Source organism: Desulfothermus okinawensis JCM 13304 (assembly GCF_054654515.1).
Map to the genome: position 1 here is coordinate 1 of NZ_BAAIEW010000012.1, position 82,844 is coordinate 82,844.

Sequence of the window (82,844 nt, forward strand, 5' to 3'; positions counted from 1 at the left end):
CATAGAACTCAACTCTCTGAAAAAAGAACTGATCTTGCTGATGATAGAACAAAATTGGCAAACAAAAGAACTGATCTTGCAAATAAAAGAACTAGTCTGGCTGAGCATAGAACTCAACTCTCTGAAAAAAGAACTGATCTTGCAAATAAAAGAACTGATTGGGCGCAGATGCGCACCCAGCTATCTGAAATCAGGACTAGACTGGCAGGAGGACGTACAGAATTAGCACGAAATAGGACGAACTTTGCCCAGTACAGAACAATTATGGCAAGGATCAGAACAGAGCTTTCTTACCTTAGAACCGGTGTTGGGTTTATTGCATTGGGATGTGGTTTTATGCGATACTTTGGATGGGGGTGGTGGACAATACTAGATTTTGCCATAATATTGATGGGTGCTTGTGTAATAGGGATTGCGGCATTTATGTTCAAAGACACCCTTTTCCATGAAAGAAAGGTAATGAAACAGTTAGAGGCAGAATTAACTTATAAGGCCCTCAAAAAAAGGGAAGAAGAGATAAAAAGACTCCTTAGATTTGGATCATTTGTACCAGACAGAGAATTTAGTGATGAAGAATAGATTTTATCGTTACATAAAAGACCTAAATAATAAGTTATCTATAAGGCAAAAAATAAACTTTGCTATTTTTATTGAAGCCACCATTATTGCTTCTATATCCATATTTATTTTTTTGACAGTTCACACTCTCCTCTCAAAGGTTAAGTTTGTTGAATTATTCGATAATATAAACATCTCATTTTTAGAAATGAGGAAGTCTGAGAAAAATTATTTTCTGTATCACGACATAAGTAGCTTAATAGAAGCCTATAAGAAAGGAAAATTTGTTGCCAGTGAATTGGAAAAAAACAAAAATGTCCTTAGCCATATATTGACTAAAGATATTTACAATACCCTAAACCAAACCTTAAACAATTATTTGAAAACCATCCAAAAAATCAAAGAGTCTTCTCATAATCAAGAATATGGGAATGAGCTGAGGGAGTTTGGACATAAATTAACAAGTCTTTCTATCCATCTAATAAAACGAGAAAGGAAAAAGATAAACAAAATAATTCATCATGTGACCCTTGTAATACTCTTTTCTCTATTTGGTATATTTTTAGCCCATATGGTGACTTGGAGATACTTTTCATCTGTACTCACAAAAAAGCTAATAAAAATGAAGCAAATGACCAATGAAGTAGCTCAAGGTCGTTTCCATGATGTGTCATTAGTGTATTCAAAAATCCAACCAAATGTACAAGATGAGGTAGGATTAGTTATAGAGGCCATTTCTCGGATGGCAAAGGAACTGGAAAAGAGAGAAGAACAGCTTCTACAGGCAAAAAAATTGGCCTCTTTGGGTGTCCTTATTTCTGGTGTTGCCCATGAGCTAGGGAATCCACTAAATAACATATCCATGCTTTCAGAGGGATTTTTAACTTATTATGATTCATTAGATGATGATGAAAAGAAAAAATTTATGCAGGACATACAGGTACAAGCAGAAAGGATAAAAAAAATAGTCCGAAACCTACTGGATTTTTCAAGACAGAAAAAACCAGAACTTAAGGTATGTAATTTAAAGGATGTTATAGAAAAAAGTCTATCTCTGGTGGAGAATCAATTACGGATATCAAATATTAACGTTCACAAAAAGATTTCCAAGAATTTACCTTATGTTGAGATAGATGAAGATCAAATACAGCAAGTACTTGTAAATCTGTATACAAATGCCATGCAGGCAATGTCCAAGGGAGGAGAACTGTTTATCGATGCTTTTCCTTCTCCAGACCAGGACAAAATTATAATAAAGGTACGTGATACTGGGATGGGTATAAATCCTGAGACCCTACCGCATATATTTGACCCCTTTTTTACCACAAAAGGAACAAAAGGAACTGGACTGGGCCTCTCTGTTAGTTATGGGATAATAAAACAACATAGCGGTAAAATTTCAGTAGAATCTGAACCACAAAAAGGAACCACCTTTACCATAGAATTACCAGCTTATACAAAAAACAAGGAGGAATAGGATGGCAAAAAGCATTATAGTTATAGATGATGAAGAAATAGTATGTAAAATGGCTGAAATGACTCTTACAAAGGAAGGCTACGAAGTAGAGACCTTTGTAGATAGCAAAAAGGCATTGGAAAGGATAAAAGAAAAAAAATTTGACCTAGTGATTACTGATCTAAAAATGGAAGGGGTAGACGGCATGCAGATCTTACAAACAGTAAATAAGCTCTATCCCGATACAAAAGTGATTATGATAACTGCTTATGCTACTTTGGATATAGCCATAGAGGCACTCAGAAAACGAGTATTTGATTTTTTCCCAAAACCTATAAAAATCAAAGAGCTAAAAAAAAGAGTGAAAGAAGCAATTGGTGAATAATCTTTACCTTTATTCTTTTAGCAGTTACTAATATTCAAAATCCTTACATCCAAAGAGAACCAAAAGTGGGTTAGCCGTGGTAGAGAGAGGAGTACAATAATATTTTATGGTTTTCAACTAGATCTTATTGGCTGTTAACTACATGAATTCATAAGTATAACTAATTAATTGAACAAATCAGGATTATTGGATATTCTCTTTACAAGCTGTCTGTAATCCTGGGCCCCTTTGCTCCCTGGGGCATATTCAAATATTGTCTTTCCATACATTGGTGCCTGGGAGAGCATATTGTTATACCTAATGGGATCGCATACTTTATCTTTATAAAGAGATTTTAATTTTTCCAACATTGCCATGGTCCTCTTCTTTACCCTCATATCAAAAAATGTGGGCACTATATATTTTATCTCAAATTCAGGCCTATATTTTTGAATCCCGGCAATGGTCTTTAAAAACTGGGCCAGGGCCTGAATTGTCATAATCTCCAAGGATACTGGTATTAATGCCTCATTAACATAAAACATAACATTGACAGATAGCGAATCCCAACCAGGGGATGTGTCCACAATCACATAGTCAAAATCACCATGAATCTTTGAAATGGCCTCTGATAAGGTCCTCTCCCCACCAAAATACTCCCTATCTATCAAACGCTTGACCCCAGCAAGCCCTCTACCCCCTGCAAGGAGATAGAGGTTTTCTCTTGCCCTATAGAGACATTTTTCAAGGGGCAATTCCTCCAAGACAAATTCTGTTAAGCCTGCTGGTGGCTTAACTCCAAGTAAAAAGCTGCATTGTCCTTGTGTATCTGTATCCACTAAAAGCACCCTGTAGCCTCCAAGGGCAAGACCAGCTGCTATATTTACAGAAGTGGTGGTTTTCCCAACCCCACCTTTGCTTATACACACACCAATCTTTCTAACAGATGAATCTCTTTGTTTAAAATTTACTGAAAACCTATGGCCACAAATCTTACACCTAGCTACCTTTGGGGTGGTTGGCAACTTTTCCTTTGGAATCTTATGCTTATGTTTGCATTTTGGGCACTCAATAATTATCATCAATCTTTCTCCAGAATTTTGACAAAAAGCCTTTTAAATAAAAAACTGTCTTCCCCTTTTTCTGCAAAATCGTTTAGCAACAACTCAAGGGCCAAATTAACGATCTTTGATTTTGTCACCCTTTTTTGGGAAATAAATCTTTTAGAATGTTTTATTTCCTTTAGTTTATTCTCTGCTTCACTTAAAAGAGTTATAAGCTCTTTCCTCAAATAATAAGTCCTTTTAATGACTTTCTTTTTTGTTGTTTTTTTTGTTCCACATACCGACTTCTCATGGGTATGGCCTGCATCTAGCATGTCTGAAGCCAAATTTTCAATAAAATCCAAAAGGTCATTTGCCTCTTTTGAATCCCCATTGGATGAAGTCAAAATTTCCTCTAAGAGACTTTCTTTGTTATTAGGCATCTGTTTTCTCATCTAACACTTTATTCCGTATCTTTTCTACATACCTTACGTATTTTTGCTTCTGCTCTTTATCTAAAAAAGATTCTATTTTTATTCCAGCAGCAAATAGGTCTAGATCTATTTTTTCAATATACTTCACTAAACATACACCATTTATTTCATCATTGTCAAAGAATAATTTAAAATCCAATTTGGTATCACTATTTATATCATCTATATCTTTTAATAGTATTTGAAATCCCGCTGTAGATAAATTGGACACTTTATATAATTTACCTTTAAAGCTAACATCAATATTACCTTCTGTTTGTATTCTATATTCTTTTCTAAAGCTAGACTTATTATCAAATACTCTGTCCAAAGGAGAGGTATTTGAATCTATTTGTTCAAATTCAAGATATTCTTCCATATTAATCGTCCTATTTAATTTATATTATTTCCATGTCTATAGATGCTGTCCTAACAGCACCCACTGGACACACTAATTCACACTGTCCACACGCAACACAATGTTCTGCAGAGAACATAATCTTAGCACTTGCCTTGTCATAATATATTGCATCAGACCTACAAACAGCAAGACATGCACCACAGTGCACACAAACATTTTCATCCTTTTTAATCTTTTCTGCAAGGACCTCTACTTTAACACCCTCATCAATAAGATAACTAACCCCTTCATTAATTTGCTCTTCAGTTCCAATTAATTGCAATATAAGCCTTCCTTCTTGACGGGGAAAGATCTTTGCCTCTAAGACATTAAATATTATCCTAAAGTCTGCTGCCAATTTGTAAATTACAGGATTATACATAACATCTTTACTAAAAATTAACAGCACATTTTTTTTTATATTTTTTTCACCCATAATTTAACTCTCTCTTATTTTTTATATTTCACAGAATTCAATTATACCCTTCGCCCCTATTACATCTTTGTATATTGCAAGCACGCCTAAAACTCCATCAATTGACATGCCATATTCAATAGCTTTTTCTATATCATTTTTGGATTTTATCCTATTTGCCCCTCCTGTGGCTACTGCATCAGCTAGGGCAGTATCCTTTGATATTACAGTAAATCCATCAGCCCTACCGAAACTCATGGAATGGCCAACAGATCCAGAGGAAGTGCATACCCCAACAGGAGACATATCAGGAGAAATTTTTAGACCAATCTTTCCTGAAAATGGAGAATCTCCTGCAAAAACAGTCATCTTCACCTCTTTTTTTACATTAATAAAAATATCACCTCCATTTTCAACAATTACTTCTTCACTCTTTTTTGACAACTCTTCCCCTATAATATGTGCAATAGCGCCAGCCACTGATGCCATTGGACCAACACCAGCCTTCTCAGATGCCCTGTACATAATCTTTACTACCTCTGGAATATTGTGGAATTTTGGCAAAATAGGCTCAAATGAAGTCAAAAACGCAGGGCATCTCCTTATCTCTGCCTCAATATCCTTTCTAAGTTTAATGAGCTTCTTTTTCACAAATGAAGAGTATTCATCCTTTGTCCTTATGTAGAGGTCCGATGATTCCACTTTTACCCTATAGGTAGCCCACCTCTTAGTGGAGGTAAAATCCCTGTAGAATCTATCTATCACCAGCATCAATGGACCCTTTAAAATCTATTGTTGGAAGAGGAAGTTGGACTTCACCTAAGGTAAATTTATCTTTAATTATCCAATCTTTCAGCTTTAAGGCTATTTCCCGTGCCATAAAATAACTGGACAAAGGAGCAGTTGGAATCTCCTTACCCATTACATTTATCTTTCCTGAGCGAAGTTCCATATAACTCACCTCTCCCAGGGATCTATCTATTGCATTTGGATAATCAATACCATAGTCCACCACCTGGCAATAGATGTCTGCATCTGACTGACCTGTGAAATAGGCCATTTCCTCATTTATAATGGGAATTGGCACTCCAATACCAACCATAAGCGAACACCCATAACCTAGAATTGAGGCGCCTCTAATATATCTAGGAGACATCTGTTTCATATCACCTGTAACAGCTAAGGTCCCAGCACCCTCTTTTACAATTCCGTTTTCCCCTCTCATTGCATTTGGGTTATGTTGTGTCCCCCTCCACGAGACCACACCAACTGCCCCTCCAAGGAAAATCTTTGTACCTACACCAATTGTCCAATAAAAAGGATCATTTAAAAGGGGACTTAGTTGCCCTGAAGTGGAATACGTAGCATTCCCAAGGTTTGGTCTCAGGACCCCCATATAAGTGTATATTGTCCTCTTTGAGAGGTTCACTGCACAATTATAATTTTGATATGCATTCCTTGGATTGTATAAAAAGGCATCTCTCAAATCATTTATAGTAACAACTGCCTCATATTCCTTTAAAGGGTAACAGTCTGTACCATATGCCTTTGCCTTTAGTTTAACCTGCCTTCCAGCTATCAAGTCTTCAATTACATGTCCACCACCATATCTAAACCGGCCAGGATGAACTTTATTTAAAGGATCATCTTCCTGGACCTGGGTGGCCCCTATAAAGCAATCAACTGCTGCTATACCAGCGTAGGCTTCTACATCATTTAACCATACCTTAGATGCCTTTATTTTGGGCTTGGTGTGACCAAAATTTATAAACGCTCCAGAAGAACACATTACACCGAATGTACCAGTTGTGACAACATCTACCCTTTTGAAGGCGTTTTTTACCCCTTCAGTTTTTACAATATCCACCATCTCTTCAGCAGTAACCACCACTGCCTTTCCCTCTTTGATCTTTTTATTTATCTCATGAATACTCTTCTTCACCTCAAAATTTCCCATAATTTCAACTCCTGTATAGATAATTAGTTATACAATGGAAAAATAGTAAGAAAAACTAAGACAGAAAACAATAAAAATCTATTAGTTGTTTTTTTAAACCATTTCAAGTTGTTAATAACACATGTACATTAAATCAATGGTCAACTTTAATATTCCTTGACAGGAAACTCAATATTAACTTACAAGACTAAAAAAAACATAAAAAGGTTAGGGAAAAAATATGGCAAACAAAAGGTATACAAGAAGAGATTGTCTAAAAATCCTAGGCCTTTTAACTGCGGCAAGTACATTTTCCATTGTTTCAGTAGAACCTGTATTTAGCAGAGAATTTGATAAACTAAAGAAGGTCTCCCGTACCCTACCCCTTATGAGTACTTATGTGACCATAACTATTTATGACCAGTCAAAGGAAAGAGCGGTTAAAGCACAGGAAATGGCCTTTTCAAAAATGAAAAAGCTAATAGATATATTTGATAGATTTAATCCAAATAGTCATATATCTTACTTAAACGAAAACAAAACCTTAAATGATGTTCCACCTGAGTTTTCTGACTTACTTAAAAAATCCCAGTCAATTGCCAAGCTCTGTTCAGAAAAATTTGACATCACTATTTTGCCTCTATTGGAAACAATTGAAGAAGAACTCAGGGTTCACGGAAAATTCCCGCAACTTGAGGAGATTAGAGAGATCTTACCCTATGTTGGATGGGAAAATATACACATCTCACCCAAAAAAATTACCCTGTCCAAAGAGACAAAGATTACCTTGGACGGCATTGCAAAAGGATATATCGTGGATCAAGCAGCAGAAGTCATTTCAAAATATGGAATAAAGCATGCCCTTATAGATGCTGGAGGAGATATTCGCCTAATAGGAGATAAAGATGGTAAACAGAAGTGGACAATAGGTATAGAAGATCCCCATATGGAAAAGAAATATATACAAACAGTAAAATTATCCCACCTTGCCATTGCCACCTCTGGTAATTACAGAAATTACTTTGACCATTCCAAGAAAATATTTCATATAATTGATAAAGATCTAGATCTATCTCCACAAAGAACCATCAGTTGTACTGTTATGTCCAAGACTGCCTGTCTTGCTGATGGATTGGCTACTGGTTTTTTTGCCCTTAGCCCAGAAAAGGCAGTGAAAGTTGCAAATGAGCTAAACCTTCCAATATTAATGGTCACCCATGGGGAAAGGTGTCTTTCATCTAATACCTGGGAAAAATTTAAGACTTAAAATAAAGACAAAAAATTGATGGGAATGTTTTGGGGCTATCTAGCCCCTTTCTTTTGACAAAATATAAATGGGGAGCAATGGATCTCTATGGAAAAGACAGATAATATAGATGAACTAAGGCTAAGACCCCAGTTAAACACCCAATTGGTATCTTTACTTTTCAAGCATTCGCCCATAGGAATATATATTATTACAAAAAGGCAATTTAGTTATGTAAATCCCCAATTTGAAAAGATAACTGGATATTCATTTAGTGAACTGAAGAGTATCTCCCCAATTGAATTAATAGCCTTGGAAAACAGGGATGAAGTGAGACAGTATGCCATAGCCATGTTAAAAGGGGATAGGGACAAACCATTTTTAAACAAAATCAAAGACAAAAATGGAGAAACAAAATATATTTTAGAAAGTGTATGTTCTATTCTGTATAACGGTAAAGAATCTATTCTTGGATTTTTCTTAGATAACACTGAGGAACAACTGGCCAAAGAACAACTAAAAAAATCAGAAGAAAAATTTGAAAAGGCATTTAAACTGTCACCTGACTGGATCGTCATAAGTACCGTGGACGAAGGTATCTACTTGGAAGTAAACGAAGCATTTTTGGACACAACTGGATACAATAAGAAAGAGGTCATAGGAAAAAGTTCAATGGATCTTGGGATATGGGCAGACCCTAAACAACGAGATGAACTTCATAACCTTTTGAAAAAATACGGAAAGATCTGTAATGCAGAGGTGCAATTTAAGAAAAAAGATGGCTCAATAATAGACGTTTTATGGTCTGCACACAAGATACAGTATGATAATAGGGACTGTTTAATTGCAGTGGCTAGAGATGTCACTGACTTAAAGAGAGCAGCTCAGGAAAAACTCATGAGGGAAAAACTACAAGGGGTATTGGAAATGGCTGGAGCCACTTGTCATGAAATGAATCAACCCCTTCAGAATATGATGTTTATAGTTGGAGAAATATTAGATGAGTATCCCAATGATGAAAACTGTATTGAGCTCAAAAGACAACTGGAAAGGGTTAAAGAAATAACCTATAAATTAGAAAATATAACCCATTACTCTACTAAGGAATATGTAAAAGGTGTTAAAATTATAGATATTGATAAATCATCTTCATATTGTAAGATTGATACTGACTCCATATCATAATGCATTAAAAAAATATTTGTACAACATTTTCTTGACATAATCCAAAATCAACAATATGAACAAGCGCTTATAAATCTTCCAACTAAATAGGAGGAACTCATGAAAAAAAGGCTAGTTTATATTCTGTTATTACTACTATTTTCTTCTTCCCTGGCCCTGGCCAGCCATGGAAACGTTACCCCACCCAAAAGACCACACAAAGATGCAATCTACGTTAACCTCGCTGGTATTATAAAAAATACCCACGGCGAACCAGTTGGCGAGGCAGAGGTAAAGGTATTTTTTGGGGAAAAACAAGTGGATGAGCTTGAAACAGCTGAAAATGGAAAATTCTTATCAAGATTTTTCATCTCAAAAGAGGAACTAAAGTCTCTTCATATAAAACTAGAGATATTTAAGGCAAGTTACAAAACTGAAGTATTAAAATTAGACCCTAAGACCCTGGCAATGAAGGATAAGAATATATATTTCAGTGGAGATATTATCTTAAAAAGGGTATTGGGTCCAGCCTTCTGGGTTTCAACTGGTGTATTTTTTCTGGTATATGTAATCATTGGTTTTGAACTTCTCCACAGGACCATTGCTGCTATGTTAGGTGCAGCTACCATGCTCATTTTATCTTATACAATAGGGACTTTTAATCCACAGTACCACATCTTGAGCTATGAGGCAGCTATTGCATCAATTGACATGAATGTTATTTTCCTCCTTATGGGAATGATGATAATAATTGGAGTACTGAAAAACACCGGTATTTTCCAGTGGTGTGCGTATAAATCTTATAGTCTTGCAAAGGGAAATTTCTTTTTGTTGTCAATAATCCTTATGTTCTTTACAGCGTTTACTTCTGCTTTTTTAGACAATGTAACAACAATGCTACTTCTAACTGGTGTGGCTGTTGAAATATGTGTGGCCCTAAATATTAATCCCCTTCACCTTTTAATTCCTTTGGTTATGGCATCCAACATAGGTGGTACTGCAACGCTAATTGGTGACCCACCCAACATATTGATTGGATCCTATGCAGGCTTAAGCTTTGTAAAATTTGTAGAGGCCCTGGCCCCAATATGTCTGGTGTGTATGATCATACTTGTGGTCTACACTAAACTTATATGGGGCAAGGAATTTGCCAAGGCAAAGGTAGAAAATGTAGATGATTATATTTTGGAATTAAAGGAAAAATACAAAATAACTGACTCTAAGTTACTTGCATATGGGGGAGGCGTACTTGCATTTGTAATCTTCCTATTTTTGACTGAATCTATTTGGCACATGGAAGTTTCAATTGCTGCCCTATTTGGTGCAGCTGTTCTGGTCACAATAGCTGTACTCATGGACAAAATTGACCTAATGGAACTTATTGAAAAGGATATTGAATGGCCAACACTTATGTTCTTTATTTTTCTCTTTATGTTAGTTTCCGCTGTTGAATCAACGGGACTTTTGGACCTTGTTGCTGATTGGATCTTAAAACTCTCAAAGGGTAACTTTGTGGCAGCATGCACCTTTATCCTATGGGTAGCAGCTATAATGTCTGCCTTTATAGACAACATACCTTTTACAGCCACCATGTTACCAATTGTAGGTTATCTCTCCCATGTTATTCCAGAGGCTCATAATACCCTTTGGTGGGCACTTGCCCTGGGTGCATGTTTCGGAGGAAATGGCACTATAATAGGTGCATCTGCAAATGTTGTTACAATTGGTATTGCTGAATCAAAGGGATATAGGACCACTTTTATGGAATTTATGAAAGTAGCTTTTCCCTACATGATCATGACTATTGCTGTATCAGAAGCATGGCTACTTATTGTACGTCCAGGATAATTATGTTTGTGAAATTTATGATACAATTTTAAGGGAGGATTTTTCCTCCCTTTTTTATTTTACATATAGTCCTACCCTTCTTAAGTCTTCACAGGATATTTCTCCATGTCTTAATATTTCCACTATATTCTTTTCAACAAACTTTACTATTGTAGAAGGATTGACCCCTGAAGGTCTTGGCCCTAAATTAAGGGCCATATCAACCATACCTAATACATCTGCATCAATTTCCTCAAATGACTTTGGACTTGGCATGCCAGATCTATTTGCACTGGTTGCAAATAAAGGAAAACCAGATTTTACACACAATTTCCTTGCAATGGGATGGGAGGTTAGGCGGACGCACACATATCCTTTTCCACTTAAAATACCTTTTGGGAGATCTTTTTTTCCAGGGAAAAGAATTGATAGGGGCCCTGGCCAAAAATGGTCTAAGATTAAATCCATTGGAACATACTCAAATGATTCAACCAGGAAGTCTATTTGTGAAATATTGCCTATAATTACAGGGAGGACCTTACTTAAGGGTCTTTTTTTTATCTCAAATATCTTTTTAACTGCTCTTTTATCCAGAGAATTTCCTCCAATGCCATATAGGGTCTCAGTTGGAAAAATAATTACCCCACCTTTTTTTATGAGATCAACTGCATGGTCTATTTTTACCAATTTATCGCCTCCTAGTGTTTTTTACTCTCTCCCCAAATTTGTCAAAACTTGGGTTAACTAAATTTATGGCAAAGTTCTTGCTTTTTAAAATCAAATAAATAAGATAGGGAAAGGATTTCCCTGTTAATAATAACTATTTTCCTTTGCAAAAGGAGATGAGATGGTAAAGATCAAGATAGGTGACATAGAAAAAAATTTACTGCAAGCACCAGACAAGACAAGGAAAAAATCCCCAAATGAATTTGATGAATTCTTAAAAAAAGAAATAAGCCAAGATCAAGAAAAAATCCCCACTACCCCTATCTCAACTGAAAAAATCCAATTCCAGGAATTAGAGGCTGCCCTGAGACTCAAACAAAATCAAGGCTTAAGTATAGTTATGGATAAAATTGAATCTAGCTTGGATAAGTGGGAAAAATATTCCCAGGATCTTTCTGCTGGCAATTTAAGGGATTCAGAAAATACCCTGAACTCAATTCTAGACCAGTTATCACATATAGAAAATAAATTAAATGAGGGTGAAATTGATCCCAAGGAAGAAGTCACAGATATTGTCAATGAACTTAAGATAATGGCCTTATCTGAGAAGGCAAGGCTAAGCCGCGGAGATTATGTGTAGATTTTGACTATTTCAAGTAAAATTCCTTTAATGGTGTATAAATTGGACCAGTTGGTTTAAGTGTACTTTTCCACAAAATAAACCTATCAATTTTCGTCTCTGGCCAGCTAAGGTCGTTTAAATATTTTATTAGCTCCACCCAATTGTCTCTGGAGTGTGCGTATTTTATCCTCCCAAGGGTGAGGTGTGGTCTAAATGGTTTACTATCTCCTACAATTCCCACTGAAGATAAACAAGTAGAGATATCTTGGAAGAGTTCTACCAACTTCCTACCCCCTTTTTCACATCCAGCCCATATGACTCTGGGTCTTTTTATATTAGGGAAATATCCTCCACCACCTGCTTTGAAAACAAATGGAGACAAATTAGTTTTTATTATATCTTTTATTTCTTCCACCTTTATGTCCTGGACTTCACCAATAAAAAATAAGGTTAAGTGAAAATTTTTCTCTTGTGTCCATTTAATTTTTGAATACAGCGAATCTGACCACTTATTTTTTATTTGTGTTAAAATTTTCTTGTATTCATTGGGAAGAGGGATTCCCAAAAAAATTCTCATGGGTATTCTCTCCTACAAGATTAAAAATAAAATAGATTCAACAACCTCACACATGCCACCTAAGGTGTCCCCAGTAATACAACCCAAGGTCTTTTTGTAAAAACAAATCAACAAAAAGGTAACAATAAAAAATAGACTGTTTAATAAGATAAAACCCTTGCCCAAATAAATGGATGCCAACATTATAGGAATAAAAGGAACAAATTCTGTTGGTTTTACTGGAGATTCAAAGAACCCCTTTGCTGTTCCCATCTCCCTACAGTAACCTAAAAACCTCATTGCAATTAACATAGAAACCCGTGAATAGGCTGGGATCAAACATATCTTTAAGAACCTGCTACTTCCAATATCCCTAATACCAAAATATTTAATTCCAAGAAAAATAATTATGGCCAATACCCCCATTGCTCCTATCCTTGAATCCTTCATTATTTTTAACTTTTCCCCAAGGGGTCTATGGCTAAATATTCCATCTGCAGTATCTGCAAGACCATCTAGATGGAGGCCACCAGTTAAAACAATTAACAATGTCACATCTAACCAAGACACAGTACTAATTGGAAAAATTTTTTGCATGAAAAAATCAAATAGGCCCACTAAAATACCAATAAATAGACCCACCATTGGGAAATATGGCCTTATCTTCTCTGGGGAAAACTCTAATTTTAAGTATTTGGGTATAGGGATGGTGGTTAAAAACACAAGACATCCAAGAAAATTCTTTAGCATATTTCTATCCTTTTATGAGATTTGGAATACCGCAGGTCACAAAATATACCTTATCTGCTATTTGAGCTACTTTTTGGTGAAGTATCCCCACAATATCTCTATACTTACGAGAAACTCCATCTGCCGGCACGATTCCCATCCCAACTTCATTTGACACAAAGATGAAAATGCCCTCATTCTCCCTTATAACCTTTATAAGCTCCTCAATATCTCTTTCTATCTCCTCTTTTTCCTCTCCCCTGTATAGGAGATTGTTTATCCACATTGTTAGGCAATCTACAAGCACAACTGATTTTTTATCCTGAATTGACTTTAAACCCCTGGGAAGGTCGTATGGGCATTCTAATGTCTCCCATCCATGCCCCCTTTCCTTTTTGTGCTTTTCAACCCTATCTTTCATTTCATCATCCATTACCACAGAGGTGGCCACGTAGATCTTTCTTACTTTTCGATATTCTTCAGCTAATTTTAAAGCAAAACTACTTTTTCCACTCTTACACCCACCAATTATAAATATAGTTTCCATGCTCATATTTTCTCCACCTTTAAATCTCAACACAATATTTTAACAGGTCAAATGAAATCCCGCTCCAATTTTTATACCGTTATCATATAGCCTATTAAACTCAAAAATGGCTTCTTTTGTTGGTTTTTCTATAAGTTTAATTTTATGTTTTTTCAAATAATTTTTAAGGGATGTATCTACCCTCATCATACCAGGATCTCCCTGTCCAATAATAATAACTTCAACACCCTCTTTTATCAAATCCTCTACATCCCCTTTAAAAACCCTGTGTCCCTGCTTCCTCCACCAATTGGATATGACCTTATCCCCAATTATTTTCAAATCTGTTGTATAACCCTTACCTGAAATTTTCATATATCCAAATCTATATTCCTGGATAATCATCATATATCCCTCCCATAAAACAAAAAAAGGCTGGTCTTAAAAGACCAGCCTTTTTAACTCCTCTAAAATCCATATCTATTAGTACATGCCGCCCATTCCCCCTGGAGCTGGTGGCATATTTTTATCTTTTTCTTCTGGTTTTTCACAGATTGCAGCCTCAGTGGTCAATAGTAGAGATGCAATAGAAGATGCATTCTGGATTGCAATTCTTGTAACCTTCTTTGGATCAATTACACCAGCCTTTAAGAGGTCTTCATACTCTCCAGTAGCTGCATTAAATCCAAAGGAGTCCTTTTCAGATTTTACCTTCTCAACTACTAAAGAACCCTCATAACCTGCATTTGCACAGATCTGACGAAGAGGCTCAGTCAAAGCAGCCTTGATAATCTCAATGCCAGCCTTTTCATCTTCATCAGCTGCCTTTACAGCCTCAACAGCCTCAAGACACCTTATCAAGGCAACACCACCGCCAGGAACAATACCTTCTTCAACAGCAGCCCTGGTTGCATTTAGTGCATCTTCCACCCTGGCCTTCTTTTCCTTCATCTCTGTCTCAGTTGCAGCACCAACATTGATTACTGCAACACCACCAACCAATTTGGCGAGACGTTCCTGTAATTTTTCTCTATCATAATCAGATGTGGTCTCATCAATTTCAGCCCTTATCTGGTTTACCCTGGCCTTGATATCTTCAGGTTTACCAGCACCATCAATTATTGTAGTATTCTCTTTGTCAATAACTACCTTCTTGGCCTCACCAAGGTCATTTAAAGTAGCATTTTCAAGTTTGATACCTAAATCCTCGGAAATTACCTGACCACCTGTCAAGATAGCAATATCCTGCAACATTGCCTTTCTTCTCTCGCCAAAACCAGGGGCCTTTACAGCACATACCTGCAATGTTCCCCTTAGCTTGTTCACAACCAGTGTAGCAAGGGCTTCACCTTCCACATCTTCAGCAATGATTAAAAGAGGTTTGCCCTGTTTTGCAACTTGTTCAAGCACAGGCAAAAGATCCTTCATTGCAGAGATCTTCTTCTCATGGATCAAGATGTATGCATTTTCCAACTCACAGGTCATCTTGTCAGGATTGGTTACAAAGTATGGGGAGAGATAACCCCTATCAAACTGCATACCTTCTACAAAGTCCAAGGTGTTTTCAAGGCCCTTGGCCTCTTCTACTGTTATTACACCCTCTTTACCTACCTTACTCATTGCGTCGGCAATTAAATTTCCAATTGTTGGGTCATTGTTAGCAGAAATTGTTCCTACCTGTGCAATGTCCTTTTCATCTCTGGTTGGAACAGCTATTTCTTCTAATTTTTTCACCACTGCATCAACTGCCTTGTCAATTCCCCTTTTGATGATCATTGGGTTTCTGCCAGCTGCAACCAGCTTGATACCTTCATTGAATATCTTTTGGGCAAGGATGGTTGCTGTTGTGGTACCATCACCAGCAATGTCAGAGGTCTTACTGGCAACTTCTTTTACCATCTGAGCGCCCATGTTTTCAAATTTATCTTCCAATTCAACCTCTTTTGCCACAGTAACACCGTCTTTGGTAATTACTGGAGAACCAAAAGACTTCTCAATAACAACATTTCTTCCCTTTGGCCCCAAAGTTACCTTTACAGCATTTGCAAGCTTATCAACACCAGCCTTTAATTTTGCTCTAGCAGTCTCACTATATAGTATTTCCTTTGCAGGCATACTCAGCACCTCCTTTTAAAAATTAATTTTCAATAATGGCAACAATATCGTCTTCTCTCATAATGAGATATTCTTCACCTTCAATCTTTACCTCTGTCCCTGCATATTTGCTGAACATTACCTTGTCCCCAACCTTTACAGACATCTCAATCCTCTTCCCGTCATCAGTAAGCCTTCCAGGACCAACAGCAATGATCTCACCCTTTATTGGTTTTTCCTTTGCAGTGTCAGGAATGATGATTCCACCCTTGGTCTTTTCCTCTTCTTCTAAACGCTTTACCAAAACACGATCATGCAATGGTTTTAACTTCATAGCCTCCACCTCCGTTTTATTTTGTTGTTTCTAACTATCCCAATTAATTGTTAGCACTCATCTTTTATGAGTGCTAACAAATTGACACATAAACCTGTTACACAAAGTTCGCCTCTATATATAAAGCCGATTTTTTAGTTGTAAAGAGCAGAAAGCAAAATTTTTTATTTTTTTATCTAATACATTGAAATAACTTATAATTTTTTATCAGATTCCTCCACAAAACGAGCCATCTCTTCTCTTATTTCCTTTAATCTTTTTTCCAATTGAAAATCAGATACTGCAAGTATCTGGGCTGCTAAGTAGGCAGCGTTTTGTGCCCCAACCCTATCAAGGGCAACAGTGGCAACGGGATATCCAGGGGGCATTTGTACAGTGGAAAGTAGCGCATCTATTCCACCTAAAGAAGACGCATTTATAGGCACTCCAATAACAGGCCTTGTGGTCCTTGCGGCAACTGCCCCAGCAAGATGGGCCGCCAGTCCAGCAGCACAAATAAATACCTTACACCCCTTTTCTTCTAAGTCCTTGATTAAATTTTCTGTCCTATTGGGGGTCCTGTGGGCAGATGTTATGTGGAATTTATAGCTAATCCCCAATTTTTCCAAAACCTCTATACAGGGAAACATCTTCTCCTTATCTGATATACTCCCAATAAAAATTGCTACATCTACCATAAAACTCCTCCTGGATTCTTGCGAAAAACTAACAGATATCTTTTATTTTAGCAAAACAATGGGCTGGATTAACTGGAAGGGATCTTACGGAGAGGGAGGGATTCGAACCCCCGGAGGGCTGTAAACCCTCAGTAGTTTTCAAGACTACCGCCTTCGACCGCTCGGCCACCTCTCCGTGGAAAAAATTTATATAATAATATAGCGTAAAAATTTCAAGTCTTTTTTATTGGATTTCAAGAATTATCCTTTGTACCATTATATACAAAATTTTTTCCTATCATTTTATAAAACGTACCTTTATCAATACCAATTGGAGTCTTACACCTTGGACAAAAGATCTTACCATGGGATTCTTCCCATCCAAAGGACTTGGTTATTCTGTCCTTATGACACCTAAGCACCTCCCCTTTTCCTATTTTTTTATATTTCCATAATTTTTTCTTGCACTTTGCACATCTAATTGTAAGCATAGATAAACCCTAGACTACCACCATCTTTTTTCTATTATCTATTTTTGCTTTACCCTGAGGATTAAAGCAAGGGGAACCAAAAACATAGTTATTGTTCCAAGAAAAATAAAGCTGTCATTAAACGCCAACATCCCTGTCTGTCTCCTTACCTCCATATAAATTAAAGCAAGGGGTTTTGAATCAGGGATTGGAAACAACACAGGATAGTGCAAAAAACCAACTACCTTATTCCACATGGACAAAAACTCTTGTCTATATGGAACAACATTTTTTACAAGCATTGTTTGATTAAACTGTTCACTTCTGGCAAGGTATGTAGTGGCAATGGCTGTTCCAAAACTTCCTCCTAAGTTTCTCAAAAGATTAAAGATACTGGAGGCATTTCCAATCTTTTCTTTAGGGATATTTACATATGTTGCAGCAGTAAGGGGCACAAAAAACAGACCCATTCCACATGCCTGGATGACCCTGGGCCAACAAAGCTGCCAAAATCCAGCGTTTAAAGTAAATCTTCCCATCATGATCACTGAAAAGGCGATTAGGGAAAGGCCCAGCATAAGTAAAATATATGCAGGGACCCCTCTATTTAATAAACGACCCACAATAAACATAACAATCATTGTTGCAATTCCACTGGGTCCCAGGACCAAACCAGCCCACATTGCTGTGTAATTCATTAAATTTTGCAAAAATAATGGGAGCAACACTATACTTCCAAAAAAACCCATAAATCCTGTAAACAATATAAAATTTCCAGCAACAAACACCTTGTCCTTAAACACAGAGATATCTAAAATGGGATCATTAGCATATATCTCTCGAACAATATATATGAGAAAGCAAATTACAGAAATTATACTGAGGGTAATAATAAAATTGGAGTGAAACCAATCCTCCCTCTGACCTTTATCCAGGACTACTTGGAGACAACCAACCCATAGGAATAGAAGCATTAAAGAAAAATAGTTAACTCTACCATTTTTCCTCTGTTTTATATAGGGTGGATCAAAGATAAACAGAATCGTCATAAATACAGACAGGATACCTATTGGAAGATTGATATAAAAAACCCACCTCCAAGAAAGATTGTCTGTTATCCATCCGCCAACTACAGGCCCTATTGTAGGGGCTAACACCACCCCCATTCCAAATATTGCCATTGCCATCCCGTGTTCTTTCTTTGGGAAAGACTCTAGCAAGATTGCCTGGGAGATGGGTTGAAGGGCTCCTCCGCCAATCCCCTGAAGTATCCGTGCAAGCACCAGAACCTCCAATGTGGGTGCACTTCCGCAAAGTATTGAAGCAAAGGTAAAAAGTATTATGGAACCAATTAAATATCGTTTTCGGCCAAATAAATTGGACAAAAAACCAGTAATGGGAATTATTACTGCATTGGATACTAGATATGAAGTGAGCACCCATGTGGATTCGTCTAAACCGGCATTTAACCCCCCCTGTATGTGTGGAAGGGACACGTTTACAACACTTGTGTCCATTATCTCTATAAAAGTAGGCAGGATTACAGTTAGTGCGATAATCCACTTGTTCACATTTGGAGTGATGTGTTCTTGTACTTTTTCCACAACAACACCTCTTTTATTTAAGGGTCTTTCCAGACTTATCTCTAATATCCACCTTTACCACCAGTGAGGAACCCAGTCTTAAGGGCATTTTTTTATAGTCATAGTCATCTAATTCAATTTTTACTGGAATCCTTTGGACCACTTTAATCCAGTTTCCAGACGCATTTTCCGGTGGAAGGAGGGAAAACACCTGGCCTGTTCCTGCCCGAATTCCCACAACATGACCACGAAAAACTACATCTGGATACATATCAGCTTCAATCTCTGCCCTTTGACCAATACGTACGTTTGCAAGTTGTGTCTCCTTGAAATTCGCCTCAACATATACCTTATCTAAGGGTACAATCACCATGAGTACCTGACCTGGCAACACCCTATTTCCTCTCTGCAGTTTTGAACCAGCCACATAACCAGATATTGGAGCTTTAATTTTACAATAGCTAAGTTGTAATCTGGCTTCATTTAAAGCTGCCCTTAAATAATCCCTCTCTTTTTTAAGGGAATTTAAAGATTCTATGGCCGACAAAATCTTTGATTCATTCTTTTTGGCAATAGATATTCCTATATGGGCATTCTTTATCTTTTCATCAAGTTCCTTATATATTGCCTGTAAAGAATTTATCTTATGAGTTATAGACTTAATTTGATAAATCAGTTTATTGTACATGGTCTCAACTTGATCGAACTTTTCCTTGGATATAGTATGATTTTTATATAAATTTTTATATCTCTTATATTGCAGTTCTGATAGATGTAAATCCTGTTTTAAGCTGTTTTTCTGTGCGATAAGAGATTTTATCTCTGAATTTACCCTGCTTTTTTCATCAAGTGCCAGATTTAAATCATTTTGGGATTTGTTTATATTTTTTTTAAGGTTGTGTCTTAATATATCCACATCGATCTCTGTACTTTTTATTTTAAAGTTAATGGATTCTAGTTTATTTTTTAGCTGCTCAACCTTTAATTTGTATATTGATGAATCAAGTAGAACCAGTAAATCCCCTTGTTTTACATAATCGTCATTTTTTACATATACCTTCTCTATTGTACCTGGTATTCTACTGCTTACATAACTGCTATCTGCATATACATAAGCATCATCTGTACTCACAAAATTCTTTAGATAAAAAAACCAATAGAAAAAAAATATAATACCAAAAACAATCACAAACAGGATAATAATCTTTGTTCCCTTTTTTGCCCTATCATTGTTTCTATTCTCCATAAAAGAAGTCCTCCATTATCTTAGCAAGTAACTATTTCATGAAAAACCATGTAAAATACTAGTACTCCCCAACAGCCCTTTTTAATGCTGCAAGTGCTATATGATACCCATAAAGTGCCCCGTAGTAATTCATCTCTGATTGGGTAAGATAAGTTCTGGCATCTAATACATCCGTAGAAGTGTTTACCTGGACCTTGTATCCTTCAGTTGTGACCCTGAAATTCTCCTTTGCCTGTACAAGAGATTTCTTTGCAGTTTCCACGTTTACCTTTGCCACCATGAGGTCCTCATACGCCTTTTTTACCTGAACAGCTATCTGGTCTTCTAATCCCTTCTTTCTTTGTTCTAAAGATTTTAGTCTGAATTTTGCACGTCTGACATCAAAAATCTTTTTTCCAGATTCAAAAAATTCCCATTTTGCATTCACCCCAAGGACTAAATTTTTCTCGTTTGTAAATTTATTTTCTGTTGCAGCTAAATCTTCACCCTGCCTCTGATACTCTCCAAAAAGGGAAATGGTTGGGAAAAATCTGCTCCTGGCAAGTTTAATCCCCCATTTAGCCTGTTTAATTGCCCTGTCCATAACACTTATCTCTGGTCTGTTTTTTATGGCATTCTTTATTAGTTCATCTATCCTTGTACAAAAAAATGGCACTCTCTCTACGTCCTCAATTTCATATGATAAATCCAGTATATTTTTATTTAAAATTCTATTTAAATTTGACCTGGCAACTGAATAGTCACTCTTAGCTCTAACAAGTTTTTGTTTTGCCAAAGAATATGCCACTTCAGATTTCAGCAGATCATTTTTGGGAATTATCCCTTGAGAATAGAAATTTCTGGCATCATGTAAATGGCTCTTTAATTGTTTTACTTCCTCTTCCATCACCTCTACTTGTCTTTTTGCCAAGAGCACATTGAAGTAGGCTTGTTTTACCTCAAAAGCTACATTCAATTTTGCAAGTTCAAGAGATAATTTTTCCCTATCAAGACCCAAAGAAGATATTTCATATTTTGACAAGAGTGCAAATCCAGTAAATAGTGGTTGAATCACCCTTACATTCCATGAATATGTGTTTGTATACCCTGTAATAAATTTCTGCTCTATTGGCCCTAGTTTAAAATATACAAAGGGATCATCTCTTAAATGAACGTAATTGTATTCTGCTGAAAGTTTAGGCAACATATCTGAAAATGCACTTTTCTTTTCTTCAACTGCAGCTCTTTCATTAAATAATGACTCTTTTATTTGTGGATTATTTTTTATTGCTAATTGAACAGCCTTATCCAGTGTAAGGATTTCAGAAGACTTGGCTGGTAAAACCAGGCAAAAAAAAGAACTTACAGATACGAACATAAAAAAAATTATTCTTCTCATAGGATCCTCCTTTTATCTCAACACTATTTTAAAATTCCATGAAAAAATAAATCAAAAATTACGTCACAATATTTTCTTTCCAAATCCTTTTCCTCCATAAAAATACCGTGTTTCAAAATAGTCCAGATCAAGCTTAAAAAAAGTACAGCTGTTTTTTCTGGATCAATTTCTCTAAAAATAGACCTCTCTATACCTCTTGCTACTACTCCAGAAACCAGGTTTTGAATAGATAGAATACTATTTTTAAATTCCTGATTAATTCCTTCTATCTTGTTTAGACCTTCCATAACCAAAATTGCAATAACGTCTTTGGACCTTCTGTATTCCTCAAAATGTAATTTCCCAATTCGCCTTAATATCTCTGCTTCATTTTCATACCCAGATATTATTTTTTTTATATTTGTCTCAAAATCCATCATCTTTTGCTGGATTATGGAACCAAAAAGATCTTCTTTACTTGGGAAATATCTATAAATCGTCCCTTTGCCTACCCCTGCCCTCTTTGCAATATCAGAGACCAAAGTGGTGTGGAAGCCATTTTTGGCAAATTCAAGCCTTGCAGCTTTCAATATCTTTGTCCTTGTATCCATACCCATAACCTAATAACCGGACTGACTGGTCAGTTCTATATTCAAGAAATATTAAAGAGATAGAACTTTTTGTCAAGGGGAAAAGCAAAACTATAGGTCAGAAATATTGCCCAATATATTGAGATGGTAACAGAAAAAAATTTAAGACATTAATTTTACTCCACCATAATAAAATCATCCATTCATTTACTTGACTAAATTTTCTCTAAATTGTAAGAGCATATATTCAATCTTACGCAATGAATTGAGGAGGTTTTTATATCAATGGCAAAAAAAAGAGTGAACTACTTGCAAGGTGCGCAAAAAACAGAACAAGGATTAAAATTTAAAGGCGTTATTTTAGAGCCAATTGTTGAAAACTGTGAGGGATGTGAAAGGGTTGTTGAGTTTGAGGGGGAAAAATATTGTGCAAGTTATCCTAGACCCCAGGCAAAGTGGAGAAACGGTGCGTGCAACTTTGCAACCCATGTAAAGGCGGAAATCGATAAGGCTGGTAAGGTAAAATTAAACCCCTTAAAGGCTTCCAAACGCGCGGCAAGGGGAAGGTAAACACAAGATAAGGTCCCAAATTTTGGGGCCTTTTTTATTTTATTGAAAAAAAGGAAGATATGGATAATATTTTAAGCTACTTGGACAATCAAAAACAAAAGGTAGTTGAATTACAAAAAAATCTGGTGTCATTGCCAGCACTGGGACCAGAAAATGGTGGCCTGGGGGAGATAGAAAAGGCCAAATATTTGATTTCTTATTTAAAAAAATATCCCTCTCTTATCATAAAGGAATTTCCAGCTGAAGATACAAGGGTACCATCTAAAATACGGCCAAATATTGCTGCGATTCTTCCTGGTAAAAATAGCCATCAGACACTATGGATAGCCTCTCACTTAGACGTTGTCCCTCCAGGGGATCTATCATTGTGGGAAAGTGACCCATATACATTGCGTCAAGAAGATGACATTATCTATGGCAGAGGGGTGGAAGACAATCACCAGGGAATAGTATCGTCAATTTTAGCCCTTGAGGCGTTCATTAACACGTCCACCAGACCAAATATAAATCTGGGACTGCTATTTGTAGCTGATGAAGAAACTGGGAACAAATATGGTCTGGAATTTTTATTTAAACACCACAGAGAGTTATTTAATCAGAAAGACTGTTTTTTAATACCAGACTTTGGATCTCAAGATTCAGATCTAATAGAGATAGCTGAAAAGGGAATTTTGTGGCTCAAGGTAGAGATTATAGGGAAACAGTGTCACGGGTCCACCCCAAATGAAGGAATAAACACCCTTGTTGCAACAGCCGATCTAATTATTAGATTGAGGAAACTTTATGAAATATTTAATAGGGAAGATCCCCTGTTTTCACCTCCCATATCGACCTTTGAACCAACAAAAAAAGAAACCAATGTTCCCAATATAAATACTATACCAGGAAAAGATGTCTTCTATTTAGACTGTAGAGTCCTTCCATGCTACGACCTCGATGAAGTTATGGATGCCATAAAAAAAATTGGTACTGAAACAGAGAGAAAATATGGAGTTAAAATAAATTTTGAAATCATCCATGGATTGAGTTCCCCAGCCACTGATAAAGACAATGAATTTGTAAAAAAATTAGCCCAGGCAGTCTTTGATGAATATGGCAAAAAACCAACATTCATGGGTGTAGGTGGCGGTACTGTGGCTGTTTATCCAAGGAAAAACAACATACCTGCAGCAGTTTGGGCTACCATCTTCGGTACTGCACACCAACCTAATGAACGATCATCTCTAAAAAATACCCTAAAAGATGCCAAGGTTATGGCAAGGCTTTTGCTATAGTGTTTAAAAAAGGCTATAATTTCCATGATATTAAGTATCCTTGCCAAAAGTTATTTAGCCAGGGTAAGTGAAAGTTTTATCAATAAAAAATGGGAGATATCTGATACAACTGTCCTTATTCTGGAATCCATTCTATTAATTATTTTATTGTGCATTTTATTCTATTTACTACAAAAGAGATATCAGAAAAAAAAAGAAGAGGAGCGAAAAAATCCATTTACAATTAAAAAACCATCTGAAATTAAGAAGATATTAGAACAGGCCTTAAACGAACGATCTAAATTTGAAGTTAGTTTTTCAAAGAAACATAAATTTTCCTCAAACTGTAGCCTGGTGGAATTAAAAGGAAAATCTATTGTTCTAGAACTTCCATCAAACATTGTCCCAACAGATCAATGGAACAAAAGGCCAGTTTATGTTTACTTTAGTCTATCAGGTGACAAACCAGGGATTAGGGTTTATTATTATTTTGAGTCTGTGGTGGAATATTTTTTTTCAAAGAAGACTTTTCACTTTATTGTTATCAAAATTCCAGGGATATTAGAACTAAAACAAAAAAGAAAACATTTTAGGATTGATGCCCAAAACAAAGATTTTGAAAAGATAGTAATTTATTTTTTGTACCATTCCAATCCAATTGACAATATATATGAGTTGCCAGACCCTGTTTTTGAATTTAAAAAATCAAGTGAAAAGGAACCAGAAGGCCCATATCCAATTTCAGTTGTGAACATCTCAGCTGGAGGGATTAGGCTCAAGCTTAAACGCAAATTCAAAAAGGAAGTTGGTTTTGATATTGATAACCCTCCCATGATTTTAATTTTTTTATCTCTTTTCCTTGAAAAGAAACAAAAAGATATATTACTTTTATGTCAGGTGAGAAATTATAACGAAGATTACATTACTAAAGACCTTGAAATAGGTCTACAATTTATAAAGCAGGGTTTTATTGACCCTGAAAACAACAACACAATTAAATGGAAAGAAGTCAAAGAAGATGAGGGTCAAGAGATTATAGCCAGATGGGTATTTTTAAAAAATTTAGCATTAATTAGAAAGGGAATAAAATAACAGGAGGGAAATATCTGTGGACGAGGGATCTGAAGGGAAATTTTGGAATGCAATAAAGAGTATATTCACCGGAAATAGAGAAGTACAATCCATAGAAGAATTGCTCCAAGAGGCCCAAAAGAACAATGTGGTTCCCAAGGATATTGCCTACATGCTAAAAAGCCTTTTAAAACTTGGTGAAAAAAAGGTGTATGAATTAATGATCCCAAGGACAGACATTGATTGTGCAGAAGAAAATTCAAGCATAACAGAAGTTGCAGAAATAATAATTTCCAGTGGTCATTCTAGAATACCAATATATAGAGACAATAAAGACCAGATAATAGGAATAATACATGCCAAAGACCTACTCCCCATATTGATTAACAAAAAAAACGCTTCATTAAATCAGATATTAAGACCTCCATTTTTTGTGCCAGAGACCAAAAATGTTAAAGACATGCTGCTTGAATTTCAGTCCAAAAAGCAGCACCTGGCCATAGCCATTGATGAATATGGAGGGACTTCAGGTTTAATCACATTGGAAGATATATTGGAAGAAATCGTCGGAGAAATAGAAGATGAATACGACAGTCCCAAGGAGGAAGAAATTCAAATTTTAGAAAATTCCTCTTGTCTGGTTTCAGGAAGGACTTCCCTAGAAGACCTAAAGGAACAACTTGGGATCTATTTAGAGTCTGAATTTGTTGAAACCATTGGTGGATATTTGACTGAAATGATGGGACGGATACCCAAGGAAGGCGAAACAATAAAGGTTAAGGGGTACAATTTCCAGATAAAAGAGGCGGACGAAAAGCACATAGGCTCAATTTTAATTTACCCAATAGATAAAGGAGAAAACCTTTCTCAAAATACAGAGCAAGAACAAGACAATAGCTAAACTCAAAATCCCATGTTTTACCTACTATGCATAATATTTACCTATCTGGCATTTGCAAATCCCTTTTTGCAACTGGGTTTCTTAATAATTTTCTACCCATTAATCTTTATCCATATAAGCGAAGTACATGGCAATTTAAAAGACATTATAAAAATTTCTTGGATAACTGGGTCCATAATCTATTCTTCATGTCTTTATTGGATAGCATATCCAGTGGCTAATTACACCAATGTACCCTTAATAGTAGCAATTGCATGTCCCATTTTACTTGGAATTTATCTGGGAATTTATCCTAGTATATTTACCTCTATTTTGTTTTACAATAGAAATATTCATTGGACAGTAAAGGGATTGATTGCTGGTCTTAGTTGGTCGTCACTTGAATATATAAGGACATATTTTTTAACTGGATTTCCATGGTTAAATATAACCCAGGCACTTTCATCCTATATAAAATTTGTACAACCTGTCAAAATTATAGGTGAAACTCTATTTTCTGGAATAATTGTTATTATAGCTGTATGGATATATGAAGGTAAGAAAAGGAGAATCATTCCTATAATGTTTACTATTTTACTTATTTTACTCGTTTATATATCAGGTACTTATTTGTATAATGCAAAAATAAATTCTGTAAAAAATATAAGAGCAGTAATAGTTCAGGGAAATATAGACCAATATGTTAAATGGGATAAAAAATACCAGGAAGATACCTTAAAGAAATATATGATATTAACCAATAAGGCTTTGGATAAATATAGTGGAGAAAATACCTTAGTAGTATGGCCAGAGACGGCGATGCCATTTTATATTCAAGAAAGAAATATTCTCACTTATAGTTTACTAAATTATACTAGACGCAAAAAAATTATATTAATAACTGGCGCACCTGGTTATAAAATAAAAAAAGAAAAGGTAAACTGGTATAACAGAGCATATTTAATATACAAAGGGAAGATAATAGATTATTATGATAAGGTTCACCTAGTCCCATTTGGTGAATATATACCTTTTGGAAGTATTCTGTCATTCATTAGTAAAATTGTGGAAGGCCCTGGTAATTTTAGTAGGGGAAAGAGCCTAACTCCCCTTAAAATTGGAGATCTTGCAATTGGAACCCTAATCTGCTATGAAATGATCTTTCCCGACCTTGTGGCCCAGCTCGTAAGAAACAATGCGAAACTTATTGTAAATATAAGCAATGACGCCTGGTTTGGAAATTCATCTGGGCCTTATCAACATCTGAATCAGGCAATTGTAAAGGCCATTGAAACCAATAGATTTATATTAAGGGCAACCAACACTGGTATTTCAGCAATAATAACGCCCAAGGGTAAGGTTGTAAAAAAACTTCCCTTAAACAAAAAGGGTTTTTTAACAGCCAATGTAGCTTTAATTAAGGACAACACATTTTATGTAAAACATCACAATGTTATTAAACTGGTAACCTTTTTTTTGTGTATCTTCATACTAATCATAAAACATTATAGGTCAAAATATGGTGGAAAAGATAATACAACTACCTGAGCTAAAGAGGCAAAAGGATTTAGTGCTCGAAAAATATTCCCAATTAAGGGGGCGTCTTTGACATAGGACCTATAAAATTAGAATTAGAAGAAATAGACAAAAAATTATCAAAACCAGAATTTTGGTCTAATCCAGAGGAAGCTAAGCCTCTTATGCAAAAAAAATCCCAACTGGAAAACGAACTAAGTGGTATAGAAGAACTGGAAGATGCGAAATCTAATATGGAAGAGTGGTTGGAGCTAGCAGAAGAAGATCAAAGTAGCGAAATCTTACAGGTAGCAGAGGAACAAATAAGACACTTTAAGAAGGTATTAGACAGCTTTGAATTAAAGACGCTTCTTTCATCTGAACACGACAAAAACAACGCCATCTTAGAGATACACCCAGGTGCAGGTGGCACTGAAGCACAGGACTGGGCAGAGATGTTACTCAGGATGTACAAAAGGTGGGCTGAAGATAAGGGTTATAAAGTTAAAGAGTTGGATATACTTCCTGGAGATGAAGCAGGTATAAAGAGCGTAACCATATCCATTGAAGGGCCCTATGCATACGGTCTGTTAAAAGGAGAAAAGGGAATACATAGGTTGATTAGGATATCTCCCTTTGATGCATCTGGGAGGAGACATACTTCATTTGCATCTGTGGATGTCTATCCTGAAGCAGATAAGGAAATAAAGATAGACATAAATGAAGAGGACTTGAGGATAGATGTATTTAGGGCTGGAGGTCCTGGGGGTCAATCGGTTAATAAGACCAGTTCAGCCGTAAGAATTACCCACATACCCACTGGAATTGTTGTTCAGTGCCAGAACGAAAAATCCCAATTCAGGAATAAGGAAATAGCCCTCAAGATATTACAAGCAAGGTTATATGAAAGGGAACTAAAAAAAATTGAAGAAGAAAGGCAAAAACAGTATTCACAAAAAAGTGCCATTGCCTGGGGATCCCAAATAAGAACATACACCCTACAGCCCTATAGACTAGTTAAAGATCATCGAACCAATGTGGAAGATGGAAATGTGGACAGGGTCTTGGATGGAGATCTGGACAAATTTATAAGGAGTTATTTACTTCATATCCATGGACAAAAAAGACAATAATTTAAAAAAAATAGAAAATGAAATACGCATCATCCAGAGAGAGTTGGATGGAATTGTAAAAAAGTGTAATACCGACGCCAAAGAAGGAGTTTTAGTATTTCGCCCCACCTGTGGTACATCAAGAGAAGAAATAAAACGACTACTTCAAAAGACCATGCTATACGATTGGAATATATTAACAATAAATGGGGACACCACTCCAACCATAATTACCTTATTTGAAAACCTTGAAAAGTTAAAAGACCTTGCAAATAAAGACCCTTTAACAGGGTTACTTAATAGAAAACAATTAAATAACATTATAATGGTGGAAACAGAAAGGTGTTACAGGACCAGACAGCCTTTATGTATACTTTTCATAGACTTAGACGATTTCAAAAAAATAAACGATACAATGGGACATGATGTTGGTGACAGGGTTTTAATTGAAGTGGCAAACAAATTAAAAGAGCAATGTCGAAAAACAGACCATATTGGAAGATATGGAGGGGAAGAATTTGTCATTGTCCTACCCTCTACCTCTTTAGTACAAGGGGAGATAACTGCTGAGAGAATTAGAAGTTCAATTAGAAACATTAGATTTGAAGAACAAAAAAATGGGAGTTTTAGGGTAACTTGTTCCATTGGACTTTGTTGTTATAAAGGTAGAAAAAAGATTAATCCAGAGTTTATTTTAAAACAAGCTGATAATGCCTTGTATGAGGCCAAAAATAGAGGAAAAGATAGGATAGTATCTGCTGGTATTGTGGATATTGACGCTGAGTCCATACAAGAGATGGTTAAGGTAAATCCAGAAGAAAAAAACTTCTTATTTGGAAAAACTAAATAAAATGAGTGAAAAAGACATGGAAAATTCAAATAAAAGCCTCAGCATATCAATATTAAGCGGAAAAGGTGGGGTTGGTAAGACTAATATTGCATTAAACCTTGCATATGCATTATGCAGCCTGAAGTCGCCCACACTTCTTATTGACTGTGACCTTGGACTTGCCAACTTAGATATCCTCCTTGGCATAACCCCTGAGAAAAACCTGGAATACCTATTGAGCCCTAATACAAATGTGGATGATGTATTAATCACACTGGAGGATGGGCTTCAGTTTCTACCAGCAGCATCTGGAGTACCTGAACTAGTAGAATGGGATAATGACCTTCAGACAATCATCTTTAAAAAATTAAACAGTTCTTTGAGCAAATATCACTTTCTTATCCTGGATCTTGGAGCTGGGATAAACTCCACAGTTATAAACCTTGCGGCTATTAGTAGATTTAAAATCATTATAATAACTCCTGAGCCCACGTCACTTACAGATGGATATGCCCTAATCAAGGTCTTAAAAACAAAGCACAATATAAAAGACTTCTTTATAATTGTTAATATGGCCAAAGATAAAAAACAAGGCACAGCCACCTTTCAAAGGCTAAAAATTGCATGTGAAAATTTTTTGGGCATCAAGATAAACCTTCTTGGTATAATTAATGAGGACTCCACTATCCCCATGGCAGTGGTGAATCAAGTGCCTTTATTCAAATTTAAAAGAGATTCAGTGGCATGTAAAAATATAGAAGAAATTGCCATAAAGGTAAAAAAATATCGGGAATTGCTGGTTCCAGAACTAACCCTCCCATTTAAACTAGACATCCTGCTAAAAAAATAGCTTACTTAATAAATAATACTTGACCAAATAAACATAATTTTGCATAAAATGTATTAACATGTTGATTTCATAGTTAAAAACCAAAAAAGGGGGAGGAAATGAATAAGAGTGAACTAATAAAGGCCTTTGCCAAGAAAGAAGACTTATCAATTGAAGACGCAACCCTAATTGTAAACATTTTTTTTGACTCAATAAAAGAAGCCTTAAAAGAGGGTCGAAGGGTTGAAATTAGAGGTTTTGGCAGTTTTAAAATAAAAGAATATGATGGTTATATAGGGAGAAATCCCAGCACAGGGCAGCAGGTTGAGGTGAAACCCAAAAGGCTACCTTTTTTTAGGGTTGGAAAGGAACTTAAGGAGTTCTTAAATTCATGAAAAAACTTGGTTTAATTTCTACAGTATTCTTTTTAATCTTTTTTGTCCCTCTAGATCTTTTTGCAACGGGCAAAATCACAATTGTATACACAGCTAACACCTTTGGTACCATTGACCCCTGTCCAGTTTGAGGGGGAAAATTGTTGGGAGGTCTCGCCCGACGAAAAACTGCCTTTGCAAAAATAAAAAGACAGTTCCCAGATGGATTATTTATTGGGGGATACTTTGAAGTAACAAATATAAATGGGCAGATAAACCCCTACCAGATAAAAAAATTAGTTAAGGCTTTTGATAAACTGGGATATGACATAAAGGTAATAAATGGATCTGCCTTAAAAAATCACCCTGAGTTAAAACAAAATGGATGGATTAGTTCTAAGAAACAGCTTATAATCAAATATATAAAAAGGGATAAAAACCTTATTGGTGTTGTTATTTTTCCAGAAAAATTGAGATCTGTGGAAAATATTGATATTGAAAAAATAAAATTGGCCAGAAGAAAATCCCATATATTAATAGGTATAAGTCCGTATGGATACGAATTGGAGAAAAGACTATTAATAAACAGTAAACTATGTGGTATTCTTGACTTACTCCTTGGAAGTGGACGAGGACCATCCTTTACCAACAGATCCATAAAAAATACCATATGGGTGAGGCCCATATCTAAAGGTAAGGCAATATATTTGATATCTTTTGAAAATATTTCCAAAGGCAAATCCCTTGTTTTAGGAAAAAATGTTACTGTAAGTAAGAAATACCTCAGTGATAATCTTTTAGAAAACAAAGAGATAAAACAGATTCTGATGGAATAAGTCAAATACAAAAGGAGATTATATGGAGTTTGACGGGGAAATAATCTTTTATAAGATGCATGGAAGTGGCAATGATTTTGTCTTAATAAACTTAGATGACGAACTAAAATTAACTGGCACTGAGATGGAAAATTGGGCAAAGAAACTGTGTAGAAGAAAATTTGGTATAGGTGGTGATGGACTAATTTTTTTAACAACAAAGGGTATAGATGATACAAAGGCAACATATAAATGGCATTTTTACAATTCAGATGGATCTAGGGCAGAGATGTGTGGAAATGGGTCTAGATGTGCTGCTAGACTAGCATTTAAGCTCAAAATCGCCCCCAAAAAACACCTATTTGAGACAGATGCGGGGTTAATAGAAGCTGAGGTATTTGAAAAGGAGAAAATGGTCAAAGTTCAATTAACAAAACCAAAAGACTTTAAACAAGACATTGAAATTGAAATACAGGGGGAAACCCATAGAGTACAATATGTAAATACTGGAGTGCCACATGCCATTTTGTTTCTTGAAGATGTGAAAAATCTAGATGTCCAAAATATAGGAGCAAAAGTAAGGTTCCATGAAAAATTTAAGCCAAGTGGGACCAACGTAAACTTTGTATCAATTTCTCGAGATGGCAAACTACATTTAAGGACATATGAGAGAGGAGTTGAGGCAGAGACCTACGCCTGTGGAACAGGAGCAGCTGCTTCTGCCTATGTAGCACACAAATTGGGATATACAAATAAAAACGAAGTTCCAGTAATCACATCTGGTGGAGAGAAATTAACCATAACCATTGGGGAGAAAGATACCCTCTATTTAACGGGAGGAGCCACCCTGGTATATGAGGGTAAATTAAACCCACATGAAATAGGACTATAAATTTAAAGCCAGGCCCAGTTAATCACCAGGCCTGGCTTTAGCAAAAGGAGGAAGGTATTTATTTTTCTTAATGCAATTTAAATACCAAATCCTAGCCCAAGTTTATCCTTTTGATAAACTTGGGCTAAATGATTTTAACTTGGGATTTTGGTATAGTAAGTAGTTAAAATTTTTAAACTGTAAATTTTCCTCCCAAACATGTACTTTCACTGTATTTATCAAAAATTAAAAGAGTTTTTTGTACAAGAAAAAAGTTTTTATCTGAAATTGAAAAGTTCAAAATTTTGAACCCATCACCTTCCAGTATGTCCAAATCCCCCCTTTCCCCTTTTTGTATGGGAAAGAGAGGAAGATTCAATTAGTTTTGCCTGGTATGCTGGCATAAATATCAGCTGGGCAATCCTATCTCCAGGGAAAATTTTTTTCACAGACATAGAGATATTTAGAAGTGATACCTTTATCTCCCCCCTATAGTCTGGATCAATCACTCCAACCCCTTGGGTCACCACAAGTCCTTCTTTTATACCTAGACCACTTCTAGAAAATACAAATCCAGCAATATCTTTGGATAATATTTCAATGGCGATACCTGTTCCAATTAGGACTCTTTCCCCAGGCTCAATCAATATTTCACAATGTATAGCGGCAAAAAGGTCCAATCCTACGGACATATCTGTTGCGTATTTTAGTTTTTCTTTAAATCTTTTATCTAGAAATTTCACTTTAACACAAAGAGGGCCCATATCCTCATACTCCTTAAAAACTTTTTTGTGGAAAAACATTTGAAGAACTAAGCTTAATAAAACTGACGCCATAGTTTTTTCTTTTTTTGAAGATCTGTCAAACTATAAAATCCAACTTTACTAAATAAAAATTTGTTGTTATAGGAAACTGCCCATGGAGAAAGATCAAAAAAAGGCCTACTTGTATGGTATTCTTTCTGTTGCAATATGGTCAACAGTGGCAACTGCCTTTAAACTCTCTTTAAGATATACATCTGTAATTAATTTACTCTTTATCTCTACAATCGTATCAACTCTAGTATTATTTTTCACCTTACTTATTGAAAAAAAAATAAATCAGCTAAAGGCCTTGGATTCAAAAGATATTTTATATTCGTGTATTCTGGGCATACTTAATCCATTTTTATACTATATAATATTGTTCTCTGCGTATGATCTTTTAAGGGCACAAGAGGCCCAGGCCATAAACTACACTTGGGCTATCACCTTATCTATTCTTGCATTCTTTTTTCTTGGTCAAAAACTCACCATAGGAGATATAGTGGGACTAATCTTGAGCTATTTTGGAGTTTATTTAATTGCAACAAAGGGAGAAATATCTAACTTTAATTTCCAAGCCAATCCAAAAGGGATATTTCTTGCACTTCTCAGCACTATTATATGGGCCCTTTACTGGGTCCTAAACACAAAGGACACATTGGACCCCACAATTAGATTATTTTTAAATTTCTTCTTTGGAACCATAGCAATAACCCTCCTATTTTTCATAAAATCATCCCCTTCCTCCCTTTCGTTTTATGGATCTTTGGGGTCCATATATATTGGATTTTTTGAAATGGGCATAACCTTTTTGCTCTGGTCAAGGGCCCTAAAATTTGCTGAATCAACAGCTAAAATTAGTATTTTGATATACCTCTCACCCTTTCTTTCCCTCATCTTTATCCACTTTTTTGTAGGAGAAAAAATCTATATTTCCACAATCTTGGCGTTAATTTTGATAATAAGTGGAATAGGCATTCAAAAAATCTGGAAAACAGCATAAAAACATCCATTCCCTCTTTACTAAACACCTACCTTTTGATATAAAACCCGTAAATTATAACCGAACGGAAGGTATAGAACTAAACCCCATTTATCATTGCTAGTAAAAATTTCCTCAAAGGATTAATTTATGCATATTTTAATAGCATTTATTATTGGAGCTTGTTTACTAGCTGGTTTTCATCCAATGGAATCCCATCCAAAGGGACAATTGTATCTGGTCTTAAACACGGGAGAAAAGGTTGTCATAAGGCCCACAGTAAAGCCTTTTACTGAGGAATTTCAGAAAAAACACATAGTAAAACAGCATTATGACTATAGTTGTGGTTCTGCTGCCCTTGCAACCCTTTTAGACTTTTATTTAGGGGAAAACTTTACTGAGGATCAGGTAATAATGGGTCTTATGCAATATGGGGACATAGAAAAGATTAAAAAAAGAAGGGCCTTTTCCCTTCTTGACATGAAGAGGTTTGTAAATGTCCTAGGGTACAAGGGAACAGGGTACATGGCCACCTTAGACGATCTTAAGACTTTAAAAGTCCCTGGCATTATTCCAATAAAAATCTTTAACTACCGACACTTTGTTGTATTTAGAGGTATATATGATAACAGGGTATTTGTTGCTGATCCATGGCGGGGAAATAGCAGTTACCCTATCTCTAAATTTAAAGAAATGTGGTATAAAAATGTAATTTTTATTGTGGAACCAAATGGGAGAGGATCTTTAAACCTACTTAAACTTTCAGACGAAGATTTGAGGTATATTGATGAAGATATGGCCAGAAGGACGTTGTTTGACTCATCAGTTGATATGTCCCTTCCCGCCAAGAGAAGATTAGATGGAATGCCTACACCTTACGATTATTATAAAAGCAAGTAAATGGAGTAGTTAGATGAAAAGGACAATCTTTCTCGTATTTTTTATCTTTTTGTTTTTCAATCCAAATCTATTTGGACAGAATAGTACAAAATCATCTAACAACAAGTTCAAATTTTCTGTAAAACTAATTCCATTTCCGGGAAAACAAAAGGCAAATGCAACAATTGAAGATTTAAAAAAACAGGGATACTCCCCATATTTGGAAAAAAAGAAATTGGATGAGGATACACCTGTATTTATTGTAACAATAAAGGACTTCTCTAACTTACAAGAAGCTGAAAAATTTTTAGACGATTTTACCAATCACACAGGAGAATTTGCTTACATAACAAAATATAATACCTTAAAAATAGTCAAGGTAGGAAAAGTTCCCTCAGGAATAAAGACAAATGGGCCACATCTAAAGGTCACAAAATCAGAATCCGGTGAGCATGAAACTTCACAACCATCTATTCCCTCCTCTATTGGTACAGCGCCCCTTTCTGGGAGTATAGACCAAAAAATAGCGCAGCTTGAAGAAAGATTAAACAAATTACAAAAGGAAGCCGAAGCTAGAAAGAAACTGGAAATTACAGAGGAAGAAAAGAAGAAAAAGGAAGAAAAAATTTTAGAAGCAGCAGGTAGAGAATATCTACTACTCCCCAAGGGGCGCCTTAGCTTGGAATATTCCCTGGGATATTCATACTATTCATATGACACCCTGGAATCTATTTACTCAGTTGAACACCATGCAAACCATAATTTAAGAAACACTATTTCCACTGAATATGCAGTTCTAAACAACTTGACTTTAACCATGAATGTACCCTTTGTGTATAAATACGACAAAATTGGCACAGACCAGTCAAAAGAGGTAACAGATATTGGAGATATCAGTTTTGGTGTAAAATTTCAGCCCTTTAAAAACACAGGAAAATGGCCAGCACCAATAATAAGCTCATCACTTATCCTACCAACTGGACGGGGCGTCTATGACATTGACATTGACAATGAACTAAGTACTGGAGGAAGTCTATTGGGCCTATCCACTTCAGTATCAGTATCTAAACCCATTGACCCAGTGAATGCCTTTGCCAGCCTTGGATATACCTATTATTTTGAAAAGGATGGAATCGACCAGGTTAGAGGTGGAGACGTACTTGTAAAGGTAAAACCCAGGGGGAGTATTAGTGGAAGTCTAGGGCTTGGCTATGCCCTATCATATAACGTCTCCCTGTCGTTGAGTTATTCATACTCATATGGATTGGGATCAAAGTATTATTTCAAGAGCGGAAGGGTAAGTCAGAGTGGGACATCTGTATCATCCTCTCTGGGTATTAGTACAGGGTGGTATATTACCCCAAAACGCTCAGTAATTGTGGGTGCAGGTATAGGTTTGACAAACAATGACCCTGACTTCTCATTTTCTTTGAGAATCCCCTTTGACTATGACCTAGTTAAGTAAAATGTTTAATAATGCCAAATTAGTTGCAGCTGATATAGCAATTATAATAATATTTTTTTTGCTATCTAGCACTGGATATTGTGCATTTAATGAGCAACTTGCAATCACCACAAAGGCAATTTCCTTAGCCAATGCCGTAACTGCAAATCCCCCTGGGATAATGTCCATCCACTATAACCCTGCGGGCCTTTCCCTGCTTGGATCCGGAAAATGGTTCTACCAGGGATTGACCGTACCTTACATAAAAAAGACCTCTAAATTTGACAGAAACCCCAACTGGCCAGGAATCTTCGGTGGATTTAAGGACGACCCCATTTTAGATAAAAATGGACATGCAGAGGGGACCAACACCAGTGGAAAGATGTTTATCCCAATAATTAACCAGCCAATCAACTTCTTGATTTCCCCCACCATGGGTATTGCATACAGAAGACCTGGCTCAAAATGGACCTTTGCATTTGGAAACTATGCCCCATTTGCTGTTGGATTGATACACAACCACAGAAATGATCCAGCCAGATGGGGGGGATGGGAAGTCTACCAGCAACACTTAATATATGCAGCACCTTCTGTTAGTTATCAAATAAAAGATAATCTCTCCATAGGACTTACAGTTGGAATTGGTCAAACTGCCATGGGTGCTAGAGTGGATATGAGAAATCCAAATGAACTTGTATCGTTAACCAGAATACTGGGAAATGCTACTAAGGACCTTGAAATACCTGTTATATCAGAGTTAACCCTACCACCTCCATGGTTTGGGGGAGGAATAGGACCATACGACAAAATTGCATCCTTAAAAGTACGACTAAGGGATGATTTTAGTCCCAATTATAATGTAGGAGTGCTGTGGTCTCCATTTAAATGGCTCAGCCTTGGGGTATGTTACCAAAGCCCTATAAAAGTACAGCTTCGAGGGAAATATATCATTGAATATTCAGAGCAATGGCAGAAGATGATGAACTGGCTAGGGAGCTCACCACTTTTACTACAAACCTCTGGCATGTTGGATTTGCCAACCCAAGGGATACCCAATCAAAGGGGTAGGTTAACCACTGAAATAGAATTTCCACAAAGGGTGCAGGCAGGGATAAAACTAACATTACTCAATAAAATAAATCTCATGTTTGATGTGAAATGGGCAAATTGGTCAGTCATTCAACAAGACAATTTTAGATTTGATCAACCCATACAACTACTTCGAGTTGCCAAGATGTCTGGATATACAGGGGGTAATTACAACCTAAAGCTCAACAGAAACTTTAAAGATACTCTAGATTGGGCAGTGGGAATAGAATATATGCTAAATGACAAAATAACCTTAAGGGCAGGGTATGAGTGGAGGGATAGCCCTGTTAGAGACAATTTATTCGACCTATTATATGCACTACCTGACCTACATTTCTTTGGAGTAGGAGTCTCTATTAAATTGCCTAAAAAAATAACCCTGGATGTTGGAGCTGCTTATCTGTTTAATAAAGGTTATAAAGTACCGGATAATTCCAGTAAAAACTTAAACTCCAATGTATTTACAGATGTTGTATATAACCCTTATGCTGGTCTCAATTACAAACAGGACACAGAGACATATATGTTGTCTGTTTCAGCCACTATGCCATTTGAAACAATGAAGGATCTTATGCATCATCAAACTGAAATGTTAAAAAAGGCAGCTTCCATATTAATGTTTTTTAAACACAAGAAAAAAGGAGAAAAAGAGGCCTATATTGAAAAGGTAAAAAACATTTCAAGTTCTAATAAATTAAATATAAATAAAACAAATATAAATAAAACGAAAAATAAAGATTTATTAGTAAAAATACCAGAACCCATATTAAGTCCAAAAGAACAAATAAAAAATTTAGTTTACGCATTTATTAAATACTGGGAAAATGCAGAAATAGATAAATTTATTTCCTTTTATACTCCATACAGTATAAAAGGAAATCTAATAGGGAAAAAAGCTATCTATAAGTCATATAAAGATTTGTGGTCAAAAAATAGGCCAAAAAGAATATCAATTAAGGATATGCATATATGGAAAAGCAAGAAGGGCTATTGGGTGAGATTTGTTCAAGGATATGAAGCAGAAAATGGATATAAGGATAGAGGTATAACAACATTATATCTGGAAAAAGTAAATGGTTTTTATAAAATACTAAATCATCAATGGAAAAGACTAAATCAAAATAAACCAAAGCCTAAAAAAATAAAAATGGTGCACGAAAAAATACAAAAGAAGGATATAATAGACTTAATTTATAAATGGAAAAAATCTTGGAAGTCTCATAATATTAATAATTTCATTAAATTTTATTCACCATATAGTATTAAAGGGAAATTAATCGGAAAATCTTCGATAATGGACTACTACAAAAAATTGTGGTCTAAAGATTTACCTAAAGATATATATATTGCAAATATTCGTATTAGTAGGTCTAAGAGAGGATACGTGGCTGAGTTTATCCAAGAATATATATCCCAAAAGGGATACAGGGACATTGGAATAGTTAGTTTAATAGTTGAAAATACAGATAATGGACTAAAAATCATAAACCAACAATGGCGTCCAATCAAGGATCTAGAAATAAAAGGTTTATTTGAAAGCCTTATCAAGTGGATAGACACAGAAAAAACGTCTGATATAAAAGACCAGGCCAAATTTTATGCACCATATGTTATAAAAGACAAAAAAATTGGACTGAGGGAAGTTTTAGTTACAAGTACACATAAAAAGGCTACTAGACATATTACCCCAATGGACATTAGAGAAATAAAAATACAAAAGCTAAAAAGAGGTTTTAACACCTGTGTAAAAATGGTCTACAAAGACCATGATAAAAAAACAGTAAAAGATGTCCAATTACTCTGGGAAAGGATAGACAATTTATGGAAAGTAATTGCTGAGGTAAGACAGTGACCCTCCTGTTTTCAATTTTCAAGGGCGCGTGTCCCAAAAATTTGGATTTGGTGATTTTTAATGTGCCCATACCATAATATTCCCTGTAACTTCTGTATGCATATGCCTGATTCCAAAAGAACCAAAGCTTTTGCCTTCACCTATTGCTGATCCCACCCTTATGGCACCTATGCTGAAGTTGTTGATATCCATGGTTAGATCACTTATCTGCATCATAACCGCTTCAATTTTTTGACCTGAATTAAATGGATCATCCACTATTCCAAGATCAATTTTAATTGGGCTTGATGCATGGATCCTGGCATCCATATTCACGTCACAAAGACTTAAATATGCAGGACCACTTCCATTTATACCATCATCATCGCCATAATAGATGGTTTCAGCATTCATTTTAATACCAGCTTCGTTGAATGCGATCTGGATTCCAGCCTGACCGCTAATTGAATCCATATCCTCTTCGCTAATAGCAACCAATTTTGCCAGAGCAAAAGAGGGCACCAATAAAGCAATAATTAAGGTAAAAATTATATACTTAAATATATTTTTTCTCATAATCCACCTCCTGTCTACAGCGCAAACCTACAGGCAACCCGGCCACCCAGTACTTAAATTAATAAATACTGGGCCCGTTGGCTTTCCGTCCCAGGGTTACCCCTGGTTTGGCAAGCTCCTAATAGGAGGCAACCCGGCTATCCTGCTTACACAGGACCCGTGGCTTTCCGTCCCATGGTTGCCCATGGTTTGGCTGAAGTTTTTAGTTAAGGTCTGTAGGTTCGCTGTAGGCAACCCGGCCACCCAGTACTTAAATTAATAAATACTGGGCCCGTTGGCTTTCCGTCCCAGGGTTACCCCTGGTTTGGCCTACAGGAAGTGGGCAACCCGGCTACCCAACACTTTTAAACTAAGTGCTGGGCCCGTGGCTTTCCGTCCCTGGGTTACCCCAGGTTTGGCTTTATAAATCCCAAAACCCCAAAGGACACGGCCCTTGAAAATTGTCAAAGAACTTTTTATTTATTATGTATACAAAAATATCTTAAGTCAATATGTATTTAAATTGTTAATCCTTGTGGAGCAAGGATTTTTCAATAAATCCAAGACAAATAAAAACTGCCCTATTTAACTCAATTTCATCATTTTCCAACACAAACTCACAACTTTTGTCCTCTTCAAATGGCACATCAACCCCAATCACTTCTCCAAGTCCTGGGTATTGCATACCTGTTTTTTTTCTATCCAGGGCCTTTTCATACAACTGTGCCATAACATATCCATTTTCCCTTACAGATTCCCTTTTTATTGCTGTCTCCAACTTACACTTAATATACATCTCAAAAAATCTATCACCCATTTTCTGCCTTGCAAGACGCCTCATCTCAACCTTGTAAGCTGTGCCGTCCATAATAACCACTCTGCCCTGCGAAAATTCCCTGTATGCGTCTTCTACAAACAGCTCATAGGCCTTTTCCCTCTCTTGAGCGGTGTATTCGGGGCTTGGAAAATATTTTTTCCTAAGTTTATCCATTTCCAGATATACCACATCTATACCTTTATCCAAAAGACTTTCATACACCCTTTTACTAATTGAAGACTTTCCACATCCAGGTAGCCCAACAAACCAAAAACAGTATCCTCTACTTCCCATTTACTACCCCTGCATATATTTGTTTACATTGGCATAATCAAATTTGTCCTCTTTTAAAATATTCTCCATAAACCTAAAAAGTCCATCTCTCACTTGTTTGGGATGACCTGGATACCATTTTGGTGAAGCTATAACCAGGGCCCTGAAAACAAAGAATGGGCCAATCACCTCCAACATCTCTGTATCATTAGTGAGAGATAAATATTCTTCAAAAAATGTCATGTACATCTTCTCAAAAGGACCTGTTAATTCTGGTTTATCATAGAGACCATATAAAAGATAATTACATGCCATTGTGGAGACATCATCCGCTGCATCACCATATTCTCCTCTGCTCCTGTCCAGTACCCAAAAATCGCCACTGTCTGTCACAAGGACATTCCATGGATGGAAATCTCCGTGTACTACACATAAGCGATTACAATACTTTTTTAATTTCCACCTCCACTGAATAAGTTCTTTTTCAAGTGCAATGAACTTTTCTTCTGGATAATCATCATATGGATAGGGATAACCATCAATTATCCCAAAAATACACTCACAATCTCCTATTAAATTTCTTACCCTCCTGATATATAAATCGTCTTGCTCAAATTTTTGAGAATGTATTTTGGCTAGATACCTTGAAAGCTTTTTTACAAATTCCAGATCTTCATGCCTGAAGTCTCCCTTCTTTATCCTGTCCAAACTGAGATAATAATCCTCTCCATTCACTTTTTCACTCACAATGAAAAATTCTTTGACGTCCTTAACAGCAGTAAGCCCATGCCCAGACATATATCCTAATGCAACTGGAGGTACATGTTTATCTAATTTCCCACCAGTTTCATACTGGAACATAAGTATTCTGGCCCTATCCCAGTAATATTGGTGACCATACTCATCTCCTCTCATAGTGGAAATAACCACATCTTTTTCCTCTCCATCTTTAAACTCTATCTTCACAATAATGGGCTTTCCATAACCAAAATCCTTTAACACCTCGCCTTTTTGCTTACCAAACTCATCTAAGGAAATGGACTTTACCCTCCCTTTATAGATGTCATTAAAAAATTTATATAACTCGTTTGCACTGTACATATCTACCCCACTATATTGTTTAATTTTTTTCACCCTGTCTGTAAGTTCTATGAGTTTGTCCTTGGGTTTGTGGCCTAAAGGTCTGATCGCCTTTTCTCCTAACAGTCGTTCAAACAGCTTAACAAGGGAAGGGGAATCTCCCCAGCAGACCAGAAGTCGATCACAAGGAAGATTTCCCTTCTCCCTTAAACAGTATTTTATACTTAGCTCATGTCCCAATCTGGGACATCTTTTAACTATTTTATCTAAAATCCCTTCCATAAAAAAACCTAAGGTTTTGGCAGTTGTCTAAGCTCTTCCAGGGCCTTTTCAATATCGTCATCTGAAAGAGAATAATTTGAAAGTCGACCTGACAAATACGCTTCATAGGCTGCCATATCAACTAGACCATGTCCACTGTATGTAAACACAATTGTCTTTTCCTTGCCCTCATCTTTGGCCTTTTTGGCCTCTTCAATTACATAACAAATTGCATGGGTGGTCTCTGGTGCTGGGATAAATCCTTCACACCTTGCCCAGGTAATACCTGCCTTAAATGTATCCAATTGTGCCACAGACACAGGGGAAACCAAATTCTCTTTCACTAATTTGCTGACAATTGGTGCCATGCCATGATACCTAAGTCCACCTGCATGCACTGGAGGAGGCATAAAGGAGTGTCCAAGTGTGTGCATTGGAAGAAGTGGTGTGCTCTTTGCCACATCACCAAAGTCATACATATACCTGCCCCTGGTCATTGTTGGACAAGAGGCTGGCTCAACTGCATATATTTCTATCTTATCCCCGTTTATTTTATCCCTTGCAAATGGAAGTGCAAGGCCTGCAAAATTACTTCCTCCACCAGCGCAACCAATAATTACATCTGGCTTCTCTCCAATTAAATCCAATTGCTTCTTGGCTTCAAGTCCAATTACAGTCTGATGGAGCAAGACATGATTGAGTACACTTCCAAGGGCATACTTGGTTAATTTGTCTCCAACTGCCCTCTCAATGGCCTCACTAATAGCAATACCTAAACTGCCAGGAGAATCTGGGTCCTTTTCCAGGATTTCCCTGCCTACCTTTGTAAGATCGCTTGGACTGGGAATACAAGTAGCACCCCAGGTCTGCATCATTATTTTCCTATAGGGCTTTTGATCATAACTCACCCTTACCATAAAGACCTCACACTCAATCCCAAATTGAGCACATGCAAAGGAAAGGGCACTTCCCCATTGCCCTGCTCCAGTTTCAGTACATATCTTTTTGGTGTTTTCCAGTTTATTGTAATAAGCTTGAGGGATTGCGGTGTTTGGTTTATGACTCCCTGGAGGAGAGACTGACTCATCTTTAAAATAAATCTTTGCAGGGGTATCTAAAAATTTTTCAAGGTTTCTCGCCCTACGAAGGGGAGTTGGTCTCCATATAATGTATCGTTCTAAAACCTCTTGTGGAATCTTGATCTCCCGCTTATCACTTACCTCCTGCAAAATAAGGCCCATGGGAAATATTTCCTTTAAATCATCTGGTGAAACAGGAGATTTAGTCCCTGGATGAAGGGGAGGAGACATAGGTGTTGGGAGGTCAGGCAAAATATTATACCAATTAGTTGGCATATCTTGAGCGTTTAAGATTACCTTTACATCATTCATTTCAAACTCCAAAAAATTTTTTGCTCAGTTTATCATTTCCAATTGATACCTAAATCCAAAATTATATATGGCCAAACTGTACACGTAAAAATATAATATATAACTTAGATCAATTTAAACTTCAAAGAAAATCCACGCACAATTAACCCCTATTTAATTAAATAAACTGCGTTCCTTTTATTTTTCTTCCTCCCCAATAATCCCGTACAAAAAATAATCAACAATATATTCAATTATCTCTTTAATACTCAAGGACCCATCCTTTTTATACCAGAAATAAAGCCACTGGACTGTGGCAAAAAAGCAGAAGGTGAGAACTGTTATATTTGTCTTTTTTATCTTGCCCTGATCCATTATCCTCCTCAAGTAATTTTTAAACTGGGCCACATTGGACCTTTCATAATTTACTATTATTTCCCTTTTCTCTGGAGGAAGAGATTCAATTTCAAAAAACAAAACCTTGTTAAAATTTTTGTGTCTTAAATATCCAGTGGTATAGTCGTATAAAATATTTATAAGCTGGTCCCTAACATTGGCATACTGAGTTTCACTTCTAAAAATAGCCTGTCTCATGTCTTCATTTATTATCTCGCCTGCCTTTACACAAAGGGTAAATAAAATCTCTTCCTTGTTTTTAAAATGGTGGTATAGGGCTGCTTTGCTTATTCCCACCCTCTCAGCTATCTCTCTCATTGAAGAGCGTTCATAACCCTTTTCCACAAAGAGATCGTGGGCCTTTTCCAAAATTATCTGTGCTGTTTCGTGCATATTGGCAATATCTTTTTTTATCATACCCCCCCTACTCCATTTGTTTTTTAATTACTGCCCTGGGCTTACTACCCTCCTGTGGTCCTATAATTCCATCTCTTTCCATCATCTCTATAAACCTTGCGGCCTTATTAAAACCTATCCTCAAATATCGCTGCAACATGGATATGGAAATCCTATCTTGTTCCATCACAAACTTAACCGCATCCTGGTACAGTGGATCACTGAACCCATCATCTCCTCCATCCACCCTTTTACTCTGCTCCTTCTCTATCTTCCACTCTTTTAAATCCATATGTTCTTTTTTTGGATATTTATTTTCCCAAAATTTAATAATCCTATTTATCTCTCCATCACTTATATATGCCCCATGTATCCTCTGGATTCTACCTGCCGGTGGTTTAAAGAGCATGTCACCTTTTCCCAATAGGTTTTCTGCACCCATATTATCTAAAATGGTCCTTGAATCATGTTTTGAAGTGACCTGAAATGCCACCCTTGCTGGAAAATTTGCCTTAATTAGCCCTGTCACCACGTCTACAGATGGTCTTTGGGTTGCCAGAATCAAATGGATTCCAGCAGCCCTTGCAAGCTGGGCAAGTCTAATTATTTTTGTCTCTGCCTCCTTGCCTGCTGTTAACATAAGGTCTGCCATCTCATCAATTACAATAACAATATAGGGCATATGTTCTAAATCAGGGTATTCTTCCATTTCTCTTCTGATTATTTCATTGTAACCATATACATTCCTGGCTCCCACTTTTGCCATCTTATCGTACCTATTATCCATTTCACTCTCTGCCCACTCTAAAGCTGTCTTGGCGAGTTCCATGTCCACTACCACTGGATGGAGCAAATGGGGAAGGGATGAATAAGAGGACATTTCAATCCTCTTTGGGTCAATCAAGAGAAACTTCACCTCATCTGGAGAAAAACGCATGAGTAAACTAATTATTATGGAATTTAAACATACGCTTTTTCCTGCACCAGTGGCACCAGCAACAAGGAGATGGGGCATTTTAGCAAGGTCTTCTACCCTTGGTCTCCCAAGGATATCTTGGCCCAATACTATTGGCAGTACACCTTTATTTTTCTGAAAAACATCTGATTCAACTATTTCCCTGAAAAAAACTGTCTCCCTTTTTCTATTTGGAATCTCTATTCCAATATAGTCTTTTCCAGGGATTGGGGCCTCAATTCTAACGGCAACTGCTTTAAGGGCCAATGCAAGATCATTGTTCAACTGGGCTATCTTACTTATCTTTATCCCAGGAGCTGGACGAAATTCAAACACAGTTACTACAGGTCCAGGTTTTATATTAAGTAGCTCTCCATGTATTCCAAAGTCCTGCAAACAGGCAATTAACCTATTGGAGATCTCTTCAAAATACTTAGCATCGGCGTCCGCTTTTTGCTTTTTTACTGGATCAAGAAGTTCCAAAGAGGGATACTCCCTTTTATAATCTAGGGCTATTTTTCCCTGGGACTTAATATTTAATTTTAATTTTTCATCTTTTTTAACTTCCTTATCTGCTGAATTCTCAATGGGTATATTTTCCTTTTTTTCTTGAGAAGTTACTTTGTAATCTTTTTTTACTTTATATTTTGGGTCATTTCTAAATGCTGACGTTTTTGAGAACAAATTGACCAATGATGTAACTATTTTTTTTAGATACCCCAATATATATGTTGTACCATAGAAAATCTTTTCAAATATATCTCTCCATAAAAACCAAAATATGAGCTGGATACCTGTTACAATAAAAAAAATACATACAAGTAAAGTACCACCCAAGCTTAAATATCTATAACTCAAAGAATAAAGCCAATCACCAATATATCCCCCTCCGTGTATGTGTCCAATATAAATAGAACCTCCAAATTTTGATCCAAAAAACATCAAAAGAAACAACAAAATAAAGACAATGCCAACAACCCTGTACCATTTGACCATAAGAGACTTAAAAAAACCACAAAGACCAACCCACAAAAACAAAAAAGGAACACACCACGCCACATTGCCGAACAATTCCACTAAAAGCCCTCCCAAATAGGCACCCACTATTCCACCATAATTTTTTACCCTTGTTGCAGATGCTGCAACGTTAAAGGAAGGATCACTGGGGGAATAAGAAGATATGGACAGAAATAAAAAAAAGCAGATAAATAAAAGAGTCAGGGAGCAAATTTCCCTGACCAATTTGTTTCCATAACTACTTTTCTCCATAAGAAAGTACTATTCTCTGCCAAGATATTCAAAGGTCCGAGTATCTACCTTGACCTTATCTCCTGTATTTATAAAAAGAGGTACATTTACTGTAAGCCCACCTTCTAAAGTGGCTGGTTTTGTTGCACCGCTAACAGTATCTCCCTTAATCCCAGGCTCTGTTTCAATCACCTCCAGCACCACCGCTGCAGGCAAATTTACGTCTATTATCTGACCATTATATATGAGGACCTTATTTGTCTCTCCCTCTTTTAAAAAAAAGACCTTTTTATCCAAAGTAGATGCTGGCACATACATCTGCTCATATGTCTCAAGGTCCATAAATACAAGCTCATCACCTTCACGATATAAATACTGGACCTCTTTGGTGACCAGATCAGGCCTATCTATTTTTTCCCCAGACCTAAATGTATATTCTATCACAGATCCATTTAATAGATTCTTTAACTTTGTCCATATATGGGCCCCACCCCTGCCATATTTTGCATGTAGAAAATCTATTATCTCGTATGGTTCACCCTTAAACTCAATTTTTAATCCCTTACGAATATCAGATGTGGTGTACATGAATATCCTCCTTATTTTTTGTTCTCATCCTTTTTTGAAAGAAAATTAGACAGTTGTCAATGTTCCACATCTCATTCTAACCTTCTGTATTTCAATTGTCTAAATATTCCACCAGTGCAAGTATTGCCATTACATATGAAAAGATTCCAAAACCTGAAACAACACCTATGCATTTAGAAGAAAGCATACTTTGATGTCTGATTTTTTCTTTCCTTGACCACAAATTACTAATGTGTACCTCAACACAGGGAATACCAATCCATGAAATACAGTCTCTTATGGCAAGAGAAGTATGGGTGTAGGCCCCAGCATTTATAACAATCCCATTGACTTTATCTAACCACGCCCTCTCCAATCTATCTATTATTTCTCCTTCGTGATTGGATTGAAAAAGGTCCATGTCCACCCTCTCAATGATATCCTTTTTTAAATATTCACTCATTTCCAACACAATATCCTGCATCTTTTTCTTTCCATATATTTCAGGTTCTCTCTTGCCAATATATCTTAAATTTGGACCATTTATTATTAAAATTTTATACTTATCTGACATATATAATCTCCTGTAATAGATCTACTTCATTTCCTTTGGACCATTTTCCCTTTTTTCTAAAATTGGATGGACCTTTACAACTGGCAACTTGGATTCATTGGGTCTCTCTATTTTTTTTTCCACTACTGGCATTAAGTTTGTCTTTAACAAAAAAACCATATCCCCTATATTAATCCCCCTATCTGATGTTAAAATCTCCCCTTGAGACACCTTATCAATATTATTGTAAATCCTTCCCAGTCCAACCACCTGATAATAATCTCCTGCACTAAATTCATTTTTCTTGGCTATAACAAAATAAGTATCCTTTTCTGGGCTGAAATTAAATTCAATTGCAATATGTGAAGTTGCCAGCGAATAACCCCCTTCAATTCCTGTTATTATCCCTGATAGGCTCATAACAGGGTCAAGTTCTACTAAACATTTATACTTTGCTTCATAAATTCCTGTAACATCGTCATAAGAAGGATGACTATCTATATTAAAAACATTTAAACGAATATCCTTCTGATCCATCCCTTGTTTAGACTTACCAAACTTAAACATAATACTTTGATTTAACCATTTTCTTGCTACTTTGAGCACCCCTAGTTCCTGCGCTTTTAAAGCTAATTTTTTTGCCACTGAACTAACATTGGTCTTGTCTCCTCCTTCCATTGTAACATCCACATCAACTAATTCCTTAAATACCTTATATTGAGTATCCACAGGCTTTTTTTTGATCAATACTTTTGCACATCCCCCAACAACAAAGGCTCCTATTAACAAAAAATATAATATCTTCTTCATCTTACCCCCTTTAATATTGACCTTTGATATTTTTTTATTTACCAGATTCACTAATAACATCAGTTAGTTTAATCTAACACACATACCAATTGCAAGCATTAAAACCATGAAATTGGAACTTATACTAAAACATACCATATATGAAATATGCAAATTGCAACCTGTAGAATATCCCCAAATACCCATAGCTGGCCGTTCAAATGTGGGCAAATCCAGTTTTATTAACTGTTTATCAAGCCAAAAAAATCTCGCTAAAACCAGCTCAAAGCCAGGAAAAACAAGGTCAATAAACTTTTATTATATAAAGAGATTTAAAGGATATTTAGTGGATTTGCCAGGGTATGGGTATGCCAAGACATCCAAAAAAGAGAGACAAAAATGGGCAGAGCTTGTTGATACCTATTTCAACAAAAATTCCCATTACATTAAAGGAGTTATATTACTAATTGATAGCAGAATACCACCTCAAGAAGCTGATATCACTCTATTTAATTACATAAAGGATAGGAGTTTTAGTATAATCCCTATACTCACAAAAGAAGATAAGGCACAGATGTCTGCAAAGATAAGGCTCAAAAATTTCTGGCAGGACTTTTCAGGTCATAATATAGAACCAATTTTATTTTCTTCAAAGACATCAAAGGGCAAAGGACAGGTGATGAATATTTTGACAGAGGTATTTAAAAAGTAGAATGAATACAGATTTATTAAAATGCCATTTTTGTGGGGGCAGGGCCGAAATTGAGGGAAGGTGAGCAAATAGTAAAGTGGTCTGCAGGGACTGTGGATCTTATGCACATATATCAGAATACAGAGATGATATTGAAAGATTAAAAGAAAAGTGGATCTGTGAATTTTTGGAAGAAAATAAAAAAACTAACACTACTCATTCAAAAAATACCACTTGATTTACTTGTTCTCTGGTCTTTAAAACCTGCTCCACCTTAAGACGATGAGATTCTTCTATAGAAGATATTATTGACAGTATAAGGCCCTCATCATTTTTGAGGGCCTTATACTTTTTTATATAGCCTACAACATATACATATCCACAACCAAAAAATCCACAACAAGAATTGTCAGCAGCACCATATCCAAGGTAATAGAGTAACTTCTTACCATCTATATTTAATATTTTCTCTTCCACAAGCTCAAAAAATCCAGATATTGTATCAACTTTTTTAGGTAGATGAAAATGAACAAATCTCCTTTCCATTAGTTCTCATGCTTTCCAATAATTGATATTGCACAAATATTCATAAATGGAAAACCGCCTAGATTATGGGTTAAGCCAAATCTTGGATTTTCAAGTTGCCTATCCCCAGCCCTGCCCTGTAGTTGGAGATAAATTTCATATATCATCCTGAGGCCAGATGCACCAATTGGATGACCAAAGCACTTAAGTCCTCCATCTATCTGGCATGGTATTTTACCATCCCTGTCATAAAAACCATCCATTACGTCATATATTGCCCGTCCCCTCTCAGATATGTGTAAATCTTCATAGGTAACCAGCTCTGTTATGGAAAAACAGTCGTGAACCTCAATTAAAGATAGCTCTTCCCTGGGATTTTTTATACCTGCCTCTTTGTATGCCTCAATAGAACATTTTGATGTTGTAACAAAGTGGGAACCGTCCCATGATGTATAAGTCATTTCCTCTCCACTGGAGACTGCCACTTGAAGGGCCTTTACTGTTATAATATCCTTTTTACCTAGTTTTTTGGCAATCTCAGGGGTGGTCACAATTGCAGCAGCAGCCCCATCTGATACCCCGCAACAATCAAAAAGACCTAAAGGATAAGCAATTATAGGAGACGCCATTACCTGCTCTTCTGTTACAGCCCGTCTTAGGTGTGCCTTTTCATTGTAGGTCCCATTTAAGTGGCTTTTGGCAGAGATATGTGCCATTGCCCTTTTTATGTCCTTCATGGGGATCTTATACTTAGCACTATATGCTGATGCAAGTTGGGCAAAGGCGCCTGGTGCAGTTAAATTTGGCCACCATTGTGAAGCCAAAGAGCCAGGAGATAGCTGTGGAAGTCCTCCGTATCCTGTATCCTTTAATTTTTCCACTCCAAGGGCAAGGCATATATCATATGCCCCAGATGCAACTGCGTAACATGCCCCTCTAAATGCCTCAGTACCAGTTGCACAATAATTCTCAGTCCTGGTAACAGGTATCTTATCAAGCCTAAGGGTAGTGGATAAGGGCATAGCGGTCTTTCCCACACTCACCTCATCTATACAAGTCCCAAGCCATGCGGCCTGGATATCCTTTTTATCAATTTTAGCATCCTCAAGACACTCTAAAAACGCCTCTACTATTAACTCTTCAGCACCTACATCCCATCTTTCTCCAAACTTTGTACAGCCCATTCCTATTATGGCCACCTTGTCCCTTATACCATGTGCCATAACTATCCTCCTATTTTTTAAAAAAACATCTTCATAATGGCTTCGTTTGCATTATAATATTCTGAGACCTCTGAAATATCATTTATCTCATCAAAATATTCTTCAATATCTTCAACTGTTGGAACATTATCACCTTTATCAATCTTTACCCCTTTTCCAGTTAAAAATGCTGCCCTATTGTAATATCCAGCCGCACAATTAAATATATATCCACTTACCTCACACTCCTCGCTACACAGATATAATACCATAGGTGCAACATATTCAGGTTTCATTTTTTCAAAAAGATCTGGTGGTAAGATATCCTGGGTTAATCTTGATGCTGCAATGGGTGCTATTGTATTTACTTTAATGTTGTATTTCTCACCCTCTAACTTTAAGGTATGCATAAGTCCAACAAGTCCCATTTTTGCAGATGAATAATTGGTCTGTCCAAAATTCCCATAAAGACCAGCACCTGATGAGGTAAATATAATCCTTCCATAGCCTTGTTCCCTCATAACCTTGAATGCCGGCTGTGTTACATAATATGCTCCATTTAGATGCACATCTATAACAGGATGCCACATATCTTCTTCCATTTTAACAAAGGATTTATCCCGTAAGATTCCTGCATTATTAATTAAAATATCTATACGGCCATATTTTTCCAGTGCACATTTAATTATATTTTCCCCACCCTCTTTTGTTGCCACATTATCATAATTGGGATATGCCTCTCCCCCAAGGGCTTTGATCTCATCCACTACCTTTTGGGCTGGGGTCTTTGATGCACCTGTTCCATCTCTATCACCACCAAGATCATTTACAATGACTTTAGCACCCCTTTTTGCAAGCTCAATTGCATACACCCTTCCAAGTCCTCCACCTGCACCTGTTACAACTGCCACCTTTCCATGAAACCTTATCCTATTTTTGGCTTCCCTTGCCCCGGGTACTGGTCTTGCCTTCCAGAAATACTGTTTAAATCCCCTTTTCTCATCTACAAACCTGATCCTGAAAACCATTTCCATCTCAAGACCCACATCTAACTCTTCCAGGTCACAGTCTGTAAAATCAGCCAGCATTCTTCCCCCACCTTCAAACTGTATGAGGCCATATTTATGCGGAGGATCAATTGATGCAGCTAACATATCACCAGTATAGGTCATGATCCTGGCTATTTTATCTGCAAATTCATACTCTTCCTGGGAATTAATAGCTCCACATTCTGGATTCACACACACATCCTGCTTTGGAAATTGCACAGTTCCACATTTTTTGCATTTTCCTCCAATAAGCCCCAAGAGCATCTTATTATTTCTATACAGAACTGAAAGAGAGGTCTTTAAATCCTCCTCTCCCCTGAGTCCTAAATCAGGATTCAAATTTTTGCTAAAAACCAGAAACTTTGCGTAATTATCTATTGTCTTTTTGTTCTCCAGACTATGTTTAAATCCATATTCTGGCCTATATTTATCTATATTCTCTGTTACCTTTAGACAAAGTGCATCTACCCCATGTCCAAAGCCGCATACCACTATCACATCTCCAGGCCTTGCCTCTTCCAATACCTTTGTTAGCATGAGCAGGGGATGTGCACATCCAGTCTCTCCAACATTTTCATGCAGATTATCCTGAATCTGTTCTTTTTGTGCTCCAATTATCTTTGCAATCTTTCCATGATCCCTCTTAAATACACATGGATATACAAACTTAGATATGTCTTTTACAGATTGTCCTGTTTTTTCTAATAGTTTCAAAATGGCCTGGGGGATAAATTTAATATATCCTTCATCCCTTGCCCATCTTTCCTCCCAAAAATAATCAAACCTCTTGTTCTCACCCCTGAAATGTTCATTAAAATCAACAGAGATGGAATATGAATCAACAAATTCAGCAACAATATCTTCTCCATTGCCAACTAAAAAACTGGCAGCTCCATCCCCAAAATACATCTCATAAAATGAGCCAGGTTTTGCACGCCTTGAATCTGATGCAACCACCAATACAGTTGAACCATCTGCCCTGCTGAGATTATGTGCTGAAATTAAAGCACTTACACCTACCCTCTGGGAACCTGTTATGTCCTGGGTGAGGCATGATACATCTAGATTTAAAGCAGCCCTTATAATCCCTGAGTTTTGTCTGTCAGCAAAGGGCATAGTAGTTGATGCAAACAAAATAGAGTTTATCTCACCCTTATCTTTACCTGAAATTGCATAAGATGCCGCAGAAACACCCATAGTAATTGAGTCTTCATCCCAATTACACATGGACCTTTCACCTTGGGAAACCATCATAAGTGCCGGAGAAAACCACCCCATTGCCTGATATATTGCCTGGCGGGATAGCCTCAATTTTGGGATATATGTTCCAAAGGATTTAATGCCAATCATAGACCCTCCCTTAATTCCATTTTCAATTTAATTTAAAAAGTTTTTCAATTAATTGAGATTTCATGATGTCCCCTGAAATCTTTAATTTACCTGAAGTATATGCCTGCATGGCAGGAAGCTTTCCATTCATCATATCTAAGAAGTCCTTATCTTCCATCTCTAGGGTTGTAGTAGGTGATGTAACTGCACCTTTTTTAATATCCAGCTTTCCATCTTCCACATGTACAGACCACTCACCACCAGATTCACCAGATATCTTAAATAAAAATGTAACATCTAGGCCCTTGGCCTGCTCTTTATTAAATGCTGATTCCATGGAAGAAAATACATCTTCTGGTGAGTTAAACATAACTGACTCATCTTTTTTAGCCATATCTGGTTTTTTATTTAAAGAAGAGAGCAGATCAGTTAACTGTTCTGTGAGATTTTTATAAACTTTGGGATCTTTTAGATTAGAGACATAACTTAAGTTCTCTCTTATTTTTTCCGGAGCTGGAACTTCTCCATTATCTGATAGCATAATTCCAGGACCAGTTCCAATAACAACACGATTATAAGTCCCAAGACCTGCATTATATATCCTGCCTGATACATCACATCTATCGCTGACCAGATATAAAACCAGTGGGACCACATATTCTGGCCTCGCCTTATCCAGTAGTTCTTCTGGAAAGATATCCTTAGTCAGCCTTGATGCAGCAAGGGGTGCCACTGTATTTACTTTGATATTATATTTTTCCCCTTCTTCTTTGAGGGTATTCATAAAACCAACAAGGGCCAATTTGGCTGCTGAATAATTTGCCTGTCCAAAATTTCCATAAAGACCTGCTGCTGAAGTGGTAAAAATAATCCTACCATACCCCTGCTCTTTCATCTTTAAAAAGGCAGGTCTTGTAACATGGTAGGCACCGTGGAGATGAACATCCATTACCCCATGCCACATTTGATAATCCATTTTAGCAAAGGACTTGTCCCGTAATATTCCCGCATTGTTAATTAAAATATCTATCCGTCCAAATTTTTCTATTGCTAATTTTACAATATTTTCTCCACCTTGTTTTGTGGCCACATTGTCATAACTGGGATATGCCTCTCCACCAAAGGACATTATTTCATCAACTACCTTTTGCGCCGGGGTCTTTGATTCTCCTGTTCCGTCCCTTGCACCTCCCAAGTCATTCACAATTACCTTAGCCCCTCTTTTTGCAAGCTCAATTGCATAGGCACGGCCCAAGCCTCCACCAGCACCTGTTACAACTGCTACCTTTCCTGTAAAATCTATTTTATCCTGTGCGAGTTCCCCAAATTCAAATTCTCCCATGTCAAGGACAATGTCCCCGGTTTTTGCATTTATAACCCTGTATATTGCTTTATCATCACCTACCTTCCATATAAGTGTCTTAATTGGGGTTCCAGGATATAGAGGCCTTGAAAACCTACATGATATCCTCCTCACCCTCTCAGGCTTGCCAGGGACTAAAGATCTAATCAAGGCCCTGCATGCAAATCCAAGGGTACATAAACCGTGCATAATTGGCTCTTCAAATCCAACCTTTCTGGCAAATTCAGGATCAACATGAAGGGCAAAGAGGTCCCCAGATAAACGATAGATAAGAGGCTGGTCAGGAGATGGACAATCCTCTACAACAAAATCTGGATCTGTATCTGGATAATCAACTGTCTTTTTGGGGGGCCTATCACCACCAAAATTCCCATCCAATCTCCCAATTATGTTAATAGTACTGGTAAAAAGCTTCTTGCCTCTCCCATCCTTGGTCACAGTTTCACCTACAATTACTGCACCTTTGTCTCCAAGGTCATAGTAATTTTTTATCTCACCAGTTGTAACAAATTTACCTTCAATTGGGATTGGCCTGTGAAAGACTATTTCCTGCTCCCCGTGCAATATCCCTGCTAAATTAACATTGGACTTTGCCCCCAATTCAAACAAAAAATCAATAATCGAAGCAATGGAAAAGGTGGGAATAACCTTTAAATCCTTTTCATAAACATACTCAAGTTCATCAAATCCAGCCCCAACACCAAGTGCATACAATACAACATCTCTCCAGGTATACTCTTTTTCAATGGGGCCTATCTTCTCTCCTAGAGCACCTAAATTTAACGCCATAATCTACCCCCTGGTTATTTATTTTACCATTTTAACTGAGCGCCAATTTAGTACATAGTTAAATTGGCCTCATATATAAAGTCCAATTAAAAACCTAAAAATTTAGCTGCAATTTTTTTCATTATTTCATTTGTTCCCGCAAATATAGACATGACCCTAACATCTCTAAATGACCTATCAATGGGACATGATTCAATGGCTCCTATTTCCCCATAAATATCCAGGCACTTATCTGCAACTTTATTGACCAAGTCAGTAATGAGGAATTTTGCCATTGAAGTCTCAGCAATGACCTGTTTTTTATCCATATGGTCTATTATTAAACTCTCTAAAAAGGTCCTTGCCATCTTTATCTCTGCTGATAGCTCAACCAATGAAAATTGTACAGCCTGGTATTTTATATATGGTCTTCCATTAAAAGTATTATTTTTTGCAAATTGAATTGTGGTATTTAAAATAAATTCCGATGCAGCCAGTGCACCTATTGCGCATATTAGTCTTTCTTGCTGTAGTTTTTCCATTAACATGAAAAAACCCTGGTTTTTTTTACCAAGTAAATTACCTTTTGGAATCCTGCAATTAACAAAAAATAATTCTGCTGTGTCCTGGCTATACATCCCCATTTTGTCCAATTTCAATCCTTTTTTAAATCCTTTAGTTCCATCTTCAACAATGTATAAAGAAAGCGCTTTATATGGATCTTCTATATCTGGATCTCTTGCAGCTACTATAACCAGGTCACAGTTTATTCCATTTGAAATAAATGTCTTTGATCCATTTAATATAATATGGTCACCTTCTTCTACTGCAATAGTTTTAATAGAAGTTAAATCACTGCCAGCATCTGGTTCAGTCATTGCTACTGCAGTTATAATATCTCCAGATACACATCCAGGTAGGTATTTTTGTTTTTGCTCCTCTGTCCCATATGTATCTATATATGGGACAACCACATCACTGTGCAGGCTTGCAAATAATCCAGAATGGTTTGTATATGCAACCTCCTCAGCAAGGATTACAGAATAGAGAAAGTCTCCACCTCGTCCCCCATATTTTTTGTCCACAGTTGGGCACAAAAAACCTGCCCTGCCCATCTTTTTCCACGCATCTTTTGGAACCAGCCTATTTTTTTCCCAACTATCTATATGTGGAATCACTTCTGTTTTTAGGAAATCTCTAAGTTCCTCTCTAAATTTATGGTGTTTTTCCGTGTATGGTAAGATCTGCATACAATTTACCTCAATTTACCCCTTTAAAAATTAATTCTTTGAGCTTATATTTGTCTCCTCCATATAATTCAAGACATTTGGCATCCCTATAAAACCTCTCAACATGGTATTCCCTCATATAACCATAACCACCAAGGAGTTGAATTGCCTGATCTGAAACCTCTTTAGCTGCACATGCACTAACATATTTTGCACATAATGCCTGGGTAAACAATTTATTCATCTTTCTCACTTTTAGTCTGTTTTTCTCATTGGATAAATCAAGGGCCACCTCATAAGTCAAAGACCTTGCACCTGAGAGTTTTGCATACATCTCACTTATTTTCTTTCTCACTACTGGAAATTCCACCAACTTTCTGTTAAACTGTTTCCTTAATTTCACGTGATTAAGGGCCTTTTCTATACTTCCCTCTGAAATCCCAACGCCCAATGATGCCATTAATATGAGTTCACTAATTAGAAATCTTTTTAAATCCTGCAAACTAAAAAAACCCTTTCCAAGATAGCTCTTTTCATCCACAAAAACTCCATTTAGTCTCACTGTATATCTGGGGATCATGCTCCATCCAAGTCCCTTTGATTCATGGAATATCTCAATCCTATCATTTATTGGAATCAAAAACACACATAGACCACTTTTGCCATCAACAAATTCCCTATTCAAATGGAATATAAAAAGGGAAGGATACATTGTGGCAATTCCAAATGTGGAATCAACAGAGGATAAGGTCATGGCAACAACTGCAGTCTCAAAATAGTTAAACCCTCCACCACCGAGGTCTTCATTTATGTGCATCCCTAAAAAACCCAGCTTTGCAGCCTCCCTATAAATATCCATTGGAAAGACCTGATTTTTGTCATAGGTAAGCGCCTGCTCTTCATTGAACATCCCTTTTGCAAATTCCCGAGCTGCCATAATTATCTGTCTTTGATGTTTCTCGAAAATAGCCATAAAAAATATCCTCCAATTACCCCTCAAACTTATATAATCTCATCAAATTCTTCCTTCAAAAATCCAAGTCCCATTAATATCTCTTCTGTGTCTTTTCCAAAACTGGTTGGAGGGCTCTTTACCTTTCCAGGGGTCTTTGAAAACTTAATTGGCATACCTATGGATTTTTCCTGGGTGCCATCTTCCTGGGCAATGGACATAACCATTTCCCTTGCCTTAAAAAGAGGAATTTTGATTGCTTCTTCATAGGTTAAAACCTCTGACCAGCAGCAATCAACGTGCTTTAACTCTTGTTTCCACTCATCCAGGGTCTTTTCCCTGAATCTTTCTCTAAAAAAATTAATTATCTCATCTCTTCTATTATCATCATATTGAAGGGGAATGTATTCTTCGCACTTAAAATGTTCACATATTTTTTTCCAAAACCTATTTTCAACAGCACCCAAAGCAATAGCACGTCTATCTTTAGTCTCATAGGTATTATAACATGCATATCTATGGGAGAGAAAGGTGTTTGAACGTTGTGGGTAAACTCCCATTTGCTTCATAAAAAAGAAAATTAAATGGGTTAGGGAAAATACACTGTCTGTTAAGGAGATATCTATATATTGACCTTCCCCGCTTTTTTCCCTTGAATATAGGGCCATAACAATCCCTATTACCCCGTAGAGGGCACCAACTATGTCTGCTATTTGTATGCCCGGTATTGAAGGGGGATGTCCTGGAATTCCTATTAAATCCAGAATACCTGCATAACTCAAATAATTAACATCATGACCAGCCTTCATCTTAAATGGACCACTTTGTCCATACCCACTCAAGGAACAATAGATTAGCCGAGGATTAATCTTTAATAAATCTTCATATCCAACGCCCAACCTGGCAGCAACCCCTGGTCTAAATCCTTCAACAACCACATCTGCACCTTTAACCAGCCTGTAAAATGCTTCTTTGCCCCTTGGCTTTTTCAGGTCAATGGTAATGTGCTTCTTGTTTCTATATAAATCTCTGATAAATAAATTGTCTCCAGCAAACCGTTTGTCTTCTACACAAATCACCTCCGCCCCATTGTCTGCAAGAATCATGGTACAAAAAGGGCCTGGATATAACCTGGACAGATCAATTACCCTTACCCCTTCCAGACAACCAATATTCCATGACCTCCCATTGCTCATGAATATCCCCCTTTGTTAACTGAGCGCACGTTTAGTTAATTGCTATATTATAATATTTTTTATGTCAAGAGGTTAGAAAAACATTTTCTAAAGATAAAATTTTTATTATGTTCCCTTAAAGGATTTGACTTAAAGGTTAAACGACGTTAACACCGTTAAAAAAACTTTTACCATGGGAATTGGCTGGGTACAAAACCATTAAGTATAAACTTAAGGGGTTGGTCATGAAATTTTTAAATTTTTTTATTAAGTTTATTGATGGGCTAAATGAAGTGGTTGGCTATGTAGTTTCGTGGCTCACTTCGCTTATGGTCCTTGTGGTTTGTTACGATGTATTCACAAGGTATCTCTTAAAGGCCAGTATGGTGGCAGTTCAGGAACTTGAATGGCATTTGTTTGCAATAGTTTTTCTAATTGGTGCAGCATATACCCTAAAGCATGACAGACATGTTCGAGTAGATGTCCTGTACATGAAATTTTCTAAAAAGACCCAGGCCTGGATAGATTTAATAGGCATACTAATATTTTTGATCCCTTTTTCCATCCTTGTTATCTGGACTTCAAAAAACTTTGTAGTGTGTTCTTATCTAACCCATGAGACATCTCCTGATCCAGGGGGGCTTCCCTGTAGGTACCTTTTAAAATCCTGTATCCCCATTGGATTTTCCCTTGTTCTTTTGCAGGGCATAGCAATCTTCTTTAAAAAACTACTTTTTGTAATGAACAAAGAAAAAGGAGAATAAAGGATGTATGAATCATTAGCCCTTATTATGTTCATAACCCTATTTATTGTTCTCCTCTCAGGATTTCCTGTTGCCTTTGTACTTGGAGGGGTTTCCCTGATCTTTGGTTATTTCACCTTTGGTCTGAATTTTTTCAACCTGCTCCCTTTGAGAATATGGGGGGTTATGACAAACTATATCTTAATTGCAGTCCCTCTGTTTATATATATGGGCTCTATGCTTGAAAAATCAGGAATTGCAGAAGAACTCCTTGAGACAATGGGACTGCTATTTGGCAGGATGAGGGGCGGACTTGCCATATCAGTGGTAGTTGTAGGGGCACTACTTGCTGCTGCCACAGGAATAGTTGGAGCATCAGTTGTAACCATGGGACTTTTGAGTCTTCCCACAATGTTAAAAAGGGGATATTCCAAGACAGTTGCAACTGGAACCATTGCAGCATCTGGAACCCTTGGCCAGATAATCCCTCCCAGTATTGTACTGATCCTCCTTGGTAGCATTTTAAATATATCAATTGGAGATATGTTTATTGCAGCCACATTACCTGGACTCTTACTGGTTATTTTATATATTTTGTGGATAATTGGAATTAGCATAGTAAAACCAGAACTTGTGCCAGCAATGCCACCAGAAGAACTTGACAAGTATAGGGGAAAAAAACTTTTTATAAGGGTATTAAAAGCACTTATACCTCCACTCTTTCTAATAATTGCAGTGCTTGGATCAATATTTGCGGGCATTGCCTCTCCAACCGAGGCTGCAGCAGTAGGAGCATTTGGTGCAACCCTGCTCACTATCCTTAGAAAAAAATTTCATTATAAAACAATTAAAGCTGTAATGCAGGAGACTACCTTTTTAACATGCATGGTCTTTATAATCCTTGTTGGAGCAACTTCATTTGGACTTGTATTCAGGGGACTTGGAGGAGATGTCTATTTAAAAGATATTATAATCTCCTCTAACCTTGGAATGCATGGATTTTTATTTCTGGTAATGACACTTATATTTATAACTGGCTTTTTTATTGATTTTATTGAAATATGTTTTATTATTGTGCCAGTTGTAGCACCTATTTTTAGACATCTTGGGGTGGATATGTTGTGGTTTGGAATCCTGGTTGCAATGAACTTGCAAACATCGTTCTTAACCCCTCCATTTGGATTTTCGCTATTTTATTTAAAGGGAGTTGCACCTAAAGAAGTGACCACTGCACATATATATAAAGGCATAATTCCTTTTATAATAATACAGTTAATTGCACTTACGTTAATTATATTCTATCCTCCATTTGTCACATGGTTACCCAAAATTATAACATACTGATTTAGTAAAATAGTAGATAAAAAACTGATCAAATAAAAATATCAATGAATGGATTTATAGTAGCTGGCACCCACAGTGGATCAGGCAAGACAACCATCACCCTGGGTATTATGGCGTATCTACGGTCTAGGGGACTAAAAATCCAGGGATTTAAGGTAGGTCCAGATTTTATAGATCCAGGACATCACAAAAAAGTCTGTGGAGTGGTTTCCCATAATCTGGATACCTGGATGCTAAAACCCTGGGCATGCAAATCACTCTATAACTTTTATTCAAAAGAGGCGGATATAAGTGTAATTGAGGGTGTAATGGGGGTTTTTGATGGATTTTCTCCTGTATCAGAAATTGGATCCACAGCTCACCTTGCTAAAGTCATTAAATTACCTGTGGTCCTTGTGGTTGACGCATCTTCAATGGCAAGGTCAATAGCCGCCCTGGTTATGGGATTTACCAGATTTGATCCAGATCTTAAAATTGCTGGAATCATATTTAACAAAGTTGGAAGCAGGACTCATGTGGATATTATAAAAAAAGCCATAAAACACTATGTGGATATACCCTGTTTTGGCTTTTTCCAGAAGCAAAAAGGGATTGAACTCTCTTCCAGACACCTGGGTCTTATCACCGCAGAAGAAGGAATCTGGAACAGAGAAAAAATATCTAAATTAATTGAGTGGACTGAAAAGTCCATTACTGATGAATTTAAAGATTTCATAAAAACACATACCAAAAAAGGTAATAAAGGTGTAAGATCAAAACCAGGTAGACAGAAAACCAGAATAGCAGTTGCAATGGATAGGGCATTTTGCTTTTACTATCAAAACAACCTGGATTTACTTAAATATATGGGAGCAGAAATAGTTTTTTTCTCACCCCTTAAAGACAAAAAGCTTCCAGAGAAAATTAGAGGTATTTATATTGGCGGAGGATATCCCGAACTATATTTAAATGATCTATCAAATAATAAATATATAAAAGAGGAGATCAGAAAATTTATTGAAGATTATGGTGTAGTATATGCCGAATGCGGTGGTTTTATGTATCTTATGGAAAGTATATCCACTCCACAGGTTATGTCCAAAAAGGTCATTTCTATCTTTCCATTTAAAGCACATCTACAAAATAAACTGGTATCACTTGGATATAGAGAAGTAGAGTTCTCACATGACTTACCAATAGGGCCAAAAGGATTAAAGATAAGGGGACATGAATTTCACTATTCCATTGCAGAAGGTCTTGAAGAGTATCCCAATGTATATAAAGTCAAAACCAGAGACGGAAATATAAAAAATTCCTATGGTGTTAGATACAAAAACTGTACTGCATCTTATATCCACCTGCATTTCTCAAGCAATATATTAATTGCCAGATACTTTGTAAATTCCTGTAAGGAACATTAATAGATGGGTCATCTTTTAATCTGTGCTGCCACAAAAAGAGAAATACGTACATGGTTCCCTGAAATACCTGATTCACTAAAAATGGGAGATGTTCACCTAATAAAATTTAAGAAGAAAAAATTCTATATTCAGGTATGTGGTATTGGACCAATTAACTCAGCCATATTCTTAGAAAGGGCAATATTAAAACACAATCTAACAGGCGTCATAAATATTGGAATCGCTGGTTCATTTGATATATCAAAAATACCAATTGGTGCAATAACAATAGCTAGAGAGGAAATATGGCCAGAATATGGGCTAAAACAGCATGGAATCGTGGATCCCAAGGGACTTAAATACGGATTAATAAAAAAGAATAACAGGATCATATACAACCACATATCAATACCTATTGAGGAAAACATAAATAAAATGGGCTTGTCATTTAGTGATAATTTCTATACAACTACTAATCTAACTGTTGCAGGGGTCACAGGGACCGAGCCTGAAGCCAGGGCTATGGAAAAAATGTATGGGGCAGATGTGGAGAACATGGAAGGTTTTTCAGTGGCCTATGTGTGTCTCATCCATGAGGTTCCATTTATTGAAATTCGCACCATCTCCAATCAAGTTGGGTGTAGGGATACACACAAATGGGATATAAAAAAGGCCTTACAGGAACTAAAAAAAGCTAAAAATATAATACACGCCTAGTTATATGAAAAAATTAAAAACATATTTTGAAGACCACCTTCCAGAGATAGAAAAAAACATATCTATCCTGCTTAAAGACATTGATCCTTTTGTGAGGGAGGTTGCAGAACATATATTAAAATCAGGAGGAAAGAGACTGAGGCCCATGTTGTGTGTGCTTACAGCAAAGGCCTATGGTTATAATAAAGAAGATATATATCCAGTTGCCTGTGTTCTGGAATTTATCCACTCAGCCACACTCCTACACGATGATATAATTGATCATGCGGATCTTAGACGGGGAAACAGGGCAGCCCATCAAGTCTTTGGAGAAACCAAAACCATTTTAACTGGCGATGCACTCCTAGCCCTATCAAACAAAATTGTAACAAACTACAACAATATCAAGTTAATGAGATGCTTATCAGATGCCATATACCAAACTGCATGCGGGGAAATCTTAGAAATAGCCAAGATGGAAAAATCCTGGATCACAGATGAGGAATACCTCCAGGTAATTACTGGGAAAACTGCCTATTTAATACAATTCTCGTGTGAAAGTGGGGGTATTTTAGCAGGAATAAATGAAAAGGGGCTCGCTATTATAAGAAAATTTGGGCTAAACCTTGGAATAGCATTTCAACTGGTAGATGATGTACTTGATTATTCTCTAAACCAGGAAAAGCTGGGAAAACCAGTTGGGGGTGACTTAAGAGAGGGCAAAATCACCCTTCCCCTTATTTTCTACCTAGAATTATTTAATGAATCAAAGAGACTTGAACTTTTAAAAAGGATAAAAAACAACGAACTTAGTGAAAATGAACAGCTTCAGATACTACACGATATAAATCAAAAAGGTGTGTTACAAAAAGCTCTTAAATCAAGTGATGACTATCTACAAAAGGCCAAAGATGCCCTCATGATGTTTCCTAAGTCACTGGAAAAGGAAATTTTAAATGAGGTAGTTGATTTTGTAAAAAACAGGGAATACTAAATCTAATCCATTTGATCCCTCCTATCCTTTTTATCACCAACTTTATTTCAAGGAAGACAAATTAATATAAACTTGTCTTTCCCTTTTTATTTAAAATGAAAACCCTACATTGTCTTTTGACTTTAAAATGTTGGAGAATAGACTTTGCTATAAGTCTTTTATTCTTTTCCTAATGACAACTTAGGAATATTTTTGTATTATCTCAAGTAAGACAAACCAATGGAGGGGATATGAAGAATATACTTTGGTTACAAGGGGCAAGTTGTGGTGGTGACACCATATCTTTATTAAATTCTGAACAACCTTCTGTGTTAACTGCCTTTGATATGCTCAATATAAATGTTATTTGGCATCCTTTTTTAAGTAAGGAACAGGGAGATGAAGTGCTTGAAATCTTTGATAAGGTGTTGACGGATCAAATTCCTTTGGATCTTTTTATATTAGAAGGTGCTATACCCCTTGGACCTGATGGAACAGGCGAATTTTTCTTATTCCATGAAAGACCATTTAAAGATTGGGTGTTGGAATTTTCAAAAAGGGCAGACATAATAATGACAGTTGGCACCTGTGCTGCCTTTGGAGGTATTGTTACTGGATCAAATAATATTAATGAAATGGTGGGACTTCAATTTTTCAACCATCAAAAAGGAGGACTCCTTGGAGAAGATTTTGTATCAAAAAAGGGATGGCCAGTGGTGAATGTACCTGGTTGCCCATCCCATCCAGACTGGATAATAGAGACAATGACAGCCCTTTTAATGGGATGGTTAAATATTTCTGATCTAGATAAATTTCAAAGACCAAAGGTGTTTTTTGGTAAACTCGCTCATCATGGATGTCCAAAAAACGAATTTTACGAGTTTAAGGCCTCTGCTGTGAAATTTTCTCAACAGGGGTGTCTATTTGAATTCTTAGGATGTAAAGGCACTTTATGTGAATCTGATTGCAATGAGAGACTATGGCTTGGAAGGACTGGTAGTTGCACAAGAGGAGGCTTCCCATGTATTGCATGCACATCCCCAAAATTTCCAGATGCCCAGCGCCCCTATTTCACTACTCGAAAGGTTGGCGAAATCCCTGTAACCCTTCCCAGAGATGTTCCAAAGGCCTGGTTTATCGGAATATCTGGTTTATCAAAGGCAGCATGCCCTATGAGACTCAAAAAAAATGCAGTGTCTTTTAAACAGGTCTCCTAAATTTAGTAACTATAATTTAAAGTTAGCTAAAGTAAGTGGCATTATGGAGAAAGATAATGAAAAAAACCATTGTGCTTGACCCTGTAAATAGATTAGAAGGGGATCTTAGGGTAAAGATTATTGTTGAGGACAACGAGGTAGTAGATGCCCAGAGTTCAGGTATACTTTTTAGGGGATTTGAAAGGATAATGGCATCAAGGGATCCAATGGATGCCCTTGTAATAACTCCCAGAATATGTGGTATATGCAGTGTTTCCCATGGGGTTGCAGCTGCCAAGGCCTTGAAGATGGCTATGAATAGTAAAATACCCCCAAATGGGTATCGTATGAAAAACCTTATCCTTGGTAGTGAAGTGATGATGAGCCATCTCACCCATTTTTATTTTTTGTTTGCTCCAGATCTAACCAATAAAAAGTATAAGGACTTACCAGAATACGAAGAATTGTGCGCACGTTTTGGGGCAATGAAAGGGAGCTCAGTATATAGGTCATTAAAGGGAAGACAAAGCCTACTTGAGCTCATGGGACTTGTAGCTGGAAAATGGCCAAATACCTTGGCGGTTCACCCTGCTGGAACAACATCTACCATGAATCTTAGTACAAAAACAAGAACAATAGGTATCTTGCAAGAGTTTGTAAATTTTGTGGAAAATCACCTCCTTGGAGGAAGTCTAGAAGAATGGCTCGATATAGACACCTTTGATAAGCTTGAGAACTGGCTGGAAAATTCAGAACACTCGAGGTCTGATCTAGGAATTTTCCTAAAATTTTGTCTTAAGAACAGACTAGACAGACTTGGTAGAGGTCCTCAACGCTTTTTAAGCTATGGATCTTTTGAGATAGAAAATGGTGTAAAATGGATAAGAAATGGATTCTATGAGGAAGGAAAGCTCTTTGATTTTGATCAAAACCTAATTGAAGAGCATATTTCCCATTCTTACTTTAGGGACGCGGTTTTATCAAGACATCCATTATCTGGGGTTACTGTCCCATATGCCAGAAAAAAGGATGCTTATAGCTGGTCAAAATCCCCTAGATACAATGGGATGAGTGTAGAAGTAGGACCCCAAGCCCGAATGATTATCTCTGGGGAACCTCTAATTAACGATATTGTAAAGAAAATGGGTACATCTATTTTTTCCAGGATGCTTGCCAGGATAAGAGAGATGACCTTACTTACCAAAAAGTTTGGAGAATGGATTGCTGAGATAAACCCAGATGAACCATTCTACTCATCCCTCTCTTCTAGATATGGTGAAGTGGGGATAGGATTGGTAGAGGCAGCAAGGGGAAGCCTTGGGCATTGGGTTAAAATAGGCTCCAAAAGGATAGAAAATTATCAAATAATTACACCGTCTGCTTGGAATATGTCTCCCCGTGATAAAAATAACAACCCAGGTCCATTGGAAGAGGCATTAATAGGTACTAGAATAGAATCTACAGATAACCCAATTGAGGTTTATCATATAATCAGATCGTTTGATCCATGTTTGTCATGTACTGTACACTAAAATTTTATAAATAATAAGCCATGAATACACATAAATATATTTCCTATTCTTTAATTTATGGATTCAAGGAAGAAGTCGTAGTTCTATCCAGCGATTTAAAAGTGGTCGACGCAAATGAAGTTTTTCTAAAAAACAATAGATATTATATTTCAGATGTACTTGGGAAACCGTGTCATGAAATATTACACAGTTGTAATAAAATATGTCTAAATTTTCAATCAGAATGTCCTATCTTTGAAGCAATGACAACTGATTTACCTTCTACCGTTATAAATAGTGATGTAATAATAAAAAATCAGACAAAACATTTTAAAATACATGTTTATCCATTTAATGGAATAAATGGAGAGAGTTTATTTCTGCACATTGGGAGAGATATTACTGATAGCGTTGAGCAAAGAAGACTCCAAGAAAGTATGTGGAATGAAATACTAATACATGTTGATACACTTCATAATACAATGGTAGAGAAGAATGATGAGATTTTATACCTTTCAAATAGATTAGAGCAAATAACAGAAATTATACCACTGGCAATAGTGGAATGGGATAAAAATGGAATAATATCTAATGTAAATCATACTACAGAAATATTGCTTGGTTATGAAAAAGAAAGACTGATTGGAAGTCCATTTATTAACTTATTTCCAATAGGTTATGATCAAGAGAGTTTCAAAGGAGTATTGTCTAGGGTGTTAAAAGGACAACTCCTTGATTACACTATAACAGATAATCGTACAAATTTTGGAAAGATAATCCCATTTGAATGGTACCATTTTGCTGTTTATTACGGTAATACATTAAAAGGAGGTATGTCCATTGGCCAAGACTTGAGTGAGATGTACGCACTTGAGCAGGAAAGGAATCTATTGAACTCACAGCTAGACCTTATAAAGGAGTTGGTTCAACACCCACTGATTATAGTAAACAGGATGCTTAGGGTAATTTTTTGGAATATGGCAGCTGAAAAAGAAGTGGGATGGATGGAACGTGAGATAACGGGAAGGGAGGTTGAAATTTTATTTCCAGGATCAAAACGAGATTTTATTCTTGAATATTTAAAGTCTATTTTAGAAGAAATGAAATCAGGAGAAAAAAAAGAAATTGAACTACCTGTTTTAAGGAGGGACAAGACTACATATCCGGCACTTATTGTTTTCTTGCCTGGCTATTTAGATGGAAAACCAGTTATTGCAATGATGGTTAAAAATCTAACTGAACAAAAAAAAATAGAAACTCTTCTTAATCAAAGCGAGAAAATGAGAGTGTTGGGAGAGATGACAGAGGGTATAATTCACAACCTAAATAACACTCTCCAGTCATTAGGGGCTGGAATTACTTTAATCAAGAAGATGGGAAGAGATGACCGTAAGGCTGATGTATTAGAGAAGCTGGAAAGGGCTTATACTACATGCCTTGATAAGATAAAAAAACTCTCTGAATTTATAACCCCTGAAATTAAGGAACAAGAGGAACTAAAATTATATCCAATTAGGAGCCTCATTAAGGACGTACTTGAAGTAACTAGATATAAATGGAAGGATATACCAGAAAAGAAAGGTATCAATTTTAAGATTAGCCTTGATATAAAAAATCTGCCACCAATTCTAATCTATCCAGAAAAATTTAAAAAGGCTCTCACCAATTTAGTCTTTAATGCTATAGAATCAATGGAAAAAGAGGGAGGGGAATTAAAAATCAAATGTTTTCAAAGGGAACAACAAATAGTAATCCAGATTCAAGATGATGGTATTGGTATGAGTTCCGAGGAATTAAAAAAGGCCTTTGATCCATATTATAGCACAAAAGGGGTTACCCACGCAGGTCTGGGACTTAGTATTGCTAAAAGGATTTTAAAGGATATGGGGGGAGATATATCCTTAGAAAGCCTAAAAGGAGTAGGAACCATCTGCACTGTAATCCTCCCCATAGTCACAACCACTGTTCCAACAGACATATCTTCAGAAGCCAGGGTTGAAGGCACATTGCTGGTGATAGAAGACGATGAACTCATAAGAGATCTTTTAAAGGATGCCCTTTCCCTTGCAGGATTTAATGTGATACTCTGTGAAAACGGAAGACAGGGAATAAGGGAATTTAAAAAAAGGGATCTTTTTGATCTGGTAATAACAGACCTTGGAATGCCTTTCATTAATGGACTAGAAGTTGCTGAAATAATAAAAAAACAGTCTCCCAAGACACCTATATTTCTGATAACAGGATGGATAACAGACGATCATTTTTTAAAGATCAAGCCAGATGTAATAGATGAAATAGTATTTAAACCATTTGATTTAGATAAGCTTGTTAATCTCATAAAGAAATATTTGGCAGAGAATAAAAAAACAAAAAAGCAATAGAAACAATAACAGTTAGGTTAAGCATATTTACTCCATAATATACTGGCTTTGTTATTTTATTTTCTTTTACGTATTGATTTAAAACATAAATTGAAATAAAAAACCCAAGTAATAGACTAATCACCTGTAAAACAAAAATTGATTGTGGGTCCAACATAAACTTTAGATGAGGAATATGGTGTTTTATTAAATTACTTAACACCTCAAAAAGGCGAGGGGCATAGTAAAATAAAGGGAAAATACGAATCGCAAATTCTATTGAATAAACTATGGGTAAAAATGTGTTGAGATAAAAAAAGTCAAAAGTCTTCTTATCTGTGTTCTTTCTATTTAATAATCCCAGTAATAGACATCCCAATAATGTAATCATTGAAGTTATGACTATACTCACAACAAGTAAAGATAAGTCATGTGTAATGTTATTCAACCAATAAGCCTGTTTTTTTAGCACAGAGTGAATAATTCTAAATAGTTGTGTGGTAAATAATACAAATATAAATATATTTAATACAAAATTGTGCTCTTTTATGAATTTTAATTCAATGGCAGGAGGTCTCAAATTTAATTGAATGGTCTCGTAAGGACATGCCTTAACGCAGTTTCCACATAAGATACAATTATGATTTGTAGTAATATTAAAAGGTCCTTTAGATAAAGGACATGGCTCACTGTATAGAGTCTTTTTAGTACATTCAAATGTAACACAACCAACCCCGCAGAAATTTCTATTTGATCTAAGCTCTATAACTGAAACCCTGCTAAAGGTACCAACCATATTCCCCAAAGGACAGACATATTTGCACCATGTATTAACATCAAATATCATGGTAGTTGCAACTGCCAATGACAAAATTGTAAGCAAAAAAATTGATGTGTAATAAGGATTGTGTTCCATTGAAAATAATACTTCAAAAAAGAAAATAGAAAGTAGCAATAAAGAGCTTATTATTCTTGCAAGTGTTTGGTATTTGGATGAGATTTCCCGATTTAGCCCAACCTTATTAAAAAAAGAAGATATGTATCTTATGGGACAAATAGCACACCACATCCTGGCAACAAATATTATAGATATAATGAGCAAAGGCTCCCAATCCGCCCATATGAGGATAGGTGTTATATTCTCCTTTTCAGCTTTAGGTCCCAACAGCCCAAATAATATGGTGATGACAAGAAATATACTCCCAAATAGTTGTCCAATTTTTGGGAATAACGGACTCTTAAAGAAATTTTTTATTTGGGAAATATTAAAGAGATTAATTTGTGAGGATTCGTATGGAGTTTGTTCTCCTATAAATAGTTCCTCTTTTGTGAGAATATTTGATGTGCAAAGGAGCATTGCCCTTTTAACCACATCATATAGCTCTCTGTAATGTCCTGGCCATGGATATAAAACTAACTCTTTTAACACTGTTTCATCAATCTCTATAACATTTTTTCCCATATCTAGATTTAGATGATGAACTATTTTATATATCATATGGGGAATATCTTTTTTTCTCTGTCTTAGAGAAGGTATTCTTAATATCCTATTTTTCACAATATAGTAAAGAGAGGGATCTAAATTTAGTTCATCTTCACATATCAATATTACTTTGGTATTACTGTACATTGGTTTATCTGACCCAATTGGACTAAAAAATTTAGTCTTAAGATACTTTGCCAATTCCTTTTGCACCTTGGGTTTTAAATATTCAACATTTTTAATAATAAGTATTCCATTATTTGCAATACGTATAAACCCTTTAAACAAAGTGGTGGAAGAATCAGGAGACATATATCCAAATAATGCCACTAAATATTTGATCTCTTCTTGAAAAAAATTTATAATATTAGCATGTTGTGACGAATCTATAAAAGAAAGATCTAGAGTTTTCTCAAAGACAATAACAGGGGAACCATCTTGAATTATTTGCTCTGACATGTGGATTGCAAGAGAAAACTTAAGTGTTCCAGGTTCTCCTGATATAACAAAAAAGTCATAATCTTTTATAAATTCTGTGACCTCTTTATTAAACTTTTTCGAAATTCTAGACTTCCCATATATTGGAAGACATGGTATATTTTCTCTTGTACTGGAAAGAGTCTGGTAATATTTATTATGCAGTAATTGTGTATTTATCCAGCCTTTTATAAGATAATTTTTCCATGAAATAATTATTTTGTTTTTGATATATTCTTTTTTGTTTATTAAAGACAAAAAATATTCTGATTTTATCTTAAGCACATAAGTAAATGTCATTGATTTTGCGTTAAATATTCTATTTGAATATAGAATTACTGATAATTCTCCAAATAACTGTCCTGTAGATAAATATACAATATCTTCTTCAAGCATATTTTCATATTCAGAAACAATATCATTACAATTGGATTTTGTTTTATATGATATACTAACTGTCCCATCTAATATAAAATAAACATGATCTGGATTTTCTTCTTGGAAATATATATTTTTATTTGGAGGGAAAAACTCAATTACTGAATTATCTATTAAATATATAACATCATCTTTAGAGATAGTTAAAAAAATTTGGCTGGTTTCCAATTCATCAATGGCAAGCTCTCTAATTGCTAATTGCAATTGTATCTTGCTTACAATCCTGTTCTTAGACAAAAAATCTATTAGAGAAATTTTCTGACCACTTGCTGTAATATCCTCGTATAAGTTATATATACTCTCTCGTTGTTCCTCAGTAATGGCCCTTTGATGTAAGAGATAATCTAATATTTTCTTCAAAATTTATCCCTTTCAATTAATAACCAGATTATATATAAAAAACCATATTAGGTAATATTTTGATGCAAAAACAGAAATTTTTACGTATTTTATACATATTTCCAGTAAAAATATTGGCCTTTACTACTACAGCAGCAACCAATGATTGGAATCTTAATCTCATACAAGATAGTTTAACAAAAGGAAGATTCAAGTTCAACTAATGTGGGTGTTGAATTTATTATTTAAAGAATAATTATTTAAAGAATATTTGAAATATACCTTAAAGCCAACAACCCGTTCATATAAATTTTCACTCAGGATAACCTGTAATATTCCTTATCTCCTCGTATAACGGCTTTAATCTATTGTACATTTTTTTATACACACGAATAAATAGTTCTGTATACAAATCATGGTGTTTCATATCTGGTTCAAACACAGCAGAAGTTGAAGTCATCTGTAAAACAGCTTCTTGAAAATTTTTATAGATATCACAACCAACAGCAACATCTATGGCACAGCCAAGTCCTGATGTTTCATAGACCTTGGGTCTATGGGCTGGAATTCCGAAAATATCCGCTGTAATTTGCATAATCCTGTCACTTTGGGATCCGCCCCCAGCCACATATATCTTTTTTAATGACACCTTAGTCCTTTTTTCTATGGCCTCTTTTCCATCCCTGAGTGCATATGCCAGTCCCTCTAAAATGGACCTATACACATGGGCCTTGGAATGTACGTCTCCAAAACCAATTATAGCGCCTTTGGCCTCTGGTCCAGGTACCTTTATCCCTGGTGTCCAGTAAGGAAGGGACATAAGTCCTAGGCATCCAGGCGGGGCTTTGTCTAACATCTCATTTAACAGTTCCTCTGGTGTCTTTTTTACCTTTTTGGATAAACTCACCTCCCTATCTCCAAACTCCTTTTTAAACCAGCTAACAAGCCAATATCCCCTGAAATTTTGAATTTCCAGTGTGTATTGATCTGGAATCGCAGCAGGATATGGTGGAAGGAACCTAATTGGCTCTATATATTTTTTACTGGTCACATTTATGGTTGCAGTGGTTCCATATCCAAGACATCCCTGATCTAAATCCATGCAACCGCACCCCAATACTTCACACGCCTTGTCAGAGGCCGTTGCATAGACCGGGGTATTTTTCTTAAGACCTGTATCCATTGATGCTTTTTCTGTAACATAACCTATTAATTCTGATGGCCTCACAAGGTCAGGGAGATGATACCTTTTGAGCATAAGTGCCTTCCACTTCCAGTCAAGACCATTTGCCCATTTGTGTCTTTTAAAATCAAATGGCAAGTATCCAACTTGATTGGCCACAGAGTCTTTGAATTCTCCTGTTAATTTAAAATTTAAATACCCTGATAAGCTCAAATATTTGTACATATTTTTCCATACATCCATCTCATTTTTATATATCCAGTTTATTGGTGCCTTATCTTGAAAATACTTTATAGAAGAGTGGATTCCCAGAAGCTTAAACAACAAAGTATAAGCACCTAAAGGAGGATAACATCTAGATTTTCTCTGATCTAGCCAGACTATTGCTGGACGTAATGGATTACCATTTTTGTCCACCGCCAGCATTGTTGCCCGTTGAGTTGTAACCCCAATACCTATTATCTGTTCTGGCGAAAAACCATTTTTCCATAAATTGTTTATTGCTTCACAGAGTTTTTCCCAGAAATAGTTACCATCTTGCTCTGCCCAGCCTGGTTTTTTTGAATAATAGGATTCAATAACCACTTGGGACTTAAAAACCAGATCTCCATTTACATTAAATAAAATTGCCTTAACACTCTGGGTTCCATTGTCTATGGATAAAATGAATTCCCCCACTAAATTCTCCTTTTTAGTTAATTGGCAAATAGTAATACTGTCTCCAAATTTTTATATATCGTTCTTTCTCCTGTTCCCATCTGTCTTGGTCCCAACCAAGTTCTTCCTGTACAATGGGCTTAATCAGGGGAAAATATTCTATTCCTCCATCCCTTTTAACAAGACCAAGCCTACTCCTTCTTATCATGAGGTCATCTAAGTGGACCACCGCCTCATGCCTTACGCTCCACCTGATCTCACCCACAATACGATGGTCATATAAAATTTTTTGTTCTTTTTCTCTTAGTTCCTTAAAAAAATTTGGGCTATCAAATCCATATCGTCCAAGGAGTTTAAAGATCACCTTTTCATCTAAATTACAATCAGGATGCCAGGGAAATCTGGTTAGGATATGGTTAAAATTGTTATAGCTACCTGGGGATGGAAGACATTTTCTTACATACCTTAGTGTATCAATTGCAATCTTCCTAAAAGTTGTTAGCTTTCCTCCAACAACTAAGATTAAACCATTTTTTTCTATTATTGTGTGTTTTCTGGGTTCTTTTGAGGGCAATTTTTTGCCTGCAGAAACAATTGGCCTAACTCCTGAATAGGAGGAGATTATATCTGGGACATCTATATCCAGGGACGGAAACATAAAATTTACCCAATCCATCAGGTACTCAAATTCTGCACCATCCATTTTTGGTGGTCTTGATAATTCCCCTTGGTGGTCTATATCAGTTGTCCCTATAACTGTAACCCCTTCCCATGGAAATGCAAAAACAGGTCTTCCATCCCATGGATGAAAACCTGTGACGCACACACTGAGATTTAGTTTTTCTTTTGGAACTATAATATGAGATCCCCTGAGGGGACGTAGATTGAGTTTTATACCAGCCATATCCGTAATCTCTTTGGTCCAAACCCCTGTTGCACACACCACTGATTTTGCTTTAACTTCAAATTCCTTCCCACCTAATTTGTCTTTTAGGGCTACTCCAATTATTTTATTCATATTATCCTTTAGAAAGGAAATTGCCTCTAAATAATTAATTGCAATTCCACCATTGCACAGTCCTTCCCTTATTACTGCTAACACAAGTCTACTATCATCAGTAACAGAGTCTTCGAATTTAGCTCCTCCAATTAAATCTTCTTTTTTTATATCTGGTACCTCTTTTATTATTGATTGGGTATTCAGCTTTTCTGTCTTAAAATTTATTTTTCTGTCATGCCAATTTGAAATTATGGAAAAGAGATCATATATTTTTAAAAACAAAGGAATTAAGTGTTTAACTGCCCTCTTATCTTTATATATGGGCAAAATATATGTCATGGGATCAACTAAATATTTTGCCTGGGATAATATAAGTTCCCTCTCTTTTACAGATTCAAATGTAAGTTTTATGTCTCCTTCTTTTAAGTATCTAAGACCGCCATGTACCATCTTTGAAGAAGCACTTGATGTTCCAGATGCAAAATCATTTCTCTCAACTAGAAGACACTTATATCCCATATCAGTGGCTTCTTTAAAAATACCAGCCCCAGTAATGCCACCACCAATCACAATAATATCAAAATAGTTATCTAATCCTTGGATTTGATCTTCCCTCTTATATCCATACCACATAAATATAACTCCCACTTTTATATAAGCTTTCCAGGATTCATAATCCCCTTGGGATCAAAGCTACTAATCATATCCTTTAATACTTCTATCCCTAATTTCCCTTTTTCATGCTCAAGGTATTCTTTATGGTCTATGCCAACTCCATGGTGATGACTAATGGTACCTTTGTTTCTTACAATTGCCTCACTTGCAGCTTTTTTAAGGACCTTCCATCTATTCAGGGTTGTTTCATGGTCCTTTGATATCCTAAAGATGTAAGTGGTATAAATGGATGGTCCAGTTATATAAAAGTGAGACAGGTGGGAAAATGCATATACTTTTTCCCCATGGGAGTTTAAGGCCTCTTCCAGAGAACGTTCTATATCATTCATGGTTGAAGTTACCTTATCCCAGGGTACAGAGGTTTCCAGGGTATCCACTCCATACCCCAACTCCCAAAGGGAATTTCTAAGATAGGGAGCTTTGAATCTATTTTTTTGCCATGCCTTACCAATCAAAGAATAGGTAGACACACCTTTAAACTTTCTCTTTATAAAAGAGGCTACTTCTCTCTTTGTTTGATTAACAAATCTATTGTTTCCAGAATAACCAACCACCATTAAACACCCTGTCTCTCCAATTTTCCTAATGTTAAGATATCTTTTTAAAATTGAAACCAAAAGAGGTCCCCCAACCATGGTTAAATGGGTCATGGTCTCCTTTGGATTTGATAATCTAAGGGTTGATAGGGGAAATTTTTCCTGAGAAAGTGTTTTAACTGCTTTATATCCATCTTCCCACGAGGGCAAGAAATAACCTTCAAAAAGCTCTTTTTCTGGGATAGGTGATATCCTAACCTTTACCTTTGACAAAATCCCTATTCTTCCTTCAGATCCAAGGACAAATTGTTTAATATCAGGACCAGCAGCTGATCCAGGTATATGGGGTATTTCTAAAATCCCTTTAGGGGTATTCAAAAGTCCACCCACAAACATATTGTCAATCCTACCGTAACCAAAGGATTGTTGTCCTGAAGATTTTGTGGCCACCCACCCACCTAAGCTTGAAAACTCGTAAGATTGGGGATAGTGGCCCAGTCTATATCCCATGGGAAGCAAAGACTTTTCTATCTGGGGACCAGTTACACCACCATAAAATTCTGCTACCCTGTTTTGTTCGTTAATCCAAATTATCCTATCCATTCTTTCTAATGATACAGTAATAATGGGCCTATCAATCTCAATTGGATTTATGTGCCCCAGCACACTTGTTCCTCCCCCATATGGAATCAGACAAAAACCTTCCCTATTTGCAAGATCAATTAGTTCCTGAACTTCTTGCTCATTTCTTGGACGGGCAACACCATCTGGAAAAGTCCTGACCTCCCCAAAACGGAGATCTATCCAATCTGGCATACTCTGCCCACGACAGTAGAGTAGTCTATCTTTATCACAGGTTGAAACGAGTGAATGAGTTAAAGATAATTTGCTCTTTTTTATTTTTTTTAGCACCTTTTCCATGGGTGCAGTATAAGAATATTCAGGACCACCAACTAAATTTTTTAGTAAATTTAACATATTATCCTTAACAGGATAGTCCACTTCTTCAAGTCCCCAGCCATTCCAACGCCTCATAATTCACCTCCCTGAACATATAACATTTTACTTGCCACACAGTCAGCTGTTAACTAAAAATTACATTGATTAAGATCTAAAATAATCTTAGGATTTTTTCAATATATAAAAACAATTAATATGGGCTTGAAATTATGGATGTTACGGCAGTTGTGCTTTGTGGTGGTAAAAGCTCAAGAATGGGTTATAAAAATAAGTGTTTTTTTAAACTTGGTAACTCTAGTTTTATTGAAATAATTACTGACAAGTTAAGTATTTTTTTCGATAATATCTTGCTCGTTGCAAAAGACCCACAAAAATACACATCATTGGGATATAAAGTGGTTTCTGATATATATGAAGAATCTAGTTCCCTTACTGGTATACATGCAGGCCTAGTCTTTGCTCCCACAAAATATAGTTTTATAGTAGGTTGTGACACACCGCTTATAAAATTGGAATTGATTAACTATTTAATATCAACTTTAGATAAAGATTATCAGGTAGTGGTGCCCAAAATCGGTAAATATTTTGAGCCCCTTTGTGGTTTTTATTCAAAGGAATGCATTCCCATAATTGAAGATATGATAACAAAAAAATGCTTTAGAATTAGTACGTTATTTTCCAAGGTCAAGGTAAAGACAATAGATGAGTTCCACATTAAAAAGCATGATCCAGATCTTCACTCTTTTTTTAATATAAACACCAAGGAGGATTATAAAAAGGCCTTAAAAATATATTTCAATATTGTCTGATTCCTCTTCCTGTCTCTGAATCTCTCCTATAATCCATGCCTTTTCATTTAGTCCATTCAACCTATTTAATATATCATCGACATCTTTCTTCTTTACTATCAATACAATACCAATACCGCAATTAAATATGGACATCATCTCTTCCCAGGACAAATTGCCTTGTTCTTTAATCCACTGAAATATTAAAGGTTTCTCAAAACTATAAAAATCGATCTTGGCCTTTACTCCCCTTGGCAATATTCTGGGAATGTTCTCAAAAAAACCGCCTCCAGTTATATGGGCCATTCCATTTATATGAAAATCTCTAATTAAATTTAGTATTGACCCCACATATATCTTTGTTGGGGTGAGTAATATCTCGCCAAGGGTTTTAGTGGATTCATTCAGTTTTTCTTCAAGGGATATGGACTTGTCCCTTATAATCTTTCTTATGAGAGAAAATCCATTTGAGTGGACTCCACTTGAAGCAAGCCCGATTATCACGTTTCCAACGCCAATGGTAGATCCATCAATTATTTTTGAATCATCCACCACTCCAACACTAAATCCCGATAATTCATATTCCCCTTTTTTATAAAAACCAGGAAGCTCTGCAGTCTCTCCTCCTAGTAAGGCACATCCACTCTGTTTGCACCCTTCAGAAATACCTTTTATAATGTCTTCAGCAACAGAGGTGTCCAACTCTCCCATTGCCAAATAATCCAAAAAGAATAAAGGCTTAGCCCCATGAACCACAATATCATTAACATTCATGGCAACAAGGTCTATACCCACGGTATCATGTTTATTCATATCAAAGGCCAGTTTTAGTTTTGTACCAACACCGTCAGTGGCAGCCACTAGAACTGGAGACTTGATATCTGATATATCAAGCTTGAACATACCACCAAACAGCCCAATATCACTTAGGACCCCTTTAGTGTGTGTACCCTTTACAATTCCCTTTATCCTATCAATAAACGTACTGGCTTTGAGGATATCAACTCCAGACTCTCTATATGCCTTACTGAGATCCTTCATTTTTTTCTCCTGGAACTTATTTTAGGGGACAATATAAATTTAATCTATAAAAAATGATCTAAAGAAAGTTACTTAAATGACAAGATATTAATCGTCAAGAATTTCTTCTTTTATCACGGCCTTTGATTTTACTTCCTCTAAGGTATTGGATAATGCATACTTCACATTCTCCCTGACATCTCCTGCGACGATTATCCAGAGTAAGTCCTCTCCAGGTTCAAACTCTCCAGATCTTGCTTCAATGACTATTTTATAAATACCATCTATTGACTCATATTTTTTTCTAATTTGCTCTATTTTATTATAGTCGCTTTTAACTATTAGTTTTTTAACCTTTTTGCCGTTCCTTGAAATGCCCCTCACCACCCCGTTGTGGATGAGTATCATACCCACCTTTTGGGTAAAATGAGGCTCCTTTTTAAGGTGAGACAATACCTTTGTAATGTCCATTTTTACTCCCATAAAAAATAAAAAAAGCGACCTCCCATTTTTAATAAGAGGCCGCTCGTATAATCCTCAATACTTTAATTTACTATACACAGCCTGTTGGTTTTGGAAGACCAGCCATCTTACATGCTCCCTTACCAGGACCAGATGGGAAGAGCTCGTAGATCTTTTTGAGTTTGTATCCAGTTACTTTAGAAAGGATACGAACCATTGGAGCAATACCATTTTTCTTATAATAGTCTTGCAAGAAATTAATTACTTTCCAGTGATCATCGGTGAGTTCCTTGATACCTTCTGATTCCTTTACATATTCCACCCACTCTTCACACCAATCGTCAAAATTCTGCAAGAAACCATCTTCATCTACTTCAAATTTCTTCCCTTTGAATTCAACTACTTGTGCCATGGACAAAACCTCCTTTTAATTTTTTTCAATTTTCTGAAAATATATTCAGTGGTTAGCAAAAATAAACTTTTCCCAGAAAGGAATATAAATTGTTAACAAAACCAAGTCAACCCCTCTTTGCGTAACATTCAAAAAGTGAAGACACATTAGATTCTAAATTCACATTTTGTCAAGGGCAAAAAAATAAAGATTGTTTAATTATCTAATTTTTCATCATTTCTATTAAACCAATCCTGGCGAATTCAATGGTTGGATCAATCTCCAATGCATCCTTTAAATATGAAATAGCCAGCTCTTTTTTCCCCATCATCTTATAACACATACCCACATTGGCTAAATCCATTGCAGAACTCCTGTCTAAATCCAGAGCTGACAAAAAGTCTCGAGCAGCTTGCTCATACATCCCCTGCTTAAATTTACAAACCCCTCTTAGATTAAAATATATTGCATTGTCAGGAATTAAGGAAATTGCATAGTCAAGTATCTCTATAGCCCCTTTAAAATCTTCCTTTTGGACTAAAATATTTGCAATATAAAAAAGTACCATGGACTCCTCTTCTCCACCTGGTTGAATGGGAAGAGCAGATTCAAACAGGGCTTTAGCATTCTCTAGATTCCCTGATTTCCACTCCAGAAGACCTTTAAAAAAGGGAATAAAATATGCCCCACCATATATTTTTCCTAAAACTTCAAGCCCATATCTAGCTTTTTCAAAATCCTCTTCCTCAACCAACCTCCTTCCAACAAAAAGCCCTACACTGGGATATTTAGTCCTTTCCCTAAATAAAAAACCTGGCACAAAATTATAATTACACGGAATATTTATTTTGGGATGGGTTATATTTATTGAATAGAGGTTAAAACCAAGCTCACTCAACTTAGAAGAGAGTCTCATTAGCTCCACATATATATCCCTATCACTAATATCTGGAAGACTAGAAATATCTATCTCATACCCTTTTCTTACCCATGCGGTCTCATCAATACCCTTAAATTTTCTAAGTCCTGAAGGCTCATATCTTGACTCAGTACAAAAATCACCTGCTAGCTGAGCCACTTCAGTTAAGGCCCTGATTGCTGCCTTTTCAGGGGAAGTGGCAGTGCCTGCTGTAAAAACTATTTCACTTTTTTCTGGATAAGTTGATGGATCATAAGCCAGGGCCCCAACCGTGGGGATACCCATATTTAGAGAAAAATCCTTTATCCAGAGTCTAATATTATTTTTTTCAAAACAAGCTATAAGATCCCTTGCAACTGCATCTTTAAGAGATGCTGGATTGATAGTTGGAACCACTCTCTCTTCTCTATCTATTATGGCGCAAACATGCCTTTCAATCAGCTCACAACATCCCTGAAGGATTGATTCTTCAAAGGTATTACCAGCAGAAGCCCCATTATATTCATTTAATTTCTTAAACCAATCCGCTGGAACCATAAATTCTCTATCTTCACACACAAGATAGGCCTTGCAAAACTTCCATTTAACAAGGTCTAAAACCTTTTGGAGATCTTTTATGTGAAGTTTGTCATCTACAGATTTTAATATCTCTTCCTCTGGTATTAAATTAATATCTTTAGATTTTGTTTTAGCCTCTGTCCATGTAAGTAACCTAAAATTTTCTTCTCGTTCCCAAAAGGAAAAAAAACTATACCTTTCAACAAGTTCCATAACTGCAGATGCCTCGGCCTGAATTGAAGATGGTCCCTTTCCCATTTGTTTCCTTGATGGGCATAACCGTCTGGCCTCTTTCCCATAGATTGAAAAAAATACAGGTATTCCAAGACGACCAGTATCTATCCTCTTTGTATCAAACAAAATATCCTTGCCAAATTTTTTGAGTACACTTTTAACATGACTTACAGTTTCTTCAGGAGATTTTGCCTTATCTAACTCCTTTTTATATTTTTTAATACAACTGCCTAGTTTTATCATTTAAGTCCTACCCCTTTTTTCGTAGCCTTATAATAGAGCAAAGGTGTCTTTCTCCTTGTTCATTTTCCATTTCTTTGAAACCAATATATTTTTCATCAATAAAAAAGTAGTCCTTGGCTAATTTAAAAAATTTCTTTGCCTTGAGATGATAGTCCTTTGCCAGAATAACCGTGGACTTATTGTCCATGTGATTTAGAAAAAACTTTATAAGAGGTCTGTAGTGTTCCTGTTTGTAGAGTACCTCTGAACCTATGATGTATTTAAACTTTTTATTTAATCTATCCTTTGTAAAATCCACTTTTCTTACCCTTGCATTTTGAGACAGATTGTTTTTTAAGATATTTATCTGAGATATCATTAAAGAATCTTCATCAATGTCAGAGAGGGTAACATGAAAACCCAACTTAGCGGCCACAAGACCACAAATGCCCATACCTGCTCCAATTTCAAGCAATTTATCTCCCTTTTCCATGGGAAGTTTGTGTAAGATATAGCTAAGGAGTATAGAAGTTGGCCAAATCTTTGCCCAAAAAGGAAGTTCAAGTAGCTCACCCTCTTTAACCTGGTCAGCAAGTTTGTCAATGTAATCTTCCAAATTTAAAATCTTTACAACCAAAAGTCGCGTATCTAAAACTGCAATCTCTTCAAAATCAATATCAAACTTTTCCCTTATCCTAGAGACAAGCTCATCATAGGACATATCTGATATATTTTTCATAAAAATATCCCCCTAAAAGAAAAGGCCAAACCCTAATCTTAGGGCTTGGCCTTGAGTTATTGCTTTTTAAGAGGCGGCTTCCGGATTCGAACCGGAGAATGGAGGTTTTGCAGACCTCTGCCTTACCACTTGGCTAAGCCGCCTTTTTAAAAAAAATGGAGCGGGTGACGGGACTTGAACCCGCGACTTCAACCTTGGCAAGGTTGCACTCTACCAACTGAGTTACACCCGCTAACTGACTAGTTTTATAATAATTCATTCAAGACTTGTCAATATTTGGTAGCGGGGCCAGGATTTGAACCTGGGACCTTCGGGTTATGAGCCCGACGAGCTACCAAACTGCTCCACCCCGCATCACTTACGTCCCCAAGGGGATTTGAACCCCTGTTACCGGCGTGAGAGGCCGGCGTCCTGGGCCGAGCTAGACGATGGGGACTAAAAATATGGGTCGTGCAGGATTCGAACCTGCGACTCTCGGCTTAAAAGGCCGATACTCTACCTACTGAGTTAACGACCCAACAAAAATTATTTAATATATTTTTTAGTTTTTTGTCAAACGA

Annotated in this window: 78 protein-coding genes, 6 tRNA genes and 3 riboswitches; of the genes, 33 read left to right on the forward strand and 51 right to left on the reverse strand. The window is 36.3% G+C overall.

Going from position 1 to position 82,844, the window contains the following annotated elements; all coding sequences use genetic code 11:
- From ACYQ0O_RS05925 to ACYQ0O_RS05935, 3 genes are all read left to right on the forward strand, one after another.
- A partial coding sequence (locus ACYQ0O_RS05925) for a DUF202 domain-containing protein (RefSeq protein WP_459891516.1) occupies nt 1–579 on the forward strand: 579 nt, incomplete at its 5' end.
- Nucleotides 569–2,035, forward strand: a complete 1,467-nt coding sequence (locus ACYQ0O_RS05930) for a sensor histidine kinase (protein WP_459891517.1) — start codon at nt 569–571, stop codon at nt 2,033–2,035. The genes ACYQ0O_RS05925 and ACYQ0O_RS05930, both read left to right, overlap by 11 nt.
- A gap of 1 nt (nt 2,036) precedes the next feature.
- Nucleotides 2,037–2,399 carry a response regulator gene (locus tag ACYQ0O_RS05935; RefSeq protein ID WP_459891518.1) on the forward strand — a complete coding sequence of 121 codons (363 nt, stop codon included), beginning with the start codon at nt 2,037–2,039 and terminating at the stop codon, nt 2,397–2,399.
- 164 nt (nt 2,400–2,563) lie between these two features.
- Here ACYQ0O_RS05935 and ACYQ0O_RS05940 read toward each other — a convergent pair whose 3' ends face one another.
- Genes ACYQ0O_RS05940 through ACYQ0O_RS05965 form a run of 6 tightly spaced genes read right to left on the reverse strand, consistent with a single transcriptional unit; the run spans nt 2,564 to nt 6,666 of the window.
- A complete protein-coding gene (locus tag ACYQ0O_RS05940; RefSeq protein WP_459891519.1) occupies nt 2,564–3,460 on the reverse strand; it encodes an AAA family ATPase in 897 nt (298 codons plus the stop codon).
- Nucleotides 3,460–3,864: a hypothetical protein gene (locus tag ACYQ0O_RS05945; RefSeq protein ID WP_459891520.1), complete on the reverse strand. Its 405-nt coding sequence runs from the start codon at nt 3,862–3,864 to the stop codon at nt 3,460–3,462. Before ACYQ0O_RS05945 ends, ACYQ0O_RS05940 begins: the two co-directional genes overlap by 1 nt.
- Entirely contained in the window at nt 3,857–4,273 is a 417-nt protein-coding gene (locus ACYQ0O_RS05950; RefSeq protein WP_459891521.1) for a PilZ domain-containing protein, read from the reverse strand. The genes ACYQ0O_RS05945 and ACYQ0O_RS05950 overlap by 8 nt, the downstream gene beginning before the upstream one ends.
- A gap of 19 nt (nt 4,274–4,292) precedes the next feature.
- Nucleotides 4,293–4,730 carry an NIL domain-containing protein gene (locus ACYQ0O_RS05955; protein WP_459891522.1) on the reverse strand — a complete coding sequence of 146 codons (438 nt, stop codon included), beginning with the start codon at nt 4,728–4,730 and terminating at the stop codon, nt 4,293–4,295.
- A gap of 21 nt (nt 4,731–4,751) precedes the next feature.
- Nucleotides 4,752–5,480: a UPF0280 family protein gene (locus ACYQ0O_RS05960; protein ID WP_459891523.1), complete on the reverse strand. Its 729-nt coding sequence runs from the start codon at nt 5,478–5,480 to the stop codon at nt 4,752–4,754.
- Nucleotides 5,464–6,666, reverse strand: coding sequence for a homocysteine biosynthesis protein (locus ACYQ0O_RS05965; protein WP_459891524.1), 1,203 nt, complete (start codon nt 6,664–6,666; stop codon nt 5,464–5,466). The genes ACYQ0O_RS05960 and ACYQ0O_RS05965 overlap by 17 nt, the downstream gene beginning before the upstream one ends.
- A 220-nt stretch (nt 6,667–6,886) precedes the next feature.
- Between ACYQ0O_RS05965 and ACYQ0O_RS05970 the strand changes: the two genes are divergently transcribed.
- From ACYQ0O_RS05970 to ACYQ0O_RS05980, 3 genes are all read left to right on the forward strand, one after another.
- A complete protein-coding gene (locus ACYQ0O_RS05970) occupies nt 6,887–7,912 on the forward strand; it encodes an FAD:protein FMN transferase (protein WP_459891525.1) in 1,026 nt (341 codons plus the stop codon).
- An 87-nt stretch (nt 7,913–7,999) separates the two neighbouring features.
- A complete protein-coding gene (locus tag ACYQ0O_RS05975; protein WP_459891526.1) occupies nt 8,000–9,076 on the forward strand; it encodes a PAS domain S-box protein in 1,077 nt (358 codons plus the stop codon).
- A 99-nt stretch (nt 9,077–9,175) separates the two neighbouring features.
- A complete protein-coding gene (locus ACYQ0O_RS05980; RefSeq protein WP_459891527.1) occupies nt 9,176–10,903 on the forward strand; it encodes an ArsB/NhaD family transporter in 1,728 nt (575 codons plus the stop codon).
- A gap of 54 nt (nt 10,904–10,957) precedes the next feature.
- Here ACYQ0O_RS05980 and ACYQ0O_RS05985 read toward each other — a convergent pair whose 3' ends face one another.
- Nucleotides 10,958–11,569 carry an L-threonylcarbamoyladenylate synthase gene (locus tag ACYQ0O_RS05985; RefSeq protein ID WP_459891528.1) on the reverse strand — a complete coding sequence of 204 codons (612 nt, stop codon included), beginning with the start codon at nt 11,567–11,569 and terminating at the stop codon, nt 10,958–10,960.
- A gap of 160 nt (nt 11,570–11,729) precedes the next feature.
- Here ACYQ0O_RS05985 and ACYQ0O_RS05990 point away from each other — a divergent pair, with 160 nt between their 5' ends.
- The gene (locus ACYQ0O_RS05990) at nt 11,730–12,188 is read left to right on the forward strand and encodes a hypothetical protein (protein WP_459891529.1); all 459 of its coding nucleotides are present in this window, start codon (nt 11,730–11,732) and stop codon (nt 12,186–12,188) included.
- A 7-nt stretch (nt 12,189–12,195) separates the two neighbouring features.
- On the opposite strand, the gene thpR is transcribed toward ACYQ0O_RS05990, so the two are convergent.
- The 13 genes from thpR to ACYQ0O_RS06055 all read right to left on the reverse strand — a co-directional run bounded on the left by thpR (nt 12,196) and on the right by ACYQ0O_RS06055 (nt 22,332).
- Nucleotides 12,196–12,747 (reverse strand): RNA 2',3'-cyclic phosphodiesterase, encoded by a 552-nt coding sequence (thpR, locus tag ACYQ0O_RS05995; RefSeq protein WP_459891530.1) that lies wholly within the window; start codon nt 12,745–12,747, stop codon nt 12,196–12,198.
- A 12-nt stretch (nt 12,748–12,759) separates the two neighbouring features.
- Nucleotides 12,760–13,476, reverse strand: a complete 717-nt coding sequence (gene cobS, locus ACYQ0O_RS06000; RefSeq protein ID WP_459891531.1) for an adenosylcobinamide-GDP ribazoletransferase — start codon at nt 13,474–13,476, stop codon at nt 12,760–12,762.
- Nucleotides 13,477–13,480: 4 nt separating this feature from the next.
- Complete coding sequence (cobU, locus tag ACYQ0O_RS06005; RefSeq protein WP_459891532.1) at nt 13,481–14,008, reverse strand: bifunctional adenosylcobinamide kinase/adenosylcobinamide-phosphate guanylyltransferase; 528 nt, start codon at nt 14,006–14,008, stop codon at nt 13,481–13,483.
- Between the two features lie 33 nt (nt 14,009–14,041).
- Complete coding sequence (locus tag ACYQ0O_RS06010) at nt 14,042–14,389, reverse strand: Mth938-like domain-containing protein (protein ID WP_459891533.1); 348 nt, start codon at nt 14,387–14,389, stop codon at nt 14,042–14,044.
- A gap of 75 nt (nt 14,390–14,464) precedes the next feature.
- A complete protein-coding gene (gene groL, locus ACYQ0O_RS06015; protein WP_459891534.1) occupies nt 14,465–16,096 on the reverse strand; it encodes a chaperonin GroEL in 1,632 nt (543 codons plus the stop codon).
- Nucleotides 16,097–16,118: 22 nt separating this feature from the next.
- Nucleotides 16,119–16,418 carry a co-chaperone GroES gene (gene groES, locus ACYQ0O_RS06020; protein WP_459891535.1) on the reverse strand — a complete coding sequence of 100 codons (300 nt, stop codon included), beginning with the start codon at nt 16,416–16,418 and terminating at the stop codon, nt 16,119–16,121.
- 185 nt (nt 16,419–16,603) lie between these two features.
- A complete protein-coding gene (gene purE, locus ACYQ0O_RS06025) occupies nt 16,604–17,086 on the reverse strand; it encodes a 5-(carboxyamino)imidazole ribonucleotide mutase (RefSeq protein ID WP_459891536.1) in 483 nt (160 codons plus the stop codon).
- Nucleotides 17,087–17,173: 87 nt separating this feature from the next.
- Nucleotides 17,174–17,261 (reverse strand) — tRNA-Ser (locus ACYQ0O_RS06030).
- Nucleotides 17,262–17,319: 58 nt separating this feature from the next.
- Nucleotides 17,320–17,556 carry a hypothetical protein gene (locus ACYQ0O_RS06035; protein ID WP_459891537.1) on the reverse strand — a complete coding sequence of 79 codons (237 nt, stop codon included), beginning with the start codon at nt 17,554–17,556 and terminating at the stop codon, nt 17,320–17,322.
- A gap of 38 nt (nt 17,557–17,594) precedes the next feature.
- Complete coding sequence (locus ACYQ0O_RS06040) at nt 17,595–19,139, reverse strand: DHA2 family efflux MFS transporter permease subunit (RefSeq protein WP_459891538.1); 1,545 nt, start codon at nt 19,137–19,139, stop codon at nt 17,595–17,597.
- 13 nt (nt 19,140–19,152) lie between these two features.
- Nucleotides 19,153–20,364, reverse strand: a complete 1,212-nt coding sequence (locus ACYQ0O_RS06045; RefSeq protein ID WP_459891539.1) for an efflux RND transporter periplasmic adaptor subunit — start codon at nt 20,362–20,364, stop codon at nt 19,153–19,155.
- Between the two features lie 58 nt (nt 20,365–20,422).
- On the reverse strand, nt 20,423–21,742 hold the full coding sequence (locus ACYQ0O_RS06050) for a TolC family protein (RefSeq protein WP_459891540.1): 1,320 nt from the start codon (nt 21,740–21,742) through the stop codon (nt 20,423–20,425).
- 23 nt (nt 21,743–21,765) lie between these two features.
- Nucleotides 21,766–22,332 carry a TetR/AcrR family transcriptional regulator gene (locus tag ACYQ0O_RS06055; RefSeq protein WP_459891541.1) on the reverse strand — a complete coding sequence of 189 codons (567 nt, stop codon included), beginning with the start codon at nt 22,330–22,332 and terminating at the stop codon, nt 21,766–21,768.
- Between the two features lie 264 nt (nt 22,333–22,596).
- Between ACYQ0O_RS06055 and ACYQ0O_RS06060 the strand changes: the two genes are divergently transcribed.
- The 12 genes from ACYQ0O_RS06060 to dapF all read left to right on the forward strand — a co-directional run bounded on the left by ACYQ0O_RS06060 (nt 22,597) and on the right by dapF (nt 32,451).
- A complete protein-coding gene (locus ACYQ0O_RS06060) occupies nt 22,597–22,881 on the forward strand; it encodes a PxxKW family cysteine-rich protein (protein WP_459891542.1) in 285 nt (94 codons plus the stop codon).
- A gap of 59 nt (nt 22,882–22,940) precedes the next feature.
- Complete coding sequence (locus ACYQ0O_RS06065; protein WP_459891543.1) at nt 22,941–24,155, forward strand: M20 family metallo-hydrolase; 1,215 nt, start codon at nt 22,941–22,943, stop codon at nt 24,153–24,155.
- 24 nt (nt 24,156–24,179) lie between these two features.
- Complete coding sequence (locus ACYQ0O_RS06070) at nt 24,180–25,226, forward strand: PilZ domain-containing protein (RefSeq protein ID WP_459891544.1); 1,047 nt, start codon at nt 24,180–24,182, stop codon at nt 25,224–25,226.
- 16 nt (nt 25,227–25,242) lie between these two features.
- Entirely contained in the window at nt 25,243–26,106 is an 864-nt protein-coding gene (locus ACYQ0O_RS06075; RefSeq protein WP_459891545.1) for a hemolysin family protein, read from the forward strand.
- 12 nt (nt 26,107–26,118) lie between these two features.
- A complete protein-coding gene (gene lnt / locus ACYQ0O_RS06080; protein ID WP_459891546.1) occupies nt 26,119–27,633 on the forward strand; it encodes an apolipoprotein N-acyltransferase in 1,515 nt (504 codons plus the stop codon).
- Nucleotides 27,617–28,733, forward strand: a protein-coding gene (prfB, locus tag ACYQ0O_RS06085) for a peptide chain release factor 2 (protein WP_459891593.1) whose coding sequence is annotated in 2 segments (ribosomal slippage) — nt 27,617–27,691 and nt 27,693–28,733 — 1,116 coding nt in all. Because the reading frame shifts where the segments join, the coding sequence is not laid out codon by codon here. Before lnt ends, prfB begins: the two co-directional genes overlap by 17 nt.
- Complete coding sequence (locus tag ACYQ0O_RS06090) at nt 28,714–29,562, forward strand: GGDEF domain-containing protein (RefSeq protein WP_459891547.1); 849 nt, start codon at nt 28,714–28,716, stop codon at nt 29,560–29,562. The genes prfB and ACYQ0O_RS06090 overlap by 20 nt, the downstream gene beginning before the upstream one ends.
- 1 nt (nt 29,563) lies before the next feature.
- Nucleotides 29,564–30,391 carry a MinD/ParA family protein gene (locus ACYQ0O_RS06095; protein WP_459891548.1) on the forward strand — a complete coding sequence of 276 codons (828 nt, stop codon included), beginning with the start codon at nt 29,564–29,566 and terminating at the stop codon, nt 30,389–30,391.
- Nucleotides 30,392–30,489: 98 nt separating this feature from the next.
- Complete coding sequence (locus ACYQ0O_RS06100; protein ID WP_459891549.1) at nt 30,490–30,765, forward strand: HU family DNA-binding protein; 276 nt, start codon at nt 30,490–30,492, stop codon at nt 30,763–30,765.
- Nucleotides 30,762–30,896, forward strand: coding sequence for a hypothetical protein (locus ACYQ0O_RS06105; RefSeq protein WP_459891550.1), 135 nt, complete (start codon nt 30,762–30,764; stop codon nt 30,894–30,896). The genes ACYQ0O_RS06100 and ACYQ0O_RS06105 overlap by 4 nt, the downstream gene beginning before the upstream one ends.
- 9 nt (nt 30,897–30,905) lie before the next feature.
- Nucleotides 30,906–31,580: a hypothetical protein gene (locus ACYQ0O_RS06110; RefSeq protein WP_459891551.1), complete on the forward strand. Its 675-nt coding sequence runs from the start codon at nt 30,906–30,908 to the stop codon at nt 31,578–31,580.
- Nucleotides 31,581–31,602: 22 nt separating this feature from the next.
- The gene (gene dapF / locus ACYQ0O_RS06115) at nt 31,603–32,451 is read left to right on the forward strand and encodes a diaminopimelate epimerase (protein WP_459891552.1); all 849 of its coding nucleotides are present in this window, start codon (nt 31,603–31,605) and stop codon (nt 32,449–32,451) included.
- A gap of 293 nt (nt 32,452–32,744) precedes the next feature.
- On the opposite strand, the gene dut is transcribed toward dapF, so the two are convergent.
- On the reverse strand, nt 32,745–33,194 hold the full coding sequence (gene dut / locus ACYQ0O_RS06120; protein WP_459891553.1) for a dUTP diphosphatase: 450 nt from the start codon (nt 33,192–33,194) through the stop codon (nt 32,745–32,747).
- 154 nt (nt 33,195–33,348) lie between these two features.
- Between dut and ACYQ0O_RS06125 the strand changes: the two genes are divergently transcribed.
- From ACYQ0O_RS06125 to ACYQ0O_RS06140, 4 genes are all read left to right on the forward strand, one after another.
- The gene (locus ACYQ0O_RS06125) at nt 33,349–34,236 is read left to right on the forward strand and encodes a DMT family transporter (protein WP_459891554.1); all 888 of its coding nucleotides are present in this window, start codon (nt 33,349–33,351) and stop codon (nt 34,234–34,236) included.
- A 129-nt stretch (nt 34,237–34,365) separates the two neighbouring features.
- Entirely contained in the window at nt 34,366–35,115 is a 750-nt protein-coding gene (locus ACYQ0O_RS06130) for a C39 family peptidase (protein ID WP_459891555.1), read from the forward strand.
- 13 nt (nt 35,116–35,128) lie between these two features.
- Entirely contained in the window at nt 35,129–36,559 is a 1,431-nt protein-coding gene (locus ACYQ0O_RS06135) for an SPOR domain-containing protein (protein ID WP_459891556.1), read from the forward strand.
- 1 nt (nt 36,560) lies between these two features.
- Nucleotides 36,561–39,479 (forward strand): OmpP1/FadL family transporter, encoded by a 2,919-nt coding sequence (locus ACYQ0O_RS06140; RefSeq protein ID WP_459891557.1) that lies wholly within the window; start codon nt 36,561–36,563, stop codon nt 39,477–39,479.
- A gap of 57 nt (nt 39,480–39,536) precedes the next feature.
- Here the strand turns inward: ACYQ0O_RS06140 and ACYQ0O_RS06145 are convergent, their stop codons facing one another.
- The 9 genes from ACYQ0O_RS06145 to ACYQ0O_RS06185 form a co-directional block, all read right to left on the reverse strand.
- Entirely contained in the window at nt 39,537–40,034 is a 498-nt protein-coding gene (locus ACYQ0O_RS06145; RefSeq protein WP_459891558.1) for a DUF6160 family protein, read from the reverse strand.
- Nucleotides 40,035–40,063: 29 nt separating this feature from the next.
- A riboswitch (cyclic di-GMP riboswitch) is annotated at nt 40,064–40,156 on the reverse strand.
- A 2-nt stretch (nt 40,157–40,158) separates the two neighbouring features.
- Nucleotides 40,159–40,238, reverse strand: a riboswitch (cyclic di-GMP riboswitch).
- A 114-nt stretch (nt 40,239–40,352) separates the two neighbouring features.
- A riboswitch (cyclic di-GMP riboswitch) is annotated at nt 40,353–40,443 on the reverse strand.
- A gap of 96 nt (nt 40,444–40,539) precedes the next feature.
- A complete protein-coding gene (locus ACYQ0O_RS06150) occupies nt 40,540–41,124 on the reverse strand; it encodes an adenylyl-sulfate kinase (RefSeq protein ID WP_459891559.1) in 585 nt (194 codons plus the stop codon).
- A 3-nt stretch (nt 41,125–41,127) separates the two neighbouring features.
- Nucleotides 41,128–42,465 carry a phosphotransferase family protein gene (locus ACYQ0O_RS06155; protein ID WP_459891560.1) on the reverse strand — a complete coding sequence of 446 codons (1,338 nt, stop codon included), beginning with the start codon at nt 42,463–42,465 and terminating at the stop codon, nt 41,128–41,130.
- An 8-nt stretch (nt 42,466–42,473) separates the two neighbouring features.
- The gene (locus ACYQ0O_RS06160) at nt 42,474–43,835 is read right to left on the reverse strand and encodes a TrpB-like pyridoxal phosphate-dependent enzyme (RefSeq protein ID WP_075067977.1); all 1,362 of its coding nucleotides are present in this window, start codon (nt 43,833–43,835) and stop codon (nt 42,474–42,476) included.
- A 177-nt stretch (nt 43,836–44,012) separates the two neighbouring features.
- Entirely contained in the window at nt 44,013–44,627 is a 615-nt protein-coding gene (locus tag ACYQ0O_RS06165; protein ID WP_459891561.1) for a TetR/AcrR family transcriptional regulator, read from the reverse strand.
- Nucleotides 44,628–44,634: 7 nt separating this feature from the next.
- Nucleotides 44,635–46,830, reverse strand: a complete 2,196-nt coding sequence (locus tag ACYQ0O_RS06170; protein WP_459891562.1) for a DNA translocase FtsK — start codon at nt 46,828–46,830, stop codon at nt 44,635–44,637.
- Between the two features lie 9 nt (nt 46,831–46,839).
- Nucleotides 46,840–47,397 (reverse strand): elongation factor P, encoded by a 558-nt coding sequence (efp, locus tag ACYQ0O_RS06175; protein WP_459891563.1) that lies wholly within the window; start codon nt 47,395–47,397, stop codon nt 46,840–46,842.
- Nucleotides 47,398–47,488: 91 nt separating this feature from the next.
- Nucleotides 47,489–47,950, reverse strand: coding sequence for a type II 3-dehydroquinate dehydratase (locus ACYQ0O_RS06180; protein WP_459891564.1), 462 nt, complete (start codon nt 47,948–47,950; stop codon nt 47,489–47,491).
- 21 nt (nt 47,951–47,971) lie between these two features.
- The gene (locus ACYQ0O_RS06185) at nt 47,972–48,739 is read right to left on the reverse strand and encodes a hypothetical protein (protein ID WP_459891565.1); all 768 of its coding nucleotides are present in this window, start codon (nt 48,737–48,739) and stop codon (nt 47,972–47,974) included.
- Nucleotides 48,740–48,845: 106 nt separating this feature from the next.
- Here ACYQ0O_RS06185 and yihA point away from each other — a divergent pair, with 106 nt between their 5' ends.
- A complete protein-coding gene (yihA, locus tag ACYQ0O_RS06190) occupies nt 48,846–49,430 on the forward strand; it encodes a ribosome biogenesis GTP-binding protein YihA/YsxC (protein WP_459891566.1) in 585 nt (194 codons plus the stop codon).
- Between the two features lie 195 nt (nt 49,431–49,625).
- Here yihA and ACYQ0O_RS06195 read toward each other — a convergent pair whose 3' ends face one another.
- The 7 genes from ACYQ0O_RS06195 to ACYQ0O_RS06225 form a co-directional block, all read right to left on the reverse strand.
- On the reverse strand, nt 49,626–49,955 hold the full coding sequence (locus tag ACYQ0O_RS06195; protein ID WP_459891567.1) for a hypothetical protein: 330 nt from the start codon (nt 49,953–49,955) through the stop codon (nt 49,626–49,628).
- Entirely contained in the window at nt 49,955–51,157 is a 1,203-nt protein-coding gene (locus ACYQ0O_RS06200; protein ID WP_459891568.1) for an acetyl-CoA acetyltransferase, read from the reverse strand. Before ACYQ0O_RS06200 ends, ACYQ0O_RS06195 begins: the two co-directional genes overlap by 1 nt.
- 17 nt (nt 51,158–51,174) lie before the next feature.
- Complete coding sequence (locus tag ACYQ0O_RS06205; protein WP_459891569.1) at nt 51,175–53,535, reverse strand: SDR family NAD(P)-dependent oxidoreductase; 2,361 nt, start codon at nt 53,533–53,535, stop codon at nt 51,175–51,177.
- A gap of 22 nt (nt 53,536–53,557) precedes the next feature.
- Entirely contained in the window at nt 53,558–55,666 is a 2,109-nt protein-coding gene (locus ACYQ0O_RS06210; RefSeq protein ID WP_459891570.1) for an SDR family oxidoreductase, read from the reverse strand.
- Nucleotides 55,667–55,752: 86 nt separating this feature from the next.
- Nucleotides 55,753–56,895 (reverse strand): acyl-CoA dehydrogenase family protein, encoded by a 1,143-nt coding sequence (locus tag ACYQ0O_RS06215; RefSeq protein WP_459891571.1) that lies wholly within the window; start codon nt 56,893–56,895, stop codon nt 55,753–55,755.
- Between the two features lie 10 nt (nt 56,896–56,905).
- Nucleotides 56,906–57,847 carry an acyl-CoA dehydrogenase family protein gene (locus tag ACYQ0O_RS06220; RefSeq protein ID WP_459891572.1) on the reverse strand — a complete coding sequence of 314 codons (942 nt, stop codon included), beginning with the start codon at nt 57,845–57,847 and terminating at the stop codon, nt 56,906–56,908.
- 29 nt (nt 57,848–57,876) lie between these two features.
- Nucleotides 57,877–59,022: a CaiB/BaiF CoA transferase family protein gene (locus tag ACYQ0O_RS06225; protein ID WP_459891574.1), complete on the reverse strand. Its 1,146-nt coding sequence runs from the start codon at nt 59,020–59,022 to the stop codon at nt 57,877–57,879.
- Between the two features lie 224 nt (nt 59,023–59,246).
- Here ACYQ0O_RS06225 and ACYQ0O_RS06230 point away from each other — a divergent pair, with 224 nt between their 5' ends.
- From ACYQ0O_RS06230 to ACYQ0O_RS06265, 8 genes are all read left to right on the forward strand, one after another.
- On the forward strand, nt 59,247–59,765 hold the full coding sequence (locus ACYQ0O_RS06230; RefSeq protein WP_459891575.1) for a TRAP transporter small permease subunit: 519 nt from the start codon (nt 59,247–59,249) through the stop codon (nt 59,763–59,765).
- 3 nt (nt 59,766–59,768) lie between these two features.
- Entirely contained in the window at nt 59,769–61,088 is a 1,320-nt protein-coding gene (locus ACYQ0O_RS06235) for a TRAP transporter large permease (protein ID WP_459891576.1), read from the forward strand.
- A 44-nt stretch (nt 61,089–61,132) separates the two neighbouring features.
- Nucleotides 61,133–62,488, forward strand: a complete 1,356-nt coding sequence (locus ACYQ0O_RS06240; RefSeq protein ID WP_459891577.1) for a cobyrinic acid a,c-diamide synthase CobB — start codon at nt 61,133–61,135, stop codon at nt 62,486–62,488.
- A gap of 3 nt (nt 62,489–62,491) precedes the next feature.
- A complete protein-coding gene (gene mqnB, locus ACYQ0O_RS06245) occupies nt 62,492–63,184 on the forward strand; it encodes a futalosine hydrolase (RefSeq protein ID WP_459891578.1) in 693 nt (230 codons plus the stop codon).
- A 4-nt stretch (nt 63,185–63,188) separates the two neighbouring features.
- Nucleotides 63,189–64,157: a polyprenyl synthetase family protein gene (locus ACYQ0O_RS06250; protein WP_459891579.1), complete on the forward strand. Its 969-nt coding sequence runs from the start codon at nt 63,189–63,191 to the stop codon at nt 64,155–64,157.
- A 230-nt stretch (nt 64,158–64,387) separates the two neighbouring features.
- Nucleotides 64,388–65,353 (forward strand): NADH-quinone oxidoreductase subunit B family protein, encoded by a 966-nt coding sequence (locus tag ACYQ0O_RS06255; RefSeq protein WP_459891580.1) that lies wholly within the window; start codon nt 64,388–64,390, stop codon nt 65,351–65,353.
- Between the two features lie 56 nt (nt 65,354–65,409).
- Entirely contained in the window at nt 65,410–66,864 is a 1,455-nt protein-coding gene (locus tag ACYQ0O_RS06260; RefSeq protein ID WP_459891581.1) for a nickel-dependent hydrogenase large subunit, read from the forward strand.
- Between the two features lie 20 nt (nt 66,865–66,884).
- Complete coding sequence (locus ACYQ0O_RS06265) at nt 66,885–69,224, forward strand: PAS domain-containing hybrid sensor histidine kinase/response regulator (RefSeq protein WP_459891582.1); 2,340 nt, start codon at nt 66,885–66,887, stop codon at nt 69,222–69,224.
- Here ACYQ0O_RS06265 and ACYQ0O_RS06270 read toward each other — a convergent pair.
- The 4 genes from ACYQ0O_RS06270 to ACYQ0O_RS06285 all read right to left on the reverse strand — a co-directional run bounded on the left by ACYQ0O_RS06270 (nt 69,178) and on the right by ACYQ0O_RS06285 (nt 77,026).
- Complete coding sequence (locus ACYQ0O_RS06270) at nt 69,178–71,961, reverse strand: AAA-type ATPase lid domain-containing protein (protein ID WP_459891583.1); 2,784 nt, start codon at nt 71,959–71,961, stop codon at nt 69,178–69,180. The genes ACYQ0O_RS06265 and ACYQ0O_RS06270 overlap by 47 nt on opposite strands.
- Nucleotides 71,962–72,253: 292 nt before the next feature.
- Entirely contained in the window at nt 72,254–73,801 is a 1,548-nt protein-coding gene (locus tag ACYQ0O_RS06275; RefSeq protein WP_459891584.1) for an FGGY-family carbohydrate kinase, read from the reverse strand.
- Nucleotides 73,802–73,814: 13 nt separating this feature from the next.
- The gene (locus ACYQ0O_RS06280) at nt 73,815–75,413 is read right to left on the reverse strand and encodes a glycerol-3-phosphate dehydrogenase/oxidase (RefSeq protein ID WP_459891585.1); all 1,599 of its coding nucleotides are present in this window, start codon (nt 75,411–75,413) and stop codon (nt 73,815–73,817) included.
- A 17-nt stretch (nt 75,414–75,430) separates the two neighbouring features.
- On the reverse strand, nt 75,431–77,026 hold the full coding sequence (locus ACYQ0O_RS06285) for an FAD-binding oxidoreductase (protein ID WP_459891586.1): 1,596 nt from the start codon (nt 77,024–77,026) through the stop codon (nt 75,431–75,433).
- Between the two features lie 134 nt (nt 77,027–77,160).
- On the opposite strand from ACYQ0O_RS06285, the gene mobA reads away from it, so the two are divergent.
- Complete coding sequence (mobA, locus tag ACYQ0O_RS06290) at nt 77,161–77,760, forward strand: molybdenum cofactor guanylyltransferase (RefSeq protein ID WP_459891587.1); 600 nt, start codon at nt 77,161–77,163, stop codon at nt 77,758–77,760.
- Here mobA and purM read toward each other — a convergent pair.
- The 10 genes from purM to ACYQ0O_RS06340 all read right to left on the reverse strand — a co-directional run bounded on the left by purM (nt 77,734) and on the right by ACYQ0O_RS06340 (nt 82,801).
- Nucleotides 77,734–78,780 carry a phosphoribosylformylglycinamidine cyclo-ligase gene (gene purM, locus ACYQ0O_RS06295; RefSeq protein ID WP_459891588.1) on the reverse strand — a complete coding sequence of 349 codons (1,047 nt, stop codon included), beginning with the start codon at nt 78,778–78,780 and terminating at the stop codon, nt 77,734–77,736. The genes mobA and purM overlap by 27 nt on opposite strands.
- A gap of 87 nt (nt 78,781–78,867) precedes the next feature.
- On the reverse strand, nt 78,868–79,230 hold the full coding sequence (locus ACYQ0O_RS06300) for a molybdenum cofactor biosynthesis protein MoaE (RefSeq protein WP_459891589.1): 363 nt from the start codon (nt 79,228–79,230) through the stop codon (nt 78,868–78,870).
- 82 nt (nt 79,231–79,312) lie between these two features.
- Nucleotides 79,313–79,633, reverse strand: coding sequence for a TusE/DsrC/DsvC family sulfur relay protein (locus tag ACYQ0O_RS06305; protein ID WP_075067940.1), 321 nt, complete (start codon nt 79,631–79,633; stop codon nt 79,313–79,315).
- A gap of 202 nt (nt 79,634–79,835) precedes the next feature.
- A complete protein-coding gene (locus ACYQ0O_RS06310) occupies nt 79,836–81,566 on the reverse strand; it encodes a YcaO-like family protein (protein ID WP_459891591.1) in 1,731 nt (576 codons plus the stop codon).
- A gap of 7 nt (nt 81,567–81,573) precedes the next feature.
- Nucleotides 81,574–82,284 carry a class I SAM-dependent methyltransferase gene (locus tag ACYQ0O_RS06315; RefSeq protein WP_459891592.1) on the reverse strand — a complete coding sequence of 237 codons (711 nt, stop codon included), beginning with the start codon at nt 82,282–82,284 and terminating at the stop codon, nt 81,574–81,576.
- Nucleotides 82,285–82,355: 71 nt separating this feature from the next.
- A tRNA-Cys gene (locus ACYQ0O_RS06320) sits at nt 82,356–82,427 on the reverse strand.
- A gap of 13 nt (nt 82,428–82,440) precedes the next feature.
- Nucleotides 82,441–82,516: transfer RNA gene (locus ACYQ0O_RS06325), tRNA-Gly, on the reverse strand.
- Nucleotides 82,517–82,561: 45 nt separating this feature from the next.
- Nucleotides 82,562–82,638: transfer RNA gene (locus ACYQ0O_RS06330), tRNA-Met, on the reverse strand.
- Nucleotides 82,639–82,645: 7 nt separating this feature from the next.
- Nucleotides 82,646–82,720: transfer RNA gene (locus ACYQ0O_RS06335), tRNA-Glu, on the reverse strand.
- 8 nt (nt 82,721–82,728) lie between these two features.
- A tRNA-Lys gene (locus tag ACYQ0O_RS06340) sits at nt 82,729–82,801 on the reverse strand.
- Between the last annotated feature and the right edge of the window lie 43 nt (nt 82,802–82,844).

What these genes read in the sequence shown, in the direction of transcription:
- ACYQ0O_RS06200 (WP_459891568.1), bottom strand. Translation starts at nt 51,157, where the DNA reads ATGGCACATGGTATAAGGGACAAGGTGGCCATAATAGGAATGGGCTGT.
- ACYQ0O_RS06130 (WP_459891555.1), top strand. Translation starts at nt 34,366, where the DNA reads ATGCATATTTTAATAGCATTTATTATTGGAGCTTGTTTACTAGCTGGT.
- ACYQ0O_RS05955 (WP_459891522.1), bottom strand. Translation starts at nt 4,730, where the DNA reads ATGGGTGAAAAAAATATAAAAAAAAATGTGCTGTTAATTTTTAGTAAA.
- ACYQ0O_RS06310 (WP_459891591.1), bottom strand. Translation starts at nt 81,566, where the DNA reads ATGATAAAACTAGGCAGTTGTATTAAAAAATATAAAAAGGAGTTAGAT.
- ACYQ0O_RS05965 (WP_459891524.1), bottom strand. Translation starts at nt 6,666, where the DNA reads ATGGGAAATTTTGAGGTGAAGAAGAGTATTCATGAGATAAATAAAAAG.
- ACYQ0O_RS06010 (WP_459891533.1), bottom strand. Translation starts at nt 14,389, where the DNA reads ATGATGATTATCCAGGAATATAGATTTGGATATATGAAAATTTCAGGT.
- cobS (WP_459891531.1), bottom strand. Translation starts at nt 13,476, where the DNA reads ATGCTAAAGAATTTTCTTGGATGTCTTGTGTTTTTAACCACCATCCCT.
- ACYQ0O_RS06215 (WP_459891571.1), bottom strand. Translation starts at nt 56,895, where the DNA reads ATGCAGATCTTACCATACACGGAAAAACACCATAAATTTAGAGAGGAA.
- ACYQ0O_RS06165 (WP_459891561.1), bottom strand. Translation starts at nt 44,627, where the DNA reads ATGATAAAAAAAGATATTGCCAATATGCACGAAACAGCACAGATAATT.
- ACYQ0O_RS06090 (WP_459891547.1), top strand. Translation starts at nt 28,714, where the DNA reads ATGGACAAAAAAGACAATAATTTAAAAAAAATAGAAAATGAAATACGC.
- ACYQ0O_RS06230 (WP_459891575.1), top strand. Translation starts at nt 59,247, where the DNA reads ATGAAATTTTTAAATTTTTTTATTAAGTTTATTGATGGGCTAAATGAA.
- ACYQ0O_RS05975 (WP_459891526.1), top strand. Translation starts at nt 8,000, where the DNA reads ATGGAAAAGACAGATAATATAGATGAACTAAGGCTAAGACCCCAGTTA.
- ACYQ0O_RS06210 (WP_459891570.1), bottom strand. Translation starts at nt 55,666, where the DNA reads ATGGCGTTAAATTTAGGTGCTCTAGGAGAGAAGATAGGCCCCATTGAA.
- ACYQ0O_RS06035 (WP_459891537.1), bottom strand. Translation starts at nt 17,556, where the DNA reads ATGCTTACAATTAGATGTGCAAAGTGCAAGAAAAAATTATGGAAATAT.
- ACYQ0O_RS06300 (WP_459891589.1), bottom strand. Translation starts at nt 79,230, where the DNA reads ATGGACATTACAAAGGTATTGTCTCACCTTAAAAAGGAGCCTCATTTT.
- ACYQ0O_RS06105 (WP_459891550.1), top strand. Translation starts at nt 30,762, where the DNA reads ATGAAAAAACTTGGTTTAATTTCTACAGTATTCTTTTTAATCTTTTTT.
- ACYQ0O_RS06220 (WP_459891572.1), bottom strand. Translation starts at nt 57,847, where the DNA reads ATGGCTATTTTCGAGAAACATCAAAGACAGATAATTATGGCAGCTCGG.
- ACYQ0O_RS05980 (WP_459891527.1), top strand. Translation starts at nt 9,176, where the DNA reads ATGAAAAAAAGGCTAGTTTATATTCTGTTATTACTACTATTTTCTTCT.
- ACYQ0O_RS06260 (WP_459891581.1), top strand. Translation starts at nt 65,410, where the DNA reads ATGAAAAAAACCATTGTGCTTGACCCTGTAAATAGATTAGAAGGGGAT.
- ACYQ0O_RS06135 (WP_459891556.1), top strand. Translation starts at nt 35,129, where the DNA reads ATGAAAAGGACAATCTTTCTCGTATTTTTTATCTTTTTGTTTTTCAAT.
- thpR (WP_459891530.1), bottom strand. Translation starts at nt 12,747, where the DNA reads ATGAGAATTTTTTTGGGAATCCCTCTTCCCAATGAATACAAGAAAATT.
- ACYQ0O_RS05950 (WP_459891521.1), bottom strand. Translation starts at nt 4,273, where the DNA reads ATGGAAGAATATCTTGAATTTGAACAAATAGATTCAAATACCTCTCCT.
- dut (WP_459891553.1), bottom strand. Translation starts at nt 33,194, where the DNA reads ATGGGCCCTCTTTGTGTTAAAGTGAAATTTCTAGATAAAAGATTTAAA.
- ACYQ0O_RS06055 (WP_459891541.1), bottom strand. Translation starts at nt 22,332, where the DNA reads ATGGATACAAGGACAAAGATATTGAAAGCTGCAAGGCTTGAATTTGCC.
- efp (WP_459891563.1), bottom strand. Translation starts at nt 47,397, where the DNA reads ATGTACACCACATCTGATATTCGTAAGGGATTAAAAATTGAGTTTAAG.
- ACYQ0O_RS06155 (WP_459891560.1), bottom strand. Translation starts at nt 42,465, where the DNA reads ATGGAAGGGATTTTAGATAAAATAGTTAAAAGATGTCCCAGATTGGGA.
- ACYQ0O_RS06140 (WP_459891557.1), top strand. Translation starts at nt 36,561, where the DNA reads ATGTTTAATAATGCCAAATTAGTTGCAGCTGATATAGCAATTATAATA.
- ACYQ0O_RS06250 (WP_459891579.1), top strand. Translation starts at nt 63,189, where the DNA reads ATGAAAAAATTAAAAACATATTTTGAAGACCACCTTCCAGAGATAGAA.
- cobU (WP_459891532.1), bottom strand. Translation starts at nt 14,008, where the DNA reads ATGAGCATGGAAACTATATTTATAATTGGTGGGTGTAAGAGTGGAAAA.
- ACYQ0O_RS06265 (WP_459891582.1), top strand. Translation starts at nt 66,885, where the DNA reads ATGAATACACATAAATATATTTCCTATTCTTTAATTTATGGATTCAAG.
- ACYQ0O_RS05945 (WP_459891520.1), bottom strand. Translation starts at nt 3,864, where the DNA reads ATGCCTAATAACAAAGAAAGTCTCTTAGAGGAAATTTTGACTTCATCC.
- ACYQ0O_RS06185 (WP_459891565.1), bottom strand. Translation starts at nt 48,739, where the DNA reads ATGAAGAAGATATTATATTTTTTGTTAATAGGAGCCTTTGTTGTTGGG.
- ACYQ0O_RS06205 (WP_459891569.1), bottom strand. Translation starts at nt 53,535, where the DNA reads ATGATTGGCATTAAATCCTTTGGAACATATATCCCAAAATTGAGGCTA.
- ACYQ0O_RS06070 (WP_459891544.1), top strand. Translation starts at nt 24,180, where the DNA reads ATGATATTAAGTATCCTTGCCAAAAGTTATTTAGCCAGGGTAAGTGAA.
- ACYQ0O_RS06045 (WP_459891539.1), bottom strand. Translation starts at nt 20,364, where the DNA reads ATGGAGAATAGAAACAATGATAGGGCAAAAAAGGGAACAAAGATTATT.
- ACYQ0O_RS06060 (WP_459891542.1), top strand. Translation starts at nt 22,597, where the DNA reads ATGGCAAAAAAAAGAGTGAACTACTTGCAAGGTGCGCAAAAAACAGAA.
- ACYQ0O_RS06100 (WP_459891549.1), top strand. Translation starts at nt 30,490, where the DNA reads ATGAATAAGAGTGAACTAATAAAGGCCTTTGCCAAGAAAGAAGACTTA.
- ACYQ0O_RS06225 (WP_459891574.1), bottom strand. Translation starts at nt 59,022, where the DNA reads ATGAGCAATGGGAGGTCATGGAATATTGGTTGTCTGGAAGGGGTAAGG.
- ACYQ0O_RS06170 (WP_459891562.1), bottom strand. Translation starts at nt 46,830, where the DNA reads ATGGAGAAAAGTAGTTATGGAAACAAATTGGTCAGGGAAATTTGCTCC.
- ACYQ0O_RS06240 (WP_459891577.1), top strand. Translation starts at nt 61,133, where the DNA reads ATGAATGGATTTATAGTAGCTGGCACCCACAGTGGATCAGGCAAGACA.
- mqnB (WP_459891578.1), top strand. Translation starts at nt 62,492, where the DNA reads ATGGGTCATCTTTTAATCTGTGCTGCCACAAAAAGAGAAATACGTACA.
- ACYQ0O_RS06305 (WP_075067940.1), bottom strand. Translation starts at nt 79,633, where the DNA reads ATGGCACAAGTAGTTGAATTCAAAGGGAAGAAATTTGAAGTAGATGAA.
- ACYQ0O_RS05930 (WP_459891517.1), top strand. Translation starts at nt 569, where the DNA reads ATGAAGAATAGATTTTATCGTTACATAAAAGACCTAAATAATAAGTTA.
- ACYQ0O_RS06050 (WP_459891540.1), bottom strand. Translation starts at nt 21,742, where the DNA reads ATGAGAAGAATAATTTTTTTTATGTTCGTATCTGTAAGTTCTTTTTTT.
- ACYQ0O_RS06285 (WP_459891586.1), bottom strand. Translation starts at nt 77,026, where the DNA reads ATGAGGCGTTGGAATGGCTGGGGACTTGAAGAAGTGGACTATCCTGTT.
- ACYQ0O_RS06065 (WP_459891543.1), top strand. Translation starts at nt 22,941, where the DNA reads ATGGATAATATTTTAAGCTACTTGGACAATCAAAAACAAAAGGTAGTT.
- dapF (WP_459891552.1), top strand. Translation starts at nt 31,603, where the DNA reads ATGGAGTTTGACGGGGAAATAATCTTTTATAAGATGCATGGAAGTGGC.
- ACYQ0O_RS06160 (WP_075067977.1), bottom strand. Translation starts at nt 43,835, where the DNA reads ATGAATGATGTAAAGGTAATCTTAAACGCTCAAGATATGCCAACTAAT.
- lnt (WP_459891546.1), top strand. Translation starts at nt 26,119, where the DNA reads ATGTTTTACCTACTATGCATAATATTTACCTATCTGGCATTTGCAAAT.
- ACYQ0O_RS05970 (WP_459891525.1), top strand. Translation starts at nt 6,887, where the DNA reads ATGGCAAACAAAAGGTATACAAGAAGAGATTGTCTAAAAATCCTAGGC.
- ACYQ0O_RS06125 (WP_459891554.1), top strand. Translation starts at nt 33,349, where the DNA reads ATGGAGAAAGATCAAAAAAAGGCCTACTTGTATGGTATTCTTTCTGTT.
- ACYQ0O_RS05935 (WP_459891518.1), top strand. Translation starts at nt 2,037, where the DNA reads ATGGCAAAAAGCATTATAGTTATAGATGATGAAGAAATAGTATGTAAA.
- ACYQ0O_RS05990 (WP_459891529.1), top strand. Translation starts at nt 11,730, where the DNA reads ATGGTAAAGATCAAGATAGGTGACATAGAAAAAAATTTACTGCAAGCA.
- ACYQ0O_RS05960 (WP_459891523.1), bottom strand. Translation starts at nt 5,480, where the DNA reads ATGCTGGTGATAGATAGATTCTACAGGGATTTTACCTCCACTAAGAGG.
- ACYQ0O_RS06095 (WP_459891548.1), top strand. Translation starts at nt 29,564, where the DNA reads ATGAGTGAAAAAGACATGGAAAATTCAAATAAAAGCCTCAGCATATCA.
- ACYQ0O_RS06150 (WP_459891559.1), bottom strand. Translation starts at nt 41,124, where the DNA reads ATGGGAAGTAGAGGATACTGTTTTTGGTTTGTTGGGCTACCTGGATGT.
- purM (WP_459891588.1), bottom strand. Translation starts at nt 78,780, where the DNA reads ATGAAGGATCTCAGTAAGGCATATAGAGAGTCTGGAGTTGATATCCTC.
- mobA (WP_459891587.1), top strand. Translation starts at nt 77,161, where the DNA reads ATGGATGTTACGGCAGTTGTGCTTTGTGGTGGTAAAAGCTCAAGAATG.
- ACYQ0O_RS06280 (WP_459891585.1), bottom strand. Translation starts at nt 75,413, where the DNA reads ATGTGGTATGGATATAAGAGGGAAGATCAAATCCAAGGATTAGATAAC.
- ACYQ0O_RS06255 (WP_459891580.1), top strand. Translation starts at nt 64,388, where the DNA reads ATGAAGAATATACTTTGGTTACAAGGGGCAAGTTGTGGTGGTGACACC.
- ACYQ0O_RS06315 (WP_459891592.1), bottom strand. Translation starts at nt 82,284, where the DNA reads ATGAAAAATATATCAGATATGTCCTATGATGAGCTTGTCTCTAGGATA.
- purE (WP_459891536.1), bottom strand. Translation starts at nt 17,086, where the DNA reads ATGGTAGATGTAGCAATTTTTATTGGGAGTATATCAGATAAGGAGAAG.
- yihA (WP_459891566.1), top strand. Translation starts at nt 48,846, where the DNA reads ATGAAATTGGAACTTATACTAAAACATACCATATATGAAATATGCAAA.
- groL (WP_459891534.1), bottom strand. Translation starts at nt 16,096, where the DNA reads ATGCCTGCAAAGGAAATACTATATAGTGAGACTGCTAGAGCAAAATTA.
- ACYQ0O_RS06235 (WP_459891576.1), top strand. Translation starts at nt 59,769, where the DNA reads ATGTATGAATCATTAGCCCTTATTATGTTCATAACCCTATTTATTGTT.
- ACYQ0O_RS06145 (WP_459891558.1), bottom strand. Translation starts at nt 40,034, where the DNA reads ATGAGAAAAAATATATTTAAGTATATAATTTTTACCTTAATTATTGCT.
- ACYQ0O_RS06195 (WP_459891567.1), bottom strand. Translation starts at nt 49,955, where the DNA reads ATGGAAAGGAGATTTGTTCATTTTCATCTACCTAAAAAAGTTGATACA.
- ACYQ0O_RS06180 (WP_459891564.1), bottom strand. Translation starts at nt 47,950, where the DNA reads ATGTCAGATAAGTATAAAATTTTAATAATAAATGGTCCAAATTTAAGA.
- ACYQ0O_RS05940 (WP_459891519.1), bottom strand. Translation starts at nt 3,460, where the DNA reads ATGATAATTATTGAGTGCCCAAAATGCAAACATAAGCATAAGATTCCA.